The sequence below is a fragment of the Photorhabdus laumondii subsp. laumondii genome (assembly GCF_003343245.1).
In the GTDB taxonomy this organism is placed as follows: domain Bacteria; phylum Pseudomonadota; class Gammaproteobacteria; order Enterobacterales; family Enterobacteriaceae; genus Photorhabdus; species Photorhabdus laumondii.
Genome location: NZ_CP024901.1, coordinates 807,400 through 922,742 on the forward strand (window position 1 = coordinate 807,400; position 115,343 = coordinate 922,742).

Genomic DNA, 115,343 nt, shown 5'->3' on the forward strand with positions numbered 1-115,343 from the left:
CCGTTTGTAAGCTGCCAAGCTTGATATTTAAGTTTTATGTCGTAACAGCGATATAAATCAAAGAGAATTCGGTGGTGCGGTAGTTCAGTTGGTTAGAATACCGGCCTGTCACGCCGGGGGTCGCGGGTTCGAGCCCCGTCCGCACCGCCACCTTAATTTGCAGAGAAAACCCTGAGAGAAATTTCAGGGTTTTTTGCTGTTTATGAGTATTAAAATCAATAATTACCTTATTATATTTGATAGAATCGGATAGTTTTTATAGTTATTTTGTACTTAAGAGGTTTTTTACGTGGTAAAAAAAACCTATGCGATAAGATATGTTGCTGGACAACCTGTTGAACGTGTCTTTCCTATGTCGACTCATCAGCTTGGGAATACATTACCTGTAGGTACTCCTTTGATCACTGGTACAAATGAGCTTAGGGTTGTTGTATGGAATATCTATAAACAGCAGCGTCCTTCATGGCGAAAGGTTCTGAAAGAGCTGACTAACGAAAGCCAGTTGATTTTATTACAAGAAGCGCAGACAACTCCTGATTTAGTTGAATTTGCTACCTCAAATTACCTAATATCTGATCAAGTTCCCGCATTTCTATTACCACAACACCCCTCTGGTGTAATGACGTTAGCAACTTCTCATCCTGTCTATTGTTGCCCATTGAGAGAGAAAGAGCCTCTTTTACGTTTATCTAAGTCCGCTCTCATCACTGTTTATCTTTTACAAGATAATCGTCAGTTAATGGTTATTAATGTGCATGCGATAAATTTCAGTTTTGGTGTGGATGTGTATAGCCGCCAGTTGAATAATATTGGTGTTCATGTTCGTTTACATAATGGCCCAGTCATTATGGCTGGTGATTTTAATGCATGGAGTAAGCAACGATTAAATGCTTTAAAACGTTTTACCAGATATTTACACCTTGAAGAAGTATCTTTTACTGATGACTATCGAACAATCGCATTTGGTAGACCTTTAGATTTTATTTTTTACCGAGAGTTGAATATCGCTAATGCTATTGTGATACCTACTGATGCCTCCGATCATAATCCTCTTGTTGTGAATTTTTATTAACTCTTTATTATAAGAATATATCCATCTATTTTTTATGAATTAAATTCTTATTTAATTCATTGAAAAAACATTATATCATTATTACTTTATTGTAACTGTTTATTATCTGTTTTGATGGGTTTATATTTTAAAAATAAAATTTATTTCTATTAAAATAATATATAAATTATTTTAATTAATATGTGTAAGTTATATTGAGATAAATATTAAATATATTTCATTTGGGTAAATTAAAATAAATGCCAGATTAATCTGGCATTTTTTATGAATGAAAATTATTTATTTATCTGATGGATTTGAGAAATATTTTTCTTTTTGCTAAAGAAGTAGGTGATTGATAATAAGATTACCCATGTGATTCCCACAATTAATGCAATGCGGGTTTTCTCGAAATAGCCCAGTAATACAATAACAAATACCATAAAGATAATGGTTAATGCTGGCGCTATTGGCCACATAGGTACGGGGAATTTCAAGGTCTTAACTTCTTCTTTGCTCATTTTGCGGCGCATAGCAACCTGAGAAAGTAGGATCATTAACCATACCCATACAGTAGCAAATGTCGCGATAGAGGCAATGATAACGAAAATTTCTTCCGGAATCATATAGTTGAGTATAACGCCAATTAAGAGAACTGCTGACATAACGATTACAGTCATCCAGGGTACGCCATTACGGCTCAGCTTGGTGAATGATTTAGGCGCTTGTCCTTCTTGGGCCATGCCGTACATCATACGACCAGCACCAAAAATATCGCTATTGATTGCTGAAATTGCGGCAGTAATCACTACAATATTGAGAATGTTGGCAGCAGAATTGATACCCAAGCTAGAAAAAATCTGTACGAATGGGCTACCTTCTTGACCGATCTGATTCCACGGATAAATACACATTAAAATAAACAGAGTCAGTACATAGAACAGCAGAATACGGAAAGGGACAGCGTTGATTGCTTTTGGAATTGTTTTCTCGGGGTTTTTGGTCTCACTGGCAGTAATACCAATGACTTCAATACCACCAAAAGCAAACATCACAATAGCGAGTGACGCTATCACACCACTGATGCCATTAGGCATAAAACCGCCATATTCCCACAAACTGGCAATGCCGGTTGCATGATCTGTTTCTTGGCCGAATCCATAGATCATGATAATCATGCCACCGATAATCATAGCGATAATTGCGGTGACTTTCACAATCGAAAGCCAGAATTCCATTTCACCGAAAATCTTCACATGACAAAGATTAATTGCGCCAATAAAGCAGACAATGCTTAGTACCCAGATCCATTGCTCCACATGGGGGAACCAGAGCTTCATATAAAAACCAAATGCAGTAACGTCAGCCAGGCAGACGATCAGCATTTCGAATATATAATTCCATCCGGTTAGAAATCCGGCTAAAGGTCCGAGGTAATGGCTGGCATAGTGTGAAAAAGAACCGGCTACTGGATGGTGAACAGCCATTTCACCTAATGCACGCATCACCATAAATACGGCAGCACCGCCGATTAAATAGGCGAGTAATACGGCGGGTCCAGCTTGCTGAATAGCAGCTGCGGAGCCATAGAACAGCCCTGTGCCTATTGCGGAGCCTAATGCCATAAAGCGGATGTGCCGCCCGGTTAGACCCCGTTTCAGCTGAGTTTCATTATTCTGCATTATTTATTCCTGTCACTTTCTCAGTGCTAGATATATTTTAAGCACACAATGCCTCGACAAGTCGCATGTTAGCTAAGCGAAGCAAACCCCGTACCTTATCATAAAGATTGATGTTCGAGGGATAGATATCTGCAATAATGCGCCCTTGCCTAATGAAACCAGAGATTTGTATGTTTTACCCGATTAACGAAATATTCCAGACATTGCAGGGAGAAGGTTTTTTTACCGGCGTCCCGGCAATTTTTATTCGTCTACAAGGGTGTCCGGTTGGTTGTAGCTGGTGTGATACTAAACACACTTGGGAGAAAGAAGTGGAAAAGCAACGGACATTGGAAACAATTTTGCTGAAGACGAGTGAAAGCAATGAATGGAGTAAAGCTTCTCCTAAGCAAATTACAGCGCTGTTTGTTCAACAGAAATATACCGCACGCCACGTTGTTATTACTGGTGGTGAGCCTTGTCTCTATGATCTTATTCCTCTGACCGAAGAGTTAGAAAGTCTTGGCTACCAATGCCAGATAGAAACCAGTGGTACGTATCATGTTAAATGTTCTGCTGCTACTTGGGTGACGGTTTCACCAAAAGTTAACATGCGTGGTGGTTACCGGATATTGCAGCAGGCTTTGCAGAGAGCTAATGAAATAAAATATCCAGTTGCGAGGGAAAGGGATATTGAAGCATTGGATGAGTTATTAGCGACATTAAATGACAACTCATCACGTATTATTGCATTGCAACCGATTAGCCAGAAAGAAGAAGCTACCCGTTTATGTATTGAAACCTGTATTGCCCGTAATTGGCGATTTTCTATGCAAACACATAAATATTTGAATATCGCCTGAGAAAAGCTTACTGCACTGGAGGTTTCCTGGTGCAGTAAGTTGTTTCATTTGCCGCGGAAAATACATCCCGCAGTACAGGTTTCCTTCACCATAACGGCACTGAGTTGTGGAACTATTGGTTTAACTTTATGCCAAATCCAGGTTGCCAATACTTCGCTGGTTGGATTTTCCAGTCCAGGGATATCGTTCAGGTAATGGTGATCTAGCTGTTCCCAAACAGGCTTGAATAGGGCTTTTAAATCGGCAAAGTCCATAATCCAGCCACTATGAGGATCGACCTCCCCGGTAATTTCCAGTCGTACTATAAATGAGTGTCCATGCAGGCGACCGCATTTATGGCCTTCTGGGACATGTGGCAGACGGTGGGCAGCTTCAAACTGAAAATCTTTAAAAATCGTTGTGCTCATAGTGGTTCTCCCTGACTTCAAAAAACCCGCTATTCTACCCGATCTTCTGAATTAAACCTGGTTTTTTCATTTTTTTGCTATTGCTCTTATTAACTGTTTTATAGATATATTAAATCTGTAAATATGGTTAGGCGTTTTGGTTATTTGATATTGCGATAGTTTCTTTAAATAGTCACAAGTCGCTGAGATAACCTTACAAACCATCCCTATTTATTTTTTCTACTAAAAATAACGGACATTGGTAATCGTAAAGGGCAGCACAGGACATGAGCATAAAACCACCTTCAATTTCACTTCTTCCGGTTTCACCTGAACAGCTAGTGCGTTTGCAATCGGAGATTGGGGATTTTTCACCAACTCAATTAGCCTGGTTGTCTGGTTATTTTTGGGGAATGGTGAATCAACAACCACAGGTTCAGGCTGTGGTTCCGGCGGTTCCGGCACAGGAGACGATTACATTAATTTCAGCTTCACAAACCGGTAATGCTCGTCGTTTAGCTGAGCAGCTCCGTGAGGATTTGTTGGCACAGAAACTCAATGTCAATCTATTCAATGCCGGTGATTATAAATTCAAACAAATTGCTCAAGAAAAGATACTGATAATTATTGCTTCTACCCAAGGTGAAGGAGAACCTGCTGAGGAAGCGGTTGCATTGTATAAATATCTCTATTCTAAAAAGGTGCCGAAGCTGAATGATACGGTATTTGCGGTTTTTGGTCTGGGTGATACCTCTTATGAGCGATTTTGCCAGGCTGGAAAAGATTTCGATAATCGTCTGAATGAATTAGGCGCTCAACGGCTTCTGGAGCGTGTAGATGGTGATGTCGAATATCAGCAGGTTGCGGATCAGTGGCGTAAACAATTAACTGGAATCCTGAAACAGCGTATTCCAACTGAGACAGGAACTGAGATTACTTCTGCACAGGACAGATCGGTAAATGAAGTTTTTTCAACTTCTTATACTAAACAGGCACCATTGACTGCGGCTTTAGCTACTTGCCAGAAAATAACGGGTCGTGGTTCTGATAAAGATGTTCGCCATATTGAAATTGATCTGGGTGATTCAGGTTTGCGTTATCAGCCAGGTGATGCTTTGGGTGTTTGGTTTGAAAATGATCCGGAGCTGGTGGATGAAGTGTTGAATTTGCTCTGGTTGCAGGGAACAGAACAAGTTGAGGTTAATGGTCAGAAATTGTCATTGAGAGAAGCGCTGATCAGCCATGTTGAGCTAACCCAAAATACCAGTGTGATTGTGGAAAAATACGCCGTTCTCGCGAAAGATGAAAAATTACTTTCTTTGATTGCTGATAAACAAGCATTACAACAATACGCTCACAACAAGCCGATTGCCGATATGATAAGGGAAGCGGCTTCTCAACCAGAGGCGCAGCAATTTATTGATTTGCTACGGCCTTTGACACCAAGACTTTATTCAATTTCTTCTTCTCAGGCAGAAATGGAAAATGAAGTTCATCTTACAGTTGGTGTGGTTCGTTATGAAATTGACGGACGGGCCCGCACTGGCGGTGCATCCGGCTATCTGGCAGATCGCTTACAGGAAAATAGTGATATTCGTATTTTTATTGAGCATAACGATAATTTTCGTCTGCCTGCCGATCCACGCACGCCTGTCATCATGATTGGGCCGGGAACCGGAATTGCACCATTTCGGGCATTTATGCAGCAAAGGGAAGCTGATGGCGCTGAAGGGAAAAATTGGCTGTTCTTTGGTAATCCACATTTTACTGAAGATTTTCTCTATCAAGTGGAGTGGCAGCGTTATGTCAAAGATGGCCTGTTAACCCGTATTGATCTGGCATGGTCCCGTGATCAGCAGCATAAAATTTATGTCCAAGACAAACTGCGTGAGCAGGGTGAAGCGGTATGGTGCTGGATTAAGGAAGGTGCACATCTGTATGTGTGTGGTGATGCAAACCGCATGGCAAAAGATGTGGAACATGCGTTATTGGATATTATTGCTGAGCATGGCGGCATGGATACCGAACAGGCAGATGAATTCTTAAGTGAACTGCGCTTTGAGCGCCGTTATCAGAGGGATGTGTACTAATGAACGATAAACAACATGGTCCTTTTATTGTCGAAGGTAAACTGGCTGACAGTGAGCGTATGAAGCAGGAGAGTAATTTTCTGCGAGGTACGATTAGTGAAGATTTAACTAATGGCTTGACGGGAGGTTTTGAAGGGGACAATTTCCTGTTGATTCGTTTTCATGGCATGTATCAGCAGGATGATCGTGATATCCGTGCTGAACGCGCTGAGCAAAAACTGGAGCCACGTCATGCAATAATGTTGCGCTGCCGTCTGCCGGGTGGCGTGATTACGCCACAGCAATGGTTGGGCATTGATAAGTTTGCTGAAGAGAATACCCTTTATGGCAGTATCCGGTTGACTAACCGCCAGACATTTCAATTTCATGGCATTTTAAAAGGGAAAGTAAAACTTGCGCATCAATTGCTGAATCAAGTTGGGCTGGATTCGCTCGCGACGGCGAATGACGTTAATCGCAATGTGCTTTGTACCTCGAATCCTATTCAATCAGAGCTACATCAGCAAGCTTACGAATGGGCGAAGAAAATCTCAGAACATTTACTGCCACGTACCCGTGCTTATGCTGAACTCTGGTTGGATAAAGAAAAAGTCGCAACGACCGATGAAGAGCCGATTCTTGGCTCGACTTATTTGCCGCGTAAATTCAAAACCACGGTAGTTATTCCTCCACAGAATGATGTTGATCTGCATGCCAACGATCTGAATTTTATTGCTATTGCAGAAGGTAGCAAGTTGGTTGGTTTTAACGTGTTGGTGGGTGGTGGTTTGGCGATGACTCACGGTGATAAAAATACCTATCCAAGTATGGCGAGTGAGTTTGGTTATATCCCGCTTGAGCATACGTTGGCAATTGCGGAAGCTGTGGTGACAACTCAGCGTGATTGGGGTAACCGGACTGAGCGTAAAAATGCCAAAACCAAATATACGTTGGAGCGGGTTGGTGTTGAGACTTTTAAAGCAGAGGTAGAGAGACGCGCTGGCGTGAAATTTGAGGCAATCCGACCTTATGAATTTACTGGTCGTGGTGATCAAATTGGCTGGCTGAAAGGTATCGATGATAAATGGCATTTGACACTGTTTATTGAGAATGGTCGCCTTTTGGACTACCCCGGCAAGCCGCTGAAAAGCGGTGTTGCTGAAATTGCCAAAATACATAAAGGGGATTTTCGCCTGACGGCCAATCAGAACTTAATCATTGCTGGTATTCCTGAAAGTGAGAAACAACGCATTGAAACTATCGCCTGTCGGCATGGATTGATTGACGATAAAACCACAGTTCAGCGTAAAAACTCAATGGCCTGTGTCTCTTTCCCAACTTGCCCATTGGCAATGGCTGAGGCTGAACGTTTTTTACCGGAGTTTGTCACTCATGTTGAACAATTGATGAATAAACACGGTATTGGTGATGAACATATTGTTTTGCGGGTGACGGGTTGTCCGAATGGTTGTGCTAGAGCGATGTTGGCGGAGGTAGGGCTAGTTGGCAAAGCGCTTGATCGTTATAACCTTCATCTTGGTGGTAATCGGATTGGTACCCGTATTCCACGCATGTATAAAGAAAATATCAGCTCACAAGCGATTTTATCCATCATGGATGAACTTATTGGGCGTTGGGCGACAGGTCGGCAGCCAAATGAAGGTTTTGGTGATTTCCTGATCCGCACGGATATTATCAAGCCGGTACTGGATTCAGCCCGCGATTTTTACGATTGGCAGGAGGCGGTATGAGCCAATTCAGCTTATCTCAATGTGTTAGTATGACTGCTGAACAACAAGAGCAATCACTGGCTGAGATTAATCTTCGGCTTGAAATGATGGATGCTCACCAGAGAGTAAACTGGGCATTGGAAAATTTGCCAGGGGAGTTTGTTCTTTCCTCCAGTTTTGGTATTCAGGCGGCGGTATGTCTTCATTTAGTGACACAAGAATATCCTGATATTCCGGTCATACTTACTGATACCGGTTATCTATTCCCTGAAACTTATCAATTCATAGATAAACTCACAACGCAACTGAAACTGAATTTGCAAGTATTCAGTGCTGAGCATTCCCCGGCCTGGCAGGAAGCTCGCTATGGGAAATTGTGGGAGCAAGGCGTAGAGGGAATAGAGCGTTACAATCAGATTAATAAGGTTGAACCAATGAATCGGGCTTTGAAAAATCTGAGAGCACAAAGTTGGTTTGCTGGTTTACGCCGTCAGCAATCTGAAAGTCGATCAAAATTACCGGTTTTAGCTGTACAGCGGGGAGTATTTAAGATTTTGCCGATTATCGACTGGGATAACCGGCGTGTGCATCAATATCTGACAAAACATGGCTTGGAATATCATCCATTATGGGAACAGGGTTATCTCTCTGTTGGTGACATCCATACAACTCAAAAATGGGAACCGGGCATGAGTGAAGAACAAACCCGTTTTTTTGGCTTGAAGCGAGAATGTGGGTTACATGAGAATTAAAAAACCGGTATTTCCTGAGTGGGATTGATGATAAAGCCCTCGCTTTGTTTTAAGGCGAGGGTGATGATTAATATAAATAGTCTGAAAGACAATTTAGTCGGATTTTTACGCGTGTTTCATTCGTTCATTTAAAGTTTCAATGATGAACGCATTCACCGAAATCTGATGCTCGGCTGCTGCGCAATGCAATCGCTCTCCAAATGATTCGGGGTAGCGCAGAGTAAATGTTTTGATTTTTTCTTGCCTTGCATAAGGTTCAATACCTGATGCGTTACAATCTTCAAGATATTCATGTAGAGATATTTTACCCTCATCTTGCAACCCCTGAATACTATCAGAGATAAAATCACAATAACCAGACAGCCCTAAAAATTTACCCCTGAACATGCCAATTTCTGGCACGTAGCTAATAATAGCCTGCTGTCCGGCTATTACCATTGTATTTTGTACTGTCATCTTCATGGCTCAACTCCTATGCTTTCTAACCATTCTCGTAGGCTGACGACGGCCCCTTTGTCAGTATCTGGTGAGGGATGTGGACGGTGAAATCTGGCAATACTATCGTTTAGCAACAGCCTGCAACGTGAACCTTTCCCCTCTTTAACCTCACCTCCCAGAGCGATTATGAGTGATTCCACGTCAGACCACTTAATTCCCGCAGGAACAGGCATTTTAAATATCTGCTCCAACGTATTTTTTTGCCTCTTCCTGAGCATTGAAACCTGTTCTTTCATTTCTCGTATTGCTTTCTGTGAAGTCAGATTATGAAGTTATATTGAACTCAATGACATATGAAGTCAAATTTTGAAGTCATTTACTTTTCCTGCCCTTAGCGATGTAGTGCAAAAAAACACACTAGCCCTGTTCTAGAGAGGTTGGCTATATTCCATTACAGAACATCAAATTCTTTTTTGTCATTTTATAACTTTACCGCTGACTCATATATTCATTCGAAACAGTTTCAGTACTTATAAATATTTCACTGGATATCAAGGGCAATTGTGGATTACTTACCGATATTTGTTGAGCTGAAAGGGCGGCTTGTATTACTTGTCGGTGGTGGAGAGGTGGCCGCACGTAAGGCGACTCTACTACTACGGGCAGGTGCATTATTACAGGTTGTCGCGCCTGAATTGTGCTCTGAATTACAACAGCGTTATCAAGCTGGTGAGTTGGAATGGTATCAGGGAGAGTTCCAACCTGAATATCTTGATGGCATCTTTTTAGTTATTGCTGCGACTGATGATCGTATTCTAAATCATCAGGTTTTTTCTGAAGCTGATAAGCGCAGTATTTTGGTCAATGTCGTTGATGATCAAGTTCATTGCTCATTTATTTTTCCATCAATTATTGACCGTTCTCCGGTTTTGGTGGCGATCTCATCAGCGGGAAAAGCGCCGGTATTAGCGCGTTTAATCCGGGAGAAACTGGAGGCATTACTACCTTCCAGTCTTGGTACGATGGCAAAAATCGCCGGGAAGTGGCGTGAGCGAGTAAAACAGCGATTAACTTCCATGCGCCAGCGTCGTTCTTTTTGGGAACAGGCTTTCAATGGTCGTTTCGCTATGTTGGTTGCAAACGGTCAAATCCAGCAGGCGGAAAAACAGCTTGAGCAACAACTAGAACAGTCTGATTTGCAGGGAGAACTGGCTCTGGTTGGGGCTGGTCCTGGTGATCCGGGATTACTGACGCTAAAGGGATTGCAGGTTATTCAGCAGGCTGATGTGGTGCTTTATGATCATCTGGTCAGCAGTGATGTACTGGATTTGATTCGCCGTGATGCAGATAAAATTTGCGTTGGCAAAAGAGCGGGTAATCACTCTGTTTCTCAGGAGGAGACTAACCGATTGATAGTGAAATTTGCCAGACAGGGGAAAAAAGTCGTTCGTCTTAAAGGCGGTGATCCCTTTATTTTTGGCCGTGGTGGTGAGGAATTACAGGTTGCAGCATCAGCAGGCATTCCTTTTCAGGTTGTACCGGGAATTACTGCCGCCATCGGAGCGACGGCTTACGCGGGTATTCCTTTGACTCACAGGGAACACTCACAGAGTATCACTTTTATTACAGGTCATTGCCGAGAAAAGGGGAATGAGCTGGATTGGCCGGCTTTAGCCAGAGGTCATCAGACTCTGGTGATTTATATGGGGACGGTCAAAGCCGCCTTGATAAGTCATCAATTAATTTTACATGGGCGAGCGGAAGATACACCGGTAGCCGTCATTGGTTGTGGTACTCGTTTAGAGCAGCAAGTGTTAACCGGCACTTTGCTTGAACTGGAACAGTTAGCACAGCAGGCCCCGTCGCCGGCCTTACTAGTGGTGGGAGAGGTGGCTCAACTTCACCATCAGATAGCTTGGTTTGGGCAGCAATCTATTGCCAAGATAAGCCGTCCGGCAGTAGTCGATTTTGCATAAGGAGTTGTAATGGATGAGAAAAGATTGACACACTTGCAGCAACTTGAAGCTGAAAGTATTCATATTATACGGGAAGTGGCCGCCGAGTTTGAAAACCCGGTGATGCTTTACTCTATCGGTAAAGATTCTTCGGTCATGCTTCATCTTGCACGCAAGGCGTTCTATCCGGGAACATTGCCATTTCCTTTGCTGCATGTGGACACGGGATGGAAATTTCGTGAAATGTACGAATTTCGTGATCGTACTGCGAAGAATTACGGCTTTGAACTGTTGGTGCATCGTAACCTGCAAGGGGAAGCAATGGGAATTAATCCATTTGTGCATGGTAGTGCCAAACATACTGACATCATGAAAACGGAAGGGTTAAAGCAGGCACTGGATAAATATGGTTTTGATGCTGCTTTCGGCGGCGCTCGTCGTGATGAGGAGAAATCGCGGGCTAAGGAGCGGATCTATTCTTTCCGAGATCGCTCACATCGTTGGGACCCTAAAAACCAGCGTCCTGAATTGTGGCGCAATTACAACGGCCAGATTAACAAAGGTGAAAGTATTCGCGTATTCCCATTGTCTAATTGGACTGAATTGGATGTCTGGCAATATATCTATTTGGAGCAAATTGATATTGTTCCTCTTTATTTTGCCAAATTACGTCCGGTATTGGAGCGTGAGGGGACGCTGATTATGGTTGATGACAATCGGATCGATCTGAAACCGGGCGAGGTTATCAGCCAGCGCAAAGTTCGTTTCCGTACTCTCGGTTGTTGGCCGCTGACGGGTGCAGTGAAATCTGATGCTGAAACATTGCCGGAAATTATTGAAGAGATGCTGATATCGACGACAAGTGAACGGCAAGGGCGGCTGATTGATAGTGATCAATCTGCTTCTATGGAACTGAAAAAACGTCAAGGTTATTTCTAAGGAGAACAACCATGTCAGCGCTTGCACAGAATGAAACCATTGCTCATCAAATTAAACAACAGGGCGGTGTGGAAGCTTATCTGCACGCTCAACAAGAGAAAGGATTACTGCGTTTCCTGACGTGTGGCAGCGTGGATGATGGCAAAAGTACTCTGATTGGACGCTTGTTACATGATACCCGTCAGATCTACGAAGATCAGCTTTCAACATTGCAGAATGACAGTAAACGTATCGGTACCCAGGGTGAAAAATTAGATCTGGCTTTATTGGTGGATGGTCTTGCTGCGGAGCGCGAGCAGGGTATCACCATTGATGTGGCTTATCGCTATTTTTCCACAGAAAAACGTAAATTTATCATTGCTGATACGCCGGGACATGAGCAGTACACCCGTAATATGGCAACGGGGGCATCGACCTGTGATCTCTCTATTCTGTTGATTGATGCGCGTAAAGGTGTTCAGGAGCAGACCCGTCGTCACAGTTTTATCAGTACATTGTTAGGTATTCGCCATTTGGTGGTCGCGGTGAATAAAATGGATCTGATGGAATATCGTCAGGAGGTTTTTAATCAGATCAAACAGGATTATATGAATTTCGCTGGCCAATTGCCGACAAATTTGGACGTTCATTTTGTCCCAATCTCGGCACTTGATGGCGATAATATCGTCACTATAAGTCGTAATATGGATTGGTATGAAGGGCCAACGTTGTTGGATATCCTTGAAACAGTTGATGTAAAGAAGGAAGCCTCGAAGCAGTTACTGCGTTTCCCGGTACAGTATGTTAGCCGGCCTGATCTCGATTTTCGTGGTTACAGTGGCACACTTTCATCTGGGATTTTACGTAAAGGGCAGAAAGTTAAAGTCATGCCATCGGGTATCTGCTCACAGGTGGAGCGGATTGTGACTTTTGATGGTGATTTGGATTTTGCTGTTCCGGGTGAAGCCATTACGGTGGTGCTGAAAGACGAAATTGATATCAGTCGAGGTGATCTGCTGATTTCTGCCGATGATGAGATGATGGTTACCCGGCATGCACTGGTGGATGTGGTATGGATGTCTGAACAGCCTTTGGTGCAGGGGCAGAACCTTGATATTAAAGTGGCGGGTAAAAAGAGCCGTGGGAAAGTTGAGAACATTCAATATCAAGTGGATATTACTCACCTGACACAACGGGTGGCTGTTGATTTACCATTAAATGCCATCGGATCGGTGGAATTTTCTTTTGAAGAGCCATTAATGCTCGATAGCTATCAGCAAAATAGCGACACTGGCGGCATTATCTTGGTCGATCGACTGACTAATGTCACTGTTGGTGCAGGGTTGGTACGTGAAATTCAGACAGACGTTTATGAAGGGCCAAAAGAATTCAGCGAATTTGAACTGGAATTGAATCGGTTGATTCGTCGTCATTTCCCTCATTGGGGAGCCAGAGATTTACTGGGAGGTAAATAAATTGGCTGACATTGAAAATCTGCCATTAGAAAATGTTGTCTGGCATCCACATCAACTGACCAGAGCGCAGCGGGAGGTTGAAAATGGACATCCTGCATTGGTTATTTGGTTCACTGGTTTATCGGGTTCAGGGAAATCCACTGTGGCTGGGGCCTTAGAGCAGGCCCTGTTTCAACGGGGAATAAAAACTTATTTGCTTGATGGCGATAACTTGCGTCACGGCCTTTGTCGTGATTTGGGTTTTTCCGAACAGGATAGGCAGGAAAATATCCGCCGTGTGGGTGAAGTTGCCAGTTTGATGGTCGATGCGGGTTTAGTCGTGCTGACGGCTTTTATCTCCCCTTATAAAGCAGAGCGGAAAAAGGTTCGTGAACTGTTGGAACCGGGGCAATTTATTGAAGTTTTTGTCGATACACCACTGGAAATTTGTGAATCCCGTGATCCGAAAGGATTGTACAAAAAAGCCCGTGCTGGTGAAATTCGTCATTTCACGGGGATTGATTCAGTCTATGAGGTTCCCGATAGCCCGGAGATTTATCTTCCAGGCCAGCAATCCGTTGAAACCTCCGTGACTCAGTTGCTGGTGGAATTGAAAAAGAGCGGCATTATACGCTCAAGGATTCATCACGGATAACGTCAACAAAAAGCACATTATTGCGTTTTCAGTGATGTGCTTGTGTAAAATAGCTTCATTCAACTATTTTTCTCCTACCCTGTTTTGTGATAGTGGCGTCATTCTTTGAGTTATGGGATGATTGACAGATATTTCAGGGGGCGGAAATGGGTAAACTGACGCTACTATTACTGGTTTTACTTGGATGGCTACAGTACTCACTGTGGCTGGGTAAAAACGGCATTCATGATTATGTGCGAGTTAAGAATGATGTTGCGATGCAAGAGCGTAATAACAGCAAACTTAAAGCGCGTAACGATCAGTTATCGGCGGAAATTGATGATCTTACGGGTGGACAGGAAGCCATCGAAGAGCGATCCCGTAGTGAATTGGGTATGATCAAACCGGGTGAAACTTTCTATCGTTTAATCATTGATAAATCTAAAGAAAACACTTCGCGTCCCTCGACTCCAAATAATACTCAATAATTAAAATGAACAATCTATTACTTCGTTCCAGTGCTGATATTATTGCTTTGGTACCAGCAGCGGGTATTGGTAGCCGAATGAATTCGGATTGCCCAAAGCAATACTTGTCTATTGCTGGAAAGACTATTATTGAGCACACCTTGTCTGCATTACTTGATCATCCTCGTATTCGGCATGTTGTGATTGTTTTAAATCCCACGGACACACAGTTTCAATCTCTTGAGGTTGTATCAGATTCGCGTATTACTACGGTAACCGGTGGTGAACAGCGAGCAGATTCTGTGCTGGCTGGTTTAAATCATCTGGCTCATGTGACTGGCAATGATAATTGTTGGGTTTTAGTGCATGATGCTGCCCGCCCTTGTTTACACCATGACGATCTTGACCGTTTGTTACAATTAGCAGAAGCCGATGAACAGGGAAATATGGCATGCGGTGGTATTCTGGCATCGCCGGTCCGCGATACGATGAAACGCGGACGGGTTGGTCAGATTATTGACCATACAGTAGAACGGCAAGATCTCTGGCACGCACTGACACCGCAGTTTTTCCCATTGATGTTACTAAGGGATTGTTTATCAAAAGCACTTTCTCAACACGCTAATATTACAGATGAAGCTTCCGCACTGGAATATTGTGGTTATCAACCGGTGTTGGTTAACGGGCGTTCGGATAATATAAAAGTCACGTGCCCTGAGGATTTGGCATTGGCAGAATTTTATCTGTCTAGAAAATAAAGGAACAGGCATCATGAGGATCGGACACGGTTTCGATGTACATAAATTTGGTGGTGAAGGGCCGATTATTATCGGCGGTGTTCGTATTCCTTATGAACAAGGGTTGTTGGCGCATTCCGATGGTGATGTTGCTCTCCATGCGGCAACGGACGCTTTGTTAGGTGCTGCGGCATTGGGCGATATCGGGAAATTATTCCCAGACACTGATCCGGCGTTTAAAGGGGTGGATAGCCGTAAATTATTGCGCGAAGCCTACTCACGTATCAGAGAAAAGGGCTATCGGATTGGCAATCTGGATATTACGATTATCGCTCAAGCACCTAAAATGTTGCCGCATATCCCACAAATGAGAGTCAATCTGGCAGAAGATCTGCAATGTCACATTGATGATATCAATGTTAAAGCCACAACTACCGAGAAATTGGGATTTGTTGGGCGTAAAGAAGGTATTGCTTGCGAAGCGGTTGCTTTGCTGGTTAAGGAATAATTGATGGTATTGGCTGAATTAAATTGGCTGTATGGGCAACCAGAAGCGACGGGGATATTAAAGGCTTCGCCGGAAGATTTTATTGTCTGTGAAGATTTGGGATTTTCTCCAGATGGAGAAGGTGAGCACTTAATGGTGCATATTCGTAAAACGGGTTGTAATACCCAATTTGTTGCAGATAGCCTTGCTCGTTTCGCTGGTATACCGTCTAGATCGGTCAGTTATGCTGGCTTAAAAGACCGTCATGCCGTGACAGAACAGTGGTTTTGTTTGCACTTACCGGGCAAACAGGAACCTGATTTTGCCTCGTTTCAGCTTGAGGGATGTGAAATTCTGACGACAGCCCGTCAGAAACGTAAACTACGCATTGGCGCATTGAAAGGAAACTCATTTACGCTGATTTTGCGGGAAATCAGTCATCACCAATTGGTTGAAAACAGATTACGGCTGATTCAGCAAGGTGGCGTGCCTAACTATTTTGGTGAACAGCGTTTTGGTCGGGATGGGCAGAATCTGATTCAAGCGCAGCGTTGGGCGAATAATGAAATCCGAGTAAAAGAGAGAAGTAAACGCAGTTTTTATCTGTCAGCGAGTCGTAGTGCTATGTTTAATGCGGTAGCCAGTGCGCGGATTGCTCTGAAACAGCAACAACAGGTAATAAAGGGTGACGCCCTACAATTAACAGGGCGTGGTAGTTGGTTTGTTGCTGACGAAACTGAATTGCCTTTATTGCAACAGCGGGTGATCGATGGAGAATTACAAATAACTGCACCGCTGCCTGGTGACGGTGAATTGGGAACACAGCACCAAGCTGCGGATTTTGAACGACAATATTTGCAGCCTTATGAATCGTTGTGGGAACTTATCAAGCGTGAAAGGGTGGAGGGTTGCCGTAGGGCGATTCTGGTGCAGCCTCAGAATCTGAGTTGGCAATGGCAAGATAATGACACGGTGAAAATCAGTTTCTGGTTACCCGCTGGCAGTTTTGCTACCAGTGTGGTCAGGGAAATTATCAATCAGGATCAAAATAATGTTACGAATATTGTTGAGTAATGATGATGGTGTAACTGCACCAGGGATTCAGGTTTTAGCAGCAGCATTGCGAGAAAATTATCATGTGCAGGTTGTTGCACCTGATCGTAATCGGAGTGGTGCATCTAACGCATTGACCCTTGATCGTTCATTAAGTGTTAATACGCTGGAGAATGGTGACATTTCGGTATTGGGTGGTACACCAACAGATTGTGTCTATCTCGGTGTTAATCGGCTGGTTCTTCCGCGTCCTGAGATCGTTGTTTCTGGTATTAATCGCGGCCCCAACCTTGGCGATGATGTAATTTATTCCGGAACGGTTGCGGCGGCAATGGAAGGCCGCCATCTGGGGTTGCCGGCATTGGCTATTTCACTGAATGGTGAATTGCATTACCAAACAGCGGCAGAAATCACCTGTCGTTTGCTACAAATGCTACAAACAACGCCGTTGAGGGCGGGTAATATTTTAAATGTGAATGTTCCTGATCTGCCACTTGAGCACATTAAAGGTTTTCGGGTAACACGTTGTGGTAGCCGCCATGCCGCGGAAGAAGTTTATTCTATGCAAGATCCGAAAGGCAACATGCTTTACTGGTTGGGGCCACCGGGAGATAAACATGATGCTGGCCCTGAAACAGATTTTGCGGCGGTGGAACAGGGATATGTCTCTATTACGCCATTACAGGTAGATCTGACTGCGTATAAAGCGCAGGCGTTAGTAAGAGATTGGTTAGCTAAAGCTGAGGTTGATGGAGAATGCTGAGTCGGGCAATGAAAAATTTGCTGACACAATTACGCCAGCAGGGAATAGAAGATGAACGTTTACTGGCCGCCATTTCTGCTGTGCCTAGAGAACGTTTTGTCGATGAAGCACTGGCACATAAAGCGTATGAAAATACGGCTTTGCCTATTGGTTATGGGCAAACGATTTCTCAGCCTTATATTGTTGCCCGTATGACTGAACTGCTTCAATTAACACCAGATGCTAAGATTTTGGAAATTGGTACCGGCTCTGGTTATCAGACAGCAATATTAGCGCATTTGGTCAAACATGTTTTCTCGGTAGAACGGATCAAGGGCTTACAGTGGCAGGCTAAACGGCGGTTGAAACAGCTCGATTTGCATAATGTTTCAACCCGACATGGAGATGGTTGGCAAGGATGGCCGTCGCGTGGGTTATTTGATGCTATTATTGTGACCGCAGCGCCTCCGTATATCCCACAAGAATTGATGCTTCAGCTTACTGATGGTGGAGTGATGGTTTTGCCCGTTGGCGAGCATACACAAATTCTTAAATCCGTGAAACGTCATGGCAATGGTTTTCATAGTGAAGTGATCGAAGCTGTGCGCTTTGTGCCTCTTGTGCAAGGGGAACTGGCTTAAATTCATAGTCTATTGCAACTATTTTTCAATTAATGGTTATATTTGCTTTAATAAGCGAAATTATTTTCGTTTTGAGATTTTTGTGGTTATGTATAACCTTTAAGAATTATTAATTTTTACGCTTATCTTTGCCGTTATGGGGGAAGGAAATATGAATTCGGGAAGCCCAATGAAAAAAATACAGCGGATTGTAACGTGTTTATTGATGGGAGTCTGGTTAGTCGGCTGTACAAATACACCAACTCGCCCTGCACCTATCACTAGTATTGATCAAAAACAAAACAGCGGGAGTCGTTATCCGGTAATATCTTCCGGCAATTCTGCTGTATCTACGCCAATGCCATCTTCACCTTCGTCAATGGGTGCGGCTGATAGCAATTTGCAGGGGAGAATCGTTTATAACCGTGATTATGACAGTATTCCTAAAGGTAGCTATAACGGCAATACTTATACAGTCAAACATGGTGATACTCTGTTCTATATTGCTTGGATCACAGGGAGTGATTTTCGTGATCTTGCGAGCAAAAATAATATTTCAGAACCTTACAGTTTGACGGTGGGGCAGACTTTGAGGACCGGTAGTAGCGGGATGTTAACCACTTATAACCATAATCAAATTCAAACAACCCTGGTTGATTCTCAATCAACTAATGCGTATCCTGCAAATTCCGGGAAGCAAAAGAGTGTAAAAATGTTGCCAAGGGCAACTACGTCAACAGTAAGCAATACGTATTTAGAATCACCGACGACAACCGCAAGCAGCGGAAACAGCGCTGTCAGCAGTTGGATGTGGCCGGCTGAAGGTAAAATGATTGAGAGTTTCTCTGATACCCAAGGGGGTAACAAAGGGATTGATATCGCAGGTAGCAGGGGCCAGTCAGTATTTGCAACAGCAGGTGGTCGAGTTGTCTACGCCGGAAACGCCTTACGTGGATATGGAAATCTAATAATTATAAAACATAACGATGACTACCTGAGTGCCTATGCTCATAACGATACAATGCTGGTTCGTGAGCAACAGGACATCAAGGCGGGGCAAAAAATTGCCACTATGGGTAGCACGGGTACCAGTTCTGTAAGATTACACTTTGAAATTCGTTACAAGGGAAAATCCGTAAACCCGCTGCGTTATCTTCCGCAGCGATAAACTGGGCAGAATGCTGAATTCTGCCTGCATTATCATGGGTAGGGGCAGCTTATGAGCCAAAATACGCTGAAAGTTAACGAGTTGTATGATGATGCGGATTTAGATGAAAGTGGTATTGAAGCTGACGACTTCGATGAGAAATTATTGAAGAACGATGGGGATGATCTAACTGATTTTGAGAATGATTTAGATGTATTGCAGGGCATGAGCCAGCGGGTTCTTGATGCAACACAGCTTTATCTCGGCGAAATTGGTTTTTCTCCTTTGCTGACGGCGGAAGAAGAGGTTTTTTTCGCAAGGCGGGCATTACGTGGTGATGTTCTGGCCCGCCAGAGAATGATCGAAAGCAACTTGCGATTGGTTGTCAAAATTTCTCGTCGTTATAGTAATAGAGGCTTAGCTCTTCTTGATTTGATTGAAGAAGGTAATCTTGGCCTTATTCGTGCTGTTGAAAAATTTGACCCGGAGCGCGGGTTCAGGTTTTCTACCTATGCAACATGGTGGATTCGGCAAACCATTGAACGGGCGATTATGAATCAAACCCGTACTATTCGGTTGCCAATCCATATTGTTAAAGAGCTCAACGTCTACTTGCGTACAGCAAGAGAACTTGCCCATAAATTGGATCATGAACCTAGCCCGGAAGAGATAGCAGAGCAACTGGATAAACCAGTTGATGACGTAAGCCGTATGTTGCGATTGAATGAACGTATCATTTCGGTTGATACCCCCATTAGCGGTGATTCTGATAAAGCCCTATTGGATGTTTTATCGGATGAGAATGAAACCGGGCCGGAGGGAACAACACAAGAAGACGATATGAAAAAGAGTATCGTCAAATGGCTGTTTGAGTTGAATTCGAAGCAACGTGAAGTATTAGCGCGTCGTTTTGGTCTTTTGGGATATGAGGCTGAAACGCTGGAAGATGTGGGCAAAGAGATTGGTTTGACAAGGGAAAGAGTGCGTCAGATCCAGGTCGAAGGTTTGCGACGTCTGAAAGATATTATGCAAACTCAAGGTTTGAATATTGAAGCGTTATTCCGTACTTAATTGTTGAATAGTTTGGCTACTTGGGTTCTGAAGAGCTGTTGTCCCTGCTTTTGCATTGTTGATGCTTGGTATTATCAGGTTCTTCAGTACCCGGTAGGATTCTCCTAATTTTGTCTTAGATGATGATAGTAAATTTCAATCAAAGATTTCTGATACTTAAATTGCAGTGATGTGATTAACGCCCCTTTTTTGACTCCTTTCCTGATTTCCTTTGTCGGGAAGTTGTGTGGTGAATTGTGTTAATTAGTGCCCTGATTTGCGCTAGCAATGATGCCAGTTATTCAAACAGGTCAAACATTCATGCGGGGCATTATTCACAATGCTCCCGTAAGGCAGGTGTATACGAAAAAATGGGACAAATTTTTGAGAAAATTGTTGGTGGGCTACACGTTCTGTGTCAGCTATTTTGGTGAAAAAATGAAGATGATTTTATTATCAGTGCGACAAATTGCGGTGAACCCTTCTACTTAGTGGTTTTATCTGCCTCTCCAGAGATTCTATGCTCGATTGGTGGCAGTCCAGAGAGAGAAGGAAATCTAGTCTAAGTAGTTACCAGCCGACTTGAGGTTGCCCTTATGAACCTAAACGACGCGTCAATAAATTTAATCGAAAATAATTGAGAGTTGTGTCACAAGTCACTATTTTGATTACTATGCAAACTTAATAGTTTTAATAAAATTGACTGTATAATCTAAAGAAAAATTTTTCAATAAAGGATGCGGAATGATATTTTTGTTATCACGAATCATTGATACCATTGTTTTTTTTCTATTATTTTTAACGGTTAGTTATTTTTTTATTTTAGATAAAAACGTAAAAAAAACACTAATTTCATCGGTGGCAAGTATTATTGTTTTTATTTTAGTTGATATTTTTTCTCCGTTGCTACTTTACTTTTTTTTAAATCTATCTGAGTTCCTATATTATGTCGTGCATTAAATGCACGACAGTAAATATCTGCTATTGTTTATCAATTAGTGGCTTGATTTTATTATCATATACCCAAGAAACTTCAAGATGCAGTTTTTAGCACCTGAAAATGGTCGTTAATTCTAGACATCAGCGAGTCCGCTATATCCGGTAGCGTTGTGGTGAAAAATTTGAAGACGTTGTCTCGAAATTCATGTTTATCCGCAAAATAACGGTTATTTCGAACCTGTTCATTCATGACCTTCCATAATCGCTCTATTGGGTTTAAATTTGGGCTATAGGGAGGAAGGTAATGTAACTCAATATTGCTAACATAAGCCCACTCCTTAACAAGATGAGCTTTGTTGTAACCCGCCCCATCCACAATAAGATGAATTTTTTGATGATAGTCAGGATAAGACTTTCTTATTTCATTGAAAAAACAGCAAATGTTGTAGTCATTGATGGTTTGATATTCCTGGAACACCGTACGACCAATGGCATTCAGGTTGAGCGCGCCCAATATATTCAGGCGAGTCCGGCTTCCTGTTGTTTTTACTGTTTTTTTCTCGCCTTTTCGCATCCAGCCATAACCGAGTTTGGTGCCTTGAGTCGGGTGAACAGCATCAAGAAAAAGGATGGGTTCGTCTTTCGCTGTGACTTTAAGATTCTCATAATATTCAATAAATTGTCGCTGTTTTTCTGCGTCGAATTTATGAGGGACGCCACAAGGTTTTTTATAAGAAAAACCCTGACGGTGTAGCCATTTATTCATGCCGGGAATGCTAAAGGTAATATTCCAGAGCTGAGCAACATAGGCCACGATTTCATGGGTGTGATGGAAAAGATGTTGAGATAAGTGATTGATTAAAAAATCAGTTTGTTCTTGAGAAAGCAAACTATCAGACCCCCCATTATCAGATTTAAGTTTACCTTGATTAAGGTAATCGCTGATATGACGGTTAACGGTCATTTCATGAAGACGCAGGGCCTGAGCGATCATCACTGAACTCCAGCCTTCAGAGGCCAGCAGGACCGCTTTGATGCGATCACACTCCCTCTTATCACGGCAGGTGTGATGGAGATGTTCAAGTTCGGCTTTTTGTTCATCGGTAATGAATATTTTCATAGCGAGGATAATGATCTCCATTTCGGATAAAATCAAGCATCTTCAATGATTACGGGTATATACATTTTTATCGATATGAAATTATTTTATATTTCATATATACCCTATGGATTTCAAGATGCTTCGCGACGGCAAGGGAACGAATCCCCGGGAGCATAGGTAACTATGTGACCGGGGTGAGCGAGTGCAGCCAACAAAGAGGCAACTTGAAAGATGACGGGTATAGTAGTATTAAAATGGCATGTATCGTTATCAGTACAATTGGATAGAATAAATTAATAAAAAACTCACCATTTAAGTCTGGTTATTTTTATGGCTCACAATAGCGCATTCGTGGTTAATCAAATTAACCTAATGGGGAAAAGGGGTCTGAACATTTTTAAAAGGAAAAATAAACCTCGTTATTTTGAACGAGGTTTGTCATCGATTTGAAAGGTGAGTATAAGCTCACCTTTCTTTTGTTAATCAATCTACATTCAGTTCAAATTACAGGAATGCCACTGTGAAATTTAAAATCGCTATCTGGATTTTGAATCAATTCAGCTTCAACACGGCCAAAATAGTTTACCCGTTCGGTAATATCTTCATTAGCAATAGATTGCGCTAGTGAAAGATAGTCTTGGTAGTGACGTGCTTCAGAGCGCAGCAGCGAGATATAAAATTTACTCAGATCTTCATCCAAATGAGGGGCCAATTTGGCGAAGCGTTCACAAGAACGCGCCTCAATATAAGCGCCGATAATCAGTTTATCGACCAATGTATAAGGTTCATGGTTGATGATATGGTTAAGCATGCCTTTAGCATAACGGCTGGCAGTAATGCTTTCATAGTTGATATCGCGTGCGTCCATGATTTCTAGCACTTGATAGAAGTGATGTAACTCTTCTTTAATCAGCAATACCATTTTATCAATCAGATCCTGGCTATAGAGTGAATTAGCTTTGGCGGTGATCTGTTTGGTCGCTTGGTTTTGACCTCTTAGTGAATTGAGATCGCCAATTTTCTTGTAAGCAAAATCTTCATAAGGTTTAAACCATGCCAGAAGTGTATCCTCACTTCGCTGATCTACTGCATACTTTCGGATCAAAAACATAGCGCTCTGTGCTGCTTTCAGTTCGCATAATAGATGATCCCGTAGAAGCACAGGTAAATTTTCAGGCTGCTTTGCTTTATCTACCCACAAATTCGGGGTTTCACATTGCAAAAAATGGTATATCGGTTGTAAAAGGTTTTTGTCAAACACGTTCTTACACCATATCTTTTAGTCGATAAATCCATTCTAATGCTTGACGCGGAGTCAGTGAATCTGGATTAAGATTTTCTAATGCTTCAACCGCCGGTGATGTTTCCTCTGTTAATAGCGCAAGCTGCGGTGTATCGACATGACTTGCCGTTGCATGGTTGGATAGCGATTCCAGCTCTTTAAGTTTCTGGCGCGCCCGTTTAATCACTTCACGTGGAACGCCGGCGAGGGAAGCAACTGCCAACCCGTAACTCTTACTGGCTGCACCCTCTTGTACGCTGTGCATAAATGCGATGGTATCTCCATGCTCTACCGCATCCAGATGAATATTGACCACGCCTTCAAGTTTTTCCGGCAACGTGGTCAGTTCAAAATAGTGAGTGGCAAACAAGGTCATTGCTTTAATGCGGTTTGCCAGATTTTCTGCACATGCCCATGCCAGAGAAAGGCCATCGTAGGTTGATGTGCCTCGGCCAATCTCATCCATCAATACCAAACTTTGTTCTGTCGCATTGTGCAAGATATTGGCGGTTTCGGTCATTTCCACCATGAAGGTTGAACGGCCGGATGCCAGATCATCGGAGGCACCTACACGGGTAAATATACGATCAACTGGGCCGATGACTGCTTTTTCAGCCGGTACAAAGCTACCGATATAGGCCAGAAGTGTAATAAGTGCCGCCTGACGCATATAGGTACTTTTACCGCCCATGTTTGGACCGGTAATAATTAGCAGACGCCGCTGTGAAGATAAAGAGAGTGGGTTTGAGATAAATGGTTCACGCAGAACTTGCTCAACAACCGGATGACGACCACCAGTGATTTGAATTCCCGGTTTATCACTCAATGTTGGGCAAATATAATTCAGGGTTTCAGCGCGTTCTGCCAGATTTGCCAATACATCAAGTTCAGCCAGTGCTTCGGCACTGGTTTGTAATTCGGCCAAATGAGGCAGCAGTAGATCGAATAATTCTTCGTAAAGCGCTTTCTCTATTGCCAGAGATTTCCCTTTAGAGGTCAGAACCTTATCTTCATATTCTTTTAACTCGGGGATGATATAACGCTCAGCATTTTTCAGTGTCTGGCGGCGGACATAGTGAATTGGCACCAGATGGCTCTGCCCTCGGCTGACTTGAATATAGTAGCCATGAACACCATTAAAGCCGACTTTTAGAGTATCAAGGCCCAGCTTTTCTCGTTCGCGGATTTCCAGTTGTTCCAGATAGTTACTGGCACCATCAGCCAGTGTGCGCCACTCATCCAGCTCACTGTTATAACCCGGTGCGATTACGCCACCATCCCGAATTAATACCGGAGGTGTTTCTACAATCGCTTTTTCAAGCAATTCCTGTAATTCATCAAACCTGCCGATATTTTTCTGCAATTGCTTGATATAAGGGGAATCTGAGGAGTCCATAACTTGATGGATATCCGGTAATTGCTGGAATGCATGGCGCATTCTTGCCAGATCCCTTGGACGAGCAGAACGTAGAGCCAAGCGTGCTAGCACACGTTCAAGATCACCTATCTGTAGCAAAAATGGCTGCAACTCCAGCCCAATTTCCTGCAAGGTAGCAATAGCTTGTTGACGATTTTCTAATATCTGGCGGTCCCTGACAGGCGCATGCAACCAACGTTTCAACATTCGGCTACCCATTGGGGTAACACACAGATCAAGAACAGAAGCGAGAGTATTATCTGTACTGCCAGACAGGTTTTGTGTCAGTTCCAGATTACGACGGGTTGCGGCATCCATAATAACTGTATCTTGCTGACGCTCCATCGTAATACCACGGATATGTGGCAGCGCCGTGCGTTGAGTATCTTTGACGTATTGCAACAGGCAACCCGCGGCACGCAGAGCGAGAGTTGCTTTATCCACACCAAAACCGACGAGATCACGGGTACCAAATTGCAGGTTCAATTGCTGTTTTGCGGTATCTAGCTCAAATTCCCATAAAGGGCGACGGCGCAGGCCATGAAAATTTTCAATTAGCGCCATATGCTCAAAACTTTCAGGATAGAGTAATTCAACAGGACGGCTACGTTGCAATTCAGCGGCTATCGTTTCCAGCTCTATCATTTCAGATATTTGGAAGCGGCCAGATGTCACATCCAGTGTGGCATAACCAAAGCCTTGATTATCGTGCCAAATAGCCGCCAGCAGATTATCTTGCCGTTCCTGTAATAGCGCTTCATCTGTCACGGTACCGGGAGTAACGATGCGAACGACTTTACGTTCAACCGGGCCTTTGCTGGTGGCAGGATCGCCAATTTGCTCACAGATAGCGACTGATTCACCTAATTGAACCAGCTTAGCTAAATAGTTTTCTACTGCATGATGTGGCACGCCTGCCATAGGGATAGGATTGCCAGCGGATTGACCTCGTTTGGTCAGGGAAATATCCAGCAATTTTGCAGCCTTTTTGGCATCGTCATAAAATAGCTCATAGAAATCCCCCATTCTGTAAAACAGCAGGATATCAGGATGCTGTGCTTTAAGACGGAGATATTGCTGCATCATGGGCGTGTGGGTGTCGAAGGTTTCTGTATTAATCATGCAGTAGTCTTAGTTAAGTTTGTGAATCAATTCTTTCGTTATGGTATCGCACCAAGCTTTAAACTTACACAAGTAAAATCTGGAAGCAATTCGCAAATTTAGTTGTAATTTTGGTCTGGTTAAATTGTAAGGAAACCAGCTAAAAGCCAGTATACCTGAATTAGCGGCTTATGAAGTTTTAGATACTGTGCCCGTATCGTTTTCTTTTGAACATGCTGCGGAACTTTTCCAAGGTTTGGTTAACCTTAGCCCGCGCAAAGTAGAAATACTCCTTCATTCCAGTCATGCGATCCAAACTAATCGTTTATATCTTTTTTTGACCGACTATTATTCCCACGAATGGGCTAAGCGCATTGATAAAACTAAAATTGCTTTAGGAGCAGGGAAGCGTCAAGTCGTGTTAGGGGGAAAGTTGGATAAACAGTATCAGATTACGGTTCCGGAAAAGTATTTGAATAATGGATTATTTCATGGATAAATATTCTCCATATTACCGACAAGTAGTGTTGTTAATGAGTGTACTGCCTGTAGTGGCGACAGAGAGCTGTTGTGCATTGAAAGGTGGGACGGCGATTAATTTGTTTGTACGTGATTTTCCCCGTTTGCCGGTAAAAATCTCATATTCGATATACAAACCTGGCATCGATTCGAATTAGCATATTATCGTTGATGACAAGGAGATATTTTTGTCTATCTGAAACAGACTTTTAGTTGAATATACCTGGAAAATAACTTCAAACAGAATAACTTCTTTTAGGTACATGATTAAATCAGGATCTACTTTTCTCAATAGCCAGATTATGAATTGTGTGCTTTAATAATGACTCAATCAAATATTTTAAACAAAATTAAAAAACATGAAAAATGTATTTAAAATAGAAAACAGCGGGGGGTTTAAAATGAAAAATAGTTTATTTCAAATTGATCCCACTTAAATAATTTCGTGTAAAACAACATATAATAATATGTAATCACATAATACGAGACTATATTTAATTAACCCAAATTCTGGATAAGAGAACGGTCTGGTGTTTTCTTCCTGGGGAAATGTATTTAGTTGGCGAGGATCAACAAAAGCAGGATTCGATTGTTCAAGTGCGTCGTAATATGGAAAAACTGATGTGAAAATATATGTACGTTTGGTGAAGCTCAAATTAGAAAAAGGATAATTAACCTTATATACCCTATGGATTTCAAGATGCATCGCGACGGCAAGGGAGCGAATCCCCGGGAGCATAGGTAACTATGTGACCGGGGTGAGTGAGTGCAGCCAACAAAGAGGCAACTTGAAAGATAACGGGTATATCTTGATTATCACTTTTACAGAGCGATAATCCCCTGACTGATCATCAGGGATGCTGTTGTGAGTTTGTTATTATTAACCTGAACTTTAGCCTGTCATTCAATAGAGTTCGGAATTCAGAGTAAACCACAACAGCATATTCTTTATCGCCTTTAAGATTGAACGGTATCTTGTGCCGTTTGAAATGGCTTTTATGATGAAAATATCGTGTTCGAACCTAATGTTGCCGGGGAATAATTTAACTGAACAGGCCACCCTGTTGTACAAATGGGGTTACGGTGGCATTGCGCTATTTATGAATTATTGCCAATGGAACGAAGAGTTACATGAAGAAATTCTGAATTTAAGGGAAAACACGGGCATTATTCCGTGTGAATTTGCCTTTACCGATGAGATTTACGGACATTTAATGAGTGACAATATCGATCTCAGAAAAAAGAGCCGAGACGAGAAATGTATAAGCGAGTGGCCGAAATCAGTGGTGAAATTGGCGCGGTCACTGAGCTGGAATTTACATACGGCACACAGAATCCTCTGCTGTTGTTTCATCCCTATAAGAAAATGACAGAGACTGAAAAATAAGAGTTTCTTGAAATGTACAAAGAGGTTACCGCTTCTCTCATGGGAACAACAGGAAAAATGCTGTTGGAAGGGATTAATCGGTATGAAAGCCCTTATTTGAACAGCATCAAAGAATGTACGGATATTATTGATACGTTAGATAGGGAAAACACAGGGGTTTTAGCTGATTTCTTCCACATGTCAATAGAAGAATCAAACATTTCAGAAAGCATTAAATATGCTGGAGACGCTATTAAACATGTCCATTTAGGTGACAATAACCGTCTGCTTCCTGGCCATGGAACCATTGACTGGCAGGCAGGTTTTAATGCGTTAAAAGAGGTTGGATATAATGGTTTTCTCAATTTGGAATGTAGTACCTGTGGAGATCCACCTAAAACATTGCCCGAGACTGCAATATTTTTAAAGAAAATGTTGAATTAGGGGATTTTGTGAAACGTGTTTTTGAAATCAGCAAACCATTTTTTGAAATTGGTCCTAAATACCATCAGTCCGGGGTATATACCCTATGGATTTCAAGATGCATCGCGGCGGCAAGGGAGCGAATCCCCGGGAGCATAGATAACTATGTGACCGGGGTGAGTGAGTGCAGCCAACAAAGAGGCAACTTGAAGGATAACGGGTATATAGCGACAGATATGACGCTGAATGATACAGAATAAAAATGAAGAATATAAAAAACTATTTTCTCCAGATCTTAATAGATCGAGAAAATAACCTTAAACTATTTCCCATAATACACAATAGATTATAAAAATTGAAAAGATGCTTGCAATATAACGTCTGTCTGATAGTGAAGTAAAACTAAGCTAAATATTTAAAAATTTTGAATTCTGAAAAAATATTTAATTGTAAGGTTTGAAATGAAACAGAATACGAGTGGTTTTTTAGAACGAATGGGTATACCCAGCACATTATCATGGGGATATTTGGGTATTTTGGCATTTATGATTGGTAATGGAATAGAAATAGGCTGGCTAAGCCCTTATCTGGTAGATAATGGATTAAGTATCCAGGACATTTCCACACTATTTAGTATTTATGGTATAAGTGTAGCTATATCTTCTTGGTTTGCTGGCGTATTTTTTGAGGCATTTGGGGCTAAACGAACCATGCTATTAGGCACAATTTTTTGTGTTGTTGGCACCACAGGTTTCGTCAGCCTAGGCTTAAAAGAAATATCATATCCACTTTTGTTGATAGCGCAAGCCATTAAAGGTTTCGGATATCCGCTATTTGCCTACTCATTTTCAGTGTGGATTGCCTATAGAAGTTCTGTTGTTAAACTCAGTACAGCATATGGATGGTTTTACTTTGTTTTTTCAGGTGGAATGCAAGTATTAGCTACTTTTTATGCGAGTTGGGCAGTAGAAGAATTAGGTCATATTAATACGTTATGGACAACACTGATATTTATTATTGTTGGAGCTTTTTTTGCTCTAGTTCTCAATCGCGATAACATTAAACCTCAAAGTAACAATAATACTCTTGGAAATATAAAGGAGGTTTTGAAGGGAATAACTATTCTTAAGGAACATCCAAAACTATTTATTTCTTGTATCCTTCGAATCATAAATTCACTTTCTCAATACGCGTTTCCTGTTTATTTACCGGTATATATGATTTCTCAGGGGTTTACTACAACTCAGTGGCTAAGCATTTGGGGAACTGCTTTTACGAGTAATATTCTATTTAATTTGGTCTGGGGTATAGCAGGAGACAAAATAGGTTATAAAAGGACGATTATTTGGTGTGGCGGGGTCCTGACTGGCGTTGCTTCATTGCTTCTGTTTTTTGCACCACAATTTGTTGGAGCAAATTATGCCATAGTACTCATATGTGGGATTTGCTGGGGAGCGGGTGTCGCAGGTTATATCCCATTGGATGCGATGTCCGCTAATATGGTAGAAAAAGACAAAGGGGCTGTCATGTCAGTACTGAATTTAGGGACGGGTTTATCTGTGGTGATTGGCCCTGCCATTGTTGGTTTATTTATAAATAGCCTGGGATCAAGTGGCGTCACTTGCATCGTTGCTACGCTTTATTTTTTCGGTGCTTTGATTACTAATTTTTTGGATGAACCTGAGAGAGTTTCTAAAACCATTATTCAACCCGACGCTATTACAATGAATAAGTTTCCAAACTCATAAATGAGTGTTCAATTGGTTACGCGTTCAAATTGTATATGGTTCTGAGTTCATAGACATTGGTAAGAAATTTTTTGCCCGTGTGTCTGTGATCACCCTTATTAATAACGGTTCTGGTGGAAAAGGTTTTGTTCACCGGAAATGAACACTGGTTCATGGAGCCAGTTTGAATCACTATCATAAATCAACGGGAGAAGTAAGCTGATATGATAACAACTCAAAACGACTGGCACCCAGCAGATATTATTGCTGAATTGCGTAAACGTGGCACAACACTTGCCGCATTATCACGGGAATCGGGACTGAATTCATCGACGTTATCAAATGCATTAATTCGCCCATGGCCTAAAGGAGAAAAGATTATTGCGGACAAGCTCGGAATAGATCCTTTAGTTATTTGGCCCAGTCGATATTTTGATAAAAATGGAAATCCCATTAAGCGAAATTTTCATAAACGATGAGGTTAATTATAATGATAAAAACTCTATCTATTCCTGATTCAAATTCAATATGATTATTCCAAGGTGTATATACCCAATAGATTTCAAGATGCATCGCGACGGCAAGGGAGCGAATCCCCGGGAGCATAGGTAACTATGTGACTGGGGTGAGTGAGTGCAGCCAACAAAGAAGCAACTTGAAAGATGACAGGTATATGTTTCATTAGAGCAATCTATGTATAACTCAGGTCTGGAAACTTCTTTATATGAGGTGATCTTTGAAAAAGCCGCTAAAGGATATTCAGAATCATTGTTGAACTTTATTTCATTGGCCTGTGATATAAATGAAGACGTTTATAGTGCTTTTGCCACACATGATGAGAAAAAGAACATTGATGTTGTGAATAACCCATAATTGATTAGAAAAACTTTCAAATATTTATTCGAGAGAATAGTAAGTATAATTTAAGCGTTACCTTTGTACTTTATTTATATGTTCTAATTAAGTCAGGTAGCGCTTTTTTTAAGCTGTTTTTCGTGCATATAAGTTTAGGGGCTGTCCTAAGTAACTGATCCTAATTAACCCGAATTCTGTTCAAGTCATCACTGGAAAATCGTCGACATCGCAGAAAATTTCTATTAATTTATCCATAGCCTGTTCCTCCCCGGAGCTGTTTCGGCGTGCACCAAAACATTGCTCCTGGAATAGGTTTCATGTCAATTTCTTATCCAGAATTTGGGTTAATTAAATATAGTCTCGTATTATGTGATTACATATTATTATATGTTGTTTTACACGAAATTATTTAAGTGGGATCAATTTGAATAAACTATTTTTCATTTTAAAACCCCCGCTGTTTTCTATTTTAAATATATTTTTTTTCATGTTTTTTTAATTTTGTTTAAAATATTTGATTGAGTCATTATTAAAGCACGCAATTCATAATCTGGCTATTGAGAAAAGTAGATCCTGATTTAATCATGTACCTAAAAGAAGTTATTCTGTTTGAAGTTATTTTCCAGGCATATTCGACTAAAAGTTTGTTTCAGATAGACAAAAATATCTCCTTGTCATCAACGATAATATGCTAATTCGAATCGATGCCAGGTTTGTGTATCGAATATGAGATTTTTACCGGCAAATTATACCCTATGGATTTCAAGGTGGATCGCGACGGCAAGGGAGCGAATCCCCGGGAGCATAGATAACTATGTGACCGGGGTGAGTGAGTGCAGCCAACAAAGAGGCAACTTGAAAGATGACGGGTATATTCAATCAAAAGTATATCTTTGTCATGAACAATAATACATGAGTTTGAACCCGTATTGAGCTTACATGTCGAATATTGGGTTAACTCCAGCAAATTAAGCACCACTGGCCCGATGCAGAGCAGTGAATATTTTCTTTAATGCATCGGGCCAGAAGATTACGTTTGTCTTGTGCGAAGCTGGCTCCTTCCAGATTATTTGATCACAGAAGCGTCGATCAAGGTGATACCACCGATAAGAGCCCAGGTGGTCCACGATGATGTGGTTGATGAAGTAGTTTGCCAGAGATGCCAGAGTGCCTTATCAAGGCCAAGCACAAAGACCTCAATCCGGCCGTCTGAATTCTTCGCTACCGTTGGGGCACTGGCAATAATGCCGGTAAATGAGCTCCAGTTAGACCACGGGCCGTTTTGGGAAGTTTGCCAGGTGCGCCAGAGCGTGTTATCAGCGCCGCGAGCAAAGACCTCAAGCCGGCCAGAGATATTCTTCACCGCCGCTGGGGCGCTAGTGATCACACCATCCAAGCATTGCCAGTTTGACCATGAAACGGAATCAGAGCCGATCTGTGAAATGTGTCGGAGTGTGTTATCAGCACCGCGAGCAAAGACTTCGAGCCGACCATCGCAGTTGCCGATGACCACTGGGTCGCTAGTGATTACACTTTTCAGTGACTGCCAATTTGACCATTGATCAGTGTGAGCAGCCGTTTGCCAAATGTGCCAAAGGGCATTATCGGCACCGCGAGCAAAGACTTCAATCCGACCATCGGCGTTGATATGTGCAGCCGGGTTACTGGTGAGCGTGCCACCCAGAGATTTCCAGTTTGACCACGAATTGGTATGGGCTGCGGTTTGCCAGATGTGCCATAGCGCGTTATCCGTGCCGCGAGCAAAGACCTCAAGTCGGCCGTCAGAGTTGAGACATACCTCAGGGTTGCTGGTTATACCTCCATACAGTGGCTGCCAGCTTGACCAGGTATTGGTATCAGCGGCGGTCTGCCAGTTGTGCCAGAGTGCATTATCCGTACTACGCACGAATACTTCCAATCGACCGTCTGAATTACGATGAACGGCGGGTTTGCTGGTTACTACTCCGTTAAACTTGTTCCAGCCGGCCCAAGAGGAGTTTGGGAGCGGTGCTGTTTGCCAATTGTGCCACACTGCGCTGTCAGTGCTTACACCGAAAACCTCAAGTCGATTATCGGCATTGTTTGCTACTGAGACAATTCCAGATAACGCTATCGCAGAGTTCTCGATTGCTACCTCACCTGCAACATATGCTTCGGTATTATCTGGATTTGGCATTTTAATAGGTTCTTTTTTCATATGTATATTCTCTTTAAAAATAATTTTTAGGATTCAGAAAATAATCATTTGATGAGAGAGGTATTCGTATTTATATATTGATGTTTTCACTAGTCTCCTATGTTCATTTATTAATGAAATAAACGGTGGATGTTTTTGTTTTGTTAATTATTGACCTGTAAAATGTTAATTAAATATAGTCTCTTATTATGTGATTACATGTTTTTATATATTTTTTTATACGAAATTATTTAAGTGGAATTAATTTTTCACAAACTGTTTTTCATTTTAAAGTCCCCGCTGGTTTCTATTTTAAATATATTTGTTTAATGTTTTTTTATTTTTTTAAAATATTTTATTGAATAATTATTAAAGCACATAATTCATAATCTGGCTATTGAGAAACGCAGAACCTGATTTAATCATGTACCTAAAAGAGGTTATTCTGTTTGCAGTTGTTTTCCAGGAATATTCGACTAATCGTCTGTTTCAAATAGACAAAAATATGTCCTTGTTATCAACTAATATGCTAATTCGAATTGATGCCAGGTTTGTGTATCGAATATCAGATTTTTACCGGCAAATTAAGTGCCACTGGCCCGATAAAGCGCAGTGAATATTTTCTTTAGCGTATCGGGCCAGAAGGTGACGTTCGTCTTGTGCAAAGCTGGATTCATTCCAGATTATTTGATTGCTGAAGCGTCGATTAAGCTGCCTTTGAGAGACACCCAAGCGGACCACGATGGTGTGGCTTGCCAGATGTTCCAGAGTGCGTTATCGGTGCCACGCGCAAAAACTTCAAGCCGACCATCGGCGTCTTCCACTGCCGTTGGCGCGCTGGTGATCGTTCCATTTAACGTGGCCCAGTTAGACCACGGACCGGAATGGGAAACTGTTTGCCAGATGTGGTAGAGCGCATTATTGGTGCCGCGTGCGAAAACTTCAAGCCGACCATCGGAATTCTTCACCACCGCAGGAGCACTGGTAATCACGCCATTCAACGAAGCCCAGTTGGACCACGGGCCGCCATGGGGAACGGTTTGCCAGATGTGGTAGAGTGCGTTATTGGAACCGCGCGCAAAGACTTCAAGCCGACCGTCAGCGGTGCCGATGACGACAGGATCGCTAGTGATGACACCACCGAGTGAGTCCCAACCTGACCACTGATTGGAATCAGGAGCGGTTTGCCAGATGTGCCAAAGTGCATTATCCGTACCACGCGCAAAGACCTCAAGCCGGCCGTCGGAGTTGATATGAACCGCCGGGTTGCTGGTGATCACGCCGTTCAAAGATTGCCAGCTAGACCACGGACCGGAATGAGCAGCAGTTTGTGAGATGTGCCAAAGTGCATTATCGGTGCCACGTGCAAAGACGTCGATCCGACCATCGGTGTTGACATATACCGCGGGGTTACTAGTAATTGTACCCCCTAAAGATTGCCAGTTTGACCAACCAGCATTGGTGGCGGTTTGCCAGATATGCCAGAGCGCATTATCGGTGCCACGTGCGAATACCTCTAGCCGACCGTCTGTATTGATATAAACGACAGGTTTGCTGGTTACCTTTCCATTAAGTGAGATCCAGCCGGTCCAGGAAGAGCCTGAGTGTGGTGCTGTTTGTCTGTTGTGCCACACGGCATTGTCAGTGCCCACACCGAAAACTTCGATCCGACCATCGGAGGTGTTTACCACTGAAACAATTTCAGACAAGGCGATTGCCGCGTTTTCGATTGCTACTTCACTTGCAACAAGTAGCTCGGCATTATCTGGCCTTGGTATATTAGTAGGTTCTTCTTGCATATATATCCTCGTTAGAAATAATTTTGCAGATTCACTAAATAGTCATTTAATAAGCGAGATGTTTAATTCTTTAAATTAATATTCTCACTTTTTCTCTTTATTTTTTGAAGAAATCATTAATGTTTTATTTGATGCTGATTAATGGTCCGTGAAGTATTAAGTGGATGTGATGCTACATTATAAAATCTCGTGTGTTTATATATATTTTTACATACAGCCATTCAAAAATAATAAATTATAAATAAATTATTTCCCTGTTTTAAGGTTTCCTTTTACTTATATTTGAAAAATATATTTTTATCATAAATAACGGGAATGAACTTGAGTGAATACCCGGCTTGTGTGTCGAATATTGGGATAACACCAGCAAATTAGGTAATACTGGCCTGATGCGGGGTAGTGAATGTTTTCTCTAATGCATCAGGCCAGAAAATGACGCAGAATCTGGTTTCCTCCAGATTATTTTATCGCTGAGGCGTCGATTAAGTTACCGCCAAGGGAGGTCCAAGTGGACCACGATGATGTAGTTTGCTGAATATGACAGAGTGCGTTATTCGCACCGCGTGCAAAAACTTCAAGCCAGCCGTCAGAATTCTTCGCCACTGTGGGAGCGCTGGTAATCACACCAGACAAAGAGGTCCATTCAGACCATGCATCCGATGTTGCCGTCTGCCAGATATGCCAGAGAGCGTTATCGGGGCCGCGCGCAAAGACCTCAAGCCGACCGTCGGCGTTGATATGCACAGCCGGGTCGCTGGTGATGATACCAGACAGTGACCGCCAGTTTGTCCAACCTGCATTAGGAGCGACCTGCCAGATGTGCCAGAGAGCATTATCGGAGCCGCGTGCAAAGACCTCAAGTCGACCATCAGAGTTGCTGATCACCACTGGATTGCTCGTTATCACACCACTCAGTGACTGCCAGTTTGTCCAAGGATAGGTATGAGAAGCCGTTTGCTTGATGTACCAGAGAGAGTAATCGTTGCTGCGTGCAAAGACCTCAGGCCGACCACTGGCGTTAACATATACTGTTGGATCACTGGTGAGCACGCCATTTAGTGACTGCCAATTAGACCACGGACCGGCATGGGGAGCGGTTTGCCAGATGTGCCAGAGAGCATTATCGGCACCGCGTGCAAAGACCTCAAGTCGGCCATCGGAGTTGATATATACCACTGGATTGCTGGTGATCTGACCACCTAAAGATTGCCAGCCTGACCAACCAGCACCGGGGACGGTCTGCCAGTTATGCCATAACGCATTATCTGTGCCACGTACGAATACTTCCAATCTGCCGTCTGAGTTAATGTGAACGGCGGGTTTGCTGGTCGCTCCTTCATTCAGTGAGTGCCAGCCAGACCAGGAAGATCCGGTATTAGGTACCGTTTGCCAGTTGTGCCACACAGCATTGTTGGTGCCTACACCGAAAACCTCAAGCCGACCATCGGCGTTATTTGCCGCCGAGATAACGCCGGATAACGCGGTCCAAGAGATTTCATTGGATATTTCTATTTCGTCTGAAATAGATGATTTGGTATTATCTGGCCCTGATGTATTAATAGATTCTTTTTTCATAATATATATCCTCTTTAGGTATCATTTTTTAGACTCACTAAATAGTCATTTAATAAACAGTGTATTTAATTTCACATTAATACTTCCGATTGCATTCTGTGTATTTTTATTCATAAAATGAATAAATGATATTTTATTTTGTGTTAAACTTTAATTATTAATTTATTGGGTTTAATTTTATATTATGGATGTCTATGTTTTGGATATGTATTTTCAAATACGAACATCTAAAAAACATTAATTATATATAAACTGTTTTCTTATTTTAAAGTTTTCTTTGCTTTCTATTTTAAGTCTGTTTTTTTACGGTTATATTTGTTTTTTTATTCAAAATATCTGATGATCGTTATTAAAGTACAAAATTCGTCATCTGGCTATTGGATTAATTCCAGCACATTAGGTAATACTGGCCTGATGCAGAGTAGTGAATGTTTTCTCTAATGCATCAGGCCGGAAAGTTGTGCTCGCTTTGTGCGAAGCTAGATTATTTGATTGCTCAAGTGCTGATTAAGGAGCCATTAAGGGATAACCAAGGGGACCACGATGGTGATGTGGTTTGCCTGATATTCCAGAGTGCATGATCGGAGCCAAGTACAAAAACTTCCAGCAGGCCATCGGCGTCTTGCGCCACAGTTGGTGCGCTGATGATATTGCCGTTCAATGAGGCCCAGCTCGACCACGGGCCGGAATGAGAAACAGTTTGCCAGATGTGCCAGAGTGCGTTATCGGCACCGCATACAAAGACTTCTAGCCGGTTGTCCCAATTCCTCGCTACAGTTGGTGCGCTGATGATATTGCCGTTCAACGAGACCCAGCCTGACCACGGACCGGAATGGGGAACAGTTTGCCAATTGTGCCAAAGTGCGTTATCGGAACCACGCACAAAGACTTCCAGTCGACCATCAACGGTGCCAATAACCGCAGGGTCGCTACTAATTGAGCCGTTGAGTGACTCCCAATTTGACCACAGGTTGGAATCAGGGGCGGTTTGAGAGATGTGCCAAAGTGCGTTATCGGAGCCACGTACAAAGACTTCAAGCCGACCGTCGGAGTTGATATGGACGGCTGGGTTGCCGATGATGTTGCCATTCAAAGATTGCCAGCTTGACCACGGATTGGAATGAGCGGCAGTTTGAGAGAGGTGCCAAAGTGCATTATCGGAGCCACGTACAAAGACTTCGAGTCGACCATCGGTGTTGACATAGACCGCTGGGTTACTAGCAATTGAACCCCCTAAAGATTGCCAGCCTGACCAACCGAGATTGGGAGCAATCTGCCAGTTATGCCATAACGCATTATCGGAGCCACGGACGAATACTTCCAATCGATCGTCTGTATTGACATAAACGGCGGGTTTGCTGGTCACGTTGCCATTAAGTGAGAGCCAGCCGGACCAGGGAGAGTTTGAGTATGGTGTTAATTGCCAATTGTGCCACACAGCATGGTCAGAACCTACACCGAAAACTTCGAGTCGACCGTCGGAGGTGTTTGCCACTGAGACAATTTCAGACAACCCGGTTGCAGTGCTCTCGATTTCTACCTCATCTTTTTTAACATATGATTCGGTATTATCTGGATTTGATGTATTAATAGATTCTTGTTGCATATATGTATCCTCGTTAGAAATAATTTCTTTTGCTCACTAAATAGTTATTTAATAAGTGAGATATTTAATTCTGTGAATTAATATTCTCACTTTTATTTTTAGAGAAATAATGAATGTTCTATTTGATACTGGTTTATGAACAGGAAAGTGTCAAATAAATATGATATTACATTATAAAACTACCTGTGTTTATATATTCACATGCATTTATTCAAAAATAATAAATTATAGATGAAATGTTTTCCTATTTTAAAATGTATTTTTATCATAATTGTTCTAGTTTTATTATAATTATCTGATAACCAAGCGGTTACTTTGTTAGAGATTACTTTCTAGATAATTCAATTAAAAGTCTATTTCAGATGGATAAAACTATATGTTTATCGTTAATAAAATACGAGAATGTCAGGTTTACATATCGAATATTGGGATAACACCAGAAAATTGAAGTATTGCTGGCCTGATGCAGAGTAGTGAATGCTTTCTCTAATGCACCGGGCCAGAAAATTACGTATATGTTGTTCGAATTTGGCTCCTTTCAGATTATTTGATTGCTGAGGCGTCGATTAATGTTCCCCCTAGGGAGGCCCAAGAGGACCATGATGATGGACTCGTCCTCTTGATGTTCCAGAGTGCGTTATCGGTGGCGCGTACAAAGACTTCAATATAGCCATTAGCGTTTTCCACGACATCTGGGCCGCTGGAAAGTCCACCACCCAATGAGCCCCAGTTGGACCATGAACCGGAATGGGTATCATTTTGCCAGATGTGCCAGAGTGCGTTATCGATGGCACGTGCAAAGACGACAAGCCGATTGTCGAAGTATTTTATTACCGCTGGTGCGCTGGTGATAGTACCACCCAATGAGGCCCAATTAGACCACTGACTAGAATTGGGGGCCGTTTGCCAGATATGCCAGAGTGCATTATCGACAGCACGCACAAAAACCTCTAGTCGGCCATCGACAGTGCGGGCTACCACTGGGTCACTGGAGAGAACGCCACCCAAAGAGTGCCAGCCTGACCAATAACCGGAATGGGGAGCGGTTTGCCAGATGTGCCAAAGTGCGTTATCGGCCCCGCGGGCAAAGACTTCAAGCCGACCATCGGCATTGATATGGACGGCTGGGTTACTGGTGATCACGTGGCCCAGAGAATACCAGCTTGACCACGGATTAGAGTGGGGAGCGGTTTGCCAAATGTGCCAGAGTGTATTATCGAGGCCGCGGGCGAAGACCTCAAGCCGACCATCGGCGTTGATATATACCGCAGGGTTACTGGTGAGCGCTCCGCCTAAAGATTGCCAGCCTGACCAACTAGCGTTGGGTGTGGTTTGCCAGTTATGCCATAACGCGTTATCTGAGCCACGTACGAATACTTCTAATCGACCGTCTGAATTGAGATAAGCGGCGGGTTTGCTGGTCACACTTCCACCGAGTGAGCTCCAGCCGGTCCAGGAAGCGCCTGTATGTGTCGTTTGCCCATTGCGCCACACTGCATTATCGCCACCTACACCGAAAACCTCGATCCGACCATCAGAGGTGTTCGCCACTGAGACAATGCCAGACGCCGCGATGGTAGGGTTTTCGATTTCAACCTCATTTGCATCAGATGATTCGGTATTATCTGGATTTGATGTTTTAATCGGTTCTTTTTTCATATATATATCCTCGTTAAAAATAATTTTTTAGATTAACCAAAAAGTCATTTAATAATTAATGTCTTAATTCTTTAAAATTAATCTTTTCATTTATGTTCTTATTTTTCTTAAAAAATAATGGCTAATAAATAACTTTTCAAAATAGTAGAACACTTGGAGGGAACTCAGTCCAATTTTTGCAATCTGATCAATTGTAGATAATCCCAAACCACTAAACGGACTGAGTTATGCCTATCATAGCACCTATACCCCGCAATGAACGACGCCAGATGAAAAAAATTATCCAGAACACCCGAGATAAAGATTATGCTCGCAGGCTCATGGCCATATTGATGCTGCATCGAGGCGAGTCTGTCTCTCTGGTCGCCAAAACCCTTTGCGCCAGTCGTTCTTCTGTCTATCGCTGGATAAACTGGTTGACTTTATATGGTCTGGAAGGACTCAAAAGCCTGCCTGTGGGCAGACCCGCTGTCTGGAATTTAATCCCGCTTTATCCTTTACTGTCTTTTTTATTGCAATATTCTCCCCAGCAATTGGGCTGCCTGCGTTCTCGCTGGAGTCTTGAGTTTTTTATAATTAAAATCAATGAATTATTAAACATAAAATTATCCATCAGTACCTTCTATCGTTACTTACATAAAATGGGTATCGTGTGGCGAAGGGCAGCCCCGACGCTTAAATTACCCGATCCCGAGTACCATGAAAAAATGGCGAAAATTACCGAGGCATTGTCAACGTGTTCAGAAAAACATCCCGTTTTTTATGAAGATGAAGTCGACATCGAGCTGAATCCAAAAATCGGGGCTGACTGGTATTTAAAAGGGCAACAGAAACGTATAGTGACACCAGGAAAAAACCAAAAACATTATTTTGCAGGTTGCCTGAATGTTCAAACGGGAAAAGTGACTTATGCTGACGGGTTAAATAAGAATTCTCAGTTATTTATCAATGTATTGGAAGAACTTGAACGCCAGTATTGTCATGCTGAAACCCTCACTTTGATTTTGGATAATTACAGTATCCATAAAAGCCGACGGGTCAGAGATTGGCTGGCTTGTCATCCTAAATTTAATCTGTTGTTTTTACCTGTTTATTCACCCTGGCTGAATAAAATTGAGCGTCTGTGGCAATCCTTACATGAAACGGTGACACGAAATCATGGCTGTCAGTATATGTGGCAATTGCTTGAGAAAGTGAAAACGTTTTTAAATTCATGTCCCTACAGGAATAGCAGAGAATAAAAAGAGTGAGTGTATTATAATTATGAAAAGTTATTTATTTTATTTGAAATTAATTTATGAAATTAATTTATGAAATTAAGTTATCGATAAGGTATGATTGTATATTATAAATCTCTATAGGCTGATATATATTTTTACATACAATCATTTAAAAACAATTAATTACATGTAAACTATTTCATTATTTTAAAGTTTCATTTAATTTCTATTTTAAATATATTTTGAAAGTTGCATTAATTCCAGAAAAATAAGGGAAAATAATTTATATCGCTTTCATCCTCGCCCTTTTACCAGAAAGTGGCATATCATGGATATGCCACCAGCTTAACGAATGAATTTAAAAATAAGTTGTGATACCGGCACGAAACGTTCTGCCCGGTGAAGGGATATAGCCGAGGCTAAGAGGTTGGATATAATATTTGTCGAACACATTATCCACACCGAGCTCAAATTCGACATGCTTATTTATACGGGCAGTCAGAGAGATATCGGCTACAGTTGCAGGCCGCCAAATAATGGGTGCCAACAGAGGAGCAGAACCGCGTCTTGGTTTTCCTGCTGGTACAGATCTTTGTCCATAATGGGAAACTCTGGCGTTGACAGATACATTGTCATTTAAAAATCGCTGTGTCAGATCGAGTGATACCGCATATTTAGGCGGAATATGATTAGTTGCATAATCCGAAGGGAGACTACGTGCGATGCACCCGTCATTTTCCGTACAGAATTTGACTTTTGTGTAGTAATTCATCGATAAACGCGCATCAAAGTGATCGCTATGGTAAACACTTGCCAATTCCAATCCGGCAAATTTAGCCTCTTTAATATTACTGATGTACATACTCCAGTAATCATCCATCCATGACCGGCTGATATAGTCCTTCACCCGGTTATCAAAGTAGGATATTGCGATATCGAAGCTATCATTTTGAGCAATGATATCCGGGAAGCGTGATGTCAGCCCGACTTCGATATTTTTTGAAATTTCAGGTTTTATATGATCGTCTACATTCATCATGTAGCCACGAATACCTTCAACCATTGATGGAAAACGTGGGGCGTAGGCATATTTGGCATGCAGTGCTGTTTCATGATTAAGTTCAAGCTTAGTGCCTACCCAATAGCCATGAGCATGGTCTCGCTTATTGTTGACTTTCCCAGAAGTGAGTTGTGGTAACCAAGAGCTACCCGGACGAGCTGGACTGTCATCTTCGATCTGATAGGATTTGTAATCCCATCCGCCCATTAGGGTCAGGCGGTCGGCAAGCATATAGTTCCCGCTCAGGAAAAAATGGCCTTCTTTACGTTCTCCTTCCCGATTAACGGCATATTTCCATTTACCTGCGCTTGGGCCAGTGCGTTCACGAATAAAGCTGGCACCGTAGTTCAACTCAATATCTTGCATTGAAAGATCAAATAATGAGGTGTTGCTCAAATTCACCCCGACTGTGCGCATGAATTTTTTATCACCGAGGGTATTATTTGCGGTTCGAGGGCGATCGTTAACCCGTGTTTGCCATACTCCGATATCCAAATTAATCCAGGGATTTGACGCAGGTTCCCATTTATAGTTGAGGCTGTGCCTGTTCATGTTGAGCCGTGTCAGTGGCCCCTGTTCCAAGATCATAAATGTTTGGCTCAGGTTTGCCATATCCGCGACATAGGATTCCCCGTAGAGATTTTGGTAATGGCTAATGATAGCCGAGATTTCATGACCATCGCCAAAACGAACTTTTCCTTTACCCAGTAATGACTGGCTATCTTCGGAAGTGTTAGGTACGGCATCTCCCATTGCGTACAGCGAATAACCGGCCATCTGTTCACTGAATTGTGGAATGCGGCAATCTTGTGGATCACTCTCACACAAATAGCCTGGCATGCCACGCTCCTTAGCGCCCGGTCCGTGTTTGCCAGAGTGGTAATTACCCCGCTTGCGCTGAGAAACACCAAACAGCAATTCATAGGAAGGTTCGGCAATCGCGAAAACAATACTCCCGGTGCGATTTTTAGCATCGAAAAGAGAGGTTTTTGATGGGGAAGGCCAGTCATTGCGTTGATAATCGTCAGGATTAGAATGGTTGTTCAACAGACTTCCTTTCAGGCGCACTCCTGCCTTTTGTCCATCGAGGAGGATATCACTGGCTTCAATGGTTTTTATCTCCACCGTTCCCCCAATAGCTCCCATACCGCCTTTTCCTGTCGGGCCTTTACTGATATCTACCCGGCCAATGAAATCGGGATCGATAAAGGAACGGTTGGAGACACCCTGATAGCCGCGGTAAAGCGCGGTCTGGTTAGATGCGCCATCAACAGTGGTTAGGACTCGGCCTTGTCCTTGCAAGCCTCGGATATTCACATCCAGGCTGCCTGAACTACGCGCTTCGCCGGATAATACCCCCGGTGTGATTTTGAAAATATCAACGGGGTGGATCACGCCGAATTTTTCGATATCTTTGCCTTTGATGGTGGTACTGCCGAACCGCAATGGTTCATTACCTGAATACCCGCGATTGCCAGCTACCGTAAGAGGATTTAGTACGATTACACCTTTGTTGGTCATCTTCTTTGTCATTTTTACTAGCGTGTAGCTGCCATCGGTACGTTGGGACAGTTGTAAATGACTGCCTGTGAGCAGTTGTACTAAACCTTGATGAGCGCTGAAACTACCGTTTAATGAAGGTGCTGTGAGTCCGTTGGTTAAATTCGGATCGAAGGAGAGCGCTGTCCCGGTTTGAGCCGCAAAGTGGGACAACGAATTGCCTAATGAACCTGGTGGAATATGAACGGAATAGAGTGTATCTGCTGGTGTGGTGGCGTAAAGGGAACGAGTCGGTAGCAGTATTAATGGTAATAACAGTGCGACTAAAGACTTTTTCTGCCAACGTGGTTGTGAATCTTGGCAGTCAACAGGATATGGCATAGTAAGTTTTTGATATAGCATAGTAAGTTCTCCATAACTTTTTCAGCTTCTTTTATTTCTATGCCGTATGAGATTGAAAAAAGTGTCAGTAAAAATGATTATTTTTATTAACTGGGTGAGGTGAGTGTAATCCAATAGCGGGTCAGGCGGCGTATTGAGAGCGGATAGGTTTGTAATAGCATATGCAGTGCCAGATCCGTATCCCGTAGGGGAAAAGCACCAGAAACCCGCAGATGAGCTACTGCATCATCGCAACGGATGATGCCGGAACGATAGCGATTCAGTTCAGTAACCACCGTTGCCAGCGGCAAGTTATCGGCTACCATCATGCCTTGTAACCAGCTTAGAGATGTTATTGAACGGGTATGTTGTGGGGCAACGGTAAATTGAGTGAAATGGGTTGCTTCTCCAGCATGCAGTATGTGTGGTAAACCGTTATCTGGCGTAATGCGAACCGCTCCTTCTACTATTTCCACCTGAGCGTGTGAGGCTTGTTGGCGGACGCTGAATTTTGTGCCCAATGCCACAATAACGCCTTGTTTGGTTTGTACTTTAAATGGGCGAGCTGGATGGCGGTTATCTTTATGGGTTTCAATATAGATTTCCCCTAGCTTTAGACTAATAAGCCGTTGGGTATCATCATAATGAACATCTGTTGAGCTTTGTGTATTTAAAGTGAGTTGGCTGTTATCCGGTAATGACCAGTGCTGGATTTGCCCCGTTTGGGTGTGATAATCGCCAGTGAGAAGCTGAAATTGATCAGATCGCCAAAAGAGTGATGATGCGCCAGCCGGTATTAACAACATAAGTGTAAGCTTTCTGATGGCTTCTCGACGGGAAAGGGGCTGTTTGTTATTTAACAGAGGTGAGGCGATATGCGGTGGTAAATGGTGTAACCGTGCTAACAGACACTGTGCGTGTTCCCAGGCTTGAGCATGTTCTGGACTTTGTGCACACCAGGCAGCGCAGGCATTCCGATCAGCTTCGCTGGCATGGCTATCATGTAAAATGGTCAACCATTCTGCGGCTTCGGCAAGTATCTTTTCAGAAGGTGTACTTGATAAAGACGATGTATCAGAGGAAGCCATACCAAGCCCTCTTATGCCATCGCTATCAGGCATTGATAAAAGCCTTGTTTCATATAACGTTTTACTGTGGACAGCGAAATATTCATCTGATTTGCAATATCTTCGTATTTCATGCCTTCTATCTGGGAAAGTAAAAAGACCGTTTGCACTGGCGTGGGGAGTTGGCTGAGCATAATATCAATTTCCTGAAGTGTTTCGAGGATGATAAGTTTTTGCTCTGGTGCGGGAATAAGCGGTTCAGGCAGACTGACGAGTAAATCCAGATAAGACTGTTCAAGTGAGCGGCGACGATACCAGTTAACCATCAACCCCTTAGCAATGGTGACAATGTAGGCACGGGGTTCATTAAGTTGCTGTGGTAAAGGTGAACGAAGTAATTTAACAAAAGTATCTTGAGTCAGGTCTGCGGCAGTTTCATCGCAGTTAAGGCGATGCTTAAGCCAACGAAATAACCAATCATGATTGTGGACGTACATCCACTGGATCTGTTGAGTGTCTAAAACATTAACGGTCATTTTCATGCTATGCTATCAATGTAAATGCAAATCATTATCACTTTTGGTATGTTACAGGTAATTGCTTTCCGTTACCAATAAATAATGGATACGAACCCGCTGATCAAATGCATTTTTATTTACTATAAATAAAATTAATGAATTAATTTGTCGTTTTGATCATGATTGACAGGGCTAAATTATAAGGATTTTAAACAGAGATCGAGAATTTAAACTAAACATTCCTTTATAGTGCTATAGAATATGAGTAGTACTTCAAGGAAATTAAAATGACGATTAAGGCGTTAATGACGTATATTTTAAGGTTAAATCAATGGAGAAACTGATTATTATTTATGGTCTATACCCTATGGATTTCAAGATGCATCGCGACGGCAAAGGAGTGAATCCCCGGGAGCATAGGTAACTATGTGACCGGGGTGAGCGAGTGCAACCAACAAAGAAGCAACTTGAAAGATAACGGGTATAATTGATTTGATCTCTTGTTCATCCTCTATTGAGTTTTACTGTTAGCCGAGTATTTAAGGTGTTGAGAATATCTGAATAGTTATTTTTTTTAATAGTTTCAAATTGAATTTAATATTAAAAATATTTTCACAAGGGAAAATTTTAAATCATTTTAGATTTAGGGGTATACCCAATAGATTTCAAGATGCATCGCGACGGAAAGGGAGCGAATCCCCGAGAGCATAGATAACTATGTGACCGGGGTGAGAGAGTGCAGCCAACAAAGGGGCAACTTGAAAGATGACGGATATAAAGTAATATAATGTTGGGTTTATTGATGAGTGCCTAATATATCATGCAATTATCTTTTAATATTGATGTAATGTAGGCAGTTGGAATAATAAATTTGACATTCAAAAATAGCAAAATTCAGATATATAGCTATAATAGATGGTTATATATACGATAATTACAGTGGTTAATATATTAAAAGCTTAAGTGAACGAGGAATAAAATGGAAGGTACTTTAATTATTTGTGTTGATTCGATTCTGAGATTTCGTTCAGATTACGATACGACAATCGCTGTGCCGATGTTATCAGTTCAGGAACAGTTAGGTAAAAATGATCCGTTCTTTTTCTTGAAATATTTCAGAAATAAGGTCCTAATAGAAAAAGGAGTAACAATATCAAATATATTTCTCGCGATAGAACCGTGGCAGGCTATGCTAAGCACTTGGTTGGAAATTGATATTTCTGCTTACATTGCAGAGATTAGAAAGCCTTCTCAAGAAGAACCGATATTTGATTGGATCAGCATTCAGAGAATCACGTCGGTTCATCGGGTATATCAGCGAAAAGATATGAAAGATAATGAAAAACTGTCTGAATATTTTAATCGTGAACATACGCCGACAAAATATTTTAATATTGAATCAGTTTGTATGGCATCGGGTTATAGGAAAGGCGATAAAGAGCATTACAGTATCAGTGAATATATCCATGAAATTAAAAATATTCCAGTCATTGCCAGTGACAGGCAAATATTAATTGGCTATGATGATAATAATACGGATATTTTGAATGATAAATGTTTTGGTATATATGATAATAGAAATATCAAATATATACAGGGAACAACCTCGTTTGCGTTTTATGAATTGATGGAAGCTATTTTTAATGATGGCTTATTCTACAATTCACCGCAAACAGCTTGTCATAGCTTAGAAATGATAAAAGAGATGTTGGAAATTATAGATCGCGGAAATATGAATCACGAAAAGGATAATAAAGAATGTATTCTTCAACAAGAAAATAATAGTGGGAATATTAATGGAGGTAATAATGACAGAGAATTAAATGTTGAGTTTTATGATGGTGCTTTTGATCCGCTAATAGAACATATAGAAACAGAGAGGGAGTATTGGAATTATATAAAATTATTATGTCATTCGTATGGTCATTTGCCAGTAAGAATTGGTACGATTAATGAGGCTAAAGTTCCTGAATATCGCTTCTATAACAATATTATAGATGATGAAAGTTAGCTTTTATGGATGAGCTATATTTCATCATCAAGTATTAAAGTGCCAATAGATATTATATTTTGTTGGTTAAGTTGTTTATTTTACTTTTTATTTTGATTTCTTGGGTTTTTCATATCTGTGACCAAGTGGCATTGAATGATGAAATTTACGTTTTAGGGGATGGAAGCGATGCTTTAGTGTTTTACTTTTTCATGTATTGTGTTGGCGAAAATATGAAGTAATGGAAGTAAATATGTGTGGTGATATATATCTTATAAAGTATAATTTCTTAGAAAATACGCGTTACCTTTTGACGGAGGTTTGAAAATATTTTAACTGTCATCAATCTGGGTGTATACCCTATGGATTTCAAGATGGATCGCGACGGCAAGGGAGCGAATCCCCGGGAGCATAGATAACGATGTGACCGGGGTGAGAGAGTACAGCCAACAAAGAGGCAACTTGAAGGATAACGGGTATATAGCGTTTTAACATCGTGTTTAATAGGAAGGTAATAATGCCGAAATTAATTTATTACGTCGCTACGACAATAGATGGTTATATTGCTAATAAAAACAATGGGCTGGATTGGTTATATGAATTTGTGCTTGGGGATGATGCAACACCTTATGATGATTTTTATCGAGGTATTGGTGCTGTGATTATGGGAGCACAAACATACGAATGGATAATGACAAATTCACCGGATGATTGGCCATACAAAAATGTTCCGGCCTTCGTTCTTTCTCATAGGGCGCTGTCAACGCCTGAAGGGTTGAATATCATCATAACCAATGAAACAGTAAGAGTTATTGCTGCCAAGGCGAAGAAAATGGCTAATGGTAAAGATGTCTGGTTAGTTGGGGGAGGTAAAACCGCTGCGTATTTTGCTGAGGCTGGTGAATTACAACAAATATTCTTAACCACGATTCCGGTATTTTTAGGTGCGGGCATTGAGGTTTTTCCTGTGAGTGAAAAAGTCCATGTCATACCTAAGACGCAACGTTTTTTACGTAGCGGCGCTATTGAAAGTTTGCTGGATGTTGATGCTCCTACCCCTACCCCGTAAATAAGATTGCTGCTGTCATGTTCATCTGTCCTGTTTTTAGCTAAACAGGTTCAACACTACAGTCAAATGGATTGCCCACATTAATTGCGCCATAATCGCGCCATATTAGTGGCACAAAAGTGGCGCGATTATCTGAATTGCGCCATAATCGCGCCATGTTCTTACTGGGATCTGTTGTTCGCCATGAGTTTAATGACTGATATTTATGAAACTTTGTGTATTGCATCACAACCTATGTCTGTTTCGGATTTATTGGTGGAGCATCCCTCCGTTCCTAGAAGGACTGTTCAACGTTGGCTGGGGCGACTTGTTGAAAATAAGAAAGTACAGATATTGGGTGAAGGTCGAAATCGCCGCTATGTTATCGCTACGGAGGAAACATCAGATTCAGTAGCGGATAGATCGGATAATTTCCCGAGCTATATTCCACTGTCTGAAGATAGCCAGGATATTCTTCGTTATATTGATCAACCCATCAAAGCGAGGACGCCTGTCGGTTATCAGCGAGAGTTTCTGGAATCATATGAGCCGAATGTCACTTATTATCTGTCGGTTCCAATTCGTAATCAGCTTTGGCGAATTGGAGATACGAAACAAATCTCACAGCCAGCGGGAACCTATGGTAGAGCTATCTTGGATCGTTTGCTCATTGATTTATCGTGGGCTTCAAGTTATTTGGAAGGAAACACTTACAGTCGATTGGATACGGTGAAGTTGATTGAATATGGAAAAATTGCGGTAGGAAAAAACGCGATTGAAACTCAAATGATCCTAAACCATAAAGCCGCTATTGAATTACTTGTCGATGGTATTGAGGAACTTGATTTTAATCGATATACCGTTCTCAATTTACACAGTACATTATCTGAAAATTTATTATCTAATCCTGTCTATGAAGGACGTATCCGTCAACATCAAGTTGAAATAGGAAAAAGTGTTTTCAGACCTTTATCGGGTGAGGCCCATATCAGTGAAATTTTGGATTCGTTGCTCGGGAAAGCACGAGCTATATCAGATCCATTTGAGCAATCCTTTTTTATGATGATCCATTTGCCGTATTTACAGCCTTTTGCTGATGTCAATAAACGAACTTCCCGCCTGGCAGCTAATTTACCGTTGATTCGTTCAAATCTATGTCCGTTAACTTTTGTCGATGTACCGGAAGAGGCATATAGCCGTGCAATGCTTGGTATTTATGAAATGACCCGAGTTGAATTACTACGAGATCTTTATCTATGGGCTTATGAGCGTTCTGCCCGAGAATATTTGGCTGTCACGCAGGGAATAACCACACCAGATCCGTTAAGATTACAATATCGAAATGTGATTAAGCAGATCGTTTATCGGGTAGTTGCCACGCCAGAGATGGATTCAATTGACGTGATAGATAAATTAATTTCTGATGAATTAAGTCAATCTGAACGTGACACGTTAAAGGCATTAGTTATTGAGGAATTACGGCGATTACATGAAGGTGTGTTGGCAAGGTATGGTCTCCGACCTTTGCAATTTGAAAAATGGAAGCGAAAACACCGATAGTCTTTGTATTGACGCTATTGAATGGCTGCATGGTCATAAAAAATTTCCGGATTAATTACGTCATTATCTTAGATAAGCGATTAATTAGCTCTTTTGTTATGCCGCCGCATTAGGGATTAAACCTATGCAGATAAGAATTAAAAGCGATTTGTGGAATAATTGTAATTGACATCGCTAAACACCCATCAGTACTTTCATCTTACCTTGGCCTGACATCATATACGCAGGGTTATCAGTGTAAATGAACCTTTGGTAAAACGGGTATGGACCTTACATGTAATTATCTTTATTTATCATATAGATGAGTATAGGTTGGCTACCCGGTCAAACGGTTCCTTGGCACTACGATGTTACTTTAATTCTGGCTTAATGCTCAGAGATAGGCCAAAAATTCGTCTGTTTAGATAGTGAGTTTTTATACAGAATTATCCTAAAAAAACAGAAACTAGTATTTTTATGATCTAAATTTTCGCATTATGTTCTAAAAATAGGTAAAAGAGATGTTCAAGTAAGGATTTTAGATGGAAATGCCAATTTATTTTCAATACTGGGGTAAGGCGAAGCGAGTCTTAGAGATTGATAGTGCCGATTATCATCTACTTCCTTACCATTGTTTAGATGTTGCTGCGGTAGGAATGCAGTTACTCTCTTTAGAAAGATCGTTAACTAGAGATCTTGCTAGCTTTTTAGCGTTATCTACGCAGCAGTTACGAAGCATGGTCTCTTTTATATTGGCTTTGCACGATATTGGTAAATTTGCCTCTGCTTTTCAAAAATTACTTCCCGGTTTGGCAGTCGGTCTGCATCGACCAGATTGCCCCAAAGAGTATGATGGCCGTTATTTTTGTCATGATCGTATAGGGTTGTATTTCTGGGAAAATATCAAAGCAGAGTTACTTAATAGACTCGTTAATATTGAAGGTGCTGAGCACAGAGAACAGCGAGAGATGTTTGATACCTTAATGGTATTCATTGATTGTGTATTAGGACATCACGGCCGGCCAATTGATAAAACAGGCTATAGAGCGATTAAACATTTTACTGAACCTCATAATTTTAATGCTGCCGCCCTCTTTGCACATCATTTGGTTGAATTATTTCAACCTGAGTTTCCCATTGAAAAATTACAATCCAAAGAGTGGCGAAGGCGACTGGAACAAGTGAGCTGGCAGTTTGCTGGTATTGCAATATTGGCGGATTGGATTGGTTCTGATAGCCATTATTTTACGTATCAATCTAAACCTATGCCGTTAACAGATTATTGGAAACATGCTCAAGCAATGGCAAAAAAAGCGGTTATGGCGATAAATTTAGGGAGACCGCCGGTAGTCAAGCCGTTTATTTCTATTCAGGAATATTACGGTTTTGCTGCAACACCATTGCAACAGTGGGCCGAATCAATACCTGTAGATGATTCTCCTCAGCTATTTATTTTAGAAGATGTTACTGGAGCGGGTAAAACAGAAGCGGCGCTTGCTCTTACACATCGTTTGATGCAGGCAAAAGCCGCTGATGGTTTTTATTTCGGTTTGCCTACAATAGCGTCTTCTAATGCAATATTTAGCCGGATTGCTCAACATTACCAGCAAATGCTCTTGACAGAGGATGACAGTAAACCAAATATCGTTTTAGCTCATGGTACGTGGGGGATGAATAATCAATTTCATGAACCCGTTTTAGCGTTAGGTCATCCAGATAGAAACGATGGTAAAACAGATATCGCTGCTTCAGCGCAGTGTAATCAATGGTTAGCTGACCCACGTAAGCAGGCACTGTTAGCGCCTGCCGGAATCGGAGCGATTGATCAGGCTTTATTGGCTGTATTACCAAGGCGCTATCAATCATTAAGATTATTTGGGCTTAATCGTAAAGTATTAATCGTTGATGAGGTTCATGCGGCTGATGAATTTATGTTTAATTTACTGGAAAATTTATTAGCGCTGCATCTTTATCAGGGCGGTTCAGCTGTTTTATTGACAGCAACATTGACCTTTAAACAGCGTCAACGTTTAACGGATATTTGGCTAAATGTTGGCGGGTTGAGTTCTCAATTATTGCAAAAAAATGATTTTCCTTTAGCAACCAAAATAAGTTTAAATGCCATATTGCCCGTTATTGAACAACCGTTATCAAGCCGAAAAGATGTTAGCCGGGAAATCAAAGTTGATTTCTTAAATAGCGTTGGCAGTTGTGTTGAAAAGGTATTAGCCGCCATTGTACAAGGGCAATGTGTCGTTTGGATACGAAATACAGTAGATGATGCTATTGAGGCTTATCAGACACTGCGAAGTTTACTTACTGAACCTGAGCGTTGTCTGTTATTTCATAGCCAGTTTATATTGCAACACCGAAAAGAGATTGAAGATCATGTATTGACTATTTTTGATAAAAATAGTCATGGTGAATTGCGGCGGGGCAAAGCATTAATTACCACACAGATATTCCAGGCGAGTTTAGATACTGATGCCGATGTCATGATTTCAGATCTTTGCCCTATTGATGATCTCATTCAGCGAGCCGGGCGCTTGCATCGCCATACTCGCGATAGTGATGGTATTTATCGATGGGGTATTAAAGATTCACGTCCTACACCCATATTGTTTATCCATGCGCCTGAATGGCGGGAGCAACCTGGATCAGATTGGCTAAGCCATAATTTTCGTAACACACAATATGTTTATCGCTCGCCTGTACGTTTGTGGTTAACCATGCGCATATTGAGAAAACTGGGTGCTATACGTATGCCTGCGGAAACACGCCAATTAATTGATGCGGTTTATGGTCATGCTTATGAGCAAGCACCGGAAGTGTTAAAGTATCAAGAGAATGAATTAATTGATGAGGAGCGAAGTCAGGCAGCTAAAGCTAAGTCTTATTGGTTACAGTGGCAATTATATGGTTATTGTGATCGAAGTGCTGATCATTGGTATGAGGATGATTCAGATATTAATGCTCGCTACAGTGATATTGAAACTGTTGAGGTATTATTATTGAAAAAAGGGGATTCAGGACAACTTGTACCTTGGGTAAATTCAGCCGAATTTTCAGTGTCACTGAGTACGATTAAATTATCCAGAAATAAGTATGCGGATAAATTAGCCCCAATTCCAACAAAATTAATACCTGCTCTCAATGCATTGCAACAGAGATATTACCAAGTTAGATATTTGCAACCTTGGTTGCCAGATCAAGATCCGAATTTTACTTATTCTTCAACAATAGGCTTTTGTGAAAGATAAAAGCAGGAGGTGTTATGAACTTAGTTCAGGACCCGTGGTTGCCCTTTCGGTTGCGTGATGGCAGTGAAAAAGTACTGCCCATTAATGCGATATGTGATCATGATGTTATGGACTTTGCTTTACCGCGAGCTGATTTTCAAGGAGCAGCTTGCCAATTTGCCATTGGTTTATTACAAACCGTTTTTGCGCCGGAAGATAAATATCAATGGCATGCTCTCTATGAAACATCACCTGATAAGAAGGTATTACAACAAAATTTTAATAAAGTGATACATGCTTTTAATGTTACCGGTATAGGGCCTCTTTTTATGCAGGATTTTGATCCGCTGCAAACAGTAAAATCAACCACTGTAGCTGGATTGTTAATTGAAGCACCGGGAGCGAATGGTTTAAGACTGAATACGGATCATTTCATTAAACGTGGCATCGGAGATGTGATGTCTCTTGAAATGGCGACTTTGGCACTGTTTACCTTACAAATTAATGCACCGTCAGGAGGGGTGGGACATCGAGTCGGATTACGAGGTGGGGGACCATTAACCACGTTAGTGGTGCCGCAACAAACCGATGCCACATTATGGCAAAAACTGTGGTTAAACGTTATTAGTCGAAGTGAATGGCATTATTCAGAACCTGATTTAACCAGTGCTCAGGTTTTTCCCTGGTTAGCGCCAACAAAAGTGAGTGTTAATGAAGGGACAGAAATTCATGCTACGGATGTGCATCCCTTACATATGTATTGGGCAATGCCGAGACGTATACGTCTTATAGTGGAAAAGGGTGAGAATATTTGCAAAATTTCAGGTAAATATTCTGAGTTCACTGTCTCTGAATATCGGGCACAAAACTATGGCGGCAATTATACCGGTAATTGGAGCCATCCGTTAACGCCCTATAAATGGGATCCTAAAAAACTAACACCACCCTTATCGATTAAAGGCCAACCGGGAGGGGTGACATATAAAATTTGGGATGCTTTAGTCTTTACCAGCCATGAGAGTGGACAGCGTTGTGCGCCGGTTGTAAGCCATTTTTACTCTTTATGTTGTCATTTTGCTGAACTCCGAAGGGTAATGCCTCGTCTGTGGGTGTTTGGCTACGATATGGATAATATGAAAGCACGTTGTTGGTATTCTGTCACTGTGCCGTTGTTTTTTGTCTTATTTGAACAACAGGAAAAGATTCTATATCAAGTCAAAGAGCTACAAAAGCTGGCAATCAATATGATTTGGCTATGCCGGAATCAAATAAAAGCGGCTTGGTTTGAAAAGCCCGTTGATGTGAAAGGAGACACTTCCTTTATTGACCTGACTTTTTGGCAACAAAGTGAATCGCTATTTTTTTCTGTGGTGCATCAACTTATCGATAATGCAAATTCCGATGCGCCGTTTCTGACACCAGAACAGGCCAAACATTGGCTCAATACCTTGCGTTATCTCTGTAGAGATTTATTTGATGAATATGTTGCTTTATCTGAATTAGGAAATGAGCGTTCAATAGCGAAACGTATGAAAGCGCGTCAGCAGTTAATTATCGGGTTATATGGACAAAAAGCGTTAAAAGAGATCAAAACATTTATCACTAATCATCATATTCACTCCGGGAAAGAGGAGGTGTAATGGACAGTAAGAGTGAAATCATATTATTGCATTGGTGGCAAAGTATGTTTATGTCACCAAAACAGCTAAAAGAGAAAGGTATTATTCCAGCCCCTTCTACTTATAGAGCTCAGTTAAAGCGCTGTGACAGTGTTGAGATGGCTATGTTAACTGAAGGCTTTCGGGCTTTATGGCTCAGCTTACCTGATGAAATTAGTTTGTCGGATAATCCGATAAAATTGGAATATTGGGCCACGATGGCGGTGGCATTAGTTCATGTTAAAAACAACAGTGATATCAAATTGGCGGTAGCGGCGGGTAAGAAAGGAGGAGGAAATAAACCGGTGGTCAGTGAATTAAGATTTTCACAATTACAAAATGCTAAAACACCGAATGAATTATTACGTCGATTATGTCGGGTTTTACAGCAAATCAAAGGCAATATTTCTGTTTTGGCTTTAGCGCGGGATATTGAGGAGTGGTTTGCTGAATATGAGCAATTACGACCATGCAAGGCGGATAGGCGTATCAAAGTGAGGTGGGGTATGGATTATTACCGTGCTGCTAGTGGTAAATCGGTTGATTTATCGGATTTTCATTAATTGAGTTTAGGATGATTATTATGAGTCAGTTTATTCAATTACACCTATTAACTTCCTATGCGCCATCTAATCTGAATCGTGATGATTTAGGCCGGCCTAAGACAGCGAAAATGGGCGGTTTTGAACGTTTACGTGTGAGTTCTCAAAGTTTAAAACGTCACTGGCGTACTTCTGAATTGTTTGAACAGGTGCTATCAGAGAATATTGGTATTCGCACCAAGCGACTGGGTATCAAGGTATTTGAAGCGTTGATCAAGGCTGGAGTGAAAGAAAAATCGGCTAGAGCATTGGCTATGACTATTGCTGGTGTTTTTGGCAAAACGAAAAAAGATGCTTTAGAAATTGAACAATTGGCGCATATCAGCCCGGAAGAGCAACAATCTGTTATGTCGTTGATTGCGGTGCTGGCGGAAGAAAACCGGGCACCAACGCCTGAAGAGCTTAATTTATTAAAAACTAAGCAAACCGCGGTGGATATTGCTTTATTTGGTCGGATGTTAGCTTCAAGTCCGGCATTTAACGTCGAGGCTGCCTGTCAGGTCGCTCATGCTATTAGTGTACATAGTGTGGTTATTGAAGATGATTATTTTACAGCGGTGGATGATTTAAATGATGGTAAGGAAGATACGGGATCGGCCCATATAGGGGAATTGGGTTTTGCCGCCGCGCTGTTTTACAGTTATATCTGCATTAATAAAACGCAATTAATAAAAAATTTGGATGGTGATGAAGCCCTGGCTAATAAAGCGATTAAAGCATTAACAGAAGCCGCTGTGAAAGTATCGCCTGCGGGTAAACAAAATAGTTTTGCTTCTCGTGCTTATGCCAGTTTTGCTCTCATTGAGAAAGGCGAGCAACAACCTCGTTCTTTATCTGTTGCATTTTTAAAGCCTATTAATGACAGCGACCAGGGCTCATCGGCAATTAATGCATTAGAAAGCCAAATGCGCAATATTGATCTGGTTTACGGTACTTGTGCCGATGACCGCTATAAATTCAACACATTCACTGGGGAAGGAACTTTGGCCGAACTGCTTGAATTTGCTGCACAGTAATGGGGGCAAAATGAAAGCATATTTAGTCTTCCGATTATATGGCCCGATGGCAAGTTGGGGACAACCTGCGGTTGGGGGAGAAAGGCCAACGGAATTGTATCCTGGTCGCTCGGCGATTTTGGGGTTATTAGGCGCAGCGCTAGGTATTCAACGAGATAATGAGTCTGAATTAGCAAAATTACAAAAAAGTGTGTTAATTGCCATTAAGCAGACCGTTCCCGGCTCTTTAATGCGTGATTATCATACGACGCAGGTGCCGACGCACAATAATAATGTGGTTCATCAGAACCGTAAAAGTGAATTAAGGTCAGATAAACTTAATACCATACTGTCTAATCGTGATTATCGTTGTGATGGTATTTGGATCGTTGCTATTACATTAACTGAACACGCTTGTTTTACGCTTGAACGATTCCGGGATGCTTTACTTAAGCCCGTATTTATCTTGCATCTTGGACGTAAATCTTGCCCGCTTGCTTTGCCTCTCAGCCCTAAACTCATTACGTCATCGGCATTAAAAATGGCATTGGATATCTCTTTTCCACCGCTGATTCATTCTGATAGCGAAGATAAGTTATGGCTAGGTGCAAACGGTATTGTGACTTATTTTTGGGAGGGAAATAAAGATGAAATTATCTCTTCAAATATTTTAATCAGTCATCCTTGGGATGAGCCGATTAACCGGGGGCGTTGGCAATTCCGGCAACGTACTATGTATCAACTTTCTATCGAGGAGGGTGTTGATGTATTTGTCTAAAATTGTGCTTCGGCAATCGAGTCAAACAGCAAATATATTAGCAAAATTGAGTGCAAATGGCGTTTATACTTCTCATCAATTGTTATGGAAATTGTTTTCAACAGACGAAAAACGGCAATTTCTATTTCGGGAAGAGATCGGAATAATGGGATTACCTGTATTCTATGTTTTATCTAAAACCTCGCCTCAAACTGAGTCACCATTGTTTGAGGTGGAAACGAAAGCATTTTATCCTCAATTGAAGGAGGGGCAGCGTTTAGCTTTCAAATTGCGCGTTAATCCAACGATCTGTATTACTGATCCTTCTGGAAAACGTCAGCGTCATGATGTCTTGATGCATGCTAAGTTTCAGGCAAAACAGCAAGGTGAAACGGAACAGGGGAAAATAAAAGCTATGATGGAGAATGCTGCCCGTAATTGGCTGTTAAACCATCGTCGTATGCAGCAGTGGGGTATTCAGTTTGACAATTTACTGGATATTGAAGGTTATACTCAGCATCGAAGTGTAAAAAAGCAGGGGCAAAAAATACAATTTTCCAGTGTAGATTTTCAAGGGCTTCTGACGATTACCAATGGTGAGCTATATTTGGAACAGTATGCAAAAGGCTTTGGTCGTGCTAAAGCGATGGGATGCGGATTGATGTTAATCAGAACAGTATAATGGCATGGATGTCATTTAAATTTATTTTTGTTGAAGATCGTAATGCAATATTCTTTGTTGTATGAGGATATTGATGTTAAAGGTAGCAAATTCGCTGTTGTTAGGCGTTCGTGTTATGCTTCAAAAGCATGGTAAAAAGTGATATTGCTAACTAATATCATCCTGTAGAGTAAGGCGTAGTTGTTACTCTTGGAAATATTGATAAAATAATTACCGTGTTCCTCACCTCTGTGGGGATGACCCTGAATTTTGGTATACATTTGTACAGGGAAGAATATGTTTCCTGTGTTTAATGGGATAAACCGCTATAATTAATGGTAGGATATCGGTGTCACTGAGTGTTCCTGGTCATTACCGGGGTAAACCAAACTCGATAAATCTTGTCAAAGAGAGAATTTAAGTGTTCCCTGTATTTGCGGGGATAAACCACGGCATGAGTGATGCTTTACTATGTTCGCTAAATGTTCCCTGTACTTACGGGGATGGACCTAGCAGTGCGCCAAATAGTTATAAAGCTAAGGATGTGTTCCCTGTATTGTACTCATGGGGATAAACCGTACGAAAATGACACTGATCATTGGCTTCCTTGGTGTTCCCTACCTCTACGGGGATAAACCGGACAGTAACAGTGATGTAGTCGGTAGTAATTGGTGTGTTCCTTGTGCCCACGGGGTGAACCGAACTGATACTGTTGTGTTTTGGGTTTGGAAGCGTGTTCCCTGTATTAACGGGGATAAACCGAACAGTTAGCGTTTTAGCTGGCAGAGATGGACTTGTTCCCCGTTTTTACGGGGGTAAACCGCTAAATACAGAACTATCTCCATTTGTTGTCATTTGATCCCCGTAATCTACGGGGATCAACCGTCATCCGGAAGGGTAATTGACATAGGGGGGGCAGTGTTCCTTGAATTTATGGGGATAAACCAGATTCAGGTTTCATGATGATAGTTGAAGTAGAAATGCTCCCCGTTTTTACGGGGATATGATGATTGTGTTATTGATTATATTGCTATTTCTCTCTCAGATTTCAATAAACCTTTGGGAAGGGAATTCATTCCCTTGCCGTCGCGATGCATCTTGAAATCCATAGGGGAGGGTATAGAACATTCCAAGGTATTATAATTCAGATAGTTGGAGCAGTTACTGTGTATCAAATTTTTCCGTTCAATGCATAATGTAAAAACTTTCCTTGAATAGACTTTTCCTGCGGTGATTTCTTGTAAACCTGATAATTATCCGTATACCAAAAAGTAATTTTAAATCGCGACAATCTATTAACTAACTTATTGAGTCATGACTCCAATGTGTTGATTTTTTATTCATGCTTAATGGAAATCCATGAAAAATATTATTATAATTCTTTGGAGTCATAATCAGTAAAATAACAAAGCATAGCTTGTTGCTTTATATTTTTAAATTAATAAATTCATTAAAAGCTATTAAAAATAAAATTCAAGATAGATACTTTAGTTACTTCACTAAATATTCTTACATGAAAATATTAAAAAATATAACCAATGTATAATTTTGGGGGTTCCCCCCCAAGAATTACGTAATAAATTTAAAAGAGATATTTCTACATTAACCAACAGTTTATCAATTGCTAAAGAATATATTAGTAACTACTAAACTAATACTTCTACTGCATTTGTTTGACTTAGGAAATTATTTGGACTTGCGCTTAAACCATAAGCACCAGATTGAAAAATTACCACTAAATCCCCTGGAGTTGCTACTGACATATCTCCTTGATGAACAAGAATATCTAGTGGAGTACAGAGTGGACCAACTATATTCACTGTTTCACGTTTCTCTCCTTTAATTTTATTACCAATGATTGCAGGATAGTTTCTTCTTATTAATTGCCCCAAATTTCCTGATGCAGATAGATGGTGATTCATTCCACCATCTGTAACTAAAAAAGTCATATCGTGGGAAATTTTGCGTTCAACAATTTTAGTAACATAAATTCCAGATGAAGCAACTAAATAACGGCCTAATTCCAAAATAATTTCCACTTCCGGTAAAAATTTCTCTGCACGCTCTACTAGTTTGTGCATTGCATTGCCCACTTCGGTAATATTCAGTTCTGTATTTCCCTGAAAATAAGGAACTCCAAAACCACCTCCTAGATTAAAGCGACGTACTGGAGATGGAGCAGAATGTGATAACTCAATTACTAAATTAAGAGCCTTATTTTGTGCTTCAATCAAATGTTCTGCGCATAAATTTTGTGAGCCAGGGTAAATCTGGAATCCTTCAAAAACTAGGGAATCTGGATAATCACGTATGAACATTAGTGCTTCGGGTACATAAACTACATCCATACCAAACTGGCGTGGTCCTCCTCCCATCTTCATGCCGGAAGAGTTAAGATTATAATCAGGGTTTATGCGTAAAGAAACACGTGCACATAAGCCAAGTTTTTCAGACAATATTTGAATTCGCCGTAATTCATTTAACGATTCGACATTTAACAATACCTGTGCAGCAATTGCTCTTTTTAATTCTGTATCTGTTTTACCCGGCCCTGCAAAACTAATATCTTCAGGAGAAACGCCTGTATTTAGAGCTAATGCCATCTCATTTGCAGATGCGACATCAAACCCTTCAATTTTTTGGGACAAATGGTGGATAAGCGGTACGAAAGGATTTGCTTTAATTGCATAATGAATACTAATTTTTTCAGGTAAATATTTACGTAATAGACACACTTGTTGGTCAATATGTTTTCTAGAATAGGCAAAAAAAGGAGTCTGTCCTATTTGAGTTTCCAGTCGGGTTAATGGTATTCCTCCTATTTCCAAACAATCGTCTTTAATGACAAATGTTTCTGCGATTTTCATCGATAAACTTTTCTGTGTTATTCTATTTTCTATATTCATAATTTACCTCACATTAGGAAAAGACAGCATTAGTATATATATACCCGTTATCTTTCAAGTTGCTTCTTTGTTGGCTGCACTCGCTCACCCCGGTCACATAGTTATCTATGCTCCCGGGGATTCACTCCTTTGCCGTCGCGATCCATCTTGAAATCCATAGGGTATAATCCACCAACAGAATTATAAAATTCTTATGAATGGAGTTAATCTCTGGTATTTTTAAAATTATACCCCCATCTATTTCCATAGAAATAAAAATACATTTGTTTGATTAAAAAACAAAGGGTATCTCCATAATAATTAACTATAGCCTACAGTTTTTACATCCAGAACTGGTTAATCACGAATAAAGCAATAAAGAGGCACCAAATAGACCACCTACTCCGGCAGAAATCAGCAAAATGTTATCTCCTGAATGTAATGCTCCACTATTTTTTAACGCATGTAAATTAATAAGCATATCGGCACCAAAGCAATGTGCTGTTTCACTAATATTTTTAAGAAATATCTTCTCTATAGGAATATTCATAAACTTTGCTGCTTGACGCCATATCAAAATATTCACATTATGTGGAATAATATACGATATATCATCCATCGTAATATCCGCCTGCTGTAATACATCTTGAATTACAGATTGTAATCTGAGTTGATAATTCGCTGTGAAATCTCGATAAGCAGCAGAATTAGTTGGTAACCAAATACCTTGAGAATATTTTGGGTAAGTATGTATAGAATGTGCAAGAATGCTTGAACCTTGACCGTTCAGAGAGAGCAAAGCGGCGGCGGAGGCATCACCGATTACCGCTACATTAGGTACTATTCTGAGTTCAAAACTGTCAGCAATTTCCCCGACAACTATCAGAGCTTTACTGTTAGGAAGCGCATTTTGTAAATAATGTTTTGCTAAAGATAATGCGGAAAATATGGATACACAATTGTTGCTGCTAGTTCCTATAGCAACAGCATTAGGTAGTTGTAGGCACCGAACAAGTAATGAAGCCATATTTTGACCCCATACACTACTTATAGTCCCCGTATGAGCATAAACCAGCAGTACGACTTCTTGCTTAATGTGGGGAACTTGTTGAAATAATTCCTTGCAGGGTTTTAGCAGCATTTCTTCTTCACTGCCTTCCTCTACCGGACAATGAGTTAATTCATACATACGGCTAAACACCCGCGCTTCATTTTGGGTTAAACCTAAGCGTTGGTATTCCCGTTCAACCTTAAGCCTCTTTTGAGGTACATAGCTAGTAATTGTCTCTAATGTCATCATATGAATTATTTACTCCATCTGGCATGTAAATCGACACAATAAGCACCGGATACTGGGCTAAAACTATGAACTTTTCCTTGATAACTCAATTCATTGTAATTATTAAAAGACGTAATTAGTTCATTACATTCATCGGGTAAACAAGGATCTAACAATGCCATACGATCCAAGAAGTTTAGTTGTTGCACATCCGTCACCCTGGCTCCAGGATTTTCCTCCAGTAATATTCCCCAGCTATCCCATATCAATGGTTCATATCCAGCCAGTGAAGCTAAGTCTAAAAAGAATAAATTACGTACTATCCATTGCCCATATCCATCATCAAATCGATATCCACTGAAAATACGCTCATTCATTGTTCCCTGTCGGATATGCCTCCATATTTCTGCTCCACTAAAGAATAAATGTCGAGGAAAATCTGATGGATTAGCCCCCAATAATGGCTTAGACAAAAAATTTAATCGACTTTCGGCATATAACCATCTAGTACCATTCCAATATTCTACTAAAGTATGATCATGCATCGGACATTCATCGTTATACTGATAATGTGCAAATCCATAGCGGACTCTTGCCGGAATATTTTTATGTCGCATAAAGGAACATAATAAAACCGAAAAATCCCGACAAGTAGATAATAGACGTTTTTCTGGGGGCCGAGGATTTGAAAAACTTGAATCATCAAGTAACAAAAGTTTTTTTAGCATCAGTGAAACACAGCGGCTATCTATTTCTGTATTGCGCATAGAAATGATATCTGGATTAAGTTTATCTTTTTCTGTCTGATAGTGAATCAATAAATTCTGAACAATAGAAATTAACCCTTCCACATCATTAGGTAAATCATCAAGCTGAGATGAATATGATGCTGCTAATGTTACCTCAGTATGCTGCCGGTAGTGATTAATAGGATCAAGCATGAATCGGTTCCCTTGGCAAAGATATAATTTCCTCTGTGTTAAATGGTGTTATAAAAGCTGAAATATAGTTCATTATTTTATAATGCAACTCTTTTCTTGGTACATAATCACCACCACTAACGACTGAATTTAATGCTTTCAATAAAGGAGAAAATTCATAAACAAAAGCGTAATGACCAGCTCCAAAGAGGATATGATGTTCAACGTGGGGCAAGTGCGTTGCGTAGTCAGTCGGTGATCCTAGCAACTTCATAGTATCTCTTTCACCTGATAAAATTAAAGTCGGTAAAAGCATCTCATTTAGAGTATTAGCGAGAAACAAATTTGACAAAGCTGGGGCTAGTAAGATCACAGCACAAATACCCTTAACTAAACATTGCTCAACTGCAAAACACGATAGTTCATTGAGTACTGATGAAAGTTCGGGTTCCAGTTCAAAACAGGGCTGACAACCGCACATCACTAATACATCATACGCTCCAGCAGAATGGCCTATCACCAATGGACGCGAAAAGTCTATTCTCTCGCCTAGGGCCTCTAAAAGTAACGCATCACATGCATACACTAAACGTTGAGGTCTGGTTGTCAAATTCATCCAACGATAGCGAGCATCCTGAATATCTTGATGATCCACGGCTAACACAGCAAAACCTTGTGTTGATAAAAACTCAGCAAGGTATGATTGATCAAAACAAGAACCACCAGAACCATGAGAAATTACTATTAATGGCCAATTTGTTCCCATGGGGATCGCACTTTCTTCTGATTTTGCATGTAATATATTTCGGTATCGTTTTACGGTACCACTCCCTGCATATGCAGGATACCAGAGAGTAGCAGAAATAGTTCCTAATGAAGATAGCCAATTGTAATGCATTACTCCACTACCAATGATGTGCAATATATCATTGACTCTATTTAGCATTTGAATAAGTCTCCATTTTATTGCCATTTCTTAGTAAAATGATTAAATTCCATGCCAAAAACAAAAAGTTTTTTCTACTAATGTTATTTTTACCAACTTTATACGATACTCTTCTTATTAAGTTATAGATATCATTCATTTTATTTATATTTCCTACACTACAGTATAAGTTTAATTCCATTAAGAAATATTTTTACTTTCTTTCTATATCATTTAAGCGTGAAGATGCAGGCTTCTAACCTCATAATTATATTATTTAAAATAAATCGCATGTGAAACCAGCATCTAAAAGTAGAATGAGTATATAATTAATGGATACTGATTTTTTTAAATTGAATTTTTATTCCATAAGTTGAGTACTGATCATTAAGAAGACACTCTACCTTCAGCAAGCTTTGTCTTTAATTGCTTATAGTCTGTTTTTCCATTACGATTTTTAGGAATAGCCCCTATCACTAATCTTGTTGGCCACATACTTCTGGGCATAAGCTGTTGACATATTTTACGTAGCTCTAGATTAGATTTTTCATGCCAAGAAATAAAAAACACTAATCCTTCAACACAGTTCCCTGCTATAACAGGCCAGCCAATAACCGCAATATCGTCAACCCCTACTGCTTTACTCAGCATTGACTCAATTTCCAAACGCTCCAAACGCTGACCATTGACTTTCAGTTGATCATCACAACGCCCTAAAAAATGAAATATCCCATCATTGTCACGTTTAACCCAGTCTCCAGTACGATACCAATAACAACTACCATCATATTCGAAATTATCAGCCTGCATAGTGTTACTTGATAAGTAACCACTAACCACTTGCTCACCGCCAATCCATAATTCACCTTCTCCTACATCCCCTGCGTTTTGACGCTGGCGTCCAATCTTTAACTTTGTACCAGGATAAGGAGTTCCGATTGGAACAATCAATTCATTAGTTTCTGTCGGCTCAGGACTCCAGCGATAACCACAAATTGCAACTGTTGCTTCTGTTGGTCCATAAATATTATCAATATGTGATGCAGGTGCAGCCATATGCCAGCTTTTAGCCATGCTCTGTAACAAAGGTTCTCCACAAAACAACGATTGGCGTAAATTAGGAAAAGAACCAGGTTCCAATTGTCGTGAGCGCTGAAAGTACAAAATAATAGAAGGCACTGATGCCCAAAATGTCAGATGTTTATCTCGAACAAACGTTCCAAGCATTAAACTGTTTTTGGCATCAAAAACATGAGTCGATGCTCCAATAGCCCAAGGAACAAATAAATCATGGACGGAAACATCAAAACCCAGAGGACAAATTTGAGAAAAACGATCAGCGCAGGTTGGTTGATACAGAGCTATAGTATTGGACACGTAGCGTGTAACATTCGTATGTGCAACTTCAACCCCTTTAGGATTACCTGTACTACCTGATGTAAACATCAAATATGCACCAGGATTATCTGTCTTCATTTGTGCAGTAGGAATCTTGGCTAAATCAGCATGCGCGAGAAAATAGTGTCTTGGGTAATCGTTACACCAATTGGGGCGTTGTTTACTATCTGACAAAATTATGACTAACGGTTTGTCTATATGTTTCAACAAATCGTGCAATAACTTTTGCTCCTCAGCACAAGTCACCAATAAATCAAAATCAGTAATTTTAGATAATAAACTCAGGCTTTCAGGTGTCTGGTCTTCGTTTAATGGCAAATAAGTCTTACCGTAACACAATGAAGCTACAATACCTGCGAAAATTCCTACGTTTCTTTTTCCAAGCAAAGCACAATATTTTCCCTGCGAAAGAGAGAAACCTCGGGCCAGAAGGGATGCTAACTCATGTAGCTCACGGTAACTATATACATCATTATTAATAGATAACGCTTGGTAATCTGCATATTTCAGTGCGCTATCATGCAGCCATTCACCTAAGTGTTCAAAAACTCTCATGATTTAATGTCCTCTTTAACTAATTGAAAAATAGCAGCACCGAATACTGCCCCTAATCCTACAGTGGCAACCATTACATAATCTCCTAATCGCAGTGTATCTCTAGCAAAATGCCAGTTGATAAAGATATCTGCCCCAAAACAGTGACCTAATTCAGGTAATTTATCCAAGTAAACTTTGCTCAGAGGTAACGCGATTTTTTGGGTTGCATCACGCCATGAAATCAAGTTCACATTATGGGGGAAAACCCAACGGATATGTTCCCAAGACAAATTAGATTGTTTTAAACAGCGCTCCATTACATTGGCTAGGCGTCCAGCATAGTGGGTTTCAAATCGCACTTGCTCTTCTGCGGTTTGCCAGGAGCCTTTAGAATGTTGTCCATAGTAATCAATCTCTAAGGCTTTCATTTTGGCTCCATCACCCCCCAGACTAATTATGCAAGCTGTAGCGGCATCGCCACACAACGTAGTATTGGGAATTTGTTGTAGAATACCGCTAAAAGTTAGGTCAGCTGTCAGCAATAATGCATAACCTTGACCACTGTTTCCAATTAGATGATTTTGAATTACCTGCAATCCATTAAGATTAGAAGCACAGTTATTCGAATGAATGGAGAAGCAAGTTGCATTACGCAGCCCCAATCGCCGGTTCAACCTAGACAGCAAATTATTTGGATAAGTCCAAGTTTCTGGAGCAGTATGGGCATGAATAAGTAAAGTAATAGATTCTATTGCTATACCATTACGTGTCAGCGTATCTTGAGCTGCCCGATACATCATCTCTTCCAGAGATATCTTACTGATAGCTATGTGATTTAATCCATAAAAACGCTGATATATCTTGATTGCATCTTCAGATAATTGAGGCTCAATAGGAACTCGTTCTAATCCAATTTTCTGTTCTGGCAAATAAACACCAATGTCATTGATTATTAGACTCACGATGTGGCTCCACTCGTTTTTTTATGTACAAAGATATAAAGCGAAGGTAGCAGGAAAAGGGTGAGGCATGAACCTACTAACATTCCCATGATAATCACTAGGCCCAGTTCAAAACGGGATTCTGCTGCTGGACCGCTGGCAAATAAAAGAGGTAAGGCTCCCAATATCATAGTCAGCGTAGTTAGAACAATTGCACGTAAGCGAGACGCAGAAGCCCGCACTGTTGCGTAGTAAATACTAATACCACCTTTCTTGTGCAAGCTATCAGTAGCTTGCACCATTAAAATTCCTTGCTTACTGATCAACCCAACCAGAGTCAGCATGCCAACTTGTGTAAACATATCAAGTGGCACATCAAACCAAGATAACGCTAGTAATGCACCTAGTACTGAAAAAGGAATGCTACCCAGTAAAACAATGAGTGGCCCCAGATAATTAGTAAGTTGTAATGCTAATAGACAATAAATACCTACTAATGCTATAGCAAAAGTTACTAGTAAACGCTGTCCTTCTTCTTTGCTTTGTCGTGTTTCTCCTGATAGGTCATATGACACTCCTTGTGATTTGAGGTTGTGGAGTAGCTGAAGAGCAAACTCTGTTGCTTCTGATTGCCCTACTCCCGGGGCTAACACACCTTGTAGTGTCACAGCAGCTTGTTTTTGGAATGTATTTAGAGATTCAGGACCTACTTCAGGATTCTGAGTCACCAGACTTCCTAGTCTGATAAGATTGCCATCTAAACTTCGCACTTGTAGATCTAATAGTGATTGTATCGCAGCCCGTTCAGTTTTTTTCAAGGCCATGATGACGTTATAGGTCCGTCCTTCATAAATGAAAGGTTGTAGTTTAGTATTGGCGTATGCCAAATTCATACTATAACCAACATCTGAAGCGGAAATCCCTACTTTCGCCAGTTGTTCACGATCTAGTCGTATGTGAATCTGCGGAGTATCATATTTCAAATCTTTTTTCAAAAATAGAAACAGACCACTAGCACGCATTTCACGTAGCATTAGATCACTAAGCGCATCTAGATTAGCGTAATCTTTATCTTCATGTTTGAGCACAAATTGGAAAGGTAATCCTCCGACACCTGGCAAGGAAGAAGGCAGGATTACTACCGACTGTAACGCCGGGATTTTAGCTATAATATTCTGCAATTCTGGTTGTAATTGTATTGTTGAACGTTGACGTTCAGACCAATTAATTAATCGAACAAAAGAAAGTAGTTGGTTGTCTTTTGGTACGCCTATGACATAGTTAAAATTAGCTATTTCCGGTAAGGTACTATAAATATTCTCTAATATAGGTGTATGTTGCTCAATATAGTCTGTTCCTATGACACTGGGGCCTTCTGCAATTACCATTAAGCTTCCCTGATCTTCTTTGGGAGCCAACGCATGAGGTAATATAATGAACAAAATGATTACACCAGCTAACGTAGTTGCCCATAACCATAGTGGGAAATTTCCAGTTTTCACTAGCCGGATTAAAACACGCTCATAGCTGCGACGGAGGCGAGCAAACATTTTTTCCACTCGTATCACCATCAGTGAATGTTGATGATTTGTTGATAGCATACGTGCGCACATGACGGGAGTTAAGCTAAGTGCTAATATCCCAGAGATAATGACAGCTCCGGCAAGAGTCACTGCAAATTCAGAAAACAGCTTTCCTACAATTCCACCAATAAATGCTAATGGTAAATATACGATTGCTAGAGTTAAAGTCATGGTGACTAGAGATGTAGCAATTTCATTCCCTCCTTTTAACGCAGCCTGATAAGGAGTATCTCCCATTCGCATTCGATGTAGAGCAATGTCTAACACAATTATGGCATCATCGACTACCAGCCCTGTGGCTAGAACCATTGCTAGCAAGGTCAGTGTATTAATTGAAAAACCACACAAATGAATAACTAAGCACACACCAATCAAAGAGAGTGGAATAGCAATAACTGGGATCACAACAGCTCGTAATGTTCCTGCTCCCAAAAATATTACTAGGGTAACAGCACAGCAAGTAAGTAAAATAGTGATAAAAACTTCATGTACCGCACCACCAATATATTCACTACTGTCGATAAGCACGTTAGACTGTAGATCATAAGGAAAACTGGATTTCAATTCCCCTATAGTTTTATATATATCATCAGCAGCCAACAAGGGATTACTACCTTGTTGCCAGTTGATCAATACTATTGTGGCGGGTTTACCGTTAAAAATAGATTTAATTTCCGGCTGACTACCTCCTAATTCTATGTCAGCTACATCCTTTAGACGAACCGGAGATATATTTGTTGCGGTCATAATAGATAAATTAGCAAAATCACTTATTGTTGAAAGCCCTGTTTCTGGCACAAGTTGAAAACGTAATTTACTATCATGTAAAGCACCGCCATTCGCTTGAGCATTCTCCAATTTTAAACTTTTGCTGATATCTATTGCGGTTACACCGTGGCGTTCCATACGCTCTGGATCTAACCAAATTCTCATTGCATATTCACTACCCAATATTTCTACATTCCCCACTCCTTTTAAGGATTCCAAGCGTGGTTTAACAACTCGGTGCAAAAAATCCGATACCTGCGCAGCTTGCATTGTTTCACTAGTAAATGATAATGCGAAATCAGGAACTCGATCCGCTTCTTGGCGGGAGATTTGCGGTGATTCCATATCATCGGGAAAATGAGATATGGTATTGACTCGTTCCATGATATTAGTTAATACCTTCTGAGTATCACTACCCATTGCCAAATGCAATACTACCTTGCTACGCCCAGTTTCTGAAGTGCTGGTAACGTAGTTAATATCATCAATTCCAGATACTGCCGATAATACTTCTGACGTAACACGCCCATCCATTAGATCTGCCGAGGCACCAGGATAAAAAGCACTGACACTAATTGCATCTGCATCTACACTTGGATAAAGGCCTACTGGTAGATACCCTATAGAAAACAAGCCAGCAATAAATAACAAACCACTAAATGTTGTTACTATGATTGGACGACGTAAAAAAAGGCCGATAATTTTCATTGGTGGGTTTCCTGACGAATAGGAGCATCTGGGTATAGACGCATTTGCCCGGCCGTTACCACTAATTCACCTTTTTCTAACCCTTTCTTTACTTGAACAACGCCCTCATTATCGTCTCCAGTAACAATAGAGCGAATCTGGACTCGATTGTCTTTTACTACAAATACTGATTGCCCATAGGCACTATAACGTACAGAAACTTTGGGTATTACTCGTGTCATCTGAGGAGCACTCGCAGGATAAGTCACCCTAACGCTAGCGCCGTGACGAAAATGGCCTTTTTCCAATTTAGCTCGTAACGTTAGAGTTCTGTTGATAGGATTTATTTCAGTATTGACCAATGTAATGTTAGCTATACCAGTAAAGCCAGCGACAGTATCATTTACATTAATTTGGACACCAGGTGACAGAGCTCTAATATCAGTTTCAGGGATACTAAATTCAACATATAAATCATTTGGATCATAAAAAGAAAATAATGTTTGGCCTTCCTGAATCAATTGTCCTGGCGTCAAATCATGTAAACTAGCAACTCCAGTAAATGGCGCTGTAACCATCATTTTACGCAATGTATTTTTAAATTTTTCTACTTCACTGACAGCATGAGCTAAGTTAACGTGCTCAGCCTGTTGAGCAGCTTGTGAGATTGCCTTATTCACCAGCAAATCGGCACGCTTAGTATTTTTCTGGGTCATATCTAAGTGAGCTTCTTTTTCCTTAAGCTGAAAACGCTCAACGCGGTCGTCAAAATGATACAATACCCCATTGATTGGTACCTGCCCTCCGGCAGGTGCAATTTGCAAAATGGTCCCAGATATTTCAGCTCGAACAGAGAGATAGCGTATTGACTTAACTGTAGCAATAACACTTTTTCTATCTTGCCAATTCATTGAAGTGACTTGCGCTGTTTCAACCAAGATTGGCTGTGGTCCTTTTTGTGTAACAGATATTTTGCTATCTTTCTCCTCAGTACTATTAAGTCCCCGAACAGCAACCACGTTGATAGAAATTCCCGCAAAAATAACTGCTACAATAGCACAAGATGTCAATATCACATGATGGCGTTTCATGCGAACCGCTCCTGAATTATAGATTGGTACCTTTGACGTAATTGATGTTTATCAAACTTTCCATTTGCATTTTTTGGTAACCGAGATAGTTGTATAAAAACACTGGGTATTTGGTGCAGTTCTAATAAATTAGAACAAAAATGTTTTAAATCAGATTCTAATAGTTTCTCTTGTGTCTGAGTTGCCACAAAAGCAATAATACTATCTTCAGAGCTTTCTTCACCAGAATGTACAATAACTGCGGCTTCTATAATAGAGTCATGGCCAAACAAAACTTTTTCAATTTCACTGAAAATCACTTTGCGGCCACGGATTTTTGCAACTTCATCCATACGACCAACGAAATAAAAATACCCCTCTTCATCTAGCCAACCATAGTCACCAGAATATAGACAACGATCCCCATAAATAGGATGTATGCCAATTCTTTTTTCTGTTGCTTCGGAATTGCGCCAATATCCTTGCATTACGGTTTCTCCGCGAATTAATAACTGTCCAATTTCGCCTGCTGTACAGGGTTGATTATTATCATCTACCACCATAATTTGAGTATTTGGGATAGCAATCCCTACGCTATCTGGCTTGCGGTCTAGATCATCTGGAGGAAGATACGTACAACGTTTACATTCTGTTAGTCCATACATAGAAAATATTTTGGCTGTAGGGAATAGTCTTTTAATCATTGACACATGCTGCTTACGCAAAGCCATACCTGTATTGGAGACAAGGCGTATAGAACTCAAATCAAAAGAACCTTTACTAGCATAAATATCAAGTAAACTATACAGTGATGATAGCCCAGGCATAATTGTGCAACGGTATTGTTGAATATGCCTTAATACTACTGGTGGAGGCGTATTATTTGACTCAAGCACCACTGTTCCCCCAACAAAAAATGCTAAAATTATCTGATATAGTCCGTAATCAAAGGCAATCGGTAATACTGCCATTACCGTATCATCGTGGTGGTATTCTAAATAATTTACCAGAGACCGTGTAGCTGCCATCATATTTTGGTGACTTAACATAACCCCTTTCGGTTCACCAGTAGAACCTGAAGTATAAATAATAGAAGCCAAATCAACACTAATTGCCTGAAGTGGAATATTAGCTTCAGAAATTGGATCGGAAATAAAATCATCAAAATTAATTAAATTATTTTCAGCATATATATTCTCAACTTTATCAATAATCAAATTAATATTTGAAAAATAAAAATAATCATATTTTAGTAATGTCGCAGCAATTATTGAAGAAGTGAAGAAAAAACTAGCTCCACTGTTGTTTAAAATAAATTTAATTTTTTCTTCTGGTGTATCAAATGCTATGATAGATGGACAGGCACCTAATTTTTGTGCAGCAAAAAATATAGCAATAGAGTTTATATGATTTCCTAAACAAATTACTACTTTGTCTCCTTGTTGTAGTCCATTCAGTCGCATACCTGCTGCAATAGCACATATTTGCCTCCATATATCTTTATAAGTATAATTCTGATTGTTGAAAATTAAAGCTGTTTTTTGGGGATATGCCATTTCAGCATCTCTAATAATCTCAACCAAATTATAATTCATGTAATCATCCTGATAATTAAATTAATTAAGAGTGTATATCACCGGAAGAGTATTTAATATTAAAATCGCTTTTTTTATTAAAAATACTAAAAATGTAAAGCGCAGAAATCCAATTAAAAATAGCAATAGTTAGATACAACCGTGTAGCATCCTCCTGCTTTAATCCTAATAATGCAGCGATTCCAATCTCCAGAGAATATAAGGTGATATTGATAAGTAGTACACGTAATCCTTGACCAATCTGCTCTAAAGCAGTCATTAACCCCAATACTATGCCTAAGCTAAAATAAGATGGAGATACACAATTTAAATAGCGTAAAGCCGCCTCAGCAATCAGTTCATCTAAAGTAAAAAATTTAACTAACCAAACTTTCAAAAAGAATACAGCAACACTAATAAATATATATATAACACCAGTGAGACTAAGACCAATCAAAAATACTTGGTTAGCTCTGACAAAATTCCGTTTAGATAAAGAATTATTATAGTGAATTGCCATAGCTGTTCCTAAGGCAATAGCAGGCAAAATAATAAACGACTGTATACGAAAAGCTATGCTAAACCCTGCTATTTCATGGGCATCATAAAAAGACACCAGATAATTAAAGGAAAATAAAAAAATAAAAACAAGGGAGAAACTACCCATTACGGGTAAGGCCATCGTAGATATATCTTTTATTACTTGAATAACTTGATCACGCATTCCTAACCAAGATATAACCACGCCTTGACGATAGAGTAAAATACTGCCTACTGAAATAAGATAGCTGCTACCAAAAATTGCCCCCCAAATCAGGCTTTGTAAGCCCTTATGCCAATATATTTCAGTTAAGTAAGTTGCACCTATATTTAGTACTGTACCTGATATTCCTAGTAAACTTCCACAACGATTAAATCCAAGACCAAATAAAGTGGATAAAATTAACGTGGCAAAACCAATCATTATCCCAATAAAAAGCATAGGAATAATAAAATTCATTACTTCATCTTGCTGTGAAGATTCAATATGAAACAAATAAGAAATACCACTTTGAAAATACCATACATTGAATATAAGTATTGCCATCAATGCTAACATAGCTAAAAACAACAATAACAACCGTTGTCCTAGTAGAGAAAAATTAGCACTTCTTAAATGTGAACTATACCGCAATGCAGGTACACGCAATCCTTCATGGATGGACATCATCATATAATTAAGCGGTAAGAATAATCCAATTACATATAACATATTAGGTGAATTATGACTAATAATGCTAATGTTGATTAACACAGCAACCGCAGAAACTACCATAGTGCCCCAAAGTGTAATGCTGGTATTCCAAAGATCACTGAGTAATTTCAACCACTGATATCGCTGAAAATGTCTCCGCTGAAATATGGATTGCATTGTCATATCAATTACCAATTTATTTAATATATTCAATAAACTATATAGATCCAGCTAAAATATTTAGACGCTGCATATCCAGACTTCCTTCCATCCATTCATATCCTTGAATGTCAGTAATTGTCTTCTGTAACCAGATATCTGTTAGAAAGAGCTCTGTTCCCACAAGCTGTGGCATGATATGAACAACTTTTTCCACAAACTCGGTAGAACAAGCTTTGGCCAGTGAAACAGCTGCACCATCCAATATGTCATCATCTATTCTCGAAGCGGCACGGTAATTCAGATTTCTTATGGCTTCAATTTCAATCTGCAAGGAGGAGTGGAGCTCTCTAGCTTTTACATTTCTTATATGCGATATGGCAAAATCAAGTAGTGATTGAGCACTACCTAACGCCATAGCACATACACAAGGCCTCATACGATAAAAAGTTTTTATCACTGAGTGCATACCTCTCTCTAATGGTCTACGGTGCAAGCCCAAAATATGCTCTTCAGAGATAGGAATTTTGTCAAAATATAGGTGGCTTAAGCCAGCACCTTGCAGTCCAGCAACAGGTAGCAACTGACGAAAAACTTTAGGATGAGAAAGGGTTTCAGGTGTCAACAAAATTACACCGATACTGTATGGCCCTGTTCCAGTTCTGACAACCATTGTTCCGATCGTAGCATCGAGTCCATTACCTACTAGCCATTTTTCAGCGTTAAGTTCAAAATTATCACTCAACAATGAAGACGGATTTCCTGCATCAGAGCCTTTGCCAGGCTCCGTGACTGCCATACAGGTGCGAGCTTTATGCTGAGCAACATATTCAAAAAAATAGTCTTGTTGTTTAGTTGAGCCTAATTCTCGTACAATGATACCGGAAAGAGATGGGCCTGGACATGACAGCAGGACATTTGGATCTCCGTAAGTAAGCACCTCATACATTTTTGTCCTTTCCAGACAGCTACTACTGCGATCCATATAAAGTTGGTCGAAAAGCGGTGCGTCAAGATGTGATAATACAGTATCCTTATCATCTAGCACCTTCAAAGACAAAGAGCGAAATAGTTGAGCTAACTCTAACCATTTTTTTCCATAATGTGTACAGGCAATAGAACTGTCAAAATTAACCATGGAACTCCCTCAGATAAACTTGATTCAGAACAGAAAAAATGTGCTGCATTTCGACCAACCCTTGCTGTAGAAGAGCCCTTCCTCCCGTTGTTTTAATCAGGATATTAACCATTTCTTCAATTTCTTCAGCCGCATGCTCAGCAAACTGTGAAGGTATTTCTTCTTTTATGTCTCCTACACACTGAGATAATAATAATTGACGTTGTATAACTTGTGCCAAACGGAGACGAATAGAGGAAATTGATAATAGAGAAACACTGCCAATCTTACGCTGGGCTGTATGATCAAGTAAAATCGATGTCCATCGTTCAATCCAAATAAGCTGCATTCGTATCATTTCACATTGATAGTTGACATATTTTTTCGCTATCTCTTGTGAAGCAATATCACCGTCTTTTACCTCCAATTTGCATAATAATAATCTCTGGCGCTTCATACTATTACAGACAGGAAGGATGGTGACAGTATTTCTTTCTTTCCAGCTATATTGTTTTTCGTCTAAAAAGCATAATTCTGAATTTTTCCATTGTTCTTCTGAAACTACAGCAAACCCGTTTCTCACAACAATTTGGTTTGATGTAGAGAAAACTGTTTGGGCTAATTGTTCCATCAACCAGTGAAAACGTTGTTCTTTCTTTGATTCGAATGGATAGCTGATATTAAACATGATTATATTCCTAAATTTTTTGTAAGACAGACCATGCTATTCTTAAACTTTCCATATCATGTTCTACTAATAATATGTTCCTTCTATTTAGTGGTGTTAGTGTCTTATCCGCTAGAAGTAACAATGCATTCATTCCTGTAACTTCAGGTTTGAAGAAAGCAAATTTGATTGAACTTTTTCTATCTTCCGCTTCCATTTGAAAACGTATTTTTTTAAAGAAATAACCTGTACGCTCTGTTAATAATATAGTATCTTCTTCATCTAACTGCAATTGATGCAATATATTTCTTAACATGCCAAAGGCATCCAAACTTTCAGCCGACTCCCATTCACTTACCTGCCCTGTTTTTAATAATATCCATTTATTTTCATCGCTTTTTTCTGTTGTGAGTAAGGCTGCAATAGCACAAGATTGCGTTGGTATTGGAAATCCGTTAGAAATATTACGAGGAATAGTATTTTGCTCCATTCCTAATAATAATATTTTACTCGCACTACCACTAGATAAATAATTACCAGCAATACTTAAAGCTGTGGTTGATACCAAACTTCCATTGTCACAAATGTCGAATGAGTATCCTTTAAGGTTATAATGGTCCATAAAATATGGACCAAAAGCTGAATGATCTGGATCAAACTCAGGTGTCCAATAGGCAAATATAGATAAATCAATATCACTTAAAAGAATAGAATCTTCCATTTTTTTAAGAACAGAATCGCCTAATTCAGTATAAGAGTATTGATCACCTTCTAATAGGGTTGAATCAGTTAATTCATCTTGAGAAATACGATGTAAGTCTTTCTGGTATATGGAGTAACGGTTTCTTGGAGTTTTTCTGAGAGATCTCTTATTCATTATTTCGCAGAAAACCTGATTTATGTAAATCATGTCATGATACACTATTTAGTCGTTCTAAAACATAATCACAGACAGAACCAATACTTTGTACATGACTGGCTTCCAATGTATTTGCATCAATCATAAAATTTGGAACATTATCCTCTAGTGACATCAAAAATGTCAGTGTAGTCATCGAATCTAGCCCAAGCTCATCACGTAATGATGTTGATTCACTCATGTCATTAAGAGAGCCGACATTTAATTCTTTCGTCAAAATGTTTTTAATCATAAAAAAGATTTCTGATTTATTCATTATGTTTCACCAATTTGTAGTTAATATTAAAATGATATCTTAGGGCGTTTTTAAATAGGAAAATACCATAGTTCATGAAGAAACATATAATTCCCATCATTAAAAATATTTTATTTCTAAATTTAGATATTCCAATGAAGTTCATAAACTCCTGCCCTCTTTCTTATAGAAAAAAGAACACTTGGCAAAGGAGTAATCAACTAATAATCATATGCATTGATAATACTCAATAATATTAATAACGTCAATAAAATTTCATAATTACACCATGTCGGAATTAAATAAAGGTTATAACAAAAAAAATTAATAAAAAATCCAAAATATAACAAAAAATTAGCTGTATTAACCTTTTATTTAATTTAAATAAAATAAATCACCATTATGATAAAAAAACATTTAATTCATTCAGGATAGAGAACATATCATGGCGAAAAAGCATAAGATTATGATTTATAAGTAAATTTACCGTAATTAATGAAAAGCAAAATAATCAATAATAGGTACATAAACATAATGGAAAATTATTAATTAACAATAAAATAAATCACATTATCATATAAATGAGGCACCTTGGTGGTGAATAAAAAATAAACAAAAAGAACAATATCAAAATTAAATCAAAATAAATAATAACGGTATAAAAGATAAAGATAGGAATCAGTAATTATTATAGCTCCCGTTCTATATGTGACTTTTTAGCCAATATCACATCTCTTCGGGATAACAACGGGGTAATTTACTGGCCGATAATAAATCTGCGGTTCGGGCATGCTGCTGTATCCATGACTGATCACTGCGGTAAGCCCAACCCCAACTGTTATCGCTCAGAGTATGACTATCAAGCAGATGACCAATTACTGACAGACAGCCTGACTTGGGCTGAACTAGCCAGGGACTTTGCGCCAGCAGTGTATTGCTGTATAGCGGAAAAGCCTGCTCTACCCAGTCATTGCTATAAATAAAAGAGCGCCACGGGGTTAGGTTTCGCGAGTGAATTGAGCATAAAGAAAATAGATGGGAAAAATTAATTCAAATCAAGCACCCAGTTCGTCATAGTGGTTCATCTGAAATTTTTCCCAATGATGATAGAGTTATCCCATGGTTAAATTCATTCCCAATCCCACAAGAGATGATAACGATCTCGTGACCAGCGATAATAGAGCGCTAGAAAAGCATTAATATTGTTAATGGGAAATTGTTCGAAGTCGAAATCTTCATCTTCATCTAACTCAAGTAATTCACTTATCCATTGTCGCATTTCTGTATATTCCTCATGGTCAGGATCATTCAGTATTGCGATTAAATTTTCATAACCATCAATCCCGCCGGTATCCTCAAAGGGGCAAGCGCGGGCGCCATCCAGACAATAAAAAGGAAGCGGGAGGTCATTTGCAGGATATTGACTGTTTTCTAAAATAATTTCGTGTTCCCAACCATCGCCAAAATCATAGAGATAAGTAAAAGATCGCCCTTTTTGTTTAATCAGATCAATTAGGCGATATAAATCTTCTTCCTTGCTATCAGACGGGCTTTCTGGCATTTCCGTTAGTCGTAGTTTGCCAATACGAAATTCATGTAGATGACTATCCTGCCATCCCATCACGATCTGTATCACATCGTGCAATCTGTCGAATGAGATAGAAGCAGGAACAACAAATCGTCGCCAAATAGCGGGTTTTGAGTCTGTAAGTGTTATTTTTAATTGATAGAATTTTTCATTCATCACTAATCTCCTAATGGTTTCGAGATGATTCTTTCCATGTGTGCTATCTATTGTCAATATTTTGTTGAATTTTTCTGGTTGGTATTGTCGGAATACCAGATATGTTTAGCTGCTATACGAAAATCTTTGGTCATCTCATCAATTCTAGTGGCTAATATCCATAATAGCTTTTACAACAGATAATCTGGCCTAACCAGCTTGCTCTCTACTGAATTCTGTTTGGAGGCAATCTCTTTGTGCATGAACTGTATCTACTAAGTATAGTTTAAGATCGTGAGGGGGATCGATATATTCAGAGCCTTTGTTATTAACATAAAAAACGCATATTATTTACATACCGTTAATCAAATATTGAAGATTAATCACTGTCCTAATTCAGGCAATCCTTAACCAAAATTGGTGAGGAGTTTGTTTATGCATTGGTTCAATTGATTCAAGCCATCTGAATGATATTGCTTGAAGTTATATCATGATGATATACAGATGTTTTTATTGTAAAACCATTCAGATTAATAAGAAAGTATTATGAATTGTTAGTATTTTATCGCATGGATTAAGGAAATAAGTGCGGTAAAAAAATCCAAGAAAATTTTACTTTTATATGCTTGTTTGGTTTTATTATGCAGGCCGATTTAAGTCTTGGATATCAGCTAAAGTTTATTTATATATTTAGCGATTTTTCAATTATGATATTATTGTTCAATTTTAATAAATATATATTATACCCGTCATCTTTCAAGTTGCCTCTTTGTTGGCTGCACTCACTCACCCCGGTCACATCGTTATCTATGCTCCCGGGGATTCGTTCCCTTGCCGTCGCGATGCATCTTGAAATCCATAGGGTATATTCTTTGAGGAAATTCCTCTTGCAATCGCTCATACTTTAGCAAAAACCGATGATATGTACTGTTTTGTCTTGTGTTATCGGTGCCTTGTTATTTTCATTTTCATTTTTATTTTCAATGGGATTGTTCATCTTGTTGTGCTGCTTATGATGGGTTATTGCTCCAAAAATATCCATTAAAAATATATTTTTATTTGTAAATGCAAGCTATTTATTTCTATTGAATTTAATTTAAAAGTAATTATAAGAAATAATAGGTAGTATCTTATGATGTGAATAATTATTTTTTCGTATAAAAAACCTCATCAGTATATGGATAAGGATTTTTATAATCGGACGATTGGATGATTTTTTTGTTTCCGAGAGAAATAGTTTCTCATACTACATGTCTTACATAGAAAATAGATATTGAAATTAATCGAGTCCTTTTGCAGGAGCCTCCCATATTTTGAAAAATCGTTTTACATTGCTTGCGGTGTAAATAACAGTATGGGATATATTTCGATGGCCAAGATAATCTTGAATAAGGCGTGTATCTCTTCCTAAATCAGCGAGAGCATAACCGCAGGCATGTCTTAGCATATGTGGATGAGGTGAAATATTGACTAATGCTTGTTTGCCATAACGCTTTAATAAACCATAAACTTGCTGGCGTGAAATAGCCCCTGATTTTTGTGATAAAAAGACCCACTCTGAATCTGATTCTCGCCAACTCTTTCTAATATTAAGCCATTGATTTAAAGCTTTAATTTCTTCTGGTATTAGTGGGTGTGTTGTTGATAATCCCCCTTTTAATCGTCTGACATGAATAAGTTCTGAGTTAAGATCAAGATCGGATAACGTGAGATTGCATAACTCGCTCACTCTAAATCCATGGATGAAACACATTAGTAGCATGCAATAATCTCGCTCAGCATGACATCCTTGACGCGCTTTTTCTAAAATCGCATTAATTTCATATCGGGTTAAAAACTTACGTTTCTTCATGAAAATAATTCCTGTGCAATTGGGGCGGATAGTTATAGGTAGAAAAATAATATTAATCTACCGGAATATATCAATTAATAGAACTTTTATAAAATTATTGGCTGATAACGCTATTTATTTTGGCAAAAATTTATAAATACCGTTTTTAGATAGTTATAAATAGCCCTTTTTTAATAGAAAATATCAGCTTGTAAGCTTTGTAATTATATATTTGAAAATTATTTAACAATAAAAAGAAACTAAACAGAATGCACCAAACTGTAAATATGTTCCTATAAAACGACCGACTAAGTCAAATTTTGTGTAATGCCAAATTACTAATATTTAACTATTTATAATATATGGATTTTTTTCATTATTTTTTACTATTTTTCATATTTTGCCATCAAATTATTGTAAAAAATTAGTGGGTTCATCTGAATTCAATCAAATACTAATTGATTAATTAGATTATAAATTCAAATTAATGTCTTTTTTAGAATGTTAACTCCGAAATATTATGCACTCTTAGTGTTTTTGACTGAAAAAAACAGTTTGGTGCATTTTGTTTGGTTTAGAAAATATTAATCCGAGATTTTTAAACTATTTTGCGCTGAATATCAGGTGTATGGAGCTGGAATCCTGCACGGTTATTTTTTTATGGTTATGGGTATTTTATCCTTAAATTCAAGGAATTAGTTCACATGAGATTGAATAAATTGGTTATGGCCCTGGGGTTAGGTGTGGCTTTGGCTGCGGGTTCGGTAAATGCAGCGAATCCTAGCCAAGGTCACGGAACGGTGACTTTTACCGGGTCTATTACTGATGCACCTTGTTCTATCACCCCAGAAACGGTTGATCAGGTAGTTCCACTGGGCTCTATTTCTAGCGCATCTTTGCAAAACGGTGGCCGCTCTTCTTCCACGCCCTTCAAAATTTCTTTAGATAACTGTACGACTGAAACGATAAGTACAGTCACCACGACGTTTGTTGGGGCTAAATCTAGCATCGTCGGCGGTGATGGTTTGCTAGGTATCGAAGGCGTTGCTAAAGGTGCGGGTATTGCGATCACTGATGCGGGCGGTAACAAAATCAAACTAGGTACCCCTTCACCAGCTGTCGCTCTGCATGATGGTGATAATGATCTGCATTTTGCTGCCTATCTTCAAGGTGATACTTCACCTGATGCCGTTGTTCCGGGTAATTTCACCGGCATTGCCAACTTCCAGCTGACTTACCAATAAGTCTTTTCATGCACGGAAACGCTGACAAGGAGGCGGGCGTTTCCTAATCAAAAGTTTTGGATAAGTTTAGCTGGAGAGAAGTCATGAGCCGATATGCTGCCGTTGTTGTAGTGCCCTGCCTGTTAATGTTTTCCTGTGTTATTGAAGCTGAAACGGCTGTTCCACAAGGAACGCAAGGATATGGTCGCGTTAGCATGCAAGGCACCATCATTGATACGGCCTGTGCGATTGACGCAGGTAGTCGTGACCAGACGATTGAGTTAGCCACGATCCCGGTAAGCCGGATGATACATGATGGACAGGGACCCGTGCGTCCTTTTTCTATCCGTTTGATTAACTGTGTACTGACTTCTGCCACTTTGGGTAAACCCGATTGGCGTCACTTTCAGGTGATGTTTGATGGCATACCGGATGGGAACAATTTCCGGTTATCGGGTGTAGCTCAAGGAGTGGCATTACAAATTACAGACATGTACGGCAATCAGGCATATCCGGGAACTCCTCTACCGGTGGAGGGGTTACAGGCAGGGCAGATGACCCTTAATTACGCAATGCGATTAGTGAGTAATCACCAGTTATTGCAAGCGGGGCAGTATCGAACCACGGTTCGGTTCAGGCTGGATTATCACTAATCATCGATCTGGGAATGTTATGGCTTTGTTTTTGGGTTTGACCACTGAATATGACAGGGTGGTCTCGGTTCGGTGTGTCCTGAAACCTCTTATTGTTTTGGTATTGCTTGCTTTAATGGGTACTCATGCGGTGTATGCGGAAGAGGAAATTGAATTTAATACGGATGTGTTGGATGTTCAGGATCGGGCTCGGATTGATTTAAAAGAATTTTCCCGCGCCGGTTATATCATGCCGGGGGATTATCAGATGGCGGTACGTCTGAATAACAGCGAGCTGCCGGAGATGCCGGTGACTTTTATGGTACCACCGGATGATCCGAAGGGGAGTGTGGCGTGTTTGCCGCCTGAGCTGGTGAAGCAGTTGGGGCTGCGGGCGGAATGGGAATCAAAGATGACCTGGTGGAACAATAATCAGTGTCTGGAGATTAAAACGCTGCCTGGCATGACAGTGCGCGGTGATCTGAGCAGTGACACGCTATACCTGAGTATGCCTCAGGCTTATCTCGAATATCACTCACCAGACTGGGACCCGCCGTCACGTTGGGATGAGGGGATTTTCGGAATGATGTTTGATTATAACGTCAATGCTCAGATCGCTAAGCCGGCGAAGGGAAGTGAAAATCAGAATGTCAGTGCTAATGGTACGACCGGGATAAATTTGGGGGCGTGGCGGCTACGGGCAGACTGGCAATCACAGTATAACCACGTCACGGGGCGGGCAGGGAGCACAGAGAAAAACTGGGATTGGAGCCGTTATTACTTGTACCGGGCAATACCACATTGGCAGGCTAAGCTAACGTTGGGTGAGGATTACCTTAATTCAGATATCTTTGACAGCTTCCGTTTTACCGGTTTGAGTCTGGTGACGGATGACAATATGTTGCCGCCGAACCTGCGAGGCTATGCGCCAGAGGTGACGGGGGTAGCGAAAACCAATGCCAGAGTGACTATTCGTCAGCAGGGACGGGTGTTGTATGAGACCCAAGTTGCGCCAGGTCCATTCCGTATTCAGGACATCAATGATGCAGTGAGCGGCAAACTGGATGTGCGGGTAGAGGAGCAGGATGGCGGTTTACAGGAGTTTCAGATCGATACTGCGAATATTCCCTATTTAACCCGTCCGGGCCGGGTGCAGTACAAACTGGCGGCGGGTAAGCCGACTAACTGGAAACATCACAGTGAGGGATCGGGCTTTGGTCTTGGTGAGTTTTCTTGGGGAATAAACAATGGTTGGTCGCTGTACGGTGGGATATTGGGGGCCGGGAATTATAACGCGTTGTCATTGGGGATTGGGCGTGATCTGATGGTCTTTGGCGCACTTTCCTTTGATGTCACTGAATCCCGCGCCCATTTACCGGATGAGGACCAAACATTGACTGGTGGCTCTTATCGTCTCAGTTATTCCAAGCGTTTTGAGGAGTATGACAGCCAGGTGACTTTTGCCGGTTACCGTTTCTCGGAACGTGACTTTATGAGTATGAGCCAGTATCTGGATCGCCGTTATCACGATGGTGATGCAGAGAGTAATAAAGAACTTTACACCATTATGTTGAATAAGCAGTTCACACATATTGGTACCAGTATTTACTTGAATTACAGCCACCAGACTTATTGGAACCGTTCGAATAACGATCGCTATAACTTATCGATATCACGTTATTTTGATATTGGCAGTTATAAGAACATTAACCTGAATCTGTCTGCTTACCGTAATAAATATGAAGGTAAAAATGACGACGGGATGTATATGACATTATCCCTGCCGTGGGGTAATTCAGGAACGATCAGTTATAACGCAATGGCCAACCGGGAAGGTAATTCCCACACGGTAGGTTATTACGACCGGATTAATGAAAACAGTAACTATCGTTTAGCGGTTGGTTCCAGTATTGACGGCAAGGCCGCGGCTAACGGTTATTTAACCCATTACGGCGATCGCGCTCAACTGACGACCAGTGCGAGTTATCAGGATGGACGTTATACCACGGGAGCGCTTTCTATTCAGGGGGGGATGACCGTGACGCCGAAAGGCGCGGCACTGCATCGTATTAATATGCCCGGGACCACCCGTTTGATGGTGGATACCGATGGTATAGGTGGCGTACCGGTGAAAGGCTTCGGCGCGATTACCCATACCAATATGTTCGGTAAGGCGGTGATCTCTGATGTAAACAACTATTACCGTAACAGTGCGAGTATTGATTTGAACAAACTGCCGGACAATGTGGAGGCAATCCGGTCGGTACAACAAGCAACACTGACGGAAGGGGCGATTGGTTATCGTAAATTCCAAGTGATATCCGGTGAAAAAGCGATGGGTATGATCCGCTTGTCGGATGGTAGCTCGCCGCCGTTTGGGGCAACGGTGCTGAATAAGGATCAACGGGAGATCGGTATCGTCAGTGATGGTGGGAATGTCTATCTCAGCGGGATCAATCCGGCAGAGAAACTGGATGTGCGTTGGGATGGGGAGTTGCAGTGTGTGATTGAGCTGCCACAAGAATTACCAAAAGTCGAAGAGATGGCTTCGTTATTACTGCTCTGTCAGTTAGCCGACGACAATAAACAGCCATAACTTTGATTGACTGGCAGCGTGAAAACCTGATTGCTGTCACCGAAATTGCTGTCACCGAAATTGCTGTCACCGAAGTGTATCGCGGTGACCTGTAATGATTATTCTAAGAATGAGTAATTAAGCATGAAATTGAAGAATACAATTAATGTAGTCACGATCGCTATCTTAAGTCTGTCGGTGATCAGTGAGTCAATGGCGGCCATTGCGCTGGATCGTACCCGCGTCGTGTTTAACGGTGGGGACAAATCCACCAGTATGGATATCAGCAACCAGAACAAAGAGTTGCCGTATCTGGCGCAGGGATGGATAGAAGATGAGCAGGGTAACAAAATCAATGGTCCGTTAGTGGTGACACCACCGGTGCAGCGGGTGGAACCGGGCGCTAAGAGCCAGGTGAAAATTCAGTCACTGCCAACAATCGCACAGTTACCCCAAGATCGGGAAAGCTTGTTCTATTTTAATTTGCGTGAAATTCCACCACGCAGCAAGAAACCGAATACCTTGCAGATTGCGCTACAAACCCGGATCAAGCTGTTCTATCGTCCGAAAGCCATTTTTGCCAGCCGTACCGATTTGGATAATCCGTGGCAAGAGAAGATGACTTTGACGCGTCAGGGGGACCGATATCAGGTGAACAACCCGACACCCTATTACATCACCGTGGTGGATGCAGCAAGCCAGCTTAAGGGTAAAACGGTGGTGGACTTTAAGCCATTGATGATCGCGCCCAAAAGTAATGTGGTGCTGAGTGGGAGTGCCGGGGCATTAGGCAGTGCGCCGGTGCTGACATATGTCAATGATTATGGTGGCCGGCCGCAATTGATTTTTAGTTGTTCAGGCAACCATTGTCAGGTGGCTCAACGTTCGTCGTGACGGGCGAAGCCGGGAGGAACGACGATGAACATCAAGCGGATAGGCTACGGATTGACACTGGCGATCTGGCTGATACCAGTGATAGAGAGTCAGGCGGCGGAAAAGCGAGCAGCCGATATCGAAGGCTTGCATGGCGAACTGCATGTGTTTGGTGAGCTGACTGAGGCGGCTTGTCGACTGGACATGACCTCTGCATGGCAGGAGGTGAATTTGGGGGTAACACCAAACAGTGATTTACGTCGGTCAGGTGATAAAGGGACACCGATACCGTTCACATTGAAGTTTCGTGACTGTCTGCGAACCAAAGGAGCCGTACATGATATGCGGACCGGCAATCTGACGTGGAGCCATTTACAGCCGGTGGTGACGGTCAGTTTTGTGGCACCGGCGGATCGCGATTATCCACATCTGGTGCGGGTGAGCGGTATCAGCGGATTGGGGTTACAGATAACAGATACCGCTAACAATGATATCCGGTTGGGAGAGCGGGGACGCCCACGTTTTGTGGCTGCGGGACAGGACAGCTTGGAATATTACGTGACGCCAGTACGGACGCCGAGAGCGCTAGGGATTGGGCAATATCGCGCGGTGGTGGATTTCAGGGTGAATTATGACTAATTCTCGGTGTTCTCTGCGAATAAAGAAACGGTATCGCAGGCAAAAAAAATGGCGCGTATTACTGCTTGGCTGTTTATTGAGTGTGAGTGCTCAGGCTGATTTACTGACAACAAGGGGAAATATAGCCGCAAGACCTGCCGGTAATTTTTCGGGTAAAACCCCGATCAACATTTACGGCGTGGTTATCGCACCTCCACCTTGTGTGATTAATAATGGTAATACTATCGATGTAGATTTTGGCGATGTGATGATTACCCGGATTGACGGGGTTCATTATATGCAACCGGTCAAATACAGCATGAAATGTGAAAAAATGCCGGCTAATGCCATGAAAATGATGATATCGGGCAACACCGCCAGTTTTGATCCGGCGGTGTTGCAAACCAATCACACTGGGCTTGGTATCGCTGTTATTCATAACGGACGAAAATTGCCCGTCAATGACTGGATGAAATTTAACTATCCTGATTTTCCTGAATTATATGCGGTGCCGGTAAAAGATATGGCTACGGTATTGAAAGGCGGCGACTTTGGCGCGGGTGCGACCATGATGGTGGAATACCAGTGAACGGGAGACATGCAATGAACCATTTGATCTATCGTGTTTTCTGGACGGTTTGCTTAGGTTTCATCAATGTGATGCCGGGACAGGCAGCCGATAATATGTGGTTTCACGGCACACTGCTTGAAGCGCCTCCTTGCGTTATTGATGACGGCAATATGATTGATGTCTATTTTGGTCACAATGTTGGCATCCATCAGGTGGATGGAGTGAATTATACCCAGCCCGTGAATTATCAGTTGGTCTGTGCGCCTAATATCTCAGGTTGGAGTTTAGGATTGACAGTGATTGGCCCGTCAACCTCATTTGATGCCGCCGCGTTGCAAACCAATATTACCGATTTAGGCATTCGTCTGACGTTGGATGGTAAAGCATTCACCCTTAATGAGCGTATTCCGGTGACATCACAGAAACAGCCGGTAATACAAGCGGTGCCGGTGAAAAAACCAGGAAGCACGTTGCCGGAAGGGGCGTTTGAAGTGATGGCGACATTGCTGGCGGAATACCAGTGAAAGGAAACTCAATGAAATATTTAAAATTATTCGTGTTGCGGGTGGGTTTTATGGTTATTGCTGCCACGGTTTATGGCCATCAAGGGGTACAGGCTGCGGATAATATGCGTTTTCACGGTGCATTGGTTAAAGAACCTTGCACGATTAAACCGGGTGATGAAGATATCCAGCTCGATTTTGCAACAATTTCTGAAAAATATTTGTATCTGCATGGTAGAACCCATAGCGAACCTTTTCTGCTCAGATTATCTGGTTGCGACATGAGTGTGGGCAAATCGTTCAAACTGACATTTAGCGGCATAGAAAATACGCAATTGCCGGGTTTATTAGCATTAAGTGCGGGAAGCCAAGCCGCTGGGATTGCCATTGGTATAGAAACGGCAGAAGGCAGACGGTTGCCGTTGAATAAAGAGGGAGATGCCTATCCGTTAAAAGAGGGTGAAAACTTGATTGCACTACAAGCCTATGTGCAGGCAGAACCCATAGCGCTAGCTAACCAGACGATTACGCGAGGCGCATTTCATGCGATTGCGACATTTAATCTGAATTATGACTAATTTGCCCAGCTTTATTAGGTAGCTTAAATGAAAAAATTATTCTCTGTTTGCCTGGTATTTTTATCACTGTTTTCATCAAGTGCGGCTGCATCAATATTTTCATATATCACTAAATCCGAAGGTGTTCCTACGAATGCCTATTATACTTTTGTCATTGAGCGTTGGGACCAAGAAAACGATTTTACGCCAAATCCTTGTTATGGTTATTCTGCATGTTGGATATCGGTTAACCATCGCCATTTTGCTGATGGTTATTCAGGGCAGCCCTATAGGATATTTAATACTCGCGTGGAAAGATTTAAGACAATGAAACAAGTGCAGGCGGAGATATTGAAATATACCAGTTTTCCGATCACCGGAGTGGCAAAACATTTTGGCCCTGCGATTCGGTCTCATCAGGAATGTGTCGGGCTATTTTACGAAACCGATCAAAATGGCTTTCATGGAAGATTATTGCCTGGCTCTTTATGTGGTGTTGCACCACCGCCGATAGGCTTTTGTCAAGTCAGTGAAGGTTCCGTTGAGCTTAATTACGGCAGCATTGATGAGGCAAAACTAGACGGTGCAACCCAAACGGGAAATATCAATGTGACCTGCAATGTAGACATAAAGATTATCGTGATAGCAACGGGCCTTAATGGAGAATTTGTACCGTTGAGAAACGATGGTAGCTTGAAAGCTAAGTTGTTATTAAATGATAGCAAAGGTGAAGATGGTGTGGCTGTGTTTGTACCGGCTGGAGGAAATGTACCCGTTACAGTGAAATCAATTTTACAAAAAAATGGCAGAGTAGAGGCAGGACCTTTCTCAGGATCAGGGACAATAATTTTGGCGATGCCATAAAAAAGGTGTTTTTTTAATTTAAAGGCTGGGATGAAAATGAAACAAGATCATCTATTAGTAGGGAAGCGTATTCAAAAAAGAAGGAAAGAGTTGGGCATGACCGCGGTAAAATTGGCGGAAAAAATAGGCATTAGTCAGCAACAACTCTCACGTTATGAGAGAGGGATAAACCGAATTAATTTATCCCATTTGGTGCAGATCGCTTCAATATTGGAGACACCGATAAACTGGTTTTTCCTTGATTGTAGTTATCCGGCAAGCAATAACAGCATCAATAAATTAACAGACCAATATATCCCTATTGCGGAAGCGACATTGGGTAAATTTGGATGTTAACTGAACTCGACGCCAATCGGGGGATCGATAAACCCGTTGATGACTGAGTTTCGTGACCGACGGAACGGTCACTTTTATGATTTTTCTGTCAGCCATGTTATTACCACAAATTAAAAAACCCACTCTTGTTCATATCCCCTTTTGACGAAGTTATTAGAATTCAGATAGTCGTTTGAATCCGCCATCGCCATGTTGAATAGCTGCCATCATTATGGAATTGAGTTGAAGATGACGGCTCAAAACGAATCCTCGATTAATCCCTTCAATGCTGAAAATCAATAAGAGTAATTAATGTAATGCTTTTGTGATGCTGGAGATTCGTGTTTCTGCGTAAGGGTAAGAAAGTGTAAACGTGGGGGAAAATGTTACTCGAAGTAGTGGTGTGGCTTTCAATGACATCAGTTTCTGATATGGGACAAAAAACCGAACATTTAGAGTTATTTTGTTCGGTTATTGTCAACCGCCGGGGCAGTATACGGAAAATTTCATCACTTAAAAGCGATTTTTTGTATTATTTTGTAAAAACTTACTTAATTTTTTGATTACAAAAGGAAATTATTTCTTTTGTTATGGATATTATGGCCTGTTTGAAGGTCGTTTTTTGAGCAATTTGATATTCATTTTCTTATGCAACAGGCTGAAATCCTGAAACCAAATGGCATAAGGCAGAAGTGATTTCGTAATGTGAATATTAATATTCATATATTTCATATAGTTAATAACCAAACAAAATAACTCTAAATGACCAGTAAATGCACCGCGCTAGCGGCCCGGTTGTTTAATCTGTCATGGTGTTGTTTTAGGCAAAATGTATTAACGACGAGATGTAGATAAGGAATTAATGAAATGAAAAAGCAAATGATGAAAACCAGCGTATTAGCCGCAGTGCTCTTAAGCATGGGGATGGGGATGGCACATGCTGCTGCGGGCGATGTGCTTGCTAGTAATTCAGTGGTTGTGAATGGTGTTGTAGGAGCGGCAAGTTGTGTACTCAACGTCACAGACGGAGGAGCCTCAACTACCTCGATCGACTTAGGCGCGATTAATCAGAGCGCTATTAAATCCGGTCAATTAATCGGCACGAAGAAAATCAAGGTTGAACTTGGTGATTGCTCTCAAGTCGTTGATTCAAATGACAATACCAAACTTAACACCGGAGTTGGTTTGAGAATTTCTGGAACAGCTTCCACTGTTTCAGCGGATTACTTTGCCGCGCCTGGCGACACTAATAATAAGTTAGCTGTAGCTGTGCAGAATGGTAGTAAATTCTTAAAACCCAATGATGCGGTTAGCTTTACAAAAGGTGCTCTACTAACTGATGTGATGCAAGAATTGGACGTAGGTATGATTGCTAAAACCCCTAGTGATGTGACGGCGGGAATGAGTGTCAGTGTACCACTGACTTTCCAACTTATTGAGAAATAATCAAATTTATCATTAATCAACGCCATCAGGCATCAGGAACACATAGCTGTGGAATTGGACAGGGAAGTCCAATTCTTACTTTACGTAACACCAAAACAGACATTTTCAGGTGATTCAGTGAAAAGATTGATGACAGCGATGATAGTGGCCGGTCTGTTAGGCTGTCCGGTCACTTCCGTACAGGCGGAAGGAGTGGGGATCAATGCCACCCGCATTATCTACCCGGCTGATAGCCACGCAACAACCGCTTCAGTACGCAACAGCAGTAAAGAGGCCGTCTATCTGATGCAGGTGACGGTCAGCTCTACCCCAGAGGGGGGCAAAACCGCGCCATTTCTGGTAACGCCGCCCCTGTTTCGTATGGAGCCCGGCAGCCAGAATCAGGTCCGTATCATCAAAACCGGCCAGGCACTGCCTGCCGACCGGGAATCCCTGTTCTGGTTTACCGCGAAAGCCATCCCGTTAAGCCCCGAATCCGGTAATCCCTCGGGTAAGCAGATCACCGGGGGCATACAGATTGCTATGGCTAACACAATTAAACTGATGTATCGCCCGTCAGGGCTGCCAGTTGCACCGGAGAAAGGATTTGGTTCACTGCGCTTCAAACCGACAGCCGAGGGGATAACGGTCACGAATCCGTCACCCTATTACATCACCTTCGCCTCCTTAAAAGTGGGCGGCCAAGAGCTGATGACGCAGAAACAGAAAGAGAGCATGGTTTCCCCGTTCTCTGCCCTGTTTTTCCCCCTCAAAGGCGTGAATTACCCGGCCAAAGTGAGCTGGACAGTAATTAATGACCTCGGTGGAGGATCATCCTATCAAGGGGAGATACCGTAATGTTAAAACCGTGGACCCTTATCGGACGGACAGCACTGGCCGGTCTGCTCTGTACCATCCCCCTGCCCGGGGGAGCCAGTTCAAACACGGCAGAACTGACGCTGGCACTGACGCTGGAACAGCCAACCTGTGAACTTAATGTACAGACCTCCCATGTCGAGTTTTCATCCATACCGCTTAATGAAGTGCAACGCAGTGCGGAACATATCGCAGCGGCGGACAACAAGCCTGTGACGCTGGCGTTGTCAGGTTGTGCGGGATCAGCCAGAACAGGCCGTACCCCGGCGATTAAAATAGCCGGCCCCACACCGGAAAACCACCCGACGTTATTTCGGGATAAGGCTTCCACTGCGGCGGGAAACGTGGGATTTGGCCTGCGCTATCAATCACCGGAAGGCGGGCTGGGGAGCTACCTGAAAAATGGCGATTATGTGGATTTGGCATCACCGGGTAACGCCGTTAAAGACGGTCAAATTACCTTCCAGATGGATATGCGGCATGAATCCGGCACGGCGGTCCCCACCCCCGGTGAGCTGACCGCGCACATTCAATTTCAATTTGACTATCACTGAGTGTCGCTCAGGTAACAGGTTTCAGGAGGCGTTGTGGAAACAGGTCGGATGCGCACAACGTGGTACAGGCTGGCACCACTACTATTCTGTCTAGGGTTAGGCATGGCCGGCACAGAACCCTGTCAGGCAGCCGGTATCAGCCTGAATAAAACCCGGGTGATTTTTACCCAAGGGGCGCGGGCACAGACGCTGACGGTGGTTAACACCACACCTCAGGCGTGGCTGGTGCAGGTGAGGATCACAGGCGATCAGGAGAAAACCGCACCGGCGTTTGTGGTGACGCCGCCGCTGTTCAGGTTGGAGGCCAATAGTCAGAACAGCCTGCGTATTTTGCCGACTTTTAATCTGCCCCCTTTTCCAGTGGATCGGGAATCGCTCGGGTATGTCCAGATGAATGCTATCCCCGCCGCCCATCCGATGGCGAATGAGCACGCTCGGGATCAGGCGTCGATGAGCGTGGGAATGCGAATTAAGTTTTTCTGGCGACCGCATGGCCTGCCGATGTTGCCGGAACAGGCGTATGGACAGCTCCGCTTTCAGTCGCAACCCGGTGGCATTAAGGCGTGCAATCCTACGCCGTATTTCCTGTCGCTGGACAGCCTCACGCTGGACGGACAGGCGCTCGATCTGAATCGCTATCCCTCCATGATAGCGCCGCAGGATTGTGTGACCTATGTCGGACAGGCAGGCAAAAAAGCGGTGAGCTGGTCGATGATTAATGATTACGGCGGGGCTTCAAACCTGTTTACCGCCAACGTGGCGGGTTAAATTCGCCCTTGTTTTATCCAGAGGTGGAAAGTGAAGAGAGTCAGTAACGGGAACAAGCGAGCACCCGGTGGATCAATGATTTACCCTTTCTGTTTCGCCCTGCTGCTAAGCGGCCTGTTAAAGGCGCAGGCGGCGGAGAATCCGGGGTTATCGTTCTCCCCGATGCAGTTATCGTATGTCGCCAAAGACAGCCCCGGCGGGGTGACCCTCAGCATGACCAACCATACGGCGCAGGGCTATCTGGTACAGGGATTTGTCAGCCCGATGGACCCCGATACCGGTCGCTTTGACACCCAAACCGGGCGGGTTCCCCCTTTTGTTGTCCTGCCGCCGTTAAAGCGGATTGAGGCCGGCGGGAAATTTTCGTTCCGTATTCGCCAGCTTGGCGGGCAGTTACCGCCGGATCGGGAATCGGCCTTTGTGGTCTCGTTGCGGGCTATCCCCGGCGTCGCCGTACCGGACACGCACGTGCCTGAGCGCCAGACCGGCAAGAACTCGCAGGTGCAGGTCGCTTTACAGATGAATATCCGGCTGTTTTATCGCCCTAAAGGCGTCCCCGCCCGGGATAACGCCGCGGTGGCAAAACAGGTGAAATTTTCCCTTCAGGGGACGCAGTTGCGAGTGGAAAATCCCACACCCTATTTTCTGGCCTTTTCGGTCCTGAAAATGGGCACACAGCATGTGGATGACCACACCCGCCAGACGATGGTGCCCCCGAAAGGCATACAAACCTATTCGTTTACCGCCGGGGGACAAGGGCCACTAATCTGGCGTTTTCCCGGCGACAATCAGGATCGCCACGTCCCGTTATAAACCCGCCGCATCGGCGGACGGTATACCGGCAAAGCGACCTCAATATCAACAGCACAGGCTTAAATTAGAAGCAGAGATGAGCTATGGCAATAAACACTTTATTTCCGTCTGCACTGCGGACGGGTAACCAGCGTGCGCCCGGTCAACCGGGCAGTTTCCGGCCGCGGCCGGTATACCTATGCCTGCTGTGTTCACTGACGGCAACGGCCCTGCCCGCCTCAGCGCGGGAATACTTTAATCCGGCGTTCCTGATGGGCGCTGACGGTGAACGCAGTCATGTCGATCTCTCGGCGTATGAAAACGCGGGCTATGTCGCCCCCGGGCGCTATCTGGTGGATGTCTACATGAACCAGAATCGGGTGGACAGCCGCGAGATTGAATTCAGGCAGGTTAACGGCCATCTCCAGCCGGTATTAACCGTCGCACAACTGGAAGGGTATGGGGTCAATACCCGCGGATTACCGGCTTTTCAGGGTAAAGCGGACGACAGCCTCATCACCGATCTGACGAAACAGATCCCGCACGCCAGCGCCACACTGGATTTCGCCCGTTTGCGTCTGGATCTCAGTGTCCCGCAGGTCGCTATGCAGCCCCACTATTCCGGGATGGTTGATCCGTCACTGTGGGATAACGGGATCCCGGCCTTTTTGATGAACTACACGGTCAACGGGTCGGAAGGCCGTTATGACCGTCAGGGAAACTGGGGAGGATCACGTTCCCGTAACCTGTTTGCTTCTTTTCGTGACGGGTTAAATCTGGGGCCGTGGCGTCTGCGCAGCACGCAAACTTACAGTTACAATCGTCAGCGCAACGAGGCCGCCGCCGGCTTTTCCACGCCGGCACAGACCCAATGGCAGGTGAGCAATACCTACCTGCAACGTGATGTCCCCTCACTGCGCAGCGAGTTCACGGCGGGTGAAACCTATACCGGCGGCGACATTTTTGACAGCATCCCGTTTCGGGGTATGAAACTGGCTTCTGAGGAGGCGATGTTACCCGACAGTCAGCGCGGTTTTGCCCCGGTGATAACCGGTGTGGCGAACGCCAATGCGCAGGTGACGGTATCCCAGAATGGCAACATCATATATCAAACCACGGTGGCACCGGGGCCGTTTCGTTTCACCGACCTCTATAGCACCGGGAGTGCCGGCGACCTGACGGTGACCGTCAAAGAGGAAAATGGCCGTACCCGCGTCTCGACAATCGCCTCGTCGTCCCTGCCGGTGATGCAACGTCCCGGCGGCGTTAAATATGAATTGACGACCGGTCAATATCACGGCGGCAACCTGACCGATGGCAGCCGTTCCCCGGTATTTGCGATGGGCACGCTGGTCTATGGTTTGCCCCACAATATCACCCTGTATGGCGGCGGACTGGTCGCAGGCAACTACCAGTCGGGTGTATTAGGCTCGGGGGTGTCATTGGGGGCATTTGGCGCGCTGTCTGCGGATGTGACGCTGGCCCATGCACAGTTGCAGAGGAGCAAAGATCAGGAAGAAAGCGGACAATTCGGCCAGTCTTATCGCGTGAAATATTCTAAAAACTTGCTGAGTACCGGCACCGGCATTGATCTGGCCGCTTACCGCTATTCCACCCAGCATTACTACAGTTTCAGTGATGCTAACAGCATGGGCTACAGCCTGAATGAATATCAGGTGCCGTGGGCACTTGACCGGCGTCAGAACACCTGGCAGGTGAACCTGCGTCAGACACTGGGACGCTGGGGCAGTCTTTACGCCTCCGGGACGCACAACAATTATTGGAATGGCCGTACCGACAACAACCTGAGTCTGGGTTACAACGCGATGCTGATGGGGATCAGCTATAACCTGAGTTATAACATTTCTCGTATCAGGGGCGAGGGCCACTGGCCGGAAAACCGTCAGGTATCATTCAATATGCAGGTCCCACTGAGTCTCTTTGGATCATCGTCGGCGTTACGGGGCGTTTACACCCGCTATACCGCCTCACGCGACTCGCAGGGTAACCTCTCTCAACAGACCGGCATCAGTGGCATGTTATGGGATAACCGCCTGAGTTATCACCTCCAGCAAGGCTGGGGACACAGCGGCCAGCAAAACAGCCGGGCCCTGTCGCTGGGTTATCAGGGCAGTCAGGGGAGCGTTAATCTGGGTTACAATGACAGCGCAGACAGCCGGCATGTTACCTATGGCACGTCCGGTGCCCTTCTGATCCATCCTTACGGGCTAACGCTGTCACGCTCGCTGGGCGATACCGCCGTGTTAGTCCGCGCACCCGGGGCGAAAGGGGTGACGGTCAGCAACGGCAACGTACAGACCGACTGGCGTGGCTACGCCGTACTGCCGGGCGGATCGGTCTACCACAAAAACACCATCAATCTGGACCCGTCCACCCTGCCGGAAGGGGTCGATATTGACCAGACCAGCCGCAACGTTTACCCGACCAAAGGGGCGGTGACGCTGGCCAATTATCAGGTCCGGCTGGGCAGCCAGTTGCTGCTGACCCTGACACATCATGGCAAACCCGTGCCCTTTGGTGCCACCGCAACGCTGGCAGGCAACGCAGCCCAGGCCGGCAGCGGCATTGTGGGCGATAACGGCCGGGTTTATCTGAGCGGCATGCCGTCCGCCGGTCATGTGAAAGTTAAATGGGGAAACGAGGCCAATCAACAATGCACCACCCGTTATCAGGTGTCGTCCGATACCCCCGGGAAACTGGTGCAGGCTGATGCCATATGTCTATAAGCGTGACCCTCATGTGGGCAGCCTGAACCGGCGTGCCCGATGAGATATCGCCTGTCTCGCTTTGACGTCCGGGGCACCCCCAAAGCGAGGTTAGCCCCAACCGTGAAAGAGCGAGGTGAACAGATGAGTAATTTGGAGAGAGAAGGATGTTAAACACTGAACGTTTGTGGGGCGGTGAGGCAGAAAACCCCGTCCCAACCATCATGGGGCTGGGGGTATCACTGCTCTTTTTATTGACCGCATTACCCCTCCAGGCGGCTGAGACTTATCAGGACTGCGGGACTGAACTGGGGAATAAAGTTAGCAATGTCTCCGGCTATGCCATGATGCCGAACAATAAAGATAAGCGTGATTATTCACGGGATGAAATCGTGGGTTATACCACCAGCGGCCCTTTTGACCGGTCGACAACCTGCCGCGTTCCCCCCGGGACCCAGTTTATGGCCTACACCGTGGGATCGGGGACCGACTCATTGATCTCTTCGTCGTCACCGGGTAGCGTCCGGGTCGGCAAGGCTGGCGACTTTATGGTTGATATCGGGCAATCGTCACTCTCTTGCCAGACGCATGGTTCACCCGATACGTATCAATCAGCCAGTCTGGTCAAAGGAAATGCTGGCGTTAACCTTCCCTGCGTCCCGGATGCCAACGGTCTGGTTGATATCAGTGTTCGCTCAGTGACCGGAGCCATTTACCCGGACCGCGACGGGAATTTCAATGCAAAACCCGGTGGAAGTTATTTATCTGTGGGCTCTATCGGCTGGGCTTCAACGGCCGTATCGGGTTCCAGCAGCATACCGACCCCCCTGTGGACCACGGTTATCCTTTCACCGGTCAAAAAGCCGTCCACCTGTGCAGTAGTGCTTACTCCGTCATCGGTGGATTGGGGAACGGTGAAAAGAGCCGGTAAACAGGCGGGAGAGACACTGGCGTCGGCCAGACAGATCGGGATAAACAGCACCTGTTCCGGTGATGACGCGGTATTTCAAAATTCACGCCTGCTCTACCGGATCGATGGCCCCTTCGTGCCGGGCAAACCGCATGCGCTGGCCTCGTCAATAGATCAGGTCGCCTTCGCGTTCTTCGATTTTGCCAATAAACCCTTATCACTCAGTACCGGGCACCGAGGTACAGGGGCGGAAGCGAGATATGTTAAGCTCGGGGACGACAGTTATACCGCTTCAACCCAACTGTCTGTGGTCCCGGTTCTGTTGAAAACTGACGGTGCCGGAGGGCTAGCCAGAGCCGTCGCGGTCATTTCCGTGTGGTCGGATGTTAACTTCGTCGACCCATCTGCTTAGTTATTGCTATCGTTGCAGCGCCGATCGGCGCTGCATAAACCAGCTTTTTCGCTCCCTTGCCGCCGCGATGCATCTTGAAATCCATAGGTTATATATCGAAAGCTAATAATTGATTGTTTCAAAAAAGGAACAAACTGCCTCTCAATATTTCCCGCTCAGAAATCGATATGTTATCGACGGTTGAACCAAACTTCAGAAGTTAATCAGCAAACAAAATAACTCAAATGACAAGTAAAACGCACCGCGTTAGCGATCTGGTTGTTTAACTTGTCGTGATGTTGTTTCACGCAAAAAGTATCGAATAGATAAAAGGAATCGATGAAATGAAAAAACAAATTTTGAAGACCTGTGCGATAGCGGCACTGTGTCTGGGGGGGATGTCGCAGGCTATAGCGGAGGATGTGAGTGCCGGTACCTTGGCAGTAAGCTCTTCCGTGACCGCAGAGACGTGTAAGTTTGCAGCAATAGAGCCTGTTAGTCTCTCCGCTTTGGTATCTGATTTCACTGCGGTAGGAAATGGAGCAATCGTAGCTAACACGCAAAAATTCGTCACGATTAAAACGGAAAAATGCCCGCTGTGGAGTTCCGCGAAAAGCGTTAAATTGACGGTTGCCGGTACCACATTAGCATCATCCAGTAGTTACTTTCAGCTTCTTAACACCACGGGTAATGCTGCAATCACCGACCATGCGGTTGCTATTACGATAAATGATAAGGCTTTACCGCCAAATGCAGGAATTAACCTAAAAGATCCCCAATATAGCCCCGCAGTAGCCGGTGATAATGCCATCACGCTTAAGGTAGGGCTGGCTAGGATTGGTGCGACGGCGGTAAAAGCAGCAGACTCCAAAGCAAACCTGACCGTGAAAGTCTCGTATGACTAATTCAACGCTGTCAGACGTTAGAAACACATAGTTGTGGAATTGGACAGGGAGGTCCAATTCTTACTTACGCAATACCAAACCAGACATTTCAGGTGATGTCAGTGAAAAGATTGATGACAGCAATGATAGTGACCGGTCTGTTAGGCTGGCCGGTTACTTCCGCGCAGGCGGAAGGGGTGGGGATCAACACTACCCGCATTATCTATCCAGCGGATAGCCGCGCGACAACCGCCTCAGTGAGCAATACCAGTAAAGAGGCGGTCTATTTGATACAGGCGACAGTCAGTTCTACTTCTACGGGAGATAAAACCGCCCCATTTCTGGTGACGCCGCCTCTGTTTCGTATGGAACCAGACAGCCAGAATCAGGTGCGCATCATCAAAACGGGTCCGTCGCTGCCTGCTGACCGGGAATCGCTGTTCTGGTTTACGGCGAAGGCCATTCCGTTAAGCTCTGAATCCGATAATCGCTCCCAGAGGAATGTCTCCGGCGGAATACAGTTTGCTATAGCCAACACGATTAAGCTGATGTATCGCCCGTCAGGATTGTCGGTTTCGCCGGAGCAGGGATTTGGTTCACTGCGCTTCAAACCGACAGCCGCGGGAATCATGGTCACCAATCCATCACCTTATTACATCACTTTAACCTCCCTAAAAGTGGGTGGACAGGAGGTGATGACGCAGCAGAAAGTGAACATGGTCTCCCCGTTCTCTGACCTCCCTCTACTACTTAAAGGAGGACGTTATCCAGCCAAAGTAAGCTGGACGGTGATTAATGACTTCGGCGGAGAATCCACCTATCAGGGGGAGATACCGTAATGCGCAAACCGTGGGTTCTTATCAGACAGACAACACTAGCCGGTCTGCTCTGTACCGTTTCCCTGCCCGGGGGAGCGAGCCCAAACACGGCAGAACTGACGTTGGCATTGACGCTGGAGCAGCCAACCTGTGAGCTCTACATGCAGACATCCCATGTGGTGTTTTCATCCGTACCACTCACCGAGGTGCGGTATAGCACGCAACATATTGCGGCGGCGGGCAGCAAACCCATTACGTTGGCATTGTCAGGCTGTGCGGGATCAGCCAGAGCAGGCCGTACCCCGGCGATTAAAATAGCCGGTACCACGCTAGAAGAGCACCCGACGTTATTTCGGGATAAAGCGTCTACGGTGGCGGGAAATGTGGGATTTGGCCTTCGCTATCAATTGCCGGGAGGCGGGTTGGGGATCTACCTGAAAAATGGCGATTATGTGAATTTGGCACCATCGGGTAACGCCGTTAAAGACCGTCAAATTACCTTCCTGATGGATATGCGGCATGAATCCGGCACGGCTGTGCCGACTCCCGGTGAACTGACTGCGCACATTCAATTTCAATTTGACTATCACTGAGTGTGATTCAGGTAACAGGTTTCAGGAGGCGTTGTGGAAACAGGTCGGGTACGCCCTGCGTGGTACCGGTTGGTGCTATTGGTGTTCTGGCTAGGGTTAGGGATGAGCGGTATGGAATCCTGTCGAGCCGCCGGTATCAGCCTAAATAAAACCCGGGTGATTTTTACCCAAGGGGAACGGGCACAAACGCTGACGGTGGTCAATACCACACCTCAGGCGTGGCTGGTGCAGGTAAGGATAATGGAAGATCAGGAGAAAATCGCACCGGCGTTTGTGGTGACACCGCCGCTGTTCAGGTTGGAAGCCAACAGTCAGAACAGCCTGCGTATTTTGCCAACCTTTAATCAGCCCCTCTTTCCGGTGGATCGGGAATCGCTCGGGTATGTCCAGATGAACGCTATTCCTGCGACTCAACAGATGACGGATGAGTCTGTTCGGGAACAGGCATCGATGAGCGTGGGGATGCGAATTAAGTTTTTCTGGCGACCGCATAGCTTGCCTCTGTTGCCGGAAGCGGCGTATGGACAGTTGCGCTTTCAGTCGCAACCCGATGGCATCAAGGCGTGCAATCCCACCCCGTATTTTCTGTCGCTGGACAGTCTCACGCTGGATGGACAGGCGCTCGATCTGAACCGCTATCCCTCCATGATAGCGCCGCAGGATTGTGTGACCTATGTTGGGCAAGTGAGTCAAAGCTCGGTGAGCTGGTCGATGATTAACGATTACGGCGGGGCTTCAAACCTATTTACCGCCAAAGTGGTTACCGCCAACGTGGCGCGTTAAATTCGCCCTTGTTTTATCCAGAGGTGGAAAGTGAAGAGAGTCAGTAACGGGAATGGGCGAGCACCCGGTGGATCAATGATTTACCCTTTCTGTTTCGCCCTGCTGTTAGGTGGCCTGTTAAAGGTGCAGGCGGCGGAGAATCCGGGGTTATCGTTCTCCCCGATGCAGTTATCTTATGTGGCTAACGATAGCCCGCGCGGCGTGACCCTCAGCATGATTAATCACACGGCACAGAACTATCTGGTACAGGGATTTGTTAGCCCGATGGACCCCGATACCGGTCGCTTTGACACCCAAACCGGGCAAGTTCCCCCTTTTATCGTTCTGCCGCCGTTAAAACGGGTTGAGGCTGGCGAGCAATTTTCGTTCCGTATTCGCCAGCTTGGCGGGCAATTACCGTCGGATCGGGAATCGGCCTTTGTGGTCTCGCTGCGGGCTATCCCCGGCGTCGCTGTACCGGACATGGGAGCACCAGAGCGCCAGACCGGCAAAGATTCGCAAGTGCAGGTCGCCTTACAAATGAATATCCGACTGTTTTATCGCCCTCAAGGGGTACCTGCTCGGGATAACGCCACGGTGGCTAAACAGGTGAAATTTTCCCTTCAAGGGACGCAGTTACGGGTGGAAAACCCCACACCCTATTTTCTGACCTTTTCGGTCCTGAAAGTCGGCGGACAACAGGCAGATGACCGTACCCGTCAGGCAATGGTGCCCCCGAAAGGCATACAAAACTATTCGTTTCAAACCCATTCGTTTCAAACCCATTTGTTTCAAACACATTCGTTTCAAACACATTCGTTTCAGACCCATTCGTTTACCGCTGGAAGATCGGGGTCGCTGGTTTGGCGTTTTCCCGGCGATAGTCAGGATCGCCATGTTCCGTTATGACCTGTCCTCATCTGCGGGCGATGACCGGCAAAGTGACCTCAAGATTAACCACATAGGCTTAAGTTAGAAGCAGAGATGAGCTATGACAATAAACATTTTATTTTCGTCTGTGCGGCCGACGGGTAGCCAATGTTCGCCCGGTCAGCCGGGCAGTTTCCGGCTCCGTCCTGTATATGTCTGTCTGTTATGCTCACTGACGGCGACAACCTTGCCCACCTCCGCGCGGGAATACTTTAATCCGGCGTTCCTGATGGGGGCGACGGGGGAGCAGGAGCATATCGATCTTTCGGCGTATGAAAACGCGGGCTATGTTGCACCGGGACGCTATCTGGTGGATATCTACATGAACCAAGATAAGGTGGATAATCGCGAGATTGAATTTAGATTGGTGGATGATCATCTGCAACCGGTATTAACGGTTGCACAGCTCGAAGAGTATGGGGTTAATATTCGTGGGTTACCGGCTTTCCAGGGAAAAGCGAGTGACAGCCCCATCACGGATCTGACGAAACAGATCCCACATGCCAGCACGATATTGGATTTCGCCCGTTTACGTCTGGACCTCAGTGTTCCTCAAGCAGCTATGCAGCCCCACCATTCCGGGATGGTTGACCCATCACTGTGGGATAACGGGATCCCGGCCTTTTTGATGAACTACACCGTCAATGGTTCGGAAGGTCGTTATGACGGTCAGGAAGCTGGCGGTGGATCACGCTCCCGTAACCTGTTTGCCTCTTTTCGTAATGGGTTGAATCTGGGGCCGTGGCGTCTGCGTAGCACGCAAACTTACAGTTACAATCGCCAGCGCAACGGAGGTCCCGCTGGTTTTTCCCCCTCTACGCAGATCCAATGGCAGGTGAGTAATACCTATCTGCAACGTGATGTGCAATCACTGCGCAGTGAGTTTACGGCCGGTGAAATCTATACCGGTGGGGATATTTTTGACAGCATCCCGTTGCGTGGCATGAAATTGGTTTCTGAGGAGGCTATGTTGCCTGAAAGTCAGCGCGGTTTTGCCCCGGAGATAACCGGTGTGGCGAGCTCCAATGCGCAGGTGACGGTATCCCAGAATGGTTATACCGTGTATCAAACCACGGTAGCGCCGGGACCATTTCGTTTTACCGACCTGTACACCACCGGGGATTCTGGCGACTTGACGGTCACGGTCAAAGAGGAAGATGGCAGTTCCCGTGTCTCGACCCTCGCCTCTTCATCTGTCCCGATGATGCAGCGTCCCGGTGGCATTAAATATGAGTTGACGGCCGGTCAATATCACGGCGGCAACCTCACTGATGGCAGCCGTTCCCCGGTATTTGCGCTGGGCAGCCTGATCTATGGTTTGCCACACAATATCACTCTGTATGGCGGGGGGCTGGCCGCGGGCAATTATCAGTCAGGTGTATTCGGCTCGGGCGTGTCACTGGGGGCATTAGGCGCACTGTCTGCGGATGTGACGTTTGCCCGTGCCCAGTTGCAAGGGGTTAAGGGACAGGAAAATAGCTGGCAACAGGGTCAAGCTTATCGGGTGAAATATGCCAAGAATTTGATCAGTACCGGCACCAACATTGATCTGGCCGCCTATCGTTATTCCACTCAGCATTATTACAGTTTCAGCGATGTTAACAGCATGGGGTACAGCCTGAATGAATATCAAGTGCCGTGGGCGCTTGACCGACGTCAAAACACTTGGCAGTTGAGTTTGCATCAAACGCTGGGACGTTGGGGCAGTCTTTACGCCTCCGGGACGCGCAACGATTATTGGAATGGCCGTACCGACAACAATCTGAATTTGGGTTATAACGCGATGCTAATGGGGATCAGCTATAACCTGAGTTATAACATTTATCGCATGGAAGGGGCAGGCAACTGGTCGGAGAATCGTCAGGTGTCATTCAATATGCAGGTCCCACTTAGTCTCTTCGGATCATCGTCGGCGCTACGGGGAGTTTACAGCCGCTATACGGCCTCGCGCGACTCGCAAGGTAACCTGACTCAGCAGACCGGCATCAGTGGCATGTTATGGGATAACCGCCTGAATTATAACCTCCAGCAAGGTTGGGGGAATCGTGGCCAGCAAAACAGTCGGGCTTTGTCTCTGAGTTATCAGGGCAGTCAGGGCAACGTTAATCTGGGCTACAACGACAGTACCAATAGCCATCATTTCACTTACGGGGCTTCCGGTGCCCTCCTAATCCACCCTTACGGCATGACGCTATCACGTTCACTGGGTGATGAAGCCGTATTGGTTCGTGCACCCGGAGCGAAAGGGGTGACGGTCGGTGACGGCAATGTGCAGACCGACTGGCGTGGCTACGCCGTACTGCCGGGCGGATCGGTCTACCACAAAAACACCATCAATCTGGACCCGTCCACCCTGTCGGAAGGGATCGATATTGACCAGACCAGCAAGAATGTTTATCCGACCAGGGGAGCAGTGACGCTGGCCAATTATCAGGTTCGCTCAGGCAGCCAGTTACTGTTGACGTTGATACATCATGGCAAACCGGTACCTTTTGGTGCCACCGCGACGCTGGAAGAGAATGCCAATCAGGCCGGCAGCGGCATTGTGGGCGATAACGGCCGAGTTTATTTGAGCGGCATGCCTCCCGCCGGTCGCGTGAAAGTCAAATGGGGAAACGGGGCAGCGCAACAATGCACTACTCGTTATCAGGTACCGCCCGATACCCCCGGGCAACTGGTGCAGGCAGACGCCGTGTGTCTATAAGCGTTACTTCATGTGGGCACCACTAAAAGTGAGGTTATCCCGCCAGTTAAAGTCAGCGATTTGAACAGATGGGTCATTTGGAGAGAAGAAGAATGTTAAACACTGAACGTTTGTGGGGCTGTCATGTAGAGAACCCCGTTCCAACCCTCATAGGTTTGGGGATATCACTGCTCTTTTTATTGACTGCTTTGCCCCTTCAAGCGGCAGAGCGTTATCAGGACTGCGAGATTGAACTGGTACAGATGGTTCGTCATGTTACGGGTTATGCCACGGTGCCAAACAACAAAGATAAACGTGATTACTCACGTGATGAGATAGTGGGTTATACCACCAGTGGCCCCCTTGACTGGTCGACAACCTGTCGCGTCCCGGCTGGAACGCAGTTTATGGCCTACACGGTGGAATCTGGAACGAACCCATTAATCTCTTCGTCGTCACCGAGTCACGTCCGAGTGGGACGATCCGGCGACTTTATGGTTGATATCGGGCAATCTTCACTCTCTTGCCAGACGCACGGTTTATCCGGTACGTATCGCTCTGCCAGTCTGACAGGGCGGAGTGCCGGCGTTAACATTCCCTGTGTTCCCGATGCTAACGGCTTGGTTGATGTCAGTGTCCGTACCGTGACAGGCGCAATTTACCCGGACAGTGACGGCAATTTCAATGCGAAGGCAGGAGGCAGCCCCCTGTCAGTGGGCGCGATCGGCTGGATTCCCGCCGCCATATCGGGTTCTAACGGGAGGCTGAAACCCCTGTGGACCACAGTCATCCTTTCATCCGTTAAAAAGCCGTCCACCTGTGCGGTTGTCCTGACGCCCTCATCGGTGGATTGGGGAACAGTAAAAAGAGCCGGTAAACAGGCGGGAGACCCACTGGCACCGGCCAGACAGATCGGGATAAGCAGCACCTGTTCTGGTGATGACGCGGTATTCCAAAATTCACGCCTGCTCTACCGGATCGATGGACCCTTCGTGCCGGGCAAACCGCATGCGCTGGCCTCGTCAATAGATCAGGTCGCCTTCGCGTTCTTCGATTTTGCCAATAAACCCTTATCACTCAGTACCGGGCACCGAGGTGCAGGGCAGTCGGCGAGATATGTAAAGCTGGGGGACGATAGTTATACCGCCTCAACGCAACTGTCTGTGGTACCGATTCTGTTGAAGACTGACGGTGCCGGCGGGCAAGCCAAGGCCGTCGCGGTTATTTCCGTGTGGTCGGATATTAACTTCGTTGAGCCATCTGCTTAGGCTGGGGAATTTATCGAAATGGTTTGGTGACGATGTTGTTTTCTATTTCACAGAAGCACCTATTTCACAGAAGCACCTATTTCAAGCGCAGGTGTTTCTGTGTTTATTAGAACGTCAAAACGTTAATTAGATACCGTATCTAACCCCTAACCCCGCATTTCTGTTATTTCTATTTCTTTATCGAAGCGTAAATGCTCATCGGCCGCCATAGGGATCAGCCAACGTAAATTATAGATCACATTATCGGGTAATGAATTTGCTTCATAGATATTAACGATCTCTTTTTCAATAGAATTGACAGAATAGACACGATCATCATACATATAGAGAAAATTTACCTGATAAACATCAGGACGAGTTAATACGGTAAATAGTCGCCACTCTTCAGGACGTGTTTCAATGCCAGCTTCTTCAGCAAACTCCCTTGCCATTGCCTGTTGGGGGCTTTCTCCCGCTTCTATTTTTCCACCAATCCCATTGAGTTTCCCTTTTTGCCAACTGGGTTGTAATTTTGAAATTAGCGAGACATGTTTTTTATCTTTAGAAAACATAAATCCTGTTACATAGTTAATCATTATTTTCTCCACGCTTTTATTTCACTACTAATGTCTGATTCCTGTCTGGTCCATATGAAATATATTTAATTGGGACACCAGTATAGTCTTGAATAAAAGATAAGAAGTCAATCAGCTCAATAGGTAGCTCCGTTAAATCTGTATAGGATGAGTTAAGTGTGCTCCAGGATTTAAATGTTTTATAGATAGGTTTGGCTCTATCGAGCTGCAATAATGCATTATCGCAACAGACGAGTTTATCATCAATTTCATAGGCAACAGCGACTTTTATTTCATCTAAACCAGCAAGAACATCAACATTCGTTATCGCGAGTTCTATTACACCATTAAGTTTCACCGCGTGTTTAATCAGGGATAAGTCCAACCAGCCACAACGCCTTGGCCTTTTTGAAACGGTGCCATATTCGTTTCCACGCTCTCGAATATAATCAGCCTGTTCTGTCGATAATTCGGTGGGGAATGGCCCGTTGCCGACACGGATCATATAGGATTTCATTACACCGACAATATGCATTTTCTGTGCCGGTATACCTATCATGGCAAAGCAGGTTTGCACTAGTGTCTGATATGCCACGGTATAAGGATAAGTACCAAAACTATTATCTAAGAAAGTGGCTTGTGATGTCTCAAGTAAAACATCTTCTCCCGAATTAAGTAAATCACCGATAATTTCATTAGTGAACGTGAAATAGGGTTCTATCCTCTTGCCATATTGATGTGTTGTTTCTAACATCTCTTCAAAATCTAATGAAGCTTGTGCATTAAAAACATGGTTAATCTGCTTTTCCCTAATACTCCAAAGAAATTCTAATTTACTCCTTAATTTCTCTTTATCAAAGGTATCAATAAGCCGAATGCCATGACGGTTGGCTTTGTCTTCAACACAGGCTCCGACACCGACACCCACTGAGCCGATCTTCTGTTTACCTTTATATTTTTCTGACGCTCGATTTAACTCGGCGTGTAATGGTAAGACAATATGGCATCGCGGATCGATAAATATATGAGAATCAATATCTTCTTTTTTTATAAAGTCGATCTCTTTAACCAGAATGGGAAGACTGATTAAAGCACCTTGGCAGATATATAAGTTCTTTTTGTTGAGTGATGCGGGTAATTGAGAAAATGAGCCTCTTAGATTACCATGTTGCACACAATGACCTGCATTAGCGCCGCCATTAAATCGAGCAATGTTATTGATATTGCCAGATAAATAGTCAACAAATTTTCCCTTACCTTCATCTCCAAATTGGAGTCCAACTACAGCCGTTAACATGAATCTGTTCCTTAATTATTTATTGATTTACTCTAAATAATAGTTAAATAATCCAGTTTGGATAATATTTTTAAGATGAATAATCTGCTCTTTTAAAACTAATATGCTAACTATCTATTCATACATCGTTATAAATTATCCCTTTTCTTATCCGATTATTTTGAATAATCATTTATGATTATTTCTGGATTAGCGAGTCAGCTATTAATAACGCTTCACTTAATGTATCAACAATGGGAACACCGGCAGTTTCAAGACTGACACGACTGTGGGTTCCTCCGGTATAAAGAATGGCATGAGTTCCTGCCGCTAATGCGGCAATTGCGTCATCAGTAGCGTCTCCAATAACCACACTTTGCTCAGGAGCAACATTGAGTTTTTTGAGATGGTTAGCTAACTGCTCTGATTTGCCGGTGGTCAATAATGGCGTATTTCTACCATCTATTTGGGTAAAGAATTTGCCAATGCCATGATTATCAAGCATAGGGACTAATTCATTATGCTCCATCAGTGAACATAATGATTGGGTTGCACCTGTTTCATAGCGGGAAGCGAGGAGCTGGCTCACACCTTCCGTTAAACTGGCTTTCTGAATACCCGGCCGATAGTGAAAATTAAATATTTTTCCGATCACTGACCATTCAGAAGATGAGGGTTCACGGCCAATCACTTGTTTATAGAAAGTTTGTACTGGAACACAATAATATTCGCGATATTGTTCCAGCGTTAGTGGATCAATACCCATTTCTGCCAATGCGAAATTGGTTGCACTCAATGAAACATTGACATCATTAAGTAATGTGCCATTCCAATCCCAAATAATATGTGCTGTTGTCATAATCAATTAACTCCTTTTTCAAACGAGTTTTTGCGAGCTGAACATTCAGGACATTGATGTGCCAGGGCCTTAAATGCATCGATTGGTTGTTCATAATTCAGCGGTGTTTGTGCTTTTAGATTTAATAAAAAACGCAATAATTTGGCTGCCCATGTTGAGTTTGTCAGGGTGTCATGAAGGACAGACAATAAACTGTATGAATAGGCAACCCAATCCGCCGTAGTTGTATGAACATATTTATCATCAGCGAAAGGCTGATCAATTAAACGATTCAGGACCTGATGATGCCTGAAACACCAAGGCGTCAAGACATCTAAAGTTTCAGGGTTGAATACACGATCAGCATGCCCATAAACGCGAGTACGTAATAATTTTTCCCAATGTAGTTCGACGGCACGGGCCTTTGGACGTTGTCCGGTTTGGGCCATGACCAGATCGATTGCCTGACGTAAGGTGTCGCCTGTTCCGCAATTATCATCAATAATTGTCACGGTTCTCCCTGATGGAATTTTGCGCCCCCAGAGATGGCTGCTTTTGTGAGACGTATCATCGTAACGTGAGACTTTCACTAAATTGAGCTCACTATCCCATGCTGCGGCTGTGACTGCCGCTGCCGCTGATCCTCCTAACATGATGCCAACAACAGAGGAGTTGGGGCATTTGTCAATTTGGGCTGCGGCCAAAGTTAACAGATGATTATCCCCTTCAATAAATGGTCTGGGCATTTTGTGTTCCGTAGCCAACGGCAATTTCAAGTCATGGATCGGCGAGGGTGAAAAAGTAAATGGTGTGCCCATCAGCGTTGAGCTGACGACTTTTGCACACTCTTTGATCCCATCGATAAATGACACAATATCTTCGTTAACCGTCTGCGGAGAACTTAATAAGCTATCAACAATTCTGAGCAATTTTGCCAAGCTATGATCGGCCAATATGTATTTTGATGGGGCAGTACACAGCTTATCGCTACACTCAAGTTGAGCGATGTATTCTGTGTAATATTTCGCCGTCATCAGTAGTTCGTGACAAGATTTTTGTTCGTAATAGGCTGCACCGCGGGATCCGACGAATGCTGGCTTCTCCGTGAGTAAACCAGGCAGCGCCATCACTTCTTTAGTTAAATAGTCTGTTTCAGGTACGCCGCGCAATTCGCCCAGTAAACCAATAGAGCGAAGATCCAATGTAGGAGATAAAGATTCAGACATATTCAACGTCTCGGTGATTGTGTTGCAGCAAGGGCATCTTCGAGAGGAACCTTACCAATATGTAGCGCTTGACCAAGAATGGCACCCTCGACACCGATAGTAGACAAATCGGCTAAAGCGCGGAGATCATCCAGGCTCGATACGCCGCCGCCGGCAATCACGGGTGATGACGTTTTCGCACAGACTTCCTGTAATAGCGTGAAGTTTGGCGAACTCATCATGCCTCCCCGCTCAACATCGGTGACGACATAGCGTTGACAACCCTGTTTGTCTAGGCGCTCAAGGAGATCCCAGAGATTGCCTTTGCTGACATTCCATCCATGCGTTGCCAATTGGTAACCTTCCGATGTGCTTTTTACATCCAGAGCAATGGCGATCTTATCGCCATATTCTGCAATGGCTTGGGCACACCAATCTGGATTTTCTAATGCTGCGGTCCCCAAATTAACTCGCTGGCATCCAGTGGCTAATACTTTGCGCAAGATGGTTTCATCTCTGATTCCGCCACAGACTTGTACGTTAATATCGACCGCAGCCAAGACATCAGCAATAAGATGGCTGTTTGAGCCACGTCCTGACGCAGCATCAAGATCAACAACATGAATCCATTTTGCCCCGGCATTTTGCCAGGCTAGTGCTACTTCTGCCGGGGTACCTAAAGGTCTCCGTAATGTTGAGCTTTCACCTCGGGTTAATCGAATTGCGGAATTCGATGTCATTGCTATTCCGTCAACAATATCCACCGAGGGAAATATCTCGAATGTTTCCTTACTTATCATTAAATGCATCCTAATTAATTATACCCGTCGTCTTTCAAGTTGCCTCTTTGTTGGCTGCACTCACTCACCCCGGTCACATAGTTACCTATGCTCCCGGGGATTCGCGCCCTTGCCGTCGCGACGCATCTTGAAATCTATAAGGTATATAAATAAATTAATAACGTTTTGTGATTAATGAAATTACAAGTTGTAATGCAATAAATATGCCCAGGAATATGAGGGTTAATTTAATGAGCTTAATAACCGTTCATCGACTCATAATAGAGGAAAGGAAAAATTTCTCAATAAGGTTATTAGCTAAATATAACAATTTGGATAACTTTGTTCAGCTAATTAATCTTATATTTACTTAAGAGGGGTTAATTTAGGGGAAGGTAAATAGAGATTCGGATTAAATATATAGGAAATGAATTATGCTAATGTTTATAGGGGGAGTTTCGTGTTGTTTATCTAATATTTTAATTATTGAAAATAATATAAATCTGTTTTTTTAGGTAATGATTTTAATATATTCTAATTTATCTAAAATAAATAACATTAATAATTAAATTTATTAAAGTGGTTAATTCTAATTATAAGGGAAATATAATTACCGAGAATTTAAAATAGTAACCGATGATTAATATGCAATTACATTCTATTCATTTCGTGGAATTATTTTCTATTTTATATATTGTATATAAACATGTTGCATAGGTGATTTTTATAAAATAGTTTATTGTTGATAACAATCATTTATAATATAATTTCATTTGTGATTCTATATGGTTGTATATACCCAATGGATTTCAAGATGGATCGCGGCGGCAAGGGCGCGAATCCCCGGGAGCATAGATAACTATGTGACCGGGGTGAGTGCGTGCAGCTAACAAAGAGGCAATTTGAAAGATAACGGGGATATTTTAATCATTCAAATATCGAGTCGCTTAGTTTGCCATTTTTTAGATTTCCAACGCCAGATGTTAGTGAGCCCACGCAGCCATTCATCACAGAAGAAACCGATCCAGATACCTAAAATGCCCATTTCCATTTTGATCCCCAAAAAATATCCCACTGGAATAGCAATACACCACATAAAGAATATGGCCGCATATAGTGGAAAACGCGCATCACCGGAAGCGCGTAATGCGTTCACCATAATGATATTCGCGGTACGGATTGGTTCCATAAAAACGGATAGCAAGAATAGCGGCAACAACAGTTTGATAATAGCTTCATCTTGCGTCAGAAAATGCAGAATCGGCATTCTCAACAGCCAGAAAGCAGTGACCACGCCAATAGTGACGATACAGCCGATTTTCAGACTATTAATGCCACGAATATAAGCATCTTCAAACCGCTTAGCGCCGACCAGATGACCAACCATAATTTCATTACCAATGCTGGTGGCAATGCCAAATAACATCACAAACAGTGATAGCTGGAAATAGAGTGTTTGTGCTGCCAGTGAAATTTCACCCATCAGTCCAATGAATGCTATGGCCGCCATATATTGCAGTATCCACACGACGTTTTCACCCGCAGCGGGTAAACCGATATATAAGATTTTGCCCAACATACCCTGTGACCAGCGTAGGAAACCCGCCAGCGTAAATTTGATCCGCAGGCCATAACTGAGCAGACAGAATAATAGGATCACGGCAACAATCCGGCCAAAGACTGTAGACCAGGCGACGCCTTCCAGACCATATTTAGGTAATCCGAAGAAACCATACAGGACGATCATATTACCTATCACTGTCAGCAAGTTAGCAATCAAAGTAACATACATTGCCGGTTTTGATTTCCCATAAACCCGCAAACAAGCAGCCAGAATAATCGAAATAGCTTCGGGGATAAGACAGATACCCAGAATGTGTAGATAGTTAAAACCATCTTCCATCAGATGTTCCGGCATATTCATGATAGACAAGATCTTATAGCCGAAGAAGATAGTAATCAGCGCACAGCTAAACCCAAGCAAGAAGTTGAATGCAATAGAAATATGGATCGCCTGGCTGGCTTTATCCCGTTTGCCTGCACCAATATATTGAGCAATAACGACACTGCAACCAACACTGATAAAGTTGAAGATAGTGATAAACAGATCAAATACCTGATTACCTACAGCCATAGCAGCCAGATAAGAAGTAGAAACATGGCTCACCATATAAGTATTAATTAATAAAGTGGCCAGATGGAGAAGAATATCAATAAAAATCGGCCAGCTTAACGAAAAGAGCGAGCGCTCAGTAACATCAGTTTGATGCATTTGAAAAACCTACTTATTGAAAAAGGTAAATGAATTATTTCTTGAGATGCCGCATACTCAGAAAATATTCAGATATTGTACATGGTTTATTTATCCGTTAATAGAGATGAGGTATATACTCGTCATCTTTCAAGTTGCCTCTTTGTTGGCTGCACTCTCTCACCCCAGTCACATAGTTCGCTATGCTCCCGGGGATTCGCGCCCTTGCCGCCGCTATGCATCTTGAAATCCATGGGTATAATGAATCATTAGGTAATTTTATTTAAATTTTATTTATGATTTTATATTGCTGAATAATTTTGTTGGATTATGGGATTTTCCAAATCTGATCATTCAGCTTTTTATGATAACTTAAACGATTTATCAACGGAGTGATAAAAAAATTTTTGTGGTTAAATTTTGCTCTATAATTAATTTAAAGGAGTCGAATATAAGGAAATGAAAATATACCATTCAGCGAGGTGATATGATGATAAATAGACTACAACACCAGTTACTTTTGGCCTTTTTAACGTTGACTTTCTTTTCTGCTTTTTCTACATCTACCCATGCTTGTATATTGTACCCGCACTTTCCTATATGTGCGGTAAAATGCGTTATCTTTTCATCTCATACTGCAACATGTATTATCGGTTCTCAAGCACCTAATCATTTAGCTTCTAATTATCCAATGTCTATTGGAACTGAAAAAAATAGCTAACCGAAAATGGAATTCTATTGATATTCAGTTAGCATAATTATTGTGTAATATTATTGTGTGATATTATCGCGTTATGCGGAATTCTGCCTCTTTTTTTCCTATTTTCCGCCCTTTAATAAAGGGCGGTTTTTTATAAAGCTATTTTTTATTCCTGTAAAAATCGGGTAAATAATTCTATTAATTTTTATGTTATTTAATTTGTTCTTTTAATCCCTTATGGGGTGGTTTTCTGTGTTAGTAATCTATTTAATTGATATGGTTAATTGTATTGTTATATTTATTAAAATCAATTTATTATCTGTTTTTCTTGTTGATTTATCTGATTCATTAAATTGAATCTATATATAAAATTATATTTCTGATGTTTTCTATTTTTGTGGAATTGGTCACGGATAATTTAAATATTATCTATATCTTAATGGCTGATTTTAATCAGGGAATAAGTTAATTTTATGATTTCTATATTTTTACGTTATTATTTTATCTATTCTTGTAATATGCAGGCATGGTTTAATGTCGATCACCGTATTTCTCATTTTTTCCCTAATTAACTGTTCTGGTTATATTTAAAATTAAATCTTGTAATCACTACATTTATTTTGGCGTATTTCTGTCGGTTTTTGGAAATTTGTCTGAATTATGTAGTATAGCCAATTATTGGATAAAAATATATATGAAACGTATTCCAGAACCTTTCCGTATTAAAATGGTAGAAAATATTCGCATGACTACTCGTGCCGAACGTGAAAAAGCATTAGAAGAAGCCGGATATAATCCATTCTTATTACCCAGTGACGCGGTTTATATTGATTTGCTGACAGATTCTGGCACTGGAGCAATGAGTGATCGCCAGTGGGCGGGGATAATGATGGGGGATGAAGCTTATGCAGGTTCCCGTAACTATTATCATCTATGTGATAAAGTCAATGAATTAATTGGCTACCAATATACTATTCCAACCCATCAAGGGCGTGGAGCAGAACAGATTTTATTTCCGACATTAATTGCTCGTAAAAAAGCGCAAGGTGGTGCAACGCATCCGGTCTTTATTTCTAATTTCCATTTTGATACGACAGCGGCTCATGTTGAATTAAATGGCGCGAAAGCGATTAATGTTGTTACGTCAAAAGCCTTTGATACAACCACCTATTATGATTGGAAAGGCGATTTTGATATTGATGAATTGGAAAAAACGATAGCAGAACATGGCGCTGATAATGTTGTCGCGATTATCACAACGGTTACCTGTAATAGTTCCGGTGGTCAGCCTATCTCTCTCGCTAATATGAAAGCCGTGTATGAGATTGCAAAGCAACATGATATTCCTGTGGTGATTGATTCAGCCCGTTTCTGTGAAAATGCTTGGTTTATTAAGCAAAGAGAAAAGGGTTATGAAAATAAATCCGTTAAGCAGATCGTCAAGGAGATGTATCAATATGGTGATATGTTAACCATGTCAGCTAAAAAAGATCCCTTGGTCAATATTGGTGGTCTTTGTTGTTTCCGTGATGATGAAGATCTCTTTAATGAAGTGCGTACCCGCTGTGTGCCAATGGAAGGGTTTGTGACTTATGGCGGTCTTGCCGGGCGCGATATGGAAGCATTGGCAATTGGTCTTGAAGAGGGGATGAATGAGGGTTATCTGGCATATCGTATTAATCAGGTGGCTTATTTAGGTAATAGATTAAGAGATGCAGGTATTCCTATTCAATATCCAACCGGTGGTCATGCTGTATTTGTTGATGCTAAATTATTATTACCGCATATTCCAGGGGAACAATTCCCCGCTCATGCATTGAATAATGAATTATATCTGGAGGCGGGAATAAGAAGTGTGGAAATTGGTTCTTTGTTATTAGGTCGTGATCCAAAAACCGGAAAACAGAAACCATCACCGATGGAACTTTTGCGATTAACTATTCCTCGTCGCGTTTATACTAATGATCATATGGATTATGTTGTAGAAGCCTTTATTTCCTTGAAGGAGAGAATTCCTCAGATTAAAGGATTAACGTTTACTTATGAACCATCCGTATTACGTCATTTCGTTGCAAGATTAAAACCAATTAAATAATAAAGATCGGGATGCTCCCTTGTTTAAGAGCATCCCCAATTTTACTGCTTACTATATATACCCTATAGATTTCAAGATAACGGGTAT

At 42.4% G+C, this 115,343-nt stretch carries 98 protein-coding genes, 1 tRNA gene and 2 pseudogenes; 64 read left to right on the forward strand and 37 right to left on the reverse strand.

Translation table 11 applies throughout. The annotated features are described in order from the left end of the window. Nucleotides 1-73 precede the first annotated feature (73 nt). Together PluTT01m_RS03610 and PluTT01m_RS03615 are read left to right on the forward strand one after the other, a co-directional pair. A tRNA-Asp gene (locus PluTT01m_RS03610) sits at nucleotides 74-150 on the forward strand. A gap of 139 nt (nucleotides 151-289) precedes the next feature. Further along, nucleotides 290-1,072, forward strand: a complete 783-nt coding sequence (locus PluTT01m_RS03615) for an endonuclease/exonuclease/phosphatase family protein (RefSeq protein WP_011145075.1) — start codon at nucleotides 290-292, stop codon at nucleotides 1,070-1,072. 275 nt (nucleotides 1,073-1,347) lie between these two features. Here PluTT01m_RS03615 and PluTT01m_RS03620 read toward each other — a convergent pair whose 3' ends face one another. Then, nucleotides 1,348-2,733: an amino acid permease gene (locus tag PluTT01m_RS03620; RefSeq protein WP_011145076.1), complete on the reverse strand. Its 1,386-nt coding sequence runs from the start codon at nucleotides 2,731-2,733 to the stop codon at nucleotides 1,348-1,350. A 170-nt stretch (nucleotides 2,734-2,903) separates the two neighbouring features. Here PluTT01m_RS03620 and queE point away from each other — a divergent pair, with 170 nt between their 5' ends. Further along, nucleotides 2,904-3,575, forward strand: a complete 672-nt coding sequence (gene queE / locus PluTT01m_RS03625) for a 7-carboxy-7-deazaguanine synthase QueE (RefSeq protein WP_011145077.1) — start codon at nucleotides 2,904-2,906, stop codon at nucleotides 3,573-3,575. 44 nt (nucleotides 3,576-3,619) lie between these two features. Here the strand turns inward: queE and queD are convergent, their stop codons facing one another. Next, nucleotides 3,620-3,982 (reverse strand): 6-carboxytetrahydropterin synthase QueD, encoded by a 363-nt coding sequence (gene queD / locus PluTT01m_RS03630; protein ID WP_011145078.1) that lies wholly within the window; start codon nucleotides 3,980-3,982, stop codon nucleotides 3,620-3,622. 266 nt (nucleotides 3,983-4,248) lie between these two features. Between queD and cysJ the strand changes: the two genes are divergently transcribed. Genes cysJ through PluTT01m_RS03645 form a run of 3 tightly spaced genes read left to right on the forward strand, consistent with a single transcriptional unit; the run spans nucleotide 4,249 to nucleotide 8,512 of the window. Continuing rightward, entirely contained in the window at nucleotides 4,249-6,051 is a 1,803-nt protein-coding gene (gene cysJ, locus PluTT01m_RS03635) for an NADPH-dependent assimilatory sulfite reductase flavoprotein subunit (protein WP_011145079.1), read from the forward strand. Next, nucleotides 6,051-7,781 (forward strand): assimilatory sulfite reductase (NADPH) hemoprotein subunit, encoded by a 1,731-nt coding sequence (gene cysI / locus PluTT01m_RS03640; protein WP_011145080.1) that lies wholly within the window; start codon nucleotides 6,051-6,053, stop codon nucleotides 7,779-7,781. Before cysJ ends, cysI begins: the two co-directional genes overlap by 1 nt. After that, nucleotides 7,778-8,512 (forward strand): phosphoadenylyl-sulfate reductase, encoded by a 735-nt coding sequence (locus PluTT01m_RS03645; protein ID WP_011145081.1) that lies wholly within the window; start codon nucleotides 7,778-7,780, stop codon nucleotides 8,510-8,512. Before cysI ends, PluTT01m_RS03645 begins: the two co-directional genes overlap by 4 nt. Nucleotides 8,513-8,617: 105 nt before the next feature. Here the strand turns inward: PluTT01m_RS03645 and PluTT01m_RS03650 are convergent, their stop codons facing one another. After that, a complete protein-coding gene (locus tag PluTT01m_RS03650) occupies nucleotides 8,618-8,974 on the reverse strand; it encodes a type II toxin-antitoxin system HicB family antitoxin (protein ID WP_011145082.1) in 357 nt (118 codons plus the stop codon). Beyond that, a complete protein-coding gene (locus PluTT01m_RS03655) occupies nucleotides 8,971-9,246 on the reverse strand; it encodes a type II toxin-antitoxin system HicA family toxin (protein ID WP_011145083.1) in 276 nt (91 codons plus the stop codon). Before PluTT01m_RS03655 ends, PluTT01m_RS03650 begins: the two co-directional genes overlap by 4 nt. A gap of 267 nt (nucleotides 9,247-9,513) precedes the next feature. Between PluTT01m_RS03655 and cysG the strand changes: the two genes are divergently transcribed. The 12 genes from cysG (at nucleotide 9,514) to rpoS (ending at nucleotide 20,235) form a co-directional block, all read left to right on the forward strand. Continuing rightward, the gene (gene cysG, locus PluTT01m_RS03660) at nucleotides 9,514-10,926 is read left to right on the forward strand and encodes a siroheme synthase CysG (RefSeq protein WP_011145084.1); all 1,413 of its coding nucleotides are present in this window, start codon (nucleotides 9,514-9,516) and stop codon (nucleotides 10,924-10,926) included. Nucleotides 10,927-10,935: 9 nt separating this feature from the next. Further along, a complete protein-coding gene (cysD, locus tag PluTT01m_RS03665) occupies nucleotides 10,936-11,844 on the forward strand; it encodes a sulfate adenylyltransferase subunit CysD (protein ID WP_011145085.1) in 909 nt (302 codons plus the stop codon). An 11-nt stretch (nucleotides 11,845-11,855) separates the two neighbouring features. Continuing rightward, nucleotides 11,856-13,298, forward strand: coding sequence for a sulfate adenylyltransferase subunit CysN (cysN, locus tag PluTT01m_RS03670; RefSeq protein ID WP_041379914.1), 1,443 nt, complete (start codon nucleotides 11,856-11,858; stop codon nucleotides 13,296-13,298). Nucleotide 13,299: 1 nt separating this feature from the next. After that, entirely contained in the window at nucleotides 13,300-13,932 is a 633-nt protein-coding gene (cysC, locus tag PluTT01m_RS03675; RefSeq protein ID WP_011145087.1) for an adenylyl-sulfate kinase, read from the forward strand. Nucleotides 13,933-14,078: 146 nt separating this feature from the next. After that, nucleotides 14,079-14,399 (forward strand): cell division protein FtsB, encoded by a 321-nt coding sequence (ftsB, locus tag PluTT01m_RS03680; protein WP_011145088.1) that lies wholly within the window; start codon nucleotides 14,079-14,081, stop codon nucleotides 14,397-14,399. 5 nt (nucleotides 14,400-14,404) lie between these two features. Further along, complete coding sequence (gene ispD / locus PluTT01m_RS03685) at nucleotides 14,405-15,136, forward strand: 2-C-methyl-D-erythritol 4-phosphate cytidylyltransferase (protein ID WP_011145089.1); 732 nt, start codon at nucleotides 14,405-14,407, stop codon at nucleotides 15,134-15,136. Between the two features lie 13 nt (nucleotides 15,137-15,149). Next, nucleotides 15,150-15,623: a 2-C-methyl-D-erythritol 2,4-cyclodiphosphate synthase gene (ispF, locus tag PluTT01m_RS03690; protein ID WP_011145090.1), complete on the forward strand. Its 474-nt coding sequence runs from the start codon at nucleotides 15,150-15,152 to the stop codon at nucleotides 15,621-15,623. A 3-nt stretch (nucleotides 15,624-15,626) separates the two neighbouring features. Next, nucleotides 15,627-16,676 (forward strand): tRNA pseudouridine(13) synthase TruD, encoded by a 1,050-nt coding sequence (truD, locus tag PluTT01m_RS03695; RefSeq protein WP_011145091.1) that lies wholly within the window; start codon nucleotides 15,627-15,629, stop codon nucleotides 16,674-16,676. Then, nucleotides 16,654-17,418 (forward strand): 5'/3'-nucleotidase SurE, encoded by a 765-nt coding sequence (surE, locus tag PluTT01m_RS03700; protein WP_011145092.1) that lies wholly within the window; start codon nucleotides 16,654-16,656, stop codon nucleotides 17,416-17,418. The genes truD and surE overlap by 23 nt, the downstream gene beginning before the upstream one ends. After that, nucleotides 17,412-18,038 (forward strand): protein-L-isoaspartate(D-aspartate) O-methyltransferase, encoded by a 627-nt coding sequence (locus PluTT01m_RS03705; protein WP_011145093.1) that lies wholly within the window; start codon nucleotides 17,412-17,414, stop codon nucleotides 18,036-18,038. Before surE ends, PluTT01m_RS03705 begins: the two co-directional genes overlap by 7 nt. Nucleotides 18,039-18,207: 169 nt before the next feature. Next, nucleotides 18,208-19,185, forward strand: coding sequence for a murein hydrolase activator NlpD (nlpD, locus tag PluTT01m_RS03710; RefSeq protein ID WP_041379915.1), 978 nt, complete (start codon nucleotides 18,208-18,210; stop codon nucleotides 19,183-19,185). A gap of 51 nt (nucleotides 19,186-19,236) precedes the next feature. Next, nucleotides 19,237-20,235: an RNA polymerase sigma factor RpoS gene (rpoS, locus tag PluTT01m_RS03715; RefSeq protein ID WP_011145095.1), complete on the forward strand. Its 999-nt coding sequence runs from the start codon at nucleotides 19,237-19,239 to the stop codon at nucleotides 20,233-20,235. A 1,012-nt stretch (nucleotides 20,236-21,247) separates the two neighbouring features. On the opposite strand, the gene PluTT01m_RS03730 is transcribed toward rpoS, so the two are convergent. From PluTT01m_RS03730 to mutS, 3 genes are all read right to left on the reverse strand, one after another. Continuing rightward, entirely contained in the window at nucleotides 21,248-22,273 is a 1,026-nt protein-coding gene (locus PluTT01m_RS03730) for an IS630-like element ISPlu19 family transposase (protein ID WP_011144720.1), read from the reverse strand. Between the two features lie 481 nt (nucleotides 22,274-22,754). Further along, nucleotides 22,755-23,516 carry a tRNA isopentenyl-2-thiomethyl-A-37 hydroxylase MiaE gene (gene miaE, locus PluTT01m_RS03735; protein ID WP_011145096.1) on the reverse strand — a complete coding sequence of 254 codons (762 nt, stop codon included), beginning with the start codon at nucleotides 23,514-23,516 and terminating at the stop codon, nucleotides 22,755-22,757. Between the two features lie 4 nt (nucleotides 23,517-23,520). After that, nucleotides 23,521-26,076 carry a DNA mismatch repair protein MutS gene (mutS, locus tag PluTT01m_RS03740; RefSeq protein ID WP_011145097.1) on the reverse strand — a complete coding sequence of 852 codons (2,556 nt, stop codon included), beginning with the start codon at nucleotides 26,074-26,076 and terminating at the stop codon, nucleotides 23,521-23,523. A gap of 130 nt (nucleotides 26,077-26,206) precedes the next feature. On the opposite strand from mutS, the pseudogene PluTT01m_RS03745 reads away from it, so the two are divergent. The 8 genes and pseudogenes from PluTT01m_RS03745 to PluTT01m_RS03770 all read left to right on the forward strand — a co-directional run. Further along, a pseudogene (locus PluTT01m_RS03745) lies at nucleotides 26,207-26,554 on the forward strand (type IV toxin-antitoxin system AbiEi family antitoxin domain-containing protein); the annotation flags it as partial. Beyond that, nucleotides 26,547-26,693, forward strand: a pseudogene (locus PluTT01m_RS03750) (nucleotidyl transferase AbiEii/AbiGii toxin family protein); the annotation flags it as partial. The pseudogenes PluTT01m_RS03745 and PluTT01m_RS03750, both read left to right, overlap by 8 nt. A gap of 879 nt (nucleotides 26,694-27,572) precedes the next feature. Continuing rightward, the gene (locus PluTT01m_RS25415; protein ID WP_125026211.1) at nucleotides 27,573-27,944 is read left to right on the forward strand and encodes a hypothetical protein; all 372 of its coding nucleotides are present in this window, start codon (nucleotides 27,573-27,575) and stop codon (nucleotides 27,942-27,944) included. A gap of 29 nt (nucleotides 27,945-27,973) precedes the next feature. Continuing rightward, on the forward strand, nucleotides 27,974-28,384 hold the full coding sequence (locus PluTT01m_RS03755; RefSeq protein WP_049789734.1) for a sugar phosphate isomerase/epimerase family protein: 411 nt from the start codon (nucleotides 27,974-27,976) through the stop codon (nucleotides 28,382-28,384). 8 nt (nucleotides 28,385-28,392) lie between these two features. Next, a complete protein-coding gene (locus tag PluTT01m_RS26810; RefSeq protein WP_041379918.1) occupies nucleotides 28,393-28,623 on the forward strand; it encodes a hypothetical protein in 231 nt (76 codons plus the stop codon). 201 nt (nucleotides 28,624-28,824) lie between these two features. Continuing rightward, complete coding sequence (locus PluTT01m_RS03760) at nucleotides 28,825-30,111, forward strand: MFS transporter (RefSeq protein ID WP_011145103.1); 1,287 nt, start codon at nucleotides 28,825-28,827, stop codon at nucleotides 30,109-30,111. A 203-nt stretch (nucleotides 30,112-30,314) separates the two neighbouring features. Beyond that, nucleotides 30,315-30,569 (forward strand): helix-turn-helix domain-containing protein, encoded by a 255-nt coding sequence (locus PluTT01m_RS03765; protein ID WP_011145104.1) that lies wholly within the window; start codon nucleotides 30,315-30,317, stop codon nucleotides 30,567-30,569. A gap of 214 nt (nucleotides 30,570-30,783) precedes the next feature. After that, a complete protein-coding gene (locus PluTT01m_RS03770) occupies nucleotides 30,784-30,963 on the forward strand; it encodes a hypothetical protein (RefSeq protein ID WP_011145105.1) in 180 nt (59 codons plus the stop codon). A 1,048-nt stretch (nucleotides 30,964-32,011) separates the two neighbouring features. On the opposite strand, the gene PluTT01m_RS03775 is transcribed toward PluTT01m_RS03770, so the two are convergent. The 5 genes from PluTT01m_RS03775 to PluTT01m_RS03795 form a co-directional block, all read right to left on the reverse strand. Further along, nucleotides 32,012-33,142, reverse strand: coding sequence for a PLL family lectin (locus tag PluTT01m_RS03775; protein ID WP_011145107.1), 1,131 nt, complete (start codon nucleotides 33,140-33,142; stop codon nucleotides 32,012-32,014). 662 nt (nucleotides 33,143-33,804) lie between these two features. Beyond that, the gene (locus PluTT01m_RS03780; RefSeq protein WP_011145109.1) at nucleotides 33,805-34,920 is read right to left on the reverse strand and encodes a PLL family lectin; all 1,116 of its coding nucleotides are present in this window, start codon (nucleotides 34,918-34,920) and stop codon (nucleotides 33,805-33,807) included. Between the two features lie 459 nt (nucleotides 34,921-35,379). Further along, nucleotides 35,380-36,495, reverse strand: coding sequence for a PLL family lectin (locus PluTT01m_RS03785; RefSeq protein ID WP_011145110.1), 1,116 nt, complete (start codon nucleotides 36,493-36,495; stop codon nucleotides 35,380-35,382). Between the two features lie 496 nt (nucleotides 36,496-36,991). Then, a complete protein-coding gene (locus PluTT01m_RS03790; RefSeq protein ID WP_011145111.1) occupies nucleotides 36,992-38,101 on the reverse strand; it encodes a PLL family lectin in 1,110 nt (369 codons plus the stop codon). A 543-nt stretch (nucleotides 38,102-38,644) separates the two neighbouring features. Beyond that, nucleotides 38,645-39,760, reverse strand: a complete 1,116-nt coding sequence (locus tag PluTT01m_RS03795) for a PLL family lectin (RefSeq protein WP_011145112.1) — start codon at nucleotides 39,758-39,760, stop codon at nucleotides 38,645-38,647. 227 nt (nucleotides 39,761-39,987) lie between these two features. Between PluTT01m_RS03795 and PluTT01m_RS03800 the strand changes: the two genes are divergently transcribed. Then, nucleotides 39,988-41,001 (forward strand): IS630-like element ISPlu10 family transposase, encoded by a 1,014-nt coding sequence (locus tag PluTT01m_RS03800; RefSeq protein WP_011144854.1) that lies wholly within the window; start codon nucleotides 39,988-39,990, stop codon nucleotides 40,999-41,001. Nucleotides 41,002-41,338: 337 nt separating this feature from the next. Here the strand turns inward: PluTT01m_RS03800 and PluTT01m_RS03805 are convergent, their stop codons facing one another. The 3 genes from PluTT01m_RS03805 to PluTT01m_RS03815 form a co-directional block, all read right to left on the reverse strand. Beyond that, nucleotides 41,339-43,942 (reverse strand): TonB-dependent receptor, encoded by a 2,604-nt coding sequence (locus PluTT01m_RS03805; RefSeq protein WP_011145113.1) that lies wholly within the window; start codon nucleotides 43,940-43,942, stop codon nucleotides 41,339-41,341. Between the two features lie 86 nt (nucleotides 43,943-44,028). Continuing rightward, entirely contained in the window at nucleotides 44,029-45,042 is a 1,014-nt protein-coding gene (locus PluTT01m_RS03810) for a FecR domain-containing protein (protein ID WP_011145114.1), read from the reverse strand. Next, nucleotides 45,021-45,530: a sigma-70 family RNA polymerase sigma factor gene (locus PluTT01m_RS03815; RefSeq protein ID WP_011145115.1), complete on the reverse strand. Its 510-nt coding sequence runs from the start codon at nucleotides 45,528-45,530 to the stop codon at nucleotides 45,021-45,023. Before PluTT01m_RS03815 ends, PluTT01m_RS03810 begins: the two co-directional genes overlap by 22 nt. Before the next feature lie 955 nt (nucleotides 45,531-46,485). Between PluTT01m_RS03815 and PluTT01m_RS03820 the strand changes: the two genes are divergently transcribed. From PluTT01m_RS03820 to PluTT01m_RS03865, 10 genes are all read left to right on the forward strand, one after another. After that, nucleotides 46,486-47,517, forward strand: a complete 1,032-nt coding sequence (locus PluTT01m_RS03820) for a hypothetical protein (RefSeq protein ID WP_011145116.1) — start codon at nucleotides 46,486-46,488, stop codon at nucleotides 47,515-47,517. 496 nt (nucleotides 47,518-48,013) lie between these two features. Beyond that, complete coding sequence (locus tag PluTT01m_RS03825) at nucleotides 48,014-48,565, forward strand: dihydrofolate reductase family protein (RefSeq protein ID WP_011145117.1); 552 nt, start codon at nucleotides 48,014-48,016, stop codon at nucleotides 48,563-48,565. Between the two features lie 192 nt (nucleotides 48,566-48,757). After that, the gene (locus tag PluTT01m_RS03830; protein ID WP_228957000.1) at nucleotides 48,758-50,104 is read left to right on the forward strand and encodes a Fic family protein; all 1,347 of its coding nucleotides are present in this window, start codon (nucleotides 48,758-48,760) and stop codon (nucleotides 50,102-50,104) included. Between the two features lie 521 nt (nucleotides 50,105-50,625). Continuing rightward, nucleotides 50,626-53,343 (forward strand): CRISPR-associated helicase/endonuclease Cas3, encoded by a 2,718-nt coding sequence (locus PluTT01m_RS03835; protein WP_011145119.1) that lies wholly within the window; start codon nucleotides 50,626-50,628, stop codon nucleotides 53,341-53,343. 14 nt (nucleotides 53,344-53,357) lie between these two features. Continuing rightward, complete coding sequence (gene casA / locus PluTT01m_RS03840; protein WP_011145120.1) at nucleotides 53,358-54,962, forward strand: type I-E CRISPR-associated protein Cse1/CasA; 1,605 nt, start codon at nucleotides 53,358-53,360, stop codon at nucleotides 54,960-54,962. Further along, the gene (casB, locus tag PluTT01m_RS03845) at nucleotides 54,962-55,543 is read left to right on the forward strand and encodes a type I-E CRISPR-associated protein Cse2/CasB (protein ID WP_011145121.1); all 582 of its coding nucleotides are present in this window, start codon (nucleotides 54,962-54,964) and stop codon (nucleotides 55,541-55,543) included. Before casA ends, casB begins: the two co-directional genes overlap by 1 nt. Before the next feature lie 20 nt (nucleotides 55,544-55,563). Then, nucleotides 55,564-56,598 carry a type I-E CRISPR-associated protein Cas7/Cse4/CasC gene (gene cas7e / locus PluTT01m_RS03850; RefSeq protein ID WP_011145122.1) on the forward strand — a complete coding sequence of 345 codons (1,035 nt, stop codon included), beginning with the start codon at nucleotides 55,564-55,566 and terminating at the stop codon, nucleotides 56,596-56,598. 10 nt (nucleotides 56,599-56,608) lie between these two features. Then, nucleotides 56,609-57,355 (forward strand): type I-E CRISPR-associated protein Cas5/CasD, encoded by a 747-nt coding sequence (gene cas5e, locus PluTT01m_RS03855; RefSeq protein WP_011145123.1) that lies wholly within the window; start codon nucleotides 56,609-56,611, stop codon nucleotides 57,353-57,355. Then, a complete protein-coding gene (gene cas6e, locus PluTT01m_RS03860) occupies nucleotides 57,342-58,016 on the forward strand; it encodes a type I-E CRISPR-associated protein Cas6/Cse3/CasE (RefSeq protein WP_011145124.1) in 675 nt (224 codons plus the stop codon). Before cas5e ends, cas6e begins: the two co-directional genes overlap by 14 nt. A gap of 564 nt (nucleotides 58,017-58,580) precedes the next feature. Next, nucleotides 58,581-58,766, forward strand: coding sequence for a hypothetical protein (locus tag PluTT01m_RS03865; protein ID WP_109791333.1), 186 nt, complete (start codon nucleotides 58,581-58,583; stop codon nucleotides 58,764-58,766). Between the two features lie 875 nt (nucleotides 58,767-59,641). On the opposite strand, the gene PluTT01m_RS03870 is transcribed toward PluTT01m_RS03865, so the two are convergent. The 14 genes from PluTT01m_RS03870 to PluTT01m_RS03940 form a co-directional block, all read right to left on the reverse strand. Next, complete coding sequence (locus PluTT01m_RS03870) at nucleotides 59,642-60,901, reverse strand: pyridoxal-dependent decarboxylase, exosortase A system-associated (RefSeq protein WP_011145126.1); 1,260 nt, start codon at nucleotides 60,899-60,901, stop codon at nucleotides 59,642-59,644. Between the two features lie 340 nt (nucleotides 60,902-61,241). Continuing rightward, nucleotides 61,242-62,180, reverse strand: coding sequence for a ketoacyl-ACP synthase III family protein (locus tag PluTT01m_RS03880; RefSeq protein ID WP_011145127.1), 939 nt, complete (start codon nucleotides 62,178-62,180; stop codon nucleotides 61,242-61,244). Nucleotides 62,181-62,185: 5 nt separating this feature from the next. Further along, nucleotides 62,186-63,100, reverse strand: a complete 915-nt coding sequence (locus PluTT01m_RS03885) for a transglutaminase domain-containing protein (RefSeq protein ID WP_011145128.1) — start codon at nucleotides 63,098-63,100, stop codon at nucleotides 62,186-62,188. After that, complete coding sequence (locus PluTT01m_RS03890) at nucleotides 63,093-64,025, reverse strand: alpha/beta hydrolase family protein (protein WP_109791334.1); 933 nt, start codon at nucleotides 64,023-64,025, stop codon at nucleotides 63,093-63,095. Before PluTT01m_RS03890 ends, PluTT01m_RS03885 begins: the two co-directional genes overlap by 8 nt. Nucleotides 64,026-64,391: 366 nt before the next feature. Beyond that, nucleotides 64,392-65,957, reverse strand: a complete 1,566-nt coding sequence (locus PluTT01m_RS03895) for an AMP-binding protein (RefSeq protein ID WP_011145130.1) — start codon at nucleotides 65,955-65,957, stop codon at nucleotides 64,392-64,394. Further along, on the reverse strand, nucleotides 65,954-66,901 hold the full coding sequence (locus PluTT01m_RS03900; protein ID WP_011145131.1) for a ketoacyl-ACP synthase III family protein: 948 nt from the start codon (nucleotides 66,899-66,901) through the stop codon (nucleotides 65,954-65,956). The genes PluTT01m_RS03895 and PluTT01m_RS03900 overlap by 4 nt, the downstream gene beginning before the upstream one ends. Beyond that, the gene (locus PluTT01m_RS03905; protein ID WP_011145132.1) at nucleotides 66,898-69,939 is read right to left on the reverse strand and encodes an efflux RND transporter permease subunit; all 3,042 of its coding nucleotides are present in this window, start codon (nucleotides 69,937-69,939) and stop codon (nucleotides 66,898-66,900) included. The genes PluTT01m_RS03900 and PluTT01m_RS03905 overlap by 4 nt, the downstream gene beginning before the upstream one ends. Next, the gene (locus PluTT01m_RS03910) at nucleotides 69,936-71,009 is read right to left on the reverse strand and encodes an efflux RND transporter periplasmic adaptor subunit (protein WP_011145133.1); all 1,074 of its coding nucleotides are present in this window, start codon (nucleotides 71,007-71,009) and stop codon (nucleotides 69,936-69,938) included. The genes PluTT01m_RS03905 and PluTT01m_RS03910 overlap by 4 nt, the downstream gene beginning before the upstream one ends. Beyond that, nucleotides 71,006-72,583, reverse strand: a complete 1,578-nt coding sequence (locus PluTT01m_RS03915) for a class I adenylate-forming enzyme family protein (RefSeq protein ID WP_011145134.1) — start codon at nucleotides 72,581-72,583, stop codon at nucleotides 71,006-71,008. The genes PluTT01m_RS03910 and PluTT01m_RS03915 overlap by 4 nt, the downstream gene beginning before the upstream one ends. 25 nt (nucleotides 72,584-72,608) lie before the next feature. Then, nucleotides 72,609-73,979 (reverse strand): MATE family efflux transporter, encoded by a 1,371-nt coding sequence (locus PluTT01m_RS03920; RefSeq protein WP_041379919.1) that lies wholly within the window; start codon nucleotides 73,977-73,979, stop codon nucleotides 72,609-72,611. Between the two features lie 34 nt (nucleotides 73,980-74,013). Beyond that, nucleotides 74,014-75,093: an acyl-CoA dehydrogenase family protein gene (locus PluTT01m_RS03925; RefSeq protein ID WP_011145136.1), complete on the reverse strand. Its 1,080-nt coding sequence runs from the start codon at nucleotides 75,091-75,093 to the stop codon at nucleotides 74,014-74,016. Next, on the reverse strand, nucleotides 75,086-75,760 hold the full coding sequence (locus PluTT01m_RS03930; protein WP_011145137.1) for a hypothetical protein: 675 nt from the start codon (nucleotides 75,758-75,760) through the stop codon (nucleotides 75,086-75,088). The genes PluTT01m_RS03925 and PluTT01m_RS03930 overlap by 8 nt, the downstream gene beginning before the upstream one ends. Nucleotides 75,761-75,770: 10 nt before the next feature. After that, the gene (locus tag PluTT01m_RS03935; protein WP_228957287.1) at nucleotides 75,771-76,616 is read right to left on the reverse strand and encodes a hypothetical protein; all 846 of its coding nucleotides are present in this window, start codon (nucleotides 76,614-76,616) and stop codon (nucleotides 75,771-75,773) included. 34 nt (nucleotides 76,617-76,650) lie between these two features. Beyond that, nucleotides 76,651-76,914 (reverse strand): phosphopantetheine-binding protein, encoded by a 264-nt coding sequence (locus PluTT01m_RS03940; protein WP_011145139.1) that lies wholly within the window; start codon nucleotides 76,912-76,914, stop codon nucleotides 76,651-76,653. Between the two features lie 782 nt (nucleotides 76,915-77,696). Here PluTT01m_RS03940 and PluTT01m_RS28180 point away from each other — a divergent pair. After that, a complete protein-coding gene (locus tag PluTT01m_RS28180; protein ID WP_157852129.1) occupies nucleotides 77,697-77,876 on the forward strand; it encodes a hypothetical protein in 180 nt (59 codons plus the stop codon). A 146-nt stretch (nucleotides 77,877-78,022) separates the two neighbouring features. Here the strand turns inward: PluTT01m_RS28180 and PluTT01m_RS03950 are convergent, their stop codons facing one another. Next, nucleotides 78,023-78,637, reverse strand: a complete 615-nt coding sequence (locus tag PluTT01m_RS03950; RefSeq protein WP_011145141.1) for a plasmid pRiA4b ORF-3 family protein — start codon at nucleotides 78,635-78,637, stop codon at nucleotides 78,023-78,025. 1,258 nt (nucleotides 78,638-79,895) lie between these two features. Continuing rightward, on the reverse strand, nucleotides 79,896-80,468 hold the full coding sequence (locus PluTT01m_RS03955; RefSeq protein ID WP_011145142.1) for a tyrosine-type DNA invertase: 573 nt from the start codon (nucleotides 80,466-80,468) through the stop codon (nucleotides 79,896-79,898). 683 nt (nucleotides 80,469-81,151) lie between these two features. Here PluTT01m_RS03955 and PluTT01m_RS03960 point away from each other — a divergent pair. The 24 genes from PluTT01m_RS03960 (at nucleotide 81,152) to PluTT01m_RS04080 (ending at nucleotide 105,558) form a co-directional block, all read left to right on the forward strand. After that, nucleotides 81,152-81,691, forward strand: coding sequence for a fimbrial protein (locus PluTT01m_RS03960; protein WP_011145143.1), 540 nt, complete (start codon nucleotides 81,152-81,154; stop codon nucleotides 81,689-81,691). A gap of 83 nt (nucleotides 81,692-81,774) precedes the next feature. Continuing rightward, complete coding sequence (locus PluTT01m_RS03965) at nucleotides 81,775-82,323, forward strand: fimbrial protein (RefSeq protein ID WP_011145144.1); 549 nt, start codon at nucleotides 81,775-81,777, stop codon at nucleotides 82,321-82,323. A gap of 19 nt (nucleotides 82,324-82,342) precedes the next feature. Beyond that, complete coding sequence (locus PluTT01m_RS03970; protein WP_011145145.1) at nucleotides 82,343-84,898, forward strand: outer membrane usher protein; 2,556 nt, start codon at nucleotides 82,343-82,345, stop codon at nucleotides 84,896-84,898. Nucleotides 84,899-85,021: 123 nt separating this feature from the next. Then, entirely contained in the window at nucleotides 85,022-85,771 is a 750-nt protein-coding gene (locus PluTT01m_RS03975; protein WP_011145146.1) for a fimbria/pilus periplasmic chaperone, read from the forward strand. 24 nt (nucleotides 85,772-85,795) lie between these two features. Further along, nucleotides 85,796-86,389 (forward strand): fimbrial protein, encoded by a 594-nt coding sequence (locus tag PluTT01m_RS03980; RefSeq protein ID WP_011145147.1) that lies wholly within the window; start codon nucleotides 85,796-85,798, stop codon nucleotides 86,387-86,389. Then, nucleotides 86,382-86,957: a fimbrial protein gene (locus tag PluTT01m_RS03985; RefSeq protein ID WP_011145148.1), complete on the forward strand. Its 576-nt coding sequence runs from the start codon at nucleotides 86,382-86,384 to the stop codon at nucleotides 86,955-86,957. The genes PluTT01m_RS03980 and PluTT01m_RS03985 overlap by 8 nt, the downstream gene beginning before the upstream one ends. A gap of 14 nt (nucleotides 86,958-86,971) precedes the next feature. Beyond that, nucleotides 86,972-87,463, forward strand: coding sequence for a fimbrial protein (locus PluTT01m_RS03990; RefSeq protein ID WP_011145149.1), 492 nt, complete (start codon nucleotides 86,972-86,974; stop codon nucleotides 87,461-87,463). Between the two features lie 11 nt (nucleotides 87,464-87,474). Continuing rightward, the gene (locus PluTT01m_RS03995; protein ID WP_011145150.1) at nucleotides 87,475-88,020 is read left to right on the forward strand and encodes a fimbrial protein; all 546 of its coding nucleotides are present in this window, start codon (nucleotides 87,475-87,477) and stop codon (nucleotides 88,018-88,020) included. Between the two features lie 27 nt (nucleotides 88,021-88,047). After that, nucleotides 88,048-88,863: an MrpH family fimbial adhesin gene (locus PluTT01m_RS04000; RefSeq protein WP_011145151.1), complete on the forward strand. Its 816-nt coding sequence runs from the start codon at nucleotides 88,048-88,050 to the stop codon at nucleotides 88,861-88,863. A 30-nt stretch (nucleotides 88,864-88,893) separates the two neighbouring features. Beyond that, on the forward strand, nucleotides 88,894-89,199 hold the full coding sequence (locus PluTT01m_RS04005; RefSeq protein ID WP_011145152.1) for a helix-turn-helix domain-containing protein: 306 nt from the start codon (nucleotides 88,894-88,896) through the stop codon (nucleotides 89,197-89,199). 846 nt (nucleotides 89,200-90,045) lie between these two features. Next, nucleotides 90,046-90,624, forward strand: a complete 579-nt coding sequence (locus PluTT01m_RS04015; RefSeq protein ID WP_011145153.1) for a hypothetical protein — start codon at nucleotides 90,046-90,048, stop codon at nucleotides 90,622-90,624. A gap of 48 nt (nucleotides 90,625-90,672) precedes the next feature. Further along, nucleotides 90,673-91,461 carry a fimbrial biogenesis chaperone gene (locus tag PluTT01m_RS04020; RefSeq protein ID WP_049789735.1) on the forward strand — a complete coding sequence of 263 codons (789 nt, stop codon included), beginning with the start codon at nucleotides 90,673-90,675 and terminating at the stop codon, nucleotides 91,459-91,461. Further along, the gene (locus PluTT01m_RS04025; RefSeq protein ID WP_011145155.1) at nucleotides 91,461-92,033 is read left to right on the forward strand and encodes a fimbrial protein; all 573 of its coding nucleotides are present in this window, start codon (nucleotides 91,461-91,463) and stop codon (nucleotides 92,031-92,033) included. The genes PluTT01m_RS04020 and PluTT01m_RS04025 overlap by 1 nt, the downstream gene beginning before the upstream one ends. A 102-nt stretch (nucleotides 92,034-92,135) precedes the next feature. Then, complete coding sequence (locus tag PluTT01m_RS04030; protein WP_041379921.1) at nucleotides 92,136-92,801, forward strand: fimbrial biogenesis chaperone; 666 nt, start codon at nucleotides 92,136-92,138, stop codon at nucleotides 92,799-92,801. 75 nt (nucleotides 92,802-92,876) lie between these two features. Further along, the gene (locus tag PluTT01m_RS04035) at nucleotides 92,877-93,614 is read left to right on the forward strand and encodes a fimbrial biogenesis chaperone (protein ID WP_049789736.1); all 738 of its coding nucleotides are present in this window, start codon (nucleotides 92,877-92,879) and stop codon (nucleotides 93,612-93,614) included. An 83-nt stretch (nucleotides 93,615-93,697) separates the two neighbouring features. Beyond that, the gene (locus PluTT01m_RS04040; protein WP_011145158.1) at nucleotides 93,698-96,340 is read left to right on the forward strand and encodes a fimbria/pilus outer membrane usher protein; all 2,643 of its coding nucleotides are present in this window, start codon (nucleotides 93,698-93,700) and stop codon (nucleotides 96,338-96,340) included. Between the two features lie 146 nt (nucleotides 96,341-96,486). Continuing rightward, nucleotides 96,487-97,641, forward strand: a complete 1,155-nt coding sequence (locus tag PluTT01m_RS04045; protein WP_011145159.1) for a hypothetical protein — start codon at nucleotides 96,487-96,489, stop codon at nucleotides 97,639-97,641. Nucleotides 97,642-97,964: 323 nt separating this feature from the next. Further along, the gene (locus PluTT01m_RS04050; RefSeq protein ID WP_011145160.1) at nucleotides 97,965-98,525 is read left to right on the forward strand and encodes a fimbrial protein; all 561 of its coding nucleotides are present in this window, start codon (nucleotides 97,965-97,967) and stop codon (nucleotides 98,523-98,525) included. 95 nt (nucleotides 98,526-98,620) lie between these two features. Next, entirely contained in the window at nucleotides 98,621-99,343 is a 723-nt protein-coding gene (locus tag PluTT01m_RS04055; protein ID WP_202926116.1) for a fimbrial biogenesis chaperone, read from the forward strand. Then, the gene (locus PluTT01m_RS04060; protein ID WP_011145162.1) at nucleotides 99,343-99,915 is read left to right on the forward strand and encodes a fimbrial protein; all 573 of its coding nucleotides are present in this window, start codon (nucleotides 99,343-99,345) and stop codon (nucleotides 99,913-99,915) included. The genes PluTT01m_RS04055 and PluTT01m_RS04060 overlap by 1 nt, the downstream gene beginning before the upstream one ends. A gap of 102 nt (nucleotides 99,916-100,017) precedes the next feature. Continuing rightward, nucleotides 100,018-100,698 (forward strand): fimbrial biogenesis chaperone, encoded by a 681-nt coding sequence (locus PluTT01m_RS04065; RefSeq protein WP_228956900.1) that lies wholly within the window; start codon nucleotides 100,018-100,020, stop codon nucleotides 100,696-100,698. Between the two features lie 75 nt (nucleotides 100,699-100,773). Beyond that, a complete protein-coding gene (locus PluTT01m_RS04070) occupies nucleotides 100,774-101,586 on the forward strand; it encodes a fimbrial biogenesis chaperone (protein ID WP_049789737.1) in 813 nt (270 codons plus the stop codon). An 82-nt stretch (nucleotides 101,587-101,668) separates the two neighbouring features. After that, nucleotides 101,669-104,311, forward strand: a complete 2,643-nt coding sequence (locus PluTT01m_RS04075; RefSeq protein WP_011145165.1) for a fimbria/pilus outer membrane usher protein — start codon at nucleotides 101,669-101,671, stop codon at nucleotides 104,309-104,311. A gap of 92 nt (nucleotides 104,312-104,403) precedes the next feature. Continuing rightward, complete coding sequence (locus PluTT01m_RS04080) at nucleotides 104,404-105,558, forward strand: DUF1120 domain-containing protein (protein ID WP_011145166.1); 1,155 nt, start codon at nucleotides 104,404-104,406, stop codon at nucleotides 105,556-105,558. Nucleotides 105,559-105,704: 146 nt separating this feature from the next. On the opposite strand, the gene PluTT01m_RS04085 is transcribed toward PluTT01m_RS04080, so the two are convergent. The 6 genes from PluTT01m_RS04085 to PluTT01m_RS04110 all read right to left on the reverse strand — a co-directional run bounded on the left by PluTT01m_RS04085 (nucleotide 105,705) and on the right by PluTT01m_RS04110 (nucleotide 112,482). Continuing rightward, entirely contained in the window at nucleotides 105,705-106,133 is a 429-nt protein-coding gene (locus PluTT01m_RS04085; RefSeq protein WP_011145167.1) for an NUDIX domain-containing protein, read from the reverse strand. Between the two features lie 16 nt (nucleotides 106,134-106,149). Continuing rightward, the gene (locus PluTT01m_RS04090; RefSeq protein ID WP_011145168.1) at nucleotides 106,150-107,409 is read right to left on the reverse strand and encodes an adenylosuccinate synthase; all 1,260 of its coding nucleotides are present in this window, start codon (nucleotides 107,407-107,409) and stop codon (nucleotides 106,150-106,152) included. A 178-nt stretch (nucleotides 107,410-107,587) separates the two neighbouring features. Beyond that, on the reverse strand, nucleotides 107,588-108,247 hold the full coding sequence (locus tag PluTT01m_RS04095; protein ID WP_011145169.1) for an HAD family hydrolase: 660 nt from the start codon (nucleotides 108,245-108,247) through the stop codon (nucleotides 107,588-107,590). A gap of 2 nt (nucleotides 108,248-108,249) precedes the next feature. Further along, nucleotides 108,250-109,452 (reverse strand): phosphoribosyltransferase, encoded by a 1,203-nt coding sequence (locus PluTT01m_RS04100; RefSeq protein ID WP_011145170.1) that lies wholly within the window; start codon nucleotides 109,450-109,452, stop codon nucleotides 108,250-108,252. A 2-nt stretch (nucleotides 109,453-109,454) separates the two neighbouring features. Beyond that, nucleotides 109,455-110,231, reverse strand: a complete 777-nt coding sequence (locus tag PluTT01m_RS04105; protein WP_011145171.1) for a HisA/HisF-related TIM barrel protein — start codon at nucleotides 110,229-110,231, stop codon at nucleotides 109,455-109,457. A gap of 910 nt (nucleotides 110,232-111,141) precedes the next feature. Next, nucleotides 111,142-112,482, reverse strand: a complete 1,341-nt coding sequence (locus PluTT01m_RS04110; RefSeq protein ID WP_011145172.1) for an MATE family efflux transporter — start codon at nucleotides 112,480-112,482, stop codon at nucleotides 111,142-111,144. A gap of 1,152 nt (nucleotides 112,483-113,634) precedes the next feature. Here PluTT01m_RS04110 and tnaC point away from each other — a divergent pair. Further along, a complete protein-coding gene (gene tnaC / locus PluTT01m_RS28185; RefSeq protein WP_071824082.1) occupies nucleotides 113,635-113,733 on the forward strand; it encodes a tryptophanase leader peptide in 99 nt (32 codons plus the stop codon). 122 nt (nucleotides 113,734-113,855) lie between these two features. Next, nucleotides 113,856-115,256: a tryptophanase gene (tnaA, locus tag PluTT01m_RS04125; RefSeq protein ID WP_011145173.1), complete on the forward strand. Its 1,401-nt coding sequence runs from the start codon at nucleotides 113,856-113,858 to the stop codon at nucleotides 115,254-115,256. The last annotated feature ends 87 nt before the right edge of the window (nucleotides 115,257-115,343 follow it).

Coding starts and splice junctions, on each gene's coding strand:
- PluTT01m_RS04050 (WP_011145160.1), top strand. CDS start 97,965: ATGAAAAAACAAATTTTGAAGACCTGTGCGATAGCGGCACTGTGTCTG.
- PluTT01m_RS03915 (WP_011145134.1), bottom strand. CDS start 72,583: ATGAATTATAATTTGGTTGAGATTATTAGAGATGCTGAAATGGCATAT.
- PluTT01m_RS03790 (WP_011145111.1), bottom strand. CDS start 38,101: ATGCAACAAGAATCTATTAATACATCAAATCCAGATAATACCGAATCA.
- PluTT01m_RS04085 (WP_011145167.1), bottom strand. CDS start 106,133: ATGATTAACTATGTAACAGGATTTATGTTTTCTAAAGATAAAAAACAT.
- PluTT01m_RS03995 (WP_011145150.1), top strand. CDS start 87,475: ATGAAATATTTAAAATTATTCGTGTTGCGGGTGGGTTTTATGGTTATT.
- cas5e (WP_011145123.1), top strand. CDS start 56,609: ATGAAAGCATATTTAGTCTTCCGATTATATGGCCCGATGGCAAGTTGG.
- rpoS (WP_011145095.1), top strand. CDS start 19,237: ATGAGCCAAAATACGCTGAAAGTTAACGAGTTGTATGATGATGCGGAT.
- PluTT01m_RS03730 (WP_011144720.1), bottom strand. CDS start 22,273: ATGAAAATATTCATTACCGATGAACAAAAAGCCGAACTTGAACATCTC.
- PluTT01m_RS04025 (WP_011145155.1), top strand. CDS start 91,461: ATGTTAAAACCGTGGACCCTTATCGGACGGACAGCACTGGCCGGTCTG.
- PluTT01m_RS03955 (WP_011145142.1), bottom strand. CDS start 80,468: ATGAAGAAACGTAAGTTTTTAACCCGATATGAAATTAATGCGATTTTA.
- PluTT01m_RS04035 (WP_049789736.1), top strand. CDS start 92,877: ATGATTTACCCTTTCTGTTTCGCCCTGCTGCTAAGCGGCCTGTTAAAG.
- PluTT01m_RS04095 (WP_011145169.1), bottom strand. CDS start 108,247: ATGACAACAGCACATATTATTTGGGATTGGAATGGCACATTACTTAAT.
- PluTT01m_RS03990 (WP_011145149.1), top strand. CDS start 86,972: ATGAACCATTTGATCTATCGTGTTTTCTGGACGGTTTGCTTAGGTTTC.
- PluTT01m_RS04040 (WP_011145158.1), top strand. CDS start 93,698: ATGGCAATAAACACTTTATTTCCGTCTGCACTGCGGACGGGTAACCAG.
- PluTT01m_RS04105 (WP_011145171.1), bottom strand. CDS start 110,231: ATGATAAGTAAGGAAACATTCGAGATATTTCCCTCGGTGGATATTGTT.
- PluTT01m_RS04045 (WP_011145159.1), top strand. CDS start 96,487: ATGTTAAACACTGAACGTTTGTGGGGCGGTGAGGCAGAAAACCCCGTC.
- PluTT01m_RS03795 (WP_011145112.1), bottom strand. CDS start 39,760: ATGAAAAAAGAACCGATTAAAACATCAAATCCAGATAATACCGAATCA.
- PluTT01m_RS04015 (WP_011145153.1), top strand. CDS start 90,046: ATGAAAAAGCAAATGATGAAAACCAGCGTATTAGCCGCAGTGCTCTTA.
- PluTT01m_RS03940 (WP_011145139.1), bottom strand. CDS start 76,914: ATGAATAAATCAGAAATCTTTTTTATGATTAAAAACATTTTGACGAAA.
- PluTT01m_RS03765 (WP_011145104.1), top strand. CDS start 30,315: ATGATAACAACTCAAAACGACTGGCACCCAGCAGATATTATTGCTGAA.
- truD (WP_011145091.1), top strand. CDS start 15,627: ATGGTATTGGCTGAATTAAATTGGCTGTATGGGCAACCAGAAGCGACG.
- PluTT01m_RS03775 (WP_011145107.1), bottom strand. CDS start 33,142: ATGAAAAAAGAACCTATTAAAATGCCAAATCCAGATAATACCGAAGCA.
- cysJ (WP_011145079.1), top strand. CDS start 4,249: ATGAGCATAAAACCACCTTCAATTTCACTTCTTCCGGTTTCACCTGAA.
- PluTT01m_RS04065 (WP_228956900.1), top strand. CDS start 100,018: ATGAGCGGTATGGAATCCTGTCGAGCCGCCGGTATCAGCCTAAATAAA.
- PluTT01m_RS04055 (WP_202926116.1), top strand. CDS start 98,621: ATGTCAGTGAAAAGATTGATGACAGCAATGATAGTGACCGGTCTGTTA.
- PluTT01m_RS04060 (WP_011145162.1), top strand. CDS start 99,343: ATGCGCAAACCGTGGGTTCTTATCAGACAGACAACACTAGCCGGTCTG.
- PluTT01m_RS03650 (WP_011145082.1), bottom strand. CDS start 8,974: ATGAAGATGACAGTACAAAATACAATGGTAATAGCCGGACAGCAGGCT.
- mutS (WP_011145097.1), bottom strand. CDS start 26,076: ATGATTAATACAGAAACCTTCGACACCCACACGCCCATGATGCAGCAA.
- PluTT01m_RS03645 (WP_011145081.1), top strand. CDS start 7,778: ATGAGCCAATTCAGCTTATCTCAATGTGTTAGTATGACTGCTGAACAA.
- PluTT01m_RS03975 (WP_011145146.1), top strand. CDS start 85,022: ATGAAATTGAAGAATACAATTAATGTAGTCACGATCGCTATCTTAAGT.
- PluTT01m_RS03925 (WP_011145136.1), bottom strand. CDS start 75,093: ATGGTTAATTTTGACAGTTCTATTGCCTGTACACATTATGGAAAAAAA.
- PluTT01m_RS04075 (WP_011145165.1), top strand. CDS start 101,669: ATGACAATAAACATTTTATTTTCGTCTGTGCGGCCGACGGGTAGCCAA.
- PluTT01m_RS03825 (WP_011145117.1), top strand. CDS start 48,014: ATGCCGAAATTAATTTATTACGTCGCTACGACAATAGATGGTTATATT.
- PluTT01m_RS28180 (WP_157852129.1), top strand. CDS start 77,697: ATGACTGATCACTGCGGTAAGCCCAACCCCAACTGTTATCGCTCAGAG.
- casB (WP_011145121.1), top strand. CDS start 54,962: ATGGACAGTAAGAGTGAAATCATATTATTGCATTGGTGGCAAAGTATG.
- PluTT01m_RS03705 (WP_011145093.1), top strand. CDS start 17,412: ATGCTGAGTCGGGCAATGAAAAATTTGCTGACACAATTACGCCAGCAG.
- PluTT01m_RS03800 (WP_011144854.1), top strand. CDS start 39,988: ATGCCTATCATAGCACCTATACCCCGCAATGAACGACGCCAGATGAAA.
- PluTT01m_RS03980 (WP_011145147.1), top strand. CDS start 85,796: ATGAACATCAAGCGGATAGGCTACGGATTGACACTGGCGATCTGGCTG.
- PluTT01m_RS03770 (WP_011145105.1), top strand. CDS start 30,784: ATGTATAACTCAGGTCTGGAAACTTCTTTATATGAGGTGATCTTTGAA.
- PluTT01m_RS03935 (WP_228957287.1), bottom strand. CDS start 76,616: ATGAATAAGAGATCTCTCAGAAAAACTCCAAGAAACCGTTACTCCATA.
- PluTT01m_RS03815 (WP_011145115.1), bottom strand. CDS start 45,530: ATGAAAATGACCGTTAATGTTTTAGACACTCAACAGATCCAGTGGATG.
- PluTT01m_RS03910 (WP_011145133.1), bottom strand. CDS start 71,009: ATGAAACGCCATCATGTGATATTGACATCTTGTGCTATTGTAGCAGTT.
- ftsB (WP_011145088.1), top strand. CDS start 14,079: ATGGGTAAACTGACGCTACTATTACTGGTTTTACTTGGATGGCTACAG.
- PluTT01m_RS03885 (WP_011145128.1), bottom strand. CDS start 63,100: ATGCTTGATCCTATTAATCACTACCGGCAGCATACTGAGGTAACATTA.
- PluTT01m_RS03810 (WP_011145114.1), bottom strand. CDS start 45,042: ATGCCTGATAGCGATGGCATAAGAGGGCTTGGTATGGCTTCCTCTGAT.
- cysN (WP_041379914.1), top strand. CDS start 11,856: ATGTCAGCGCTTGCACAGAATGAAACCATTGCTCATCAAATTAAACAA.
- PluTT01m_RS04100 (WP_011145170.1), bottom strand. CDS start 109,452: ATGTCTGAATCTTTATCTCCTACATTGGATCTTCGCTCTATTGGTTTA.
- PluTT01m_RS25415 (WP_125026211.1), top strand. CDS start 27,573: ATGATGAAAATATCGTGTTCGAACCTAATGTTGCCGGGGAATAATTTA.
- PluTT01m_RS03880 (WP_011145127.1), bottom strand. CDS start 62,180: ATGATGACATTAGAGACAATTACTAGCTATGTACCTCAAAAGAGGCTT.
- casA (WP_011145120.1), top strand. CDS start 53,358: ATGAACTTAGTTCAGGACCCGTGGTTGCCCTTTCGGTTGCGTGATGGC.
- PluTT01m_RS03985 (WP_011145148.1), top strand. CDS start 86,382: ATGACTAATTCTCGGTGTTCTCTGCGAATAAAGAAACGGTATCGCAGG.
- PluTT01m_RS04070 (WP_049789737.1), top strand. CDS start 100,774: ATGATTTACCCTTTCTGTTTCGCCCTGCTGTTAGGTGGCCTGTTAAAG.
- PluTT01m_RS03890 (WP_109791334.1), bottom strand. CDS start 64,025: ATGCTAAATAGAGTCAATGATATATTGCACATCATTGGTAGTGGAGTA.
- PluTT01m_RS03780 (WP_011145109.1), bottom strand. CDS start 34,920: ATGCAAGAAGAACCTACTAATATACCAAGGCCAGATAATGCCGAGCTA.
- PluTT01m_RS04110 (WP_011145172.1), bottom strand. CDS start 112,482: ATGCATCAAACTGATGTTACTGAGCGCTCGCTCTTTTCGTTAAGCTGG.
- PluTT01m_RS03785 (WP_011145110.1), bottom strand. CDS start 36,495: ATGAAAAAAGAATCTATTAATACATCAGGGCCAGATAATACCAAATCA.
- PluTT01m_RS03905 (WP_011145132.1), bottom strand. CDS start 69,939: ATGAAAATTATCGGCCTTTTTTTACGTCGTCCAATCATAGTAACAACA.
- PluTT01m_RS03960 (WP_011145143.1), top strand. CDS start 81,152: ATGAGATTGAATAAATTGGTTATGGCCCTGGGGTTAGGTGTGGCTTTG.
- PluTT01m_RS04000 (WP_011145151.1), top strand. CDS start 88,048: ATGAAAAAATTATTCTCTGTTTGCCTGGTATTTTTATCACTGTTTTCA.
- ispD (WP_011145089.1), top strand. CDS start 14,405: ATGAACAATCTATTACTTCGTTCCAGTGCTGATATTATTGCTTTGGTA.
- PluTT01m_RS03895 (WP_011145130.1), bottom strand. CDS start 65,957: ATGAGAGTTTTTGAACACTTAGGTGAATGGCTGCATGATAGCGCACTG.
- PluTT01m_RS03830 (WP_228957000.1), top strand. CDS start 48,758: ATGACTGATATTTATGAAACTTTGTGTATTGCATCACAACCTATGTCT.
- cas7e (WP_011145122.1), top strand. CDS start 55,564: ATGAGTCAGTTTATTCAATTACACCTATTAACTTCCTATGCGCCATCT.
- PluTT01m_RS03950 (WP_011145141.1), bottom strand. CDS start 78,637: ATGAATGAAAAATTCTATCAATTAAAAATAACACTTACAGACTCAAAA.
- cysI (WP_011145080.1), top strand. CDS start 6,051: ATGAACGATAAACAACATGGTCCTTTTATTGTCGAAGGTAAACTGGCT.
- PluTT01m_RS03920 (WP_041379919.1), bottom strand. CDS start 73,979: ATGACAATGCAATCCATATTTCAGCGGAGACATTTTCAGCGATATCAG.
- PluTT01m_RS04005 (WP_011145152.1), top strand. CDS start 88,894: ATGAAAATGAAACAAGATCATCTATTAGTAGGGAAGCGTATTCAAAAA.
- queE (WP_011145077.1), top strand. CDS start 2,904: ATGTTTTACCCGATTAACGAAATATTCCAGACATTGCAGGGAGAAGGT.
- PluTT01m_RS03965 (WP_011145144.1), top strand. CDS start 81,775: ATGAGCCGATATGCTGCCGTTGTTGTAGTGCCCTGCCTGTTAATGTTT.
- cysD (WP_011145085.1), top strand. CDS start 10,936: ATGGATGAGAAAAGATTGACACACTTGCAGCAACTTGAAGCTGAAAGT.
- PluTT01m_RS03655 (WP_011145083.1), bottom strand. CDS start 9,246: ATGAAAGAACAGGTTTCAATGCTCAGGAAGAGGCAAAAAAATACGTTG.
- PluTT01m_RS03805 (WP_011145113.1), bottom strand. CDS start 43,942: ATGCTATATCAAAAACTTACTATGCCATATCCTGTTGACTGCCAAGAT.
- PluTT01m_RS04030 (WP_041379921.1), top strand. CDS start 92,136: ATGGCCGGCACAGAACCCTGTCAGGCAGCCGGTATCAGCCTGAATAAA.
- nlpD (WP_041379915.1), top strand. CDS start 18,208: ATGAAAAAAATACAGCGGATTGTAACGTGTTTATTGATGGGAGTCTGG.
- queD (WP_011145078.1), bottom strand. CDS start 3,982: ATGAGCACAACGATTTTTAAAGATTTTCAGTTTGAAGCTGCCCACCGT.
- PluTT01m_RS03870 (WP_011145126.1), bottom strand. CDS start 60,901: ATGAATATAGAAAATAGAATAACACAGAAAAGTTTATCGATGAAAATC.
- PluTT01m_RS03930 (WP_011145137.1), bottom strand. CDS start 75,760: ATGTTTAATATCAGCTATCCATTCGAATCAAAGAAAGAACAACGTTTT.
- tnaC (WP_071824082.1), top strand. CDS start 113,635: ATGATTTCTATATTTTTACGTTATTATTTTATCTATTCTTGTAATATG.
- PluTT01m_RS03755 (WP_049789734.1), top strand. CDS start 27,974: ATGTACAAAGAGGTTACCGCTTCTCTCATGGGAACAACAGGAAAAATG.
- PluTT01m_RS04080 (WP_011145166.1), top strand. CDS start 104,404: ATGTTAAACACTGAACGTTTGTGGGGCTGTCATGTAGAGAACCCCGTT.
- PluTT01m_RS03835 (WP_011145119.1), top strand. CDS start 50,626: ATGGAAATGCCAATTTATTTTCAATACTGGGGTAAGGCGAAGCGAGTC.
- PluTT01m_RS03820 (WP_011145116.1), top strand. CDS start 46,486: ATGGAAGGTACTTTAATTATTTGTGTTGATTCGATTCTGAGATTTCGT.
- PluTT01m_RS04090 (WP_011145168.1), bottom strand. CDS start 107,409: ATGTTAACGGCTGTAGTTGGACTCCAATTTGGAGATGAAGGTAAGGGA.
- tnaA (WP_011145173.1), top strand. CDS start 113,856: ATGAAACGTATTCCAGAACCTTTCCGTATTAAAATGGTAGAAAATATT.
- ispF (WP_011145090.1), top strand. CDS start 15,150: ATGAGGATCGGACACGGTTTCGATGTACATAAATTTGGTGGTGAAGGG.
- cas6e (WP_011145124.1), top strand. CDS start 57,342: ATGTATTTGTCTAAAATTGTGCTTCGGCAATCGAGTCAAACAGCAAAT.
- PluTT01m_RS03865 (WP_109791333.1), top strand. CDS start 58,581: ATGACACTGATCATTGGCTTCCTTGGTGTTCCCTACCTCTACGGGGAT.
- surE (WP_011145092.1), top strand. CDS start 16,654: ATGTTACGAATATTGTTGAGTAATGATGATGGTGTAACTGCACCAGGG.
- PluTT01m_RS03760 (WP_011145103.1), top strand. CDS start 28,825: ATGAAACAGAATACGAGTGGTTTTTTAGAACGAATGGGTATACCCAGC.
- PluTT01m_RS03620 (WP_011145076.1), bottom strand. CDS start 2,733: ATGCAGAATAATGAAACTCAGCTGAAACGGGGTCTAACCGGGCGGCAC.
- PluTT01m_RS03970 (WP_011145145.1), top strand. CDS start 82,343: ATGGCTTTGTTTTTGGGTTTGACCACTGAATATGACAGGGTGGTCTCG.